The organism is Nonomuraea sp. NPDC048901 (genome assembly GCF_040649695.1).
Taxonomy (GTDB): Bacteria; Actinomycetota; Actinomycetes; order Streptosporangiales; family Streptosporangiaceae; genus Nonomuraea.
On the sequence record NZ_JBEZFW010000015.1, the window covers coordinates 1 to 115,343 of the forward strand.

Here is a 115,343-nt window from a genome sequence, read left to right on the forward strand (position 1 = left end):
TGTACCGGTTAATGATCGAGCAGAACGTTAACCGGTACACGATTTGGTTGTCAATCGCGCCGCGACATCACCGGAGGCCTCGACGTGCCCGAGTTTGTCGTCGCTCATGGCCGACCATGGCGAAGCCAACCGTGACCTCAACCCAAGAGCCGGGCATTACCACAGGTCAGAGGCCTCCGTTGGACATTTCCGCATTGCTACCGGAACCACCTATAGCGTGGGGCCCGGGATGATGACGCGGAAGATGTTCGGGGTGCTGGGGCCGGTGGCGGCCTGGGACGAGGCCGGGGGCGCGGTCGCTTTGAAGGGGCCGCGGCACCGCGCCGTGCTGGCCCGGCTGATCGTCGCCCGCCGCCGTGTCGTCCCGGTCTCCCGGCTGGTCGAGGACCTGTGGATCGATCCCCCTCCAGACGCAGTGGGCGCCGTACGCACCTTCGTGGCCGCCCTGCGCCGCGCGCTGGAGCCCGAGCGCCCGCCCCGCGCCGCGGCCCGGCTGCTGGTCACCGAGGGGCCGGGGTACGCGCTGCGCGCGGAGCCCGACGCGGTGGACGCCTGGCGTTTCGAGCAGGCGGTGGGCGCGACGCTGCCGCCCGAGGGCGTACTCAAGCTGCTGGAGGAGGCGCTGGGTTGGTGGCGCGGGCCCGCCTACGCCGAGTTCGCGGAGGAGGACTGGGCCCTTGCGGAGCGCTCCCGCCTGGCGGAGCTGCGGCTGCGGGCGGTGGAACGCCAGGCCGAGGCGCGCCTTTCCCTGGGTTTCGCGGCCGAGGCGGTGCCGGATCTGGACGCGCACGTGGCCGAACATCCCTGGCGCGAGGACGCGTGGCGGCTGCTGGCCCTGGCGCTGTATCGCACCGGCCGCCAGGGCGACGCGCTCGCGGTGCTGCGCCGGGCGCGTACGCTCCTGGTCGAGCAGCTGGGAGTGGATCCTGGCCCCGGACTGCGCCGCCTGGAGACGGACATCCTCCACCAAGCCGGCCACCTCGACACGACCGAGACCACAGGCCGGGCGGGCGCGGAAACGACCCAGGCCACAGACCGGGAGCGGGCAGAGACGACCGAGATCACAGGCCGGGAGCGGGCAGAGACTACCGAGGCCACGGGTCGGGTGTGGGCGGCGACGGCCGCCGCCTATGACCGTACTGTGGCCTCCGGCTCGCGAGCGCGGCTGGAGTCGACGGTGGGTCTGCTGCGCAACCTCGCGGTGACCGGGGGCGGCGGCCTGGAGGAGGCCCGCCGCTACCGTGGGGCGGCCGTCGCGGCGGCGGAGGAGCTGGGCGACGCGGAGCTGACCGCACGCGTGATCGGCGCGTACGACGTACCGGCGATTTGGACCCGCTCGGACGACCCGGCACAGGCGGCGCAGATCGTGGCGGCAGCCGAACGCACCCTGACCGCTCTCCCACCCGGCACACACCAGGCGGCGCGGGCGCGGCTCCTGGCCACGATCGCCCTGGAGTCGCGCGGCACCCGCGCGGCGCGCGGACCCCAGGCCGCCCGGCAAGCGGAGGAGATCGCCCGCCAATTGGACGATCCCGGGCTGCTGGCGTTCGCCCTCAATGGGGTGTTCATGCAGACCTTCCACCGGGCGGGGCTCGCGCCGCGACGCGACGAGATCGGCGCCGAGCTGGTCGCCCTGTCCGCCCGGCATGGGCTGGTCACCTTCGAGGTGCTCGGACACCTCATCCGCCTCCAGGCCCGCAGCGCGCTCGCGGACTTCCCCGGCGCCGACGGGCACGCGACCGCCGCCGAACTGCTGGCCCGGCGGCATGAATTGCCGCTGGTGGGGGTGTTTGTCCAGTGGTACCGGGCGCTGCGGCTCGCCGGGAGCGGGCAGCCATTCGCCGCAGCTGGACCAGCATCGGTGCCGGAGGCGACCTCCGGACAAGGATCCTGGGCGGCCTCTGTGCAAGCGTCCTTGGTGGAGGCGGCTTATCGGGACGCCGCCGCGCGGCTGGACGGCGCGGGCATGCCCGGACTGCGGTCCGGCATACTGCCGCTCGCGCTGCTGTGTCTGCGCCTCCAGTACGCACGGCCCGGCGAGCATCGGCCGCCGGACCTGGTCGACGAGCACGCCGACTGGGGGCCCTACGAGCCATGGGCGCGCCCCTGGGTGTCGCTGGCCCAGGATCGCCGCCAAGCGGCCGCGGCTGCGCTGCGTCTGATCCCGGCCCCGCCCCGCGATCTGCTGTACGAGGCCCTGTGGTGCCTGACCGCGCGGGCGGCCATCGCCGTAGGTGACCGGGAGACGATGGAACGCGCCCACACCGAGCTCACTCCGGCGGCGGCGGAACTGGCCGGGGCGGGCAGCGGGCTGCTCACCCTGGGCCCGGTCGCCACACACCTCGACGACCTCGCCACCGCCCTGCGACGTCGTCCCTGACCTCGCTCCGCGCCTGATAGACGTACTCGCCGCCAACGCACCGCGCGCGATAAACGGCCTCGCCGCTATCGCGCCACACGATCGACGTCCTCACCGACCTCGCATCGGAAGGTAGACGCGCAAGCAGCCGACCACCGCCGTCGAGGTCGCGAGGCGAGTCACAGCTCGGCGAGACGGCGGCCGAGGAAGCGACGCTCGGCCTCGGTGGTGGCGAGGTCGAGTGCTCTGAGGTACGCCGCCCGCGCCGCCACGGTGTCTCCAAGACGCCGCAGGAGTTCGGCCCGGGTGGAGTGGAAGTAGCGGTAGTCGTCAAGGTGGAGCGCGTCGACGATCGCCAGCGCCGCCCGCGGCCCCTCGACCTCGGCGATCGCCACGGCCCGGTTGAGCTCGACGACCGCCGAGCCCGTCAGTTGCCGCAGGCGGTCATAGAGCGCGGCGACGGCCGGCCAGTCGATGCGTTCCTCGGTCTGCAGCTCGGCGATGGCGGCCTGCACCGTATAGGCGCCGGAAGCACCCGACTTGACGGCGCGGTCGAGCAGCGCCCGCCCTTCCTCGAGCTGGGCGGTGTTCCACAGGGTGCGATCCTGGTCGTGGAGCAGGATCATCTCGCCGTCGCGAACACGGGCCGCGCGACGCGAGTCGTGCAGCAGCATCAGGGCCAGCAGCGCCGCCGCCTCGGGCTCGTCGGGCATGAGGTCGAGGAGTGTCCGGCCCAGCCGGATCGCCTCCGCCGCGAGGTCGGCCCGGCCGTCGCCGTACCCCTGGTTGAAGACCAGGTAGAGCACCGCGAGGACCGCGCTCAGGCGGGAGGGCAGCAGGCGTTCGTGCGGAACCGCGAAGGGGATCGCGGCCGCCCGGATCTTGTTGCGCGCCCGGGAGAGCCGGCGCTTCATCGTCTCGTCGTTCACCAGGAACGCACGGGCGATCTCCGGCGTCGACAGGCCGCCGAGCGCGCGCAGTGTGAGCGCGACCTGGGCCTCGGTCGCCAGGGCGGGGTGACAGCACATGAAGAAGAGTTCGAGGCGTTCGTCGAGGATCGTCGTCTCGTCCATCGTGACCTCCTCCGGCATGGGGTGGTCCAGCAGCCGGGTCTTCTCCGCCCGGGTACGGTCGCGGCGAAGGCGGTCGATCGCCCGGTTGCGGCCGGTCACCACGAGCCAGGCCCCCGGATTGTCCGGGAGCCCGTCGCGGGCCCAGCGCTCAGCGGCGATGACGAACGCCTCCTGTGCGGCCTCCTCGGCGAGGTCGACGTCGCCGAGGAAGCTCACCAAGGCCGCGAAGACGCGTGCCCACTGGTCGCGGAAGACCTCCTCGAGCACGGCCTACCGCTCCGCCAGCGGCCGTACTTCGACCGAGCCGCCGAAGCGGGCGGCCGGGATCCGGGCGGCGAGCTCCAGCGCGGAGTCGAGATCGTCGGCCTCGACGATGTAGAAGCCGCCGAAGATCTCCTTGGTGTCGGCGAACGGCCCGTCGGTCAGCAGCGGCTCGCCGTTCTGGACGCGGACGGTGGTCGCGGTGTCGGCCGGCTGCAGCCGCTCGCCCCCGAGCATGCGCTCGTCCTTCATGAGCGTGATGTACTCGGCGCTGATGGCGGCGCGCTGGCCCTCGCTCAGGCCGTCGTACGCCCCGGGGCGTTCGTTGATCAGCAGGGCGTATCTCACCGGTGATCCCCATTCGCGGAAGTACGGTCGTAGACGAGACGGACGGCTTGGCCGACCTTTTCGGCGGACGCGAGGTCCAGACCGAGAGGCTGGTCGAACAGGCGCCGGCCCGCGCCGAGCACTATCGGGAAGACCAGCAGCCGGTATTGATCGATCAGGTCGTGGGTCCGCAGCGCATCGACGATGCTAGCGCTGCCGGCGACCACGACATCCTGGCTCTGCCGGCGCTTGGCCACCTCGTCGGCCAGGTCCCCCCGCAGCAGGGTGGAGTTGCGCCATCCCTCGACGTGGTCCAGCGAGCGTGAGGCGACGAGTTTGGGGATGGCGTTCATCTTCTGGGAGAACTCGTCCTCCCTGGGCGCCCAGATGCCCGAGAACAGCTGCCAGGTGACCCGGCCCAGCAGCATGACTCCGGTGTCCAGCACCTCCCCCAGCTCGAACTTGTCGCCGGCCACGCTTTCGGGCCCGTAGCGGAACGCCCACCCTCCCCGCGCCGAGCCGGCCGACCCGTCCGGGTCCTCCATGACTCCGTCGAGGGAGACGAACTGGATGACGATCACCTTGTTCATGGCCTTGAACCTCCTCGTAAGCGGTTTGTCGGGCATAGGACGAACAGGCGCCGCTTCAGGGGACAGGTGAAAATGTGATGCCGGTCACAGTCAAATACGCGTGGCCGGGCGGCGTCAGGTCCCTGCCGGTCCGGTGGCTCGGGGTCGGGCGGGGCCGGCGCCGAAGGCGTCCGCGCACAATTGGGCGAACCACCCCACCCCCGGCAACAGGAGCACCCAGCCGAGCAGCGCCCACCCCAGGTGGAGGTGCTGGGCCGCGTGGGCGAAGGCCGCCACTCCCTGGGCACGCAGCCCGTCTGCACGTTCGTAGGTCATCCGCCGCAAACCCCCCGGATGCCTCTCCGCAGGCAGGATCCGCAGCGAGACGGGCCGCCGCCGGACGAACCACCGGCCGACCGCGTCACACCGCTCGCAGGTCGCCGCCACGTGGAGGTCGGCGGGCGGCAGACCGGGGTAGGGGCGGGCGCGGGGCAGCCAGGCGCGTACCTGGTCTCGGTAGTCCGTCCACTCCTGGCCGTACCGCGACACGAGCTGGGTCCCCTCGTGCCAGGCGGCCAGCCCCGCGCCGTAGGCGACGCAGCTCACCGCGGCGGCGGCGAAGCGCAGGTCGAGCACCGCGAGCAGCAGGTAGGCGCCCGCCATGGAGGACTGCATGGGATTGCGCAGATAGGCGTACGGACCGCTCGTGACGAGGCGTTTGGGCGGATCGTACGGCACCGGCGTCCCTCCCCCGGCGACGGCGAACTCGCGGACGGCGGCCAGCCCGAACAGCAGCGGCACGGCCACGACCTGCGCCAGCAGCCCGATCACCCACTCGGGCTGCCGCCATACGCCGGTCAGCGCGACGGGCACGCCGAGCATGAGCCCGCCCACGAGACCCACCTGGAACGACACGCGCCAGGTGAGCCGCCGGTCCGCGGCGGTCCAGCGGGCCAGCAGCAGGCCGGGCAGCAGGCAGAACGCGATCGCGGCGGCCTCCCCGTACAGCCACCCTTTACCCAGCGCCACGACCGGCTCGGCCAGCGGCATCACCCCCAGATCCAGCCAGGCGAACCCCGCCAGAACCAGCGGCAGCGGGTATGCCCGCCCCACGCACGCGGGCAACGCGCCCCACAGCAACGCCCAGCCCAGCAGAAGGTCGACGGGGACGCCCGCCACCACGGCGCCCTCGGCGGCGAAGCGCCACCAGCCCGCGTACGCGGCGACGGTGTTCACGACCGCGAGGGTTACCAGGTTCCAGGCCGTGGCCAGGATGATCGCGGCGAGGTCCCGCTCCCCCGGCCGCCGTACGGCCGCCGCGATCCAGACGGCGGCCATCGGGACGAAGAGCGCGACGCCCCGGATGAACGTGGGATCACTCATCCGGCGAACGTCTTGACCAGGTAGCCGGCCGCCTCGGACAGCGCGTAGCTCTGCAGCGGGCCGAAGTACCAGCCCGGATCGAAGGTACGGCGGTAGGCCAAGGTCACCGTCAGACGGCCGCTTCGCCAGTCGAACGTTGCCCGGCGCAGGTCCAGCCAGCGGGCGAGCGTGGTGTCCGCCACCACGGCGAACACCACCCGCCCCGGCAGGCGCTCGCTCACCCGCAGGGTCATGGACCGGGGCTCCAAGGGCGCGCCGATGCCCAGCGAACGGCGCGGCGTGAAGATGATCTTGCGGGTGTCGCCGACGGCCAGGCCGGTGCCTTCGGCCCGTAACGGCCGGGGGAAGCCGAGCGACAGGAACCGCGACTCCACGGGCCCGAACCGGGGTTCGGCGGCCAGCGCCCGCTCGACATTCGCCGCCGCCGCCCCGGCGGTGACGCTCACCTCGTCCCGGGGCAGCGAGACCGCCGTGCCCTCCAGCGTGGCGGCGACGAGAAGCGGCGCGAGCAGGAGGTTCATCGGGCCCTTGCCCCGGTGGCGCCGGACTTCGTCGACGAGCAATGCGACGAGCAGGCCGACCAGGTAGAACAGCGGCGCGGCCATGAGCAGGCAGACGATCCCCTCCCCGAGCAGCGGACCGGCCAGCGCCAGGGCCACGGTGATGGACGCCATGACCATGCCGATGGTGCTGCGCGGCCGGGCGGTGAGGGCGACGGTGACGGCGATCACCGCCGGGATGCCGACGTAGAACAGCGCCGTCTGCTCCAGATGCCCCTCGTGTAGTCGACGCTGCGGCCGAGACGATCCGGAGCCAGGGATACGCCGGCACCAGCGCGCGAGCCATCGCCAAGGCGGCGGAGGTCAACTCGGCGCTGGTCTTCTACCACTTCGGCGGCGTCGACGCGCTGCTGCTCGCCGCGCTGGACCGCTCGTCAGAACAACGCATGGCCACCTACCGGCAGGCCGTGGAGCAGGCCAAGAACCTCGAGGAACTCGTCGAGACCGCGAGCGCCATCTACCGGGCCGACCTCGAAGGCGGCCACATCACGCTGTTCTCCGAGATGGTCGGCGCGAGCATCGCCCGGCCCGAACTCCGCGCGGAGATCACCGCGCGCTCCGAGCCCTGGATCGACTTCATCGAGCAGGCCCTCGAGCGGGTCATCGGCGGATCGCCCCTGGCCAGGCTGCTGCCACCGCGTGACCTGGCGTACGCGGCGATCACGTTCTACCTGGGCGTCAACCTCTTCACCCACCTCGACGCCGACCGCACCCGCACCGAGGCCATGTTCAACCTCGCCGAACGGGTCGCACCCCGCGCTCGGCTGCTCACCATGCGCCTGCCCGGCCGTCGTGGCAGTGACAAGCCCAAAAAATAGCTCACGTCGAGATGGGCAAGGTGAGGGTCATGGTGAGCCCTCCCCCGGGGGTCTCCTCGGGTACGAGGGTGCCGCCCATGGCCTCGGTCAACCCTCGGGAGAGCGCGAGGCCGAGGCCGACACCGGAGTGATTGTCGCGGTCGCCGAGCCGCTGGAACGGCAGGAACACCCGCTCGTGCGCCTCCGCCGGGAGGCCGGGGCCGCGGTCGACGACGCGGATCTCCACGTGCTCGCCGTACGAGCTCGCGGTGATCACCACCTGCTGATCCAATGGGCTGTGGCGGACGGCGTTGGACATGAGGTTGACCAGCACGCGTTCCAGCAGTACCGGATCGGCGACCACCTCGGGCAGGTCGATCGAGATGTCGCCGTCGACGCGGTCGTGCAGCGGCCCGAGATCGTCGACCGCGCGCGGCACGACCTCTTCGAGCGCCACCGGTTGCAGGGTGAGGCCGAGCACGCCGGCCTGCAGGCGGCTCATGTCCAGCAGGTTCACCACCAGGGCGTCGAGCTTGGCCAGCGACTCGTCGGCGGTGGCGAGCAGTTCGGCGCGGTCGGCTTCAGACCAGGCGATCTCGGTGTTGCGCAGGCTCTCGACGGCCGCCTTGGCCGAGGCGAGCGGGGTGCGCAGGTCGTGGCTGACGGCGGCGAGCAGGGCGGTACGCATCTTGTCGGCCTCGGCCAGCGGCCTGGCCCGCGCCGCCGCCTCCTCCAGCCGCTGCTGCCGCAGCGCGACGGCCGTCTCGGCGGCGAACGCCTCGACCACGCCCCGGTCGGCGGCATCGAGCAGCCGGCCGCGCATGGTCAGGACCAGGGCCTCGTCGATGACCACATCGGTGTCGGCGTCGGACGGGCTGGCGCACGGCGTTCCACCGGAGGTGGCGACGATGCGCCAGGCCGCCGGCCGGAATCGGTCGTCGGGCCCCGGCTCACGCAGCGTGTCGTCCAGACCCGGCTCACGTAGCGTGTCATCCGAACCCGGCTCGCCGACGTGCTCCAGCAGCGTGACCGACGTCAACCCGAACGTCTCACGTAGCCTGGCCAGCAGCGACGGCACGGCGGCCTCTCCCCGCAGGACGTGCCCGGCCAGCGTGGCGAGCACCTCGGCGTCCGCCCGGGCGCGGGCCGCCTCTCTGGTACGGCGGGCCGCGAGGTCCACGATCGTGCTGACCGCGACCGCCACCAGCACGAAGACGACCAGCGCGAAGAAGTTCTCCGGGTCGGCGATCGTGAACGCGCCGAGCGGCGGCGTGAAGAACCAGTTCAGCAGCAGCGATCCGCCGACGGCCGCCGTGACGGCCGGCCACATGCCGCCGACCAGCGCGACACCGACGGTCATGACCAGGAAGAACAGGATCTCGCTCGGCAGGCTCAGATCCTCACGGAACACGCTCAGGATCGCCGACAACACCGGCATCCCGGCCACCGCCATGGCCCACCCGCTCAGCCGCCGCTCGCGGGTGAGCGCGGCCCGCGAGCGGGCCGGGCGGCGGCCCTTCCTGGCCTCCTCGTGGGTGATCATGTGGACGTCGATCGAGCCGGACCGTGCCGTCGTCTCCACCCCCACGCCCCGCGACAGGATCTGCGCGAACCGGCCCCGCCGCGACGCGCCGAGCACGAGCTGGGTGGCGTTGACCCCCCGGGCGAACTCCAGCAGCGCGCCAGGGATGTCGTCGCCGACGACCTGGTGGTAGCTGCCGCCCATGCTCTCCACCAGCGACCTCTGACGGGCCAGGTGGGCCGGGTCGCCGCCGGCCAGGCCGTCGGAGCTCGTCACGTGGACGGCCAGCAGGTCGGCTCCCGTGGTGCGGGCGGCGATGCGGGCCGCCCGCCGTACCAGCGCGTCGCCTTCGGGGCCGCCCGTCAGCGCGACCACCACGCGTTCGCGCGCCTCCCAGGTGGTGGCGATGCCGTGGTCGGCGCGGTAGCGGTCGAGCTGGTCGTCCACCCTGCCCGCCACCCAGAGCAGGGCCAGCTCGCGCAGCGCGGTCAGGTTGCCCACTCTGAAGTAGTTGGACATGGCGGCGTTGACCTTCTCCGGGCCGTAGACGTTGCCGTGGGCCATGCGCCGGCGCAGCGCCTCGGGCGACATGTCGACCAGCTCGACCTGGTCGGCCCGCCGTACCACCTCGTCCGGCACGGTCTCGCGCTGCGGGACGCCGGTGATCTGCTGGACGACGTCGTTGAGCGACTCCAGGTGCTGGATGTTGACCGTGGAGATGACGTCGATGCCCGCGTCCAGGATGTCGTCGATGTCCTGCCAGCGCTTGGCGTTGCGCGAGCCGGGCACGTTGGTGTGGGCCAGCTCGTCGATCAGCGCCACCTTCGGCGCGCGGTCGATGACCGCCGCCACGTCCAGCTCGGTGAAGGTGGCGCCCCGGTAGACGAGCGTCCTGCGCGGGACCATCTCCAGGCCGTCGAGCAGGGCGGCGGTACGGGGGCGGTCGTGGGTTTCGACGAGGCCCACGACCACGTCCCTGCCGCGTTCCAGCGCCCGGCGGCCCTCGCACAGCATCGCGTACGTCTTGCCGACCCCGGGGGCCGCCCCGAGATAGACCCGCAGGTGTCCCCGGCTCATGGCCCGTCGAGCGCCAGATTGAGCTCCAGGACGTTCACCGCGGGCTCGCCTATGAAGCCGAGCGCCCGGCCGGTGGTGTGCTCCTCGATGAGCCGCTCGACCTCGGCCTGGGCCATCCCGCGCGCCCTGGCCACGCGCGGCGCCTGGAGCTGGGCGTAGGCGGGCGAGATGTGCGGATCGAGCCCGGAGCCGCTGGCCGTCACCGCGTCCGCGGGCACCCGCACCGCGCCCGCGCCACCGCGGATCGGTACGGTCCGGCCCGCCGCGTAGTCCGCACCCGGTGTCGCGCACTCCACCTTGACCCCCTGGTAAGAGGCCACGAAGGGGACAGCCGGGCAGACCTGGTTGACGCTGACGGCCCGGCCGGGGAAGACCTTCAGCACCGCGCCCACCCCGTCCGGCGTGCAGTACGGCCGGGCCCCGCTGACGCCCTCCAGCTCCCCGATCGCCTTGGAGCGGGCGCAGACCTGGGTGAGCAGCGACTGCCTGCCCTTCTCCGAGCCGCTGGGCGGGACGTCCACGACGTCCTCAGGACCCAGGTTGCTCGCGCTCGTCGAGGTCGGGTCGTAGCCGTCGCCGGCCGCCGACGGGCGGGACTGGAAGTACTTCCCGACCGGCTTGCCGTCCGGGCCGGTGAAGCTCTGGCCGATGAGCGCGCTGCCGACGATCCGGCCGTCCCGCTCGATCATCGAGCCGTTGGCCTTGCCGTTGAACAGCGTCTGGGCCACTCCGGCGGCCACCAGCGGATAGAGGACGCCGGTCACCAGGGTCAGCACGAGCAGCGCGCGCAGCGCCGCCACATGCCGTCGGATCCAGCTGGGCAGTCGTTCCATTTACGCCATCCCCGGGAGGAACTGGATGAACAGGTCGATGATCTTGATGCCGACGAACGGCGCGACGATGCCGCCCAGGCCGTACCGGTAGAGGTTGCGGGACAGCAGCTTGGCCGCGCTGGACGGCTTGTACCGCACGCCGCGCAGCGACAGCGGGATCAGCGCGATGATCACCAGGGCGTTGAAGACGACCGCCGACAGGATGGCCGACTGCGGGCTGGCCAGGCGCATGATGTTCAGCGCGTCCAGTCCCGGGTAGACCGCCGCGAACATCGCGGGGATGATCGCGAAATACTTGGCGACGTCGTTGGCGATCGAGAACGTCGTCAGCGCGCCCCGCGTGATGAGCAGCTGCTTGCCGATCTCCACGATCTCGATGAGTTTGGTGGGGTTGGAGTCGAGATCGACCATGTTGCCGGCCTCCTTGGCGGCGGACGTGCCGGTGTTCATGGCCACGCCGACGTCGGCCTGGGCGAGCGCGGGGGCGTCGTTGGTGCCGTCCCCGGTCATCGCGACCAGGCGGCCGCCCTCCTGCTCCTTCCTGATCAGCGCCAGCTTGTCCTCGGGGGTGGCCTCGGCCAGGAAGTCGTCCACCCCGGCCTCGTCGGCGATGGCCTTGGCGGTCAGCGGGTTGTCACCGGTGATCATCACGGTCCGGATGCCCATCAGCCGCATCTCGTCGAAGCGCTCCCGCATGCCCTGCTTGACCACGTCCTTGAGCCGGATCACCCCGAGCACCCGGCCCTTCTCGGCGACGACCAGCGGGGTGCCGCCGGAGCCGGAGATGCCGTCCACGATGTGGCCGATCCCCTCGGTGGGGTGGCCGCCGTGGTCGCGTACCCACTTCATCACCGCGGTCGCGGCGCCCTTGCGGACCTCGCGCCCGCCCAGGTTCACCCCGGACATGCGGGTCTGGGCGGTGAAATGCACCCATTCGGCGCCGTGGATCTCCCGCTCGCGCAGGCCGTACCGCTGCTTGGCGAACACCACGATCGAGCGGCCCTCGGGCGTCTCGTCGGCCAGGCTGGACAGCTGCGCCGCCTCGGCGAGCTCCTGTTCGGTGACGCCCGCGACCGGGACGAACTCCGACGCCTGCCGGTTGCCCAGCGTGATCGTGCCCGTCTTGTCCAGCAGCAGCGTGGAGACGTCGCCGGCGGCCTCGACCGCGCGCCCGCTCATGGCCAGGACGTTGCGCTGGACGAGGCGGTCCATCCCGGCGATGCCGATCGCCGACAGCAGCGCGCCGATCGTGGTGGGGATGAGGCAGACGATCAGCGAGACCAGCACGATCCCCGACACGCCGTCCTTGGTGAGCGCGATCGAGTCGGGCACCCCCGGGTTGATCGACATGGAGTAGATCGCCAGCGGCTGCATGGTGGCGGTGGCGACCAGGAAGATGATCGTCAGGGCGGCCAGCAGGATGTTGAGCGCGATCTCGTTCGGCGTCTTCTGCCGGTTCGCGCCCTCGACCAGGGCGATCATGCGGTCGATGAAGCTCTCGCCGGGCTTCTGGGTGATCTGGACGATGATCCGGTCCGACAGCACCCTGGTGCCGCCTGTGACCGCCGACCGGTCGCCGCCCGACTCGCGGATGACCGGCGCGGACTCGCCGGTGATGGCCGACTCGTCCACCGAGGCGATGCCCTCGACCACGTCGCCGTCGCCTGGGATGATCTCCCCGGCCTCGACGACCACGAAGTCGCCCTGCCTCAGCTCGGGCGCGCCGACCGGCTCCCATTCGGCCGACGTACGGCTCTTCAGCCGTCTGGCCCGGGTGTCGGTCTTGGCCTTGCGCAGCGTGGCGGCCTGCGCCTTGCCCCGGCCCTCGGCGACCGCCTCGGCGAGGTTCGCGAAGAGCACCGTCAGCCAGAGCCACACCACGATGGCCCAGGCGAACAGCGACGGCCGCAGGACCGCGAGAACCGTGGTGAAGGCCGCGCCGACCTCCACGATGAACATCACCGGGTTGCGCCACAGGGTGGCCGGGTTCAGCTTCTTCAGCGCGTCGGGCAGCGACCGGACCATCTGTCGCGGATCGAGCAGGCCGCCGCCGACCCGGCCGTTCTTGTGCGCCTCGGGGGTACGGCCCGGCGCGTCCAGCACTGGGGCAGGCATCTACGAGAGTCCTTCCGCGAGCGGCCCGAGCGCGAGCGCCGGGAGGAAAGTCAGGGCCACCAGGATGATCGTCACGCCGACGACCATGCCGACGAACTGCGGCCGGTCGGTGGGCAGCGTCCCCGCCGAGGCCGGCACCGGCGCCTGCCCGGCCAGCGATCCGGCCAGCGCCAGGACCAGCACGATGGGCAGGAAGCGGCCGAAGGCCATGCACAGGCCGAGCGTGGTGTTGAAGAACGGCGTGTTCACGCTGACCCCCGCGAACGCCGAGCCGTTGTTGTTCGACGCGCTGGTGTAGGCGTAGAGGATCTCCGACAGCCCGTGCGGCCCGCCGTTCAGCATCGCCGCGCGGCCGTCCTCCGTGGCCATCGCCACGGCCGTGCCCGCGAGCACCAGCACCGGGGTGACCAGGAAGTACATCGAGGCCAGCTTGATCTCCCTGGCGCCGATCTTCCTGCCCAGGTATTCGGGCGTGCGGCCGACCATCAGCCCGGCCACGAACACGGTGAGCACGGCCAGGATGAGGATTCCGTACAGGCCCGCGCCCACGCCGCCCGGCGCCACCTCGCCGAGCAGCATGTTGAAGATCAGCATGCCGCCGCCGATGGCCGTGTAGGAGTCGTGGAAGGAGTCGATCGAGCCCGTCGAGGTCAGCGTCGTGGCCGTGGCGAACACGCCGGAGTTCGACACGCCGAACCTGGCCTCCCTGCCCTCCATGGCCTGACCGATCGCCTGCGGCACCGTGCCGCTCGCCGACAGCTCGGCCACGTTGGTCACGACGAGGCTGACGATCGCGATGATCGCCATGACCGAGACGATCGTGTACCCCTGCCGGTTATTGCCGACCATGCGGCCGAAGGTGCGCGGCAGGCTGAACGCGATCACCAGGAGCAGGAAGATGGTCAGCCAGTTGGTCCAGCTCGTCGGGTTCTCGAACGGGTGGGCCGAGTTGACGTTGAAGATGCCGCCGCCGTTGGTGCCCAGGTTCTTGATGGCCTCCTGGGTGGCCGCGGCCGCCGGGGTGAACGTCTGCTCGCCGCCGGTCAGCGTGGTCCAGGTGAAGTGGCCGCCGAACGTCTGGATGGCGCCTCCGGCGACCAGCACCAGCGCCGCGGCGAACGCGATGGGCAGCAGGATGCGTACCGTGCCGCGTACCAGGTCGACCCAGAAGCTGCCCAGCGTTTCACTCTTCGCGCGGGCGAACCCGCGCACCAGCGCGACGGCCACCGCCATGCCGACCGCGGCGGACACGAAGTTCTGTACGGCCAGTCCGGCGGTCTGCACCAGGTGGCCCATGGTGGCCTCACCCGAGTACGCCTGCCAGTTGGTGTTGGTGGCGAAGCTGACGGCGGTGTTCCAGGCGAGGGCCGGTTCGACCGGCTTCATGCCCAGGCTCAGGAACAGGTGGTCCTGCAGGCGCTGCAGGCCGTACAGGAACAGGATCGAGACCACCGAGAAGGCCAGCACGGCGCGCGCGTAGATCCCCCAGCGCTGCTCGGCATCGGACTGGACACCGAGCAGCCGGTAGATCACTCGCTCGACCGCGCTGTGCCGGGTCCCGGTGTAGACCCGATACATGTAGTCGCCCAGCGGCCGGTAACAGACGGCCAGGGCGAGCACGAGGGAGGCGATGAACAGCGGAGCGGCCATCAGAATCGCTCCGGGAACAGCAGGGCCGCGACCATGAAGACCACCAGGCCGGCGACCACGACGAGACCGGCGGCGTTGACCGCGTTCACAGGCGCTCCACCGCCTTGACGACGAACCCGATGATCACGAAGACCGCGATCGACAGGGCGACGAAGATGACGTCGGCCATCCCACTCCTCAAATCCGGAACTGCTCTCGACCATCAGGACAGATGGTCACCAGGCCAGCGAATCCCGAGATTCGGGCGATTCTTCGTTTCTTGACGCCTTCCATACGCGCCGGAGCCCGGCGTTGACGAGATTCCTACGCCTGCGCCCAGTCAGGGTTGACGAGATTCCTACGCCTGCGCCCAGTCGGGTCAGTCCGGCAGTCTCATCTCCAGTCCGTAGCGCAGCCCGACCTGCGTCACGGCCTTGAGGCTCGGCAGCGGATGGTCCGCCGGTGGGGCCTGCCGGGTCGGCGCCAACTCCCCGATCTCGGTGAAGAACCCTTCGATGCCGCCGGGTGCGTAGGCCACGAGAATGCGCGCGTCCGTAAGGGGTTCGAAGCGCTCCCACGTCCTGTCGGGGATGTAGAAGAACGAACCCGGGCCGCCCTCCACCACCTCGTCGTCGATGTAGAGGCGGACCGTCCCCTCCAGGATGTAGAGCATCTCCGTTCCCGGATGCGTGTGCGGCGGGGGGCCCATTCCGGCCGGGACGGTCATCTCTATGACCGTCACGCCGCCACCCGTCTCGTCGCTCGCGGCCTTGACCTCGTAGAGACCGCCGAGCACCCAGAACGCGTCGCCTTCCCCAGGCTTGCGCGCGATCACATTGTCCGCCATGTCGTCCCCCTCCGCTCCGTAATCACCACCTGACCAGGAGTGATCCGGACAGGTCAATCGAACCCCGGACAAGAGTCTCCAGAAGCAGGTAAACAAGACCGCCAGCCCACGTCTCCTGGGGCCGTGGGGGGGGGACGGATCAGCGGGTCTCCTGTGGCCCTGGGGGGACGAATCTCTTCAGCGCCTCCTTGCCGACCCGCACCGCCGCGTTCCCGCGTTCGAGCAGGTCGTCCTGGTACTCCCCCAGCGCCGAGATCAGGTCCCGCTCGCCTCGGTGGACCTCGGCCAGCCGGGCGCTCAGCCGTACGGCGTCCTGCATGGCGGTGTTCGCGCCGTTCCCGCCGCTGGCCAGTGTCAGGTGCGCGGAGTCACCGAGCAGCGTGACCCGGCCCACCGGCCAGGGCGGCATCGGGCGGTCATAGATCTTGGACCGGCCGACGGCGCTCATGTCGGCGGAGCGCACCAGATCCCGCAGGTCGGGATGCCAGCCCTCGAGGAGCTCCAGCACCAGCTCGCGCGCGTCCTCCCCGGCGGACCCCGGATCGGTGGCCGCCGGGTGCTCCGGCGGCACCAGCAGCACCCACCGTACGTAGCTGTCCCGGTGCGGCATCTCCAGCCCGGGGACGAGCTCGGCGGCGGCCGCGGACGGCTCCCTGTCGAACTGCATCCGGCCCAGCATCAGCGTGATTCCGGGACCCTTCACCATGGTGCCGCGCCCCGGCACCAGCCGCAGGAAGCGGTCGGTGATCGTGGTGCGTCCCATCGCGCCGCACAGGTCCGCGTCGACCAGGCCGACCTCGGGCACCAGGTGGCGCCGCACCACGGAGTTGCCGCCGTCGGCGCCGACCAGCACCGCGCCCGTGGCCTCCGTACCGTCGGCGAAGCGCGCGGTCACAGTCCCGCCCGCCCTCTCCGCGACACCCGTCAGCCGCTTGCCGTGCGTGACCCGGTCGCCCAGGTCGCCGAGCAGGATCCGCCGCAATACCTGCCGGTCCACCGCCCTGCTCCCCTCCACCGGCCCCTCCAGGTCGCGGCTGAGGACCGTTAACTGCTCGTCGAACAGCAGCCCCGGCCCGGTCAGGCCCCCGCTGGTGGCCTCGACCAGCTCGTACAGCCGCTGCGGCAGGCTTGCCCGCAGCGCGGTCAGCCCCGGCTCCGCCAGCCCGATCCGGTACCCCTGGAACCGCTCGCCGCTGCCGTCATCCGCCTCGTACACGCGCACGTCGAGGCCCGCTCGGACGAGCGCGTGGGCGAGCGTCAGCCCGCCGAGCCCCGCCCCGATCACCAGCACGCGTCCCACGCCTTGCTCGGTCATGACACCCTCCGCCTCCGACGCCGTTCCGACGTGAACGACGTTCACGTGTACATTGTTCACGTACGGAGAGCCGCATTGTCAACCACGTCTTGGAGGATTCGATGAGTGAGCGACGCGCCCAGGTGCTTCAGGCGGCGATCGAGCTGCTCGACGAGGTCGGCCTGGACGGTCTCACCATGCGGCTCCTGGCGAGCCGGCTCGGCGTGCGGGCAGGCGCGCTGTACCGGCATTACCCGAGTAAGCAGGCCCTGCTGGACGCCATGGTCGCGCACCTGGTCGTCCCGCCGGGCGAGGCCGTGCCGCCGCTCGACGGCCCCTGGGACGAGCGGCTGCGCCTCCTCGCGAACGGTACGCGGGAGCTCATGCTGGCCCACCGCGACGGGGCGCGCCTCATGTCCACCTTCCAGAACCCGGGCAGCGAGGCCGTCGCCTTCTACCACGACCTCATCGCCACCCTGACCGCCGCGGGCGTCCCCGCCGACACGGCCGCCGCGGCCGTGGACACCGTCATGGCCTACGTCAACGGCTACACGACCGAGGAACAGGCCCGCTCGATCGCCACCCAGCCCAGAGACTTCCGCGACCGCACCTTCCGCGCCGGCCTCGAACTGATCATCGCCGGAACCAAGGCATCCCTGCCCTGAGCTGCCCCTGGAGCCGCCTGGAGCCGTCCTGGAGCTGCGACGACACGATCGCTCGACACCGGGGAAAAAATCTCGCTCCGCCGTGTCGAATCGCCGTCGACGTGTTCGACGCGTTAGTGACAGGACAGCCCGGGACTCACCGTTCCGGACTCCCGTACTCGGAGGAGCGCATCATGCAGAAGATCACCACGTTCCTGTGGTTCGACAACCAGGCCGAAGAGGCGGCGGCTTTCTACACCTCGCTGTTCGAGGACTCGCGGATCCTGGAGGTCCAGCGCTACGGCGACGCCGGCCCGGGTCCGGCGGGGACGGCCATGACGGTGTCGTTCGAGCTGGCGGGCCAGCGGTTCGTCGCGCTGAACGGCGGCCCGGAGTTCACCTTCACCGAGGCGATCTCGCTGTACGTCGACTGCGCCTCGCAGGAGGAGGTCGACGAGCTGTGGGCCAAGCTCACCGAGGGTGGCGAGGAATCGCAGTGCGGCTGGCTGAAGGACCGGTGGGGCCTGTCCTGGCAGATCGTCCCCAAGGTACTGCCCGAGCTGCTGAGCAACCCCGACCCGGCCAAGGCGCAGCGGGTCATGAAGGCGATGCTGGGCATGCGGAAGATCGACATCAACGCTCTGGAAGAGGCCGCCCGCCTCTGAGCGGCTGTCCGATGACGGCGCCGCGGTCCTGAACGATCAACCTGCTGGGAGTGGCCAGTCGATCAGGGCGTGCAGGGCCGCGGGAGCGCCGGTGCACAGTGCCCAATAGCGGTCGCCGTACGACCAGTGCCACCACTCCGTCGGGTAGTTCACGAAGCCGGCTTCGCTCAGGACGCCACCGAGGATGCCACGGTTCGAGCGAGCCCGAGCGGAAATGTTGTGCGCTGCCGTGTAGCAGCCGTCATTGCTCTCCTCGGGGCTCGCGTTCACCTCTGTCCCCATGTCCAGCTCCTTGCCGGATTCGGTGCACAGGGTGAGGTCGACGGCCGCGCCGCAGACATGCGGGCCGATGTGGGGCGGGGCCAGGGAACGGCTGGCCTGCACGTAGATGTGTTCCTCAGGCCAGTCCGGGTTGGCCTCGGCGAGCTTGGCCGCGTACGACGAGAAATACCGCTCCTGCAGCGCGGGCGGCCGGTACGCCTCCACGATGAGCAGCCGCAGACCGTCGGGAAGGCCCGCCTGAGCACGCAGGAGGCGTTCGACATGCCCCCGGCGGACGTGGGCGTACGCGCCGTCGGGGTCGGCCTGCCGCTCGTCCACCAGCAGGCCGGGTACGGTTCGCAGGTCCACCAGCGGCTCGCCGCGATCCTCCACCCGGATCTCGGCGACCCGTGAATCCGACATGAGCACGATGTCCGGCACGACGTTCTCCTTAGGGAAGGGGGCAGGTCAAGGAGAATGTTCGGTGGCGGCGCTACAAATCCTCTCCAGGAACGCACTAAGGCGGTCACTCGCCCTGTTCGCGGGTGCCGAACTCGGCGAAGACGGCGACGGCCGCGGCCCGCATGGACGCCGCCGCCGGCCCGTCTCCGGTCGCCTCGCGTACGGCGGCCAGGTCCCTCAAGGTGCGCGCCCGGAACAACGGCAGGTCCAGCTGCTCCCACAGCGCGATGGACCGGCCGAGATGCTCCTCGGCCAGGTCGTACCGGCCACGGGCCAGGTGCAGTTCGCCGATGGTCCGCTCGACGAGCGCCGTGCCGAACCTGTCGCCGTGTCGCCCGCATATCCGCAGCGCGTCGAGGAGTTCGGGCAGGATCGCGGCGTCGTCGACACCGAGCCGGATCCGGGTCTTGGCCAGGGCCTGCACGGCGTACGCGGCCATGAGCGGGTCGCCGGCCTCGCGCAGCAGGACGACCGCCCGCGCGCACAATGCCTCCGCGCGGTCCAGCTCGCCGACGGCCCGATGCAGCAGCCCGATGGTCCGCAGCGTGATGCCCTCGCCACGCCTGCTGCCCAACCGGCGGAAGGCGGCCAGGGCGTCGTCGAGCATCACACGTGCCGCTTCGAACTCGCCCTGTTCGAGCAGCACCGACCCGGCCAGCCGGCTGACGTCGCCCACTCCGGCGTCATCGCCGAGCGAGCGGAATGCCTCACCCGCCTGCCGCAGGTGGACCAGCGCCTCGACCAGGTCGCCCTGCTCCCGGCAGGCGGTACCGATGCCGGCCACGGCCACCGCCTGCCCGCGCGTGTCACCGCCCGCGCGCAGCAGCGGAAGCGCCTGGTGGAAGAAGGCCCGCGCCTCGCGGTAGCGGTCCTGGCGGTAGCGGAGCTGGCCGAGTCCCACCAGCAGCGTGGCCTCCGCCAGCGGGTCACCGGCGCGCCGGGCCGCCGCCAGCGCCGACTCATGGGTACGCCGCCACTCCTCGAAGCGGGTGTCCAAGGAGAACGACGAGGAGCACAGGGCGGCGGCCACCTCGCAGGCCACCTCGTGCAGACCCATGGCGGCCGCCCGTTCGACGGCGACGACCAGGGCGGGACTCTCCGCGTTGAACCACGTCAGGAAGTCTCCGGCCGCCCCGTCGGTGACCTCCGGGCCGAGCGGCCTGGCCATGGCATAGTCGCGCCGCAGGGCCAGCGCGCCCGGCGGCCGCGCGGCGGCGGCGCTGGTGAGCAGCCACAGCCATCCGCCCAGGGCACGGGTCACCGCCGCCGCGCGCTCCTCGGGCGGCTCCTGCGCCTCGGCCCGCTCGGCCGCGTACACGCGCAGCAGGTCGTGCAGCCGGTAGCGGCTCTGTCCGGCCGCGTCCACGGCGATGTGGTCGAGGAGTTGCGCGTCCAGCAGGCGCTCGAGAACCTCCTCGCCCTCGGGATCCGGTACGTCCAGGAGCGCCCCCATCACCCAGGAGGCGAAATCGGGCACTCCCAGCAGCCCGAGCAGCCGGAACGCCCGCTTCGCCGCGTCGTCGAGCCCGCGGTAGCTCAGCCCGACGCTCGCCCGTACCTCCAGGTCGCCCGCGGTGAGCTCGTCCAGGCGGCGTCGCTCGTCGGCCAGGCGCGTGGCCAGAGTCGTGAGCGGCCAGTGCGGGCGGGCCGCCAGCCGCGCGCCCGCCGTGCGCAGCGCGAGCGGCAGGTGGCCGCAGAGCCGCACGATACGCTCACTCGCCTCGTTCTCCGCATGTACCCGCTCCGTACCGGCGATACGGGCGAGCAGGTCCACGCCCGCCTCGGTGTCGAAGACGTCGAGGTCGCTCACCTTCACCCCGTCCAGGCCCGCGAGCCTGCGCCGGGCGGTGATCAGTACGGCGCAGGTGGGGCTGCCCGGCAGCAGGGGGCGTACCTGCTGCTCGGTGCCCGCGTCGTCGAGCACCACGAGCAGCCGGCGGCCGGACAGGGCGCTGCGGTAGGCGTCTACGCACTCGGGCACGCTCGCCGGGACGGCCGTCGGCGGCACGCCGAGCGCCCGCAGGAAGCGCCCGAGCACCTCCAGCGCGGGTGCGGGCGAGCCGGTGACGCCGCGCAGGTCGGCGTAGAGCTGCCCGTCGGGGTAGGCCGAGGTCACCTGGTGGGCGACCTTCACCGCGAGCGCCGACTTGCCCACCCCGCCCTTGCCGGAGATGACGCACACCGTCAGCGTGTCGCTGGGGGTGGTGAGCAGCGCGGCCAATTCGCCGAGCTCCTTGTCCCGGCCGGTGAAGTCGGCGATGCCGCGAGGCAGATGCGCGGGGACCGCCTCGGGCTGCGGGGGCGGTGCCGAGGCCAAGGACGGATCCGCGCGTAGCACGGCCTCGTACAACTCCTGCAGCTCCGGTCCGGGATCGACGCCCAGTTCGTCGGCGAGCGCCTGCCGGGCCTCGTGATAGGCGGCCATCGCGTCGGTCTGGCGGCCCAGCCGGTAGAGGGCCTTCATGAGCTGGGCGCGCGGGCGTTCGCGGGCGGGGTGGGCCCGGACCAGTTCGGTCAGCTCGCCGGCCACCTCCGCGTGCCTGCCCAGCGTCAGCTCGACGTCGAGGCGCTCCTCCAGGACGAGCAGTCTGGTCTCCTCCAGCCGCGCCGCCTCGCCGCGCAGCGCGTGGCCGATCCCGCCGAGCGCCGTCCCCCGCCACAGCGCCAGCGCCGCGCGCAGGCACTCGGCCGCGCGCTCGTGACCGCCGTCCGCCGCGTACCGGCGGCCGTCGGCGACCAGCTGCTCGAACGCCTCCACGTCGAGCTGGCCGGGCCGGAGCAGCGCGGCGTAGCCGGGCGGCCGGGTCTCGATCACCGGCTCGCCGCCGCCCTCGGCCAGCGTGCGGCGCAGTCCGTAGACGTAGGTCTGGACGAGCGCGTGGGCGCTCCTCGGCGGCTCCTCGCCCCACAGCACGTCCACCAGCCGGTCGCTGGAGACCACCTTCCCGGCGGCCAGCAGCAGAACGGTCAGGAGCGCACGAGGTTTCGGGCCGCCCAGCGGCAGGCACCGCCCGCCGTCCCAGGCTTCGACGGGACCGAGCAGACGAAACTCCATCAATCCCCCTCGGGCCCCCGGGACTTGACCTTGTACCGCAGTGATAGCACCGCGCCCACTCCAACGGAACCCGCGCCGCTACAGAAGTCGCTGGAGCCCGTTTGCAGAGAACTTGGAGCCGCCCATTTCAGCCTTTGTCACGAAGGCGCACCACCACTGCTCCGAGAGGACCACCATGACCACCTCGACCCTTCTTCGCCGCCTCAGCGGCGCGGCCGTCGCCACCGCCCTCGCAGGCGCGGGATTGATCGCCCTGACCGCCGCGCCCGCGGCCGCCGTCTCCCGCGCCGGCATCGTCTCCGTCGCACAAAGCCAGCTCGGCAACGCCTCACGCAACCACGAGGACCCGGCGGGCAGCGGCTGCAACTACTACACCGGGTACTTCCGGCCATGGAAGCCCGCCTCCGGCTGCGCCAGCAGCGACGGAGTCCAGTGGCGCGACAGCGACTGGTGCGCGGACTTCTCCAAGTACGTATGGAAGAACGCGGGAGTGCCCCACGCCGAGGTGGACGAGACCAGCGGGGGCGTGCTCACCGGCTGGGCCAGCTCGTTCAAGGACTACGGCGTCAAGTACGGCACCTGGCACACGCGAGGCAGCGGATACACGCCCCAGCCCGGCGACTCGCTCGTCTTCGACTGGGACCAGAGCGGCGACATCGACCACGTCGGCATCGTGACATCGGCGAACGCGAGCACCGTCTACACGATCGAGGGCAACAGCGGTAACCGCATCAAGGCGAACAGCTACTCGCGCGGCGACATCGACATCGTCGGCTACTCGTCCCCGGTGGACGCGGACGGAGGGGGCGGCACGCCGGCACCGGACGACTCGTCAGTGGCGACCGGGGACTTCAACGGTGACGGGCGGGCGGATGGGGTGATGGTGTATCACTTCGCCGACAATTCCATCGGCCTCTACACCTCACTCGCCGACGCCAACGGCGGGCTCCAGGCCTTCTCCATCGGCTACTCGGTCCCGGCGGCGGCCGGGTGGGACTGGAACGCCTTCAGGCTGCTGACCGGTGACTTCAACGGCGACGGTCGCTCCGATCTGGCCATCATGTATCACCACACCGACGGCTCGATCAGCATGCACACCTCCCTCGCCGACACCAATGGCCACCTCGGCTCGTTCGCGGGCAGCTACTCCGTTCCCGCAGCGGCGGGCTGGGACTGGAACGCCATCCGACTGCTGTCCGGTGACACCAACGGTGATGGCCGGGCTGACGCAGTGATGGAGTACCACTTCGCGGACAATTCCATCGGCCTCTACACCTCGCTGGCCGACGCCAACGGCGGGCTCCAAGCCTTCTCCATCGGCTACTCCGTGCCGGCCGGAGCCGGATGGGACTGGAACGCCTTCAAAACCATCTCAGGCGACTTCAACGGCGACCACCGCTCCGACCTCGCCATCATGTACCGGCACACCGACGGCTCCATCAGCATGCACACCTCTCTCGCCGACACCGCCGGTCATCTGGGTTCGTTCACGGGCAGCTACACCGTCCCGGCCGCTGCGGGCTGGGACTGGAACGCCATCCGACTGCTGCCCGGCGACACCAACGGCGACGGCCGGACCGACGCAGTGATGGAATACCACTTCGCCGACAATTCCATCGGCCTCTACACCTCACTCGCTGATACCAGCGGTGGCCTTCAGGCCTTCTCCATCGGCTACTCCGTGCCGGCCGGAGCCGGATGGGACTGGAACGCCTTCAAAACCATCTCAGGCGACTTCAACGGCGACCACCGCTCCGACCTCGCCATCATGTACCGGCACACCGACGGCTCCATCAGCATGCACACCTCCCTCGCCGACCCCAACGGCCACCTCGGCTCCTTCACAGGCAGCTACACCGTTCCGGCCGCCGCGGGCTGGGACTGGAACGCCATCCGCTTCGTCTGACCCGCTCGCCATCCCAACACGCAAAGGAGCTCCGCCATGTCAGTACGGTTATGGCGAATCGCGGTCGCGGCCCTGGTCGCCGTGGGCCTCGCCGGAACGCTCGTCCAACCTGCGAGCGCGTCCTCCGCCAACCCGGACCTGAACAGGTTCCCCGTCAAGGGCGTAGACATCACGGAATATCAGCATCCGGGGGGCGCCTCGGTCAACTGGTCCCAGATCCGGGCTTCCGGGGTGACGTTCGCCACGCTGAAAGCGACCCGCGGCACAAACAAGACCAATGCCTACTTCAGCGGCGATCTCAGCCAGTCCCTGGCGCAGGGCATCGCGACCGCTCCCTACCACTTCCTGATCGGATACAGCGCGAACACCGCCGGCGCGCAGGCCGACTACTTCATCGCCGCGCTGCGCGCCGCCGGCTACACCGGGCACCGGGCGGGCGAACTGCCGCCGATCTTGGACATGGAGTGGACGGACGACGGCAACAGTTCCTGCCCGCCGTACACGACCGTCGCACAGGCGCAGATCTGGCTGGACAAGGTGCAGTCGGCGTTCGGCGTCAAGCCATGGATCTACACGGCACGCGGCTTCATGACGGGGTGCATGTCCAGCACCACGGCCTTCGCTTCCTACCCGCTGCAAGTGGCGGACTACACCAGCGGGCACACGACCCCGGCGGTACCGCCGGGGTGGAGTACCTGGCTGATGTGGCAGTACGCCGACGTCGGCAGCGTCCCCGGGGTTCCCACCACCAACGTGACGCTGAACGTCTTCAACGGCACTCAGGCGCAACTCGACGCCCTCTCCCGCCATCAAGGGGCATCGGACGACTCGTCGGTGGGGCAGGCGACCGGGGACTTCAATGGTGACGGGCGAGCGGATGGGGTGATGGTGTATCACTTCGCCGACAATTCCATCGGCCTCTACACCTCACTCGCCGACGCCAGCGGCGGACTCCAGGCCTTCTCCATCGGCTACTCGGTTCCGGCGGCGGCCGGGTGGGACTGGAACGCGTTCAGGCTGCTGACCGGTGACTTCAACGGCGACGGTCGCTCCGATCTGGCCATCATGTATCACCACACCGACGGCTCGATCAGCATGCACACCTCACTGGCCGACACCAATGGCCACCTCGGCTCGTTCGCGGGCAGCTACTCCGTCCCGGCAGCCGCGGGCTGGGACTGGAACGCCATCCGACTGCTGTCCGGCGACACCAACGGCGACGGCCGAGCCGACGCGGTAATGGAATACCACTTCGCCGACAATTCCATCGGCCTCTACACCTCCCTGGCCGACGCCAACGGCGGGCTCCAAGCCTTCTCCATCGGCTACTCCGTACCGAGCGGAGCCGGATGGGACTGGAACGCCTTCAAGACCATCTCGGGCGACTTCAACGGCGACCACCGCTCCGACCTGGCCATCATGTACCGCCACACCGACGGGTCGATCAGCATGCACACCTCGCTGGCCGACACCAGCGGCCACCTCGGCTCCTTTGTGGGTAGCTACTCCGTCCCGGCAGCCGCGGGCTGGGACTGGAACGCCATCCGACTGCTGCCCGGCGACACCAACGGCGACGGCCGAGCCGACGCGGTAATGGAATACCACTTCGCCGACAATTCGATCGGCCTGTACACCTCCCTGGCCGACGCCAACGGCGGGCTCCAGGCCTTCTCCATCGGCTACTCCGTACCGAGCGGAGCCGGATGGGACTGGAACGCCTTCAAGACCATCTCGGGCGACTTCAACGGCGACCACCGCTCCGACCTGGCCATCATGTACCGCCACACCGACGGCTCCATCAGCATGCACACCTCCCTCGCCGACACCAACGGCCACCTCGGCTCCTTCGCAGGCAGCTACACCGTTCCGGCAGCCGCGGGCTGGGACTGGAACGCCATCCGCTTCGTCTGAAACCCCTGGGGGCGTGGACCAGCTTGGTCCGCGCCCCTATTTTCTTGCCACCCGTTGGTGGCTGTCGATCCTCAGGTCGTCGGGCGGAGCACCTGGTCCAGGCCGAGTGGGGTGGCCGGTGGCAGGGGGTCGGCGCCTTCGGCGCGGAACGCCTGGAGCAGGAGGGCCACCAGCCGCCGGGACGCGGCCAGCGCCGCCTCGGGCGAGTCGGTCACGATGCCGCTGTTGGCCATGAGGAGGAGCGTGAGGTCGTCCTGGACGAAGTCGGCCCGCAGTCGCCCGGCTTCCTTGGCTCGCCGGGCCAGCTCGGCGAAACCCCGCTCGGCGCATTCGCGTTCGTGCTCGAAGGCGATCGCGTCCGGGAACTTCGACAGGAACGCCGCGGTGAATCCACGGTCGACGGCCTGCATGGCGCACACCTTCTCGATGACGGTGCGGAAGCCGCGCCACGGGTCGGGGTCGGCGAGTGCGTCGTCGACCACCTTCGCGCACGCGTGGAGATCGTCCGCGAACACCTCGACGACCAGCGACTCCTTCGTGGGAAAGCGGCGGTAGAGGGTCGCGATCCCGACGCCGGAGCGCCGGGCGATCTCGACCATCGGCACGTCCAGTCCGAGCGTGGCGAAGGTCTCGCGGGCGGCCTCGAGGATGCGGTTGCGGTTGTGCCGCGCGTCGGCGCGCAACCCAGGTGCGTCGGCCCGCGGCCCAGACGTTTCGGCGGGCTGCCCGGGTGCGTCGGCGGGCGCGTACGGCATCTGAGGCGGCTCGGTGGACATGCCTCTCACTTTAGCCCAACCGGAGGGCCCTTTCCGGTTACCGGAATACGGCGAGTCGGGCACCATGGTGCTGTGACCGAAAGTGTGGGAACCCGCGGCAGCGCGCTCGACTCCCTGATCGAGCTGGTGGCCAGGGGTGGCGTGGTGGTGCTCAGCGGGGCAGGGCTGTCGACCGAATCGGGAATCCCGGACTACCGGGGACCCACAGGTCGTGCCCGGAAGGCCGAGCCCATGACGTACCAGCGCTTCGTCGGCAGCGCCGAGGCGCGGCGGCGATACTGGGCGCGCAGCCACGCCGGCTGGCGGCAGATCGGCCTGGCCGCACCCAACGCCGGGCATCGCGCCGTGGCCGAGCTGGAACGGCGCGGGCTGATCGAGACCATCGTCACGCAGAACGTCGACGGCCTGCACCAGGCGGCCGGAGCACGGCGGGTGATCGAGCTGCACGGCGGGCTCGACCGGGTCGTGTGCCTGTCCTGCCGCGAACGAACCCGCCGCACCGAACTGGAGAGCCGCCTGCGATCGGCCAATCCGGGCTGGGCGGCCAGCGGGCAGATCAACCCCGACGGTGACACCGTGCTCACCGACGACCAGGTCGAAGGGTTCCAGGTGGTGGACTGCGCCGCCTGCGGCGGGCTGCTCAAGCCCGACGTGGTGTTCTTCGGCGAGAACGTACCCAGGACCCGGGTGGATGAGTGCTTCGCGCTCGTCGCGGCCGCGCGGGCGCTCCTGGTCCTCGGATCGTCGCTGACCGTACGGTCCGGCCTGCGATTCGTCAGTAAGGCAGCCGCGCTCGGCATCCCGATCGCCATCGTGAACCAGGGGCCGACCGGCGGCGACGCCCAGGCCGCACTCACCCTGGACGCACCCCTCGGCGCGACCCTGACCCACCTCACCACCCGACTGTCAACTTGACCCGGCTCTGAAGGGCCCGCTTCATCTGTCAAACGGATGCGCCGCCTCGGGACGGAAGGTGATCGGCTTCGCTACGCGATCAACACCATCGTCGGCGAGATCGGCCGCTGGCGCCGCGGGGGCGGCCTTGAGCTCGTGGAAGGTCTCAATCCGATCCACGACGTGCTTCACGGTACGTGCCGGCCTTCATGGGGTGAGGGTGTGCCTCTCTCAGCGTCGCGCCTCGTCGTTCCGGGTGCGGTAGGGGTGCCGTTGGCCGGGTCGGCGCGGGCTGCGTTCGGGGAGGGGCCGGCGGTGGCGGTCGGCGAGGTGCCGAACAGGATGCGCAGCGCGGTCTTCCTGCTACTGGTGACGTGCTCGACGGCGAAGGCGGCGGCTGCCGCCGAATCGCCGGACGCGATCGCCTCGTACAGCCGGGTGTGTTCGGTGCACAGCCGTTCGGGGTCGTCGACCTGACGGAACAGCCAGTCCAGCCGACCGTGCAGGGGCTCCAGGATGGTGCCGAGGAGGTGGTTGCCGGCGATGGCCGTGATCTCGTCATGGAAGGCCACGTTGGCGTCACCGAAGTCGTCGACGTTGCTCGCCGCCGCGGCCCGGCTTGCCTTGTCGAGATGCCGCTTGAGTCGCCGCATGTCGGCCTTGCTCGCTTGCTCAGCGGCGCGGCGGGCGGTGAACGCCTCAAGCGCTTCGCGTACGTCGAAGAGTTCTTGAACGTCGGTCTGCGACAAATGCTTGACGACGACTCCCCGTCGCGGCACGACGTGGACGAAGCCCTCGGACTCGAGCATGCGCAGGGCCTCGCGCACGGGAACTCGGGATACGCCCAGTTCATCTGCGAGCTCGCGTTCGACCATCTTGCTGCCAGGCGGAAGCTGCCCCTTCACGATGCGGTTCCGGATCTCCAGCCGGACCTGATCACGCAGCGACGTATGCGCGAGACCCAGCGGCGTCTTGGGCTGACGTGACATGTTCACCCCCTTCCCCCTGGTATGCCATATCCCAGACAAACATCAATCTACCTCGAACTTCAGGCGAATGCTTGACGTTTCGGAAGTTCGACCGATAGGCATACGGTATACCACCAGGAGGAGACGCTGCTGGTTCGCAACGCCCCCTGCCGGAAGTAGAGGCGTCATGAAACGGACTGGTGGTCGCCGTCGCCGCGCTCGTCACCTCGTACCTCATCCCGCGGCCCACCGCCGCCGAGATCCCCCGTCACCAATCCGCCGGCGACGGCCTGCACACCACCATCATGGAAGAGAAGGCGTACTCATGAGCCGGAAGATCATCCTCGACGTCGACACCGGGACCGACGACGCAGTAGCGATCATGTTCGCGGCGTTGCATCCGGAACTCGACCTGATCGGCGTCACCACCGTCAACGGCAACGTGCCGCTGGAGAACACCACGGACAACACGCTGCGCGTACTCGACTGGATCGGCAGGTCGCAGATCCCGGTCTTCGCCGGACTCAGCCGTCCCATCGCAAGGCTCGGCTTCCCCTCCACCAAGCACTTCGAGCGGGACTCCGACGACGACCCACACGGCAGCGCCCTGTCGATCCCGCCACCGCGCAGCACGCGCCAGGACACCGGGGCCGTCGAGTTCCTGGTCGAGACGCTTCGGGCGACAACCGAACAGATCACTCTGGTACCGGTCGGACCGCTGAGCAACATCGCCACCGTCCTCGCCATCGATCCATCCCTGACAGAAGCGGTCGACGAACTGGTGGTCATGGGTGGCGGCCATGCGGTGACCAACGTGACCGCATCGGCCGAGTTCAACATCTGGGCCGACCCCGAGGCCGCGAGCGTGGTCCTTTCCGCGGGATTCGCCCGCACCACCCTGGTGCCGCTCGACGCCACCCACCAGGCGCTGGTCACAAGAAGCACCTGCCTCAAGTTGGAGAAGTCGGGGACGCCCGCCGGAATCGCCGCCTCCCGGTTCATCTCGCGGCGGATCTCCGCTTACCACGGCGTCGTGTCCGCCGAGGACGCCGCACCGGTGCACGACGTGGTCTGCACCGCCTACCTCGTCCAGCCCCAGGTCATCACCACACGGAGCGTGCACGTCGCCGTCGAGACCACCGATTGCCTTACCGTCGGCCGGACCGTGATGGACACCCGGCTCGGCGCGGCCCAGAAGCCCAACGCCGACGTCGCCTTTGGAGCAGACGCCGAACTCCTGGCGGAGCTACTGCTCGAGGTCTTCACCCATCATGGCAGCGGCGCACCCGCCTGAGCGACTCTCGCTTCCCCCTCATCGCACCCGACCGGCAAGCCGGTCGTGTGCGAACATCGCCGGGTATCGGCTCGGCAACGTCCCCGCTTTCGCGCGTTGTCGCAACCGCGGCACCCGCGGGTGTGGTGGCCGGTCATCGGGGGGACGGACGATAGCGGAGTGAGGGTGGGGGTGAACGCCGCCGTGCCGAGCCACGCCGTTTCACCGGTCAGAACGGTGTGGCGCGGTCGGTAAGTGTTGCGGGTCCTGGGGTGACGTCTAACTCATCTTTTCCGGATCTTGCCCATCGCGGACAGTTGGGAGGACATTTCACTTTTTGGAGGCCTCTCAGTGACTACCTCTCCGCTACGAATCCCGGTTCCCGGTGAGCGGGCATCCAGCACGATTCACCGCTTTCGGGATGAGCACGGGCCAGTGGTCCCCATCGAGCTCCCGGGCAAGGTCAAAGCGTGGGCCGTGACCTCGTACGACATGGTGAACGAGGTCCTCGCCAACGACGACACGCTCTTCAGCAAGAACGCCCGGAACTGCCCCGCGCTGCACGACGGCACCATCCCTCCTGACTGGCCGCTGCGGCAGGTCATTGAGGGCGATCACCTGCTGACCCAGGACGGGGCGGACCACCGGCGGCTGCGGGGCCTCATCAACCGGGCCTTCACCCCGGCACGCGTGCAGGGTCTCGCCGCCCGCGTCCAGGAGATGACGGACGAACTCCTCGACCAGCTGCCCGACGATGGCGAGGTGGTGGATCTCGTCCGCTACTTCACCGAGCCGTTGCCGGTCAATGTGATCTGCGAGCTGTTCGGCGTGCCCGAGGAGGAGCGCTACCAGATCCGCGAGTGGACGAATGTGCTCCTGTCCCACACCGCCACCCCGGAGGAAGCCGGCACGGCCGGGGCCGGCCTGCTCGGTTACCTGGCCAGGTTCATCGACCGCAAGCGCGGCGACATGGGGGACGATCTCACCTCCGGGCTCATCCGGGCGCAGGAGGACGACGGGGACCGGCTGACCGACGACGAGATGGTGGGGATCCTGTGGCTGGTGCTGATCGCCGGCCACGAGACCACCGTGCACCTGCTCGCCAACACGGTCATCGCCTTGTGCGCGGACCGGGACCAGCTCGCCCTGGCGGGTACGCGGGACGCCTGGGCGCAGGTGGTCGAGGAGGGGTTACGCAGCCGGAACTCGGTGATCAACGTCATGTTCCGCTACCCGCTGAAGGACGTGCGCCTCGGCGAGGTGACGATCCCGGCCGGGGAGCCGATCATGGTCGGGATCGGCGGCACGGGGACGGATCCGGCCAGGTTCGGCGGGGACGCCGGGCGCTTCGACATCGCGCGCGGCCAGGAGACGCATCTGGCGTTCGGCCGCGGGCCGCACTTCTGCCTGGGCGCGCCGCTGGCCAGGCTTGAGGCCCGCATCGCGCTGTCCTCGCTGTTCGGCAGGTTCCCCGAGCTGCGTCTGGCGGTCGGGGAGGATCAGATCGTCTACAGCTCGTCGTTCATCACCGAAGGACCGACGGTGCTGCCGGTGGTGCTCGGGCCCGCCAAGGACGGAAGTCGCCGGTAGGACCTATTCGATGACGAGGGTCACCGGGATGTTGCCGCGGGTGGCGTTGGAGTACGGGCACACCTGATGCGTGGCCTCCACCAGGGCGCGGCCGGTCTCACCCTGCAGGTGGTCGGGGAGCTCGACGCGGAGCGCGACCTCCAGGGTGAAGCCGCCGTCGCCGTTGGGGGCCAGGCCCACTTCGGCGGTGACGGACGCCTGTTCGGCCTCCACCTTCATGCGCTTGGCCACCAGGGCGAGGGCGCTGGCGAAGCAGGCGGCGTAGCCCGCGGCGAAGAGCTGCTCGGGGTTGGTGCCGGCGCCGGCCCCGCCCAGCTCCTTCGGCGGGGAGAGCGTGACGTCCAGGCGCCCGTCGGAGGAGACGGCGCGGCCCTCGCGGCCCGTCGCGGTGGCAATGGCGGTGTAGAGGGTGCTCATGATCGCTCCTAATCGATTGCGTACAACTTGATTGTGCACAATTTAATTGCCTGCCGTCAACCCCGGGTATGCTGGGGTCATGAACGCGTTGCTGCTGGAGAACCAGGTGTGCTTCGCCGTGCACGCCGCGTCCCGCGCACTCGACGGCTTCTACCGGCGCGAGCTGGCGGAGCTGGGGCTGACCTACCCGCAATATCTGGTGATGCTGGTGCTGTGGGAGCGGGAGCCGGTGACGGTCAAGGAGCTGGGAGTGGCGTTGCGGCTCGACTCCGGCACCCTGTCACCGCTGCTCAAGCGACTGGAGGCGGCCGGGCTCGTCCAGCGGGAGCGCAATGCCGGCGACGAGCGCTCCGTGGTGGTGCGGCTGACCGGCGCGGGCGCGGAGCTGCGGCAGTCGGCCCTGCGGGTGCCCGAGCACGTGCTCGGCGCCACCGGGCTGCGCATGAGCGAGCTGGCCGACCTGCAGCGTACGCTCGGCCGAATGACCCAATCCCTGACCGAAGCCACCTGAGGTAGCCTCTCCGGACGAATCGTCGAACAGTCCCGAGTACCACCGGCTGGTCTGTATGAAGAATGCGGAACGCCCGCATCACCGGAGGTCGCCTTGGGGAGTACGTACACGCTCGACGTCAGGAAGACCGCGACCCTCACCGTCGGCCTGCTCATGGGAGTCTGGGTCGTCGACTACATCGACCGGGTGATGATGGCGGTCGCGCTGCCGTTCATCGGGGCGGAGTTCGCGCTCACCAAGACCGAGCAGGGCGCACTGATCACCGTGTTCGCCCTGGTCTACCTGCTGTGCCAGATCCCCGGCGGGCTGCTGGCCGACCGGGTCGGGGCACGCAGGCTGCTCGTCGTCTCGCTCGCGCTGTGGTCGGCGTTCACCGCGCTGACCGGCCTGGCGTGGGGGCTGGGCGCGTTGCTGGTGATCCGGGCGCTGTTCGGCGTGGGGCAGGGGATCTTCCCCGGCGCGTCCTTCAAGGCGCTGTCCGAGCGGACCACGCCCGCCCGGCGGGCCACGGCGGCGGGCACGATGCTGGCCGCCACCCAGCTGGGCGCGGGCCTGGCGCCGCTGGTCGTGGCGCCGCTGCTGCTGGCGTTCGGGTGGCGGCCCACGTTCTGGGTGATAGCGGCCGCGGGCGCGCTGATCGGGCTGCTGCTGTGGGCGCTGCTCCCCCCGCCCCTGCCCGCCGAGCTGAACGGCTCCGGCGACCTGACCCGCCCCGCTCCCCCGCCCGCGTCCGTGCTGCGGGCGCCGGCGGTGTGGAAGTTCGCGGCGCTGTTCTGCGCGACCAACATGCTCGGGTACGGGATGATCACCTGGGTGCCCAGCTACCTGCTGGAGGCGCGCGGGGTCTCGCTGCTGAACACGGGCCTGTACGCGGCCATCCCCGGCCTGGTGATGACCGGGACGATCATCCTCGGCGGCTGGCTGTTCGACCGCTACTTCCACGACCGGGGCCGGCTCTTCGTCATCCCGCTGCTGCTCTGCACCGCCGTGCTGCTGGTGCTGATGCTGCGCGCGGAGACCGCGGCGGGGTTCACGCTGTTCCAGACGCTGGCCATGGCGGTGGCCGGGCTGTCGATGATGGGGATCCTCGGCATGCCGGTACGCGCGCTGCCGCCCGCGGTGATCGGCTCGGGAATGGGGGTGGTCAACGTCGGCGGGCAGGTGGCGGGCGTCCTCGCGCCGGTGCTGATGGGGTGGCTGGTCGACCATTACTCCTATACCGCCGCGTTCGGGCTGCTGATCGGCACCACGGTGCTGGGCGCGCTGATCGCGATGGTCGTACCGCAGCGGGCCGACCAGTTCCACCTGACGGCCGCCTGATCAGGACACGAAGACGCCCCGCCGCGCCTGTGCGGGCGGGGCGGGGCGTCCGTGCGGGCTACTTGATCTTGTAGGCCCTGGTGATGGTCTCGGCGAACCCGTTGCCGCCTGTGTCGACGGCCTTGACCCGCAGCGAGGCGAACTTGCCGCGCGCGCTGATCGGGTGCCAGGTCTCGGCGGCCCAGGTGCCCTGGGCCGACGGGTGCACCAGCGTGGGCAGCCAGGTGCGGCCGTCGTCGTAGGAGATCTCCACGGTGAGCGTACGCAGCTTCAGATCGGGCGAGCCGTTCTGACGCTGGACGCGCAGCGGGATGCGCGCGAGCCCGGCCGCGGCCCGGTTGCGATCGTCCAGCTCCGGCTTGATCGCGAGGGTCAGCAGCGGCAGCACCTGCCGCTTGCCCGGCTGAGGCGTCTTCGACCTGAATTTCCACTCGGCACTGACCCGCGTGGACACCTGGGTCTGGGCCGGCACACGGTCGGCCGTCATGGTCAGCCGGTACTCGCTCTCCTTCGTCTCCGCGGGCGCGTCGACCGTGCCGGGCAGGTAGTCGGCGGCGTAGATCTCCTTGCCGTCCCGGTAGAGCCGGGCCTGCGGAGCGGTGTACTCGCCGTAGGAGATGCGATCGGACGTGCCGTCCTCGAAGAGGCCGGCCGCGAACTGCAGCGTGTTCTCCTCTCGCCAGGTGTAGTCGCCGCCAGGGTTGAGCGCGGCGGCAAAGACGCCGGTGTTCCACTGGTCGTCGGTCTTCGTGCCGACGCGGTAGACGGTGGTCTTGCCGAAGAAGAACTGGTCGGTGTCGTTCCAGCCGTCCGGCGGCGTCCGGTACTGGATGAAGGAGGGATACCAGCCGGTGTCGCCGGGCGTGTAGTACTCGGTCCGGTGGAACGGGAGCGAGAACCGGGACACCTGCCCGTACGGCGTCCACGCCAGCTCCGTCCCGTACAGCACGGGCAGGGCGAAATGCTCGCCGAACTTGACGTCGTTCTGCGTGGCATAGGTGGAATTGACCTCGGCGAGGTCGCGCCGACGCGGGCGGTAGCCGGGGTCGGCGGGGATCCGCGGCTCGGCCTTCATCAGGTGGTAGAAGTACGGGCTGTCGTCGTAGCCGCCGTCGCCCTTCGGCTTGGCCCACTGCGTCCACCGGTAGTACGCGAACTTCTTGCTCACCGTACGCGTCGTCGGGATGGCCTTGATGCCCTCGACGCGGTCCGCGCCCCACATGCCGGCCAGATCGACGTCCACGCCGAGGGGCTGGCCGTCGACGAGCTGGAGCATGCCGAGCATGCCGACGGCCAGCCGCGCGGTCGGCTCCTCCGTACGTACGTCCACCGGCTTGGCCTTGCGGGCGTCGGCGGCCACCGTACGGTCGGCGTCAAGGGTGAACTCCGGATCGGAGGACATCACCAGAGTGCCGTCGTGGTCGAACATGAGACCGACGACGGTGTAGCGGTGGCCCCTGTCCAGCCTCAGGTCCAGCGTGCCGCCGGAGATGTCGTAGTTGCGCTGCTCCTCGGTGTCGAGGTCGATCACCCCGGCGAAGGCGCTCTGGACGGGCTGCCCGTCCGTGCCGGTGTAGCGCAGCTTGAGCGCGCGCTTCTCCGGCGCGACCCGCATGCCGATGCCGGTGCGTACGGAGACGTCGGCGTTCGCGGCGATGACCGTACCGCTGAACAGGCCGGTCGGGCCCGCCGTGGCGGTCACCTTGACCTCGGCGGTGCCGTGCGCGGGCACCTCCACTGTCGTGGCGCCGAGCTTGAACGGCGTCACCACCGCGCCCTTTTCGTCCTTGGCGACAACGCTCAGGTTCAGCCGGACGGCGGCGTCGCCGTCGTTGCGGTAGGTGAGCGTCTTCTCCTTGGGCGCGGGGCTGGGCAGCTCGATGTCGCCCATGCTCAGCGCGGCGGGCTCGGCGGTGACCTGCTGGGTGACGGCGCGGGCGACGTCGACGCGGCCGGAGCCCTGGACGTAGGCGCCCAGCTCGTCGCCGGGCGCGGTGGAGGCCATCAGCGCGGCCTTGATCTGGGCGGCCTTCCAGTCGGGGTGCTGCCCGGCGACTATCGCGGCCGCTCCGGCCACGTGCGGCGTCGCCATGGACGTACCGCTCAGCGCCGTGTAGGAGTCGTCTACCGGGGAGCCGGCGGAGGTGCCCGCGGCCCGCGCGGCGACGATGTTCACGCCCGGCGCGATCAGGTCGGGCTTCACCGCGCCGTCGGACGCGCGCGGGCCCGTGCTGCTGAACTGCGCCACCGTGTCGTCGTCGCGGAAGGAGGCGCCGACCGACAGCGCGCTGTCCGCGGTGCTCGGCGAGCCGACCGTCTGCGGGCCGTCGTTGCCCGAGGCGATGACGAACAGCGTGCCGTACTTCTCCGACAGGCTGTTGACGGCCTGCTCCACCGGGTCGTCGCCGGGAGTGTCGGCCTCCCCGAGACTGAGGTTGGCGACGCGGGCGCCGTTCTCGGCCGCCCAGGTCATGGCCTGGATGATCGCCGAGTCCGGGCAGTCCCCGCTCTGCACGCAGACCTTGCCGATCAGCAGCTTGGCGCCGGGGGCGACGCCCTTGTACCGGCCGTCCGACGCGGCGCCGGATCCGGCGATCGTGGAGGCGACGTGAGTGCCGTGGCCGTTGAGGTCGCGGACGTCGGGCTCGGAGGTGAAGTTCTCCGACTTGTCCACCAGCCCCTGGAGGTCGGGATGGCCGGGGTCGTAACCGGTGTCGATCACCGCGACCTTGACGTCCTTGCCGGTCTGGCCGGCCGCCCACGCCTTGGGCGCGCCGATGTGCGGGACGCTGACGTCGAGGGACAGCTTGGCCTTGCCGTCCAGCCAGACCTTCGCGGGTGCGGCCGCCGCCCTGGCCTGCTGCCCTGTCAGGGACTTCCAGAGTGTGCCGGCCGCGGCGTGGGGCTCGCTCTGGGCGATCCCGTTGATCGCGGGCAGCGGGCGCCCGCCCGCGACGCGCAGCGTGGCGGCGGCGGTCTGGTCCGGGTACGTCACGATGAGCGGCAGCGCCGAGCTGGTGGCGTCGTCGTAGCCGAGGGCGGCGAGCCGGGTGACGTTGAACAACCGGGGGTCCAGCCGGCCCGCGGCCAGCAGCGGCAGCGCATCGACGGGGACGATGCTGAGCCCGTCCTTGGACCGGCGGTGAATGAAGTTGATCTTCTCCCGGCCGGGGGCGGACTGGACGTCCAGCTGGGTCTGCTTGTCCGGGAGCGTACGGAGGACGACCTTGTCCCCGGTGAGGAGGGTGATGGTCTTGGGCGGGCCGGCCTTCGCGGCGGACTGGGCCGCGGTCGGGGTGGCCGAAGGAGCGGGGGTCGGGGTGGCCGACGGAGCGGGCGTCGGTGCGGCCTGGGCCGGAGCGGCGGCCGCTATCAGGGCCGTGATCACGACACCCAGGAGCGCGGTTCTCTGAAGCACCTCCGCTTTCTAATTCTTTGTGACTTTTGATGACAAGGTGATTTAAGTGGCCTATTGCGGCAACTGCCGGAAGTGGCCAAGATCATGGGCATGCTTGAGGACAGCCGGGCGCTGGAGGTCGTGGGGATCAGCGCGTTCGATGAGCGGATCTACCGTGGGGTGCTGGCCTGCCCCGGCATCACGGTGCAGGAGCTGGTCATGCGGAGCGGGGAGGGCGCGGGACGTATCCAGGCGTCGCTGAGCAGGCTCCGCGCCAAGGGCCTGGTCAGCCGCCTGTGGGGGCGCTCGCCGCGGTGGACGGTGACGAACCCGGGGACCGCGATCCGTGCCCTGGTGCGCGGCCTGCAGAGCGAGCTGGACCAGCTCACCGACACGGCCGACGAACTGGAGGCGGCCTTCCGCACCGTCGGCCAGGACGCGGAGGAGGGTGGCCAGTTCGAGGTCCTGGCGGGCCCCGAGGAGCAGGCCCGCTGGTACGTCCGGCTGCAACAGGAGGCCAAGGAGGAGGTCCTGACCTTCGACTGCCCCCCGTACGTGCTGGACTATCACAACCCCCTGCAGACCGACCTGCTGCGCAGTGGCGTCCGTTACCGGACCATCTACGTGCCGGAGGCGTTCGACCACGCGGGGGCGCTCGACGAGGTGGGCAGCCTGATCAAGGCGGGCGAGGAGGCGCGGGTCCTGCCCCGGCTGCCGTTCAAGATGGCGATCGTCGACCGGTGGCGGGCGGTCATGCCGATGCACATGGACCCGCCGCTGACCCGCGGCGTGCTGATCAGCGGCTCCACGATGGTGGTGGCCCTGGTGGAGCTGTTCGAGCGCCTGTGGCGGGAGGCGCTGCCGGTACGCCCCGAGCTGTGGCAGGACGCGCCCGAGACGCCGAAGCCCGCCGACTCGGCGGGCCCCGACAGCGGGGAGCGGGTCGAGGCGGCGGAGCTCGGCCCCGAGGATCGGCGGCTCCTGGCGCTGCTCGCGGCCGGGCTCAAGGACGACGCCATCGCCCGCCAGCTCGGCACCAGCCCGCGCAGCCTGCGCCGCCGTCTGCGTCACCTCCTGGACCAGTTGAACGCCGAGACCCGCTTCCAGGCCGGCGCCCAGGCCAGCCGCCGCGACCTCGTGTGACCCGCGCGCCTACGAGCGGCCGGGCACGCCCGACTGGGCGACGGGCGCCCGAAGGTCAGACCTGTTCGACGGCGCGGACCCCACCGCTCGACCGGTCCCGGAACCACGCGTAGCAGCTCACGACGATCCCGGCCACGGTGACGGCGGCGCCGACGAGATACAGCGACCGCAGCCCGAACCCGCCGTCGATGACCCGGCCGCCGAGCCAGGCGGCGAAGGCCGCGGCCAGTTGGTAGGCGGACGCGTTCACCGCCATGGCCAGGGTCGGCGCCGCGGACGCGGTGGTCAGGACCCGGGTCTGCATGCCGGGAATGACGGAGAAGCCCAGCGCGCCGATCACGAAGACCAGCACCGCGGTGATCGCCGTACCGCCGCTGACCGCCCACATCAGCACCAGCGTCGCCGCGAGCACGGCGAGCAGACTGAGCTGTGACGACATCAGCGCCCGGTCGGACAGCCAGCCGCCGGCGAAGTTGCCCACCGCGGCGCCGACGCCGTACACCAGCAGCAGCACGGCGATCGCGTCGGCGGCGAATCCGGTGACGCCGGTGAGCAGCGGCGCGAAATAGGTGAACACGATGAGCAGCCCCGCGTTGCCGACCGCCGTGACCGCGATGGCGCGCCGCACCTCACCGCCGCGCAACACCCGGAGCTCGGCCAGCGCGGAGGTGCCGGGCGTGGCGTTCCGGACATCCGGTACGAAGCGCAACACCAGCAGCAACCCGAGCACGCAGCACACGGCGATGGTGACGAAGGTGGACCGCCACCCGAAGCCGTTGCCGATGAACGTGCCGATGGGCGCGCCGAGGATCATCGACAGATTCATCCCGAAAACGAGCTTGGACACGGTGGACGCCTGCTTGCCCGGCGGGGCGGTCGACGCCGCGATGACGATCGCGTTGGCGAAGAACGTGGAGGTCACCAGGGCGGTGATGATCCGGGCCGCGAAGAGGACGGCGTACGTCGGCGCGAGCGCCGAGGCCAGGTTTCCGGCGATCACCACCGAGAGGAGGACGAGGATGAGCGGCCTGCGGTCAAAGCGCGCGGTGAGCGCCGTCAGTACCGGGCCGCCGATGATCATCCCGATGGCGTAGGCCGTCACCAGCAGTCCGGCCGCCGGTATCGACACGGCCAGGTCATCGGCGATGTCCGGCAAGATCCCCGCGATCACGAACTCGCCGGTCGTGATGCCGAACACGCACAGCATGAGGGAAAGGACAGGCACGCAGTTCACCTCTAATAGTTGACTGATCAGTACAAAAAATGGGCAGCGTGATACGCGGACCACCGAACGCGGGCCTTACAGGGCCGCGAGCGCCCCTTCCACGACGTCCAGCAGGGCATTCCTGTCGTCGGTCACCTTCGCGAGCACGCGCAGGCCGTAGTACGCGCTCTGGAACGTCCGCGCCACCTGGAGCGGCGGCCGGTCGGCGGACAGTTCGCCCGTGCGCTGGCCGATCGCCACCAGGTGGCAGAGCTCCTGTTCCAGGTCGGTGAACTGCCGCCGCACCAGCGCCGCGACGTCGCCGGTGCGCCCGCTCGGCTCGGTCGCGGCGTTCAGGGCCAGGCAGCCACGCCGGCCGGGGTCGGCCAGGTCGGCGTCGATGACGCCCAGCATCATCTCCCGCAGCCGCTCCCGCACCGATCCGGGTTCGGCCAGCATCGCCAGCTGGGCGGCGCCCTTGGTCTGCGCGTATCGGCGGACCGCCTCCTCGTACAGGCGGTGCTTGCTGCCGAACGCGTTGTACAGGCTGCCGCGGCCGAGCCCGGTGCGCGCGCACAGGTCCTGGGTGGTGGCCGCCTCGTAGCCCTTCTCCCAGAACACCTCCATCGCGGCGTCTACTACGGCATGATCACTGAACTCCCGGGGTCTGCCCATGGGCTGAAGCTAGCGGCTTCTGTACAGATCAGTCAAGAACCCCAAGCGCCCGGCTCGAGCAAGCCGAATGAGGACATCAATCGTGGTCGCCGATCCGGCTTTCGACCCTGACCAGCACCTCGACCGGGTCGCAGTCCGGGGCGACGGCGGTCAGGCGAATGTCGCCGGGTGCGGTCGGCTTCACCACGGCGAGCGCGCGGCCCTGGTAGGTGTGGTGCTCGGTCGCGTCGAACCGTTCCTTGTTCGACGGGTCGGCGCTGCCGAAGCCGAGCAGCCTTCCGTCGCCGGAGACCTCCACGCGTACGGGCCGGTCGGCCGCGGGATGTCCGGCGTGGTGACGTGCACGCCGTCCGGGCTGATGCGGACCACCTCGCCGACGAGCAGCCAGGTGTCGCGGTAGATGCCCGCGCCGGAGTACCAGCGCGAGTCCTGATGAGTGCGGCACTCCACCCGGACCTCGTTGTTCTCGCCGAACCGCAGGAACCGGTCGGCGTCGATGAAGAACCGCGAGTATCCGTACGGGCGCTGCCCGGCGTAGTTCCCGTTGACGAACACGGTGGCGTCCCGGTAGACGCCCTCGAACTCCAGCGTGATCCGCTTGCCCCGGTGCTCCTCGGGTACGAAGAACGTCTTGCGGTACTCGTACGCGCCGCCGGGGAAATAAGCGGTCGCCGCGCCGTCCGCGGTGGCCTCGCGGTCGCGGGTGATCATCGCGTCGTGAGGTACTGTCACCGGCTCGAACGGGACCGCGATTCCGGCCAGTTCGGCAAAGGGATTGACCTTCGGACGGAACTGCCAGTTGTCGTTGAACGATGCGCGGATCACGTAGCTCCTCGGAGTGAGAGTTTCCCGGAAGATCAAGAGGGAGACGCGGTGGAGCGCCGGACGACCAGGCGGGGAATGACCGAGAAGTGCACCGCCGCCGAGCGGCCTTCGATGCGCTCGAGCAGCAACCGCCCCGCCGTCCGGCCCATGACGTCTCCGTCCTGGTTGACGGTGGTCAACGCGATGCGGGGATGGGCGGCCAGCCTGGTGTTGTCGTAGCCGGCCACGGAGACGTCGCCCGGGACGGACAGGCCGGCCTCGTGCAGCGCGGCCAGGACGCCTAGAGCCGCCTCGTCGGTCCCGGCGAAGATCGCGGTGGGGCGCGGAGAGCGGCTCAGCAGCTCGCGGGCGCCGCGATGTCCGCCTTCCTCGGAGTAGGAGGTCGCGGCGACGGCGATCTCGTCGGCGAACCCGTGATCACGCATCACACGCTCGTAGGTCTCGGCTCTGATGCGCGGCATCTGGTCGGCCGGGCGACCGTGCTCCTGCTGGAAGGTGATGTGGGCGATGCGCCGGTGGCCCAGCGCGATCAGGTGTTCCATGACGAGCTCGGAGCCGATCCGGTCGTCGTCGACGATCGAGTCGTAGGCCGGCGAGCGGTCGTGCCTGCCGAGCACCACGGTGGGGATGTCGCGGGCCACTTGCTCCAGCTGGGTGCGGCCGGCCAGCGGAGCGATCATGAGGATGCCGTCCACCTGCCGGTCTGTCAGAGCGTCCAGGGCACGTTTCTCGGTCTTGTCCTGGGTGCCGCCCTGGATCATGATCGCCTGGTAGCCGGACTCGGTGAGCTGCTCCACCAGGCCGGTCATGATCTCGGCGTAGAACGGGATCCCGATGTGCCGCAGGAGCACGCCGATGGTGTACGCCCGTCCACGCAGCGCACGCGCGGCCGCCTGAGGGCGATAGCCCAGCTCGTCGATGGCCCGCTGGACGCGGTCGCGCATGGCCTCGCTGACCCCGTAGTCGTTGCGGATGACCTTCGAGACCGCCGCCTTGGAGACCCCGGCGTGTTTCGCCACGTCGGAAATGGTCACTCGTCGTCGTCGCTCAGGCGCGACCATGGGCATCCCTTCTCGAACCGAGCCTCGCTGAGAACGTAGACCGGTCTATGCAAGATAGCGGAAGATCGAAACTGCGACTGCTCTGGCTGGTAGTAGCTCCGTAGACCGGTACACATTTTTCCTTGACCTGCTCGCGACGTAACGGCTACGTTGGCTCGCATTCCGGGGCCGGCACCGACGGCCACCGCCGCACCGACACATGATCGAGAGACGCATGCACACCTTCCCCGACGGCTTCCTCTGGGGCGCGGCGACCGCACCGCACCAGGTCGAGGGCGACAACGTCAACAGCGACTTCTGGGCGCAGGAGGAGCGCATGCCAGGAGCGGATCGCAGCGGCGATGCCCTCGACAGCTACCACCGATACGCCGAGGACATCCGGCTCGTCGCGGAATCGGGCCTGAACACCTACCGCTTCGGCATCGAGTGGGCGCGCATCGAGCCGGCCCCCGGGAGGGTGTCCCGCGCGGCGCTCGCGCACTACCGGCGCATGATCGACGAATGCCTGGCCGCGGGCGTCACCCCGTTCGTCACGATCCACCACTTCACCTCGCCGAGGTGGTTCGCCGAGGAGGGCGGCTGGCGCGGAGAACGGGCCGTGGACCGCTTCCGCGCCTACGTCGAGACGGCCACCTCGATCCTCGACGGCGTCGAGTGGGTCTGCACCATCAACGAGCCCAACATGCTCGCGATCATGGTGCGCGAGGCGGAGGCGACGCTCGACCCCGACTCGGGTATGGAGTGGCTGAGCCCCACGCTGGAGGCGGACACGCCCCGGCCGGCGAAGCCGGCTCCGCCGGTGGGGATCGGACGCCGTCTCATCGAGGCCCACCACGCGGCCCGGGACGCGCTGCGGGAGCGCACGGACGCTCGGGTGGGCTGGTCGGTCGCGAGCCGCGCGTTCGAAACCCGCCCCGGTGCGGAGAAAGTGCGCCGGGAGCTGGAGTACGTCTGGGAGGACCTCTACCTCGAGGCGGCGCGTGACGACGACTTCATCGGGGTGCAGGCCTACTCGGCTCAGTGGGTGGGGCTGGACGGTATCGAACCGCACCCCGTGCGCCCGGACAACACCCTCGTGCGTACGGCGTACCGGCCCGACGCCCTCGGCATCGCCGTCCGGCACACCGCCGACGTGCTGCCCGACGTCCCGATCGTCGTCACCGAGAACGGCATCGCGACCGGCGACGACTCCCGGCGCGTCGCCTACACGACCGCCGCGCTCGCCGCGCTGTCCGAGGCGATGGAAGACGGCCTGGACGTGCGGGGATACATCCACTGGAGCCTGCTCGACAACTACGAGTGGGGCCACTGGGACCCGACGTTCGGCCTCGTCGCCGTCGACCGGGAGACCTTCGAGCGCCGGCCCAAGCCGAGCCTCGCGTGGCTGGGTGGCGTCGCCAAGGCCGGCGCGCTCCAAGACGGCGGGACCTGACGATGCCCGAAGCAATCGATCGGCGCCAACTCGTGCGACGGCACAACCCCGTGCTGACGTACGCGCACCCCGCTGACGTCCTCACGGTCGGCAACGGTGACATCGCGCTGACGGTCGACATCTCCGGACTGCAGACGTTCCCGTCCTTCCACGAGCTCGTCCCCGACCCGCACCGCGTCGTTCGCGATGGTCTGTCCGGTCTGCCGGAGCAGTACCCGCGCGTGTTCGACGCCGACGACTTCCAGATCCCGCTGCGCACCCAGTCGACCTGGGGCTGGTACGAGACGCGCACCGACCGGGAACTCCGGCTCGAGGACGCGACCACCCTGTACGAGACGTCCCGCGGCCCGGTCCCGTACCTCGACCGCATGGGTCTCCAACGGGCCGGCGACCCCATCGCCGACGAGTTCGTCGCGGGCGCGTGGTACCACTTCAATCCCCGCCGCGCTCACCTCGGCCGCCTCGCCCTGGTCCGGCCCGACGGGACGGGGCTCGACGATCCGACCGCGTTGACCGACGTCCGCACCGAGCTCGACCTGTGGACGGGATCGGTCCGGGCCGAGTACATCCTCGACGGCGCGCGCGTCCGCGTCACCACCGTCGCCGACCCACGGGATCACCGCTTCGCGGTGCGGGTCGAGTCCGAGCTTCTGCCGCGCGGATGGGGCGTCGCGTGGGTGTTCGACGAGCAGCCGGACGACCTGGCCGCCTTCGAACTCCCGCTCGCGCAAGAGACGGTCTGGGACCGGCGGACGGAGTGCCACTGGAACGCACGGCGCACGGTGGAGGCGCTGACCTACAGCGTTGATGTCCGTACCACTGGCAGCCTGCGGGAGGAAGCCGTCGCGCGCACAGACGCCACTGTCCTGGAAGTGGTGGTGACGCTGAGTCCGGATGATGGCAGGCAGCAGGACGAAGACGGTTTCTCCACCGTCAGTCGGTCCGCGGAGACCTGGTGGGCGGAGCACTGGAGCACCGGTGCCGCGGTCAGTCTCGCTGGGAGCACGGACGCGCGCGCCCCAGAACTGGAACGTCGCATCGTTGTCTCGCAGTACCTCATGGCCGTCAACAGCGCCGGTGTCACGCCTGCCGCGGAGTCCGGTCTGACGTACAACACCTGGTCGGGGAAGTTCCACCTCGAGATGCACTGGTGGCATGCGGCGCACTTCCCGATGTGGGGCCGGGGGCGACTGCTCGAGCGCAGCATGCGTTGGTATCGCGGCGCCTTGGAGGCGGCGAAGGCGACCGCCCGCCGGCAGGGGTACCGCGGAGCCCGCTGGCCGAAGCAGACCGATCCGTCCGCGCGCGAGTCGCCGAGCAACATCGGCGTCTTCCTCCTGTGGCAGCAGCCGCACGTGATCTACCTGCTGGAGTTGCTGCGTGGCGAGGGACGCGACGAGTCGTTCCTGCGTGCTCACTACCCGCTCGTCGAGGCGACCGCCGACTTCATGGCCGACTTCGCCGAGGAACGCGACGGATCGTTCGGGCTGCCGCCCCCGCTCATCCCCGCGCAGGAGAGCTACCTCGTCGACCGGGCGACGACCACCGATCCGACGTTCGAGCTGGCGTACTGGTCGTGGGCGCTCGGCGTGGCGAACGAGTGGCGAACTCGGCTCGGTCTCGAGCCGAACGAGGAGTGGGACCGGGTGGCGCGGAACATGAGCCGGCCCGCGTTACTGCCCGACGGCACATACGCCGCGATCGCGACGCCTCCGCTGCTCATCCGTAAAGATCACCCGTCCATGCTCATGGCGTTGGGGTGGCTACCGGAGACCGGCCTCGTGGACCCGGCCACGATGTCGGCGACGCTCGACTCCGTATGGGAGCACTGGGACCTGCAGTCCAGCTGGGGTTGGGACTACCCCGTCATGGCGATGACCGCGGCCCGCCTCGGCGACGTCGGCCGTGCGATCGACGCCCTCCTGCTCCCGTCGCCCAAAAACGTGTTCCTGCCCAACGGACACAATCCGCAAATGCCGGGATTTCTCACGATTTATCTGCCGGCGAACGGCGGACTGCTGGCCGCGATGGCGCACATCGCCACGGCGGTCGACCAAGGGGCAGAGCTTCCCGACGGCTGGCTGATCACCTCAGAAGGACTGGGCGCGCTCCCCCGCCCGAGCGCCATGTCCACCCCTGAATAGCTCCTCATGTACACGAAAGAGGCGAGGACCATGGGTACCAACTCCACAGCACGCGGCGCCCGTCGCCGCACCATCATCGCGGCCGGATCATTGGCGATTGTTGGGGCGCTTGCCCTGGCCGCCTGTTCGTCGTCCGGCAAATCCGCCACCGGGGACGTCGGACTGACTTTCATGAACCAGTCGCGCGGACAAGAGGCCGCGCTCACCCAACTCGCGAAGCAGTACACCACGAAGACCGGCGTCAAGATCACCATTGACACGCCCGGCCCGGTCGACTACCTGCCCAAGCTCCAGGCGAAGGCGCAGTCCAGATCCATGCCCGACATCTATTCGTCGTTCGACGCGACTCAGATGGCGCCCTTCTACAAGGCCGGCTGGGCGATGGACCTTTCCGCCCAGCTGAATGCCGGTTGGAGCAAGAACTTCAGCCCCGCCGTGCTCACGATGTCGACGTTCAAGGAAGGCAACAACCTCGGGGTCAAGCCCGGCGTCTATGCGGTGCACTGGGAGACGCAAACATACGGCCTCCTCATCAACCCGGCGCTGACCGGAATGTCAGCGAAAAAGCCGCCCGCGACGACGGCCGCGTTCATCGACGCGCTCGCCGCTTCGAACGGCGGCAAATTCTCCATCGCGGCCTCGCAGACACCGAACTTCATCCAGGCCGTCGCCTCGAACTGGCTGACGGACGCCGAGATCGAAGCAACCCTCAACGGGAAATCGACCTGGAAACAGGATGGCTGGCGTAACGCCTTCCAATTCCTGGTCGACCTGAAGAAGGCGGGCGTCATCGCGAACAACTCCATTCCCGGCGGTCAGGACGACCACCCGAACGTGGAGTCGTCCTTCTTCACCAAGAAGATGGGCGCGATCTTCGACGCCGCTCCCGGTGTCTCGGTGGGCCTGAGGACGAACCCGGAGTTCGAGGACTACTTCTCCACCGGGCTGCCCAAGGCTCCCGGAAGCGTCCACGAGCCGCGCTCGCCGGGTATCCCCGGGAAGGGCGCGGTGATCAATCCGAGGGGCGACCATCCTGAGCAGGCGCTGGCGTTCGTGAAGTGGCTGACCGAGCCCGCGCAGCAGGCGGTGTTCGCCAAGGTCGCTCGCATCCTTCCCAGCAACCCGGAACTCCTCGCCGGCGCGGACATCCCCGACCAGCTCGCGGGCTTCGCCGCCGGGGTGAAGGGCATGCAGGTCATGTCGACGACCTTCAAGCCTGACGTGATCACCGCGATCAGGGCGGAGTCTCAGCGGCTGGTGCTGGGCGAGGCGACGGTGGACGACGTACTCGCCAAGATCCAGGCGGCGCAGGATCGCACGTCATGACGACGTCGCGACTCGCGGTTCCCGTGGGGCGGCGAAGGACGCCGCACGGGAGGCGCGCCCTCCGGCGCAACCTGATCGGCTGGTTGTTCCTGGCTCCGGCCATCGCGCTCATCGGGATCTTCACGATCACGCCGTTCGCGCAGGCGATCCTGTTGAGCTTCCAGTCATGGGACGGCGTCAGCCCCGACACCCCGTGGGTGGGGCTGGCCAACTACGACTTCGTCGCGTCCGACCCGATCTTCTGGGCGTCCATGCGCAACGTCGTCTTCTTCGGTGTCGTCGGTTTCTTCCTCGGCAACGGAATCGCCCTGGTCATGGCGCTGGCCGTCAACAGCGTCGCCCGCGGCAAGACGTTCTTCCGCACCGTCTTCTACTTGCCGGGCGTGTTGTCGGTGGTGGTCGTCGGCCTGCTGTTCTCGTTCATCCTGGCCCCTGGGTCCGGCATCCTCAATCGGCTCCTGGGCCTGGTGGGTCTGGGCGCGCTCCAGCAGAACTGGCTCGGCGAGCCGGCCGTCGCACTGCCCGTCGTGGCGGCGGTGTTCGTCTGGTTTCACTGGGGATTCGGCTTCCTGCTCTTCCTCGCGGGGCTGCAGGACGTGCCGAAGGAACTGTACGAGGCCGCCGACCTCGACGGCGCGAACCCCTGGTCGAAGTTCCGGTACATCACCTGGCCACAGCTGGCTCCGGTCACGTCGATCGTGAGCCTGCTGACCCTGCTCGCCGCGCTCCAGATCTTCGGGACCGTACAGGTGCTGACCAACGGCGGACCGGGCCAGCACACGATGGTGCCGACCCTCGCGATCTACAACGAGGCGTTCGTCAACTGGCGCTACGGCAGCGCCGCGGCCATGTCGGTCATCTTCGGCGGCGCCCTCGTACTGCTGTCCGTGATCCAGCTCGCGATCACCAGGCGGAGGTCCCGCGTATGAGCAGCCGGACGACAGGAAGGGCCGACGAGATGTCCATCGCTTCAGAACCTCGTCGGAGGATGCGCCTCGACAAGGTCGGCCTGTACGGGCTGCTGGGCGTCGCCGCGCTGATCGCGCTGTTCCCCCTGCTGTGGATGCTGTCCGGATCACTGCAGAGCCTCACGGAGCTGCTCTCGAACGACAGCTTCCTGCCCGCCGACCCGCAGTGGGGCAACTACGTGACCGCGTGGGTCCAGGGCGAGCTCGGCGTCTATCTGCGCAACAGCGTGATCTACACGGGCTCCGCCGTCCTCGGCATTCTGCTGGTGTCCAGCCTCGCCGGGTACGCGCTCGCGCGACTCGACTTCGCGGGCAAGGGCGTGTTCACGTTCGTCATCCTCGCCGTGATGATCATCCCTGCGCCCGCCATGTTCCTGGCGCAGTACAAACTGCTCATCTCACTCGGCCTGACGAACAATCCCGTGGGCTATGTGCTGGTCCTGATCACCTCGGGCATCCCGATGTCGACGCTCATCATGCGCAGCTTCTTCGTCAGCCAGCCCCGCGCTCTGGAGGAGGCGGCCGCGCTGGACGGTGCCGGTCCGCTGCGCGTCTTCTGGCATGTGATCCTCCCGCTGGCACGGCCCGGCCTCGCCGCCGTGGCGGTCATCCAAGGGCTGGGGGCGTGGAACGAGTACCTCATGGCGCTCGTCCTGTTCGACGACAACTCCCTCATGCCCGTCCAGCGCGGTCTGACCGCCTTCACCTCCGCCGAGACGCCACAGCAGCAGATCCTCCTGGCCGCCACGACCATCTCGATCGTGCCGGTGGTGATCTTCTATCTGATGGCGCAGCGTCACATCGTGAAGGGCATCGGCGCGGGCGCGATCAAGTAGGCCGCGTCAGCTCCTCAGTCGGTGGGCGTCAAGCCTTGCGGCGGGAGCGGGCCAGGGCCAGCCCACCGAGGACCATGGCGATCAACCCGACCACCAGGTCCACGTAGCCCCCGACTATTCCGTAGCCGGTGCCGGGACCACCGTCGGCGGCGGCCACCACCAGCCCGCCGATGACTGTGCAGGCCAGCCCTGCAGCCAGGGCCACGATGGCTCCCCTTCTCCCGGTGCCGGTGCCGATACGACCGGCGGAGCGGGCCAGGGCCAGCCCGCCGAGGGCGACGCCGACCAGCCCCAGCAGCGCGGCCACCAAGGACCAGAGACGTCCGGCGGTCAAGGTGTAAGCATCGACGGGCTGGACCAGAACCTGCGCGGCTGCCGGTGTGGCGAGTGCTGAAATGCCGAGCAGGGCGGCTACGGCGGTGGCTAGCATGCGACGGACGAACATGAGGACCCTTTCGGTCGGATGAAGGGCGTCGGCAGCGTGTGCGGCGCGGTGACTCGGCCTGTGCCGGTCGAGGTGCCGGTGAGGGAGGGGTTTCACGGAATCGATCGTCGCGCCGTCGAGGCAAGCGCGGCCTCCGACAGCGGATGGCAGCGTCTACGCAGTTCTGCGTAGCCGACTCGTGTCTCGGTACGCCCGTCGTCGTAGGCGGCCGCGCGTCTGGGCGGAGTGTTCTCACGCGCGGGAACCGTAGGATCGCGGCATGGAACACCGCGCCGTGTCGTTGCGCCTGCCGGTGCCGGCGCAGGATGTGCTGGTCGCGCTGTTCATCACCGTGATGCAGGTTCAAGGGACGATCGTCCGCAACACCGGCGAGGTGGTGCAGCGCCCCCTTGGCGACCTCGGCAACCTGGGGTATGTCCTGCTGGTCGCCAGTGGTGTGGTCGTCGTCGTCCGCCGCCGGTGGCCGGTGCCGGTGTTCGTCACCGCCGCGCTCGTCAGCCTGGTGTATTACGGCCTTGGCTTCCCGGACGGGCCCGGCTGGCTCGGGCTCTTCGTCGCCCTGTACACCGTCGCCGCCTACGGGGACGGGCGCCGGTCGCTGGTGATCGCCGGCGTGGGCACCTCGGTGCTCGCCATCGCCTGGCTGGTCGCCGCGGCCGACATCGAGCCACGCGCCGCCATCGGCTGGGTGTACTTCCGGATCGGTGCGTCGGTCATGAGCGTGGCCCTTGGCGAGTCCGTCCGGTCCAGAAAGATCATCGCGGCCGAAGCTCAGGAGCGCGCCGAGCTGGCCGAACGGACTCGCGAGGAGGAAGCGCGGGCGCGTGTGGACGCCGAACGGCTCCGGATCGCGCGCGAGGTCCACGACACCGTGGCGCACGCCATAGCGATCATCAACGTCCAGTCCGGTGTCACCGCGCACGTGCTCGACAAGAGGCCGGAAGTGGCGCGCGAGGCGCTGCGAGCCATCGAGCAGACGAGTTCGCGGGCGCTGCGGGAGATGCGGGCCATCCTCGGCGTGCTCCGTGACGACGACGGTGACGACAACGACGGGCGCGTGCCGTACCCCGGGCTGGGGCAGATCGACGAACTGACCGCCAAGGCCCGCGCGGCCGGTCTCGACATCGAGCTCGAGGAGACCTCGCCCGCGGCGCCGTTGCCGAGTGCGGTGGGCAGTGTCGCCTATCGGATCCTTCAGGAATCGATCACCAACGTGATCCGCCACGTCGGTCCGACTCGGGTGACGGTCGCGCTGAACCCCGGAATGGAGGTCTTGGAGATCCGCGTGACCGACGAGGGCCGCCGTGCCGCCTCAGGTGTTGACCTCGCGGCTGCGCACCTACCGGCGCGGCAGCTGACCGGCACCGGCGGCTCGGCCCCCGCTCAGCCGACGCCCGGCCGCGGGATCCTCGGCATGCGCGAGCGCTGCCAACTGCTGGGCGGAGAACTCGACGCCGGCCCGCTTCCGGGCGGCGGGTTCGAAGTCAAGGCACGACTGCCCCTCGCGCCGACCGGGTCGCTTCTGTGAACGCGGCAGCCGCCTCACCGTTGACCAACGCTCCGATCAAGGTGCTGGTCGCCGACGACGAAGGTCTCGTGCGTTCCGGGTTCAAGGTCCTGCTCGACCTCGAGGACGACATCACGGTGGTGGGAGAGGCCACCAACGGCGGCGAAGCCGTCGAGCGGGCCCGCGCCGCCCGCCCCGACGTCGTGCTCATGGACATCCGCATGCCGAAGGTGGACGGGATTCAAGCCACCGCCCGGATCGCCCAGACGCGCGGGTTGGAGCAGGTCCGGGTCATCATCCTCACCACCTACGACACCGACGAGTACGTCTTCGACGCCTTGCAGGCCGGTGCCAGCGGCTTTCTGCTCAAAGACGCCGGACCGGCCGAGCTCCTGCATGCCATCCGGGTGGTCGCCGCCGGGGACGCGCTGATCGCGCCACGGATCACCCGACGCCTCATCGGCCAGTTCACAGCGCGACGAACAGCCGCGCAGGCCGCGGAGGAACGGCTCGCGGTGCTGACCGGGCGCGAGCGCGAAGTGCTGGCCCTGGTGGGACAGGGCCTGAGCAACAGCGAGATCGGTACCGAGTTGTTTCTCAGCCCGGCCACCGCGCGCACCCATGTCAGCCACGCGATGGCGAAACTGGGTGCGCGCGACCGTGCGCAACTGGTCGTCATCGCTTACCAGACAGGACTGGTCAGCCCCACGATGTAGAGCACGGCCACGCCGCCATGGGATGAACGTTTCAGCACCTGCCCCGCTGTGACAGCGGGATCGCACGCCGTCAGGCCAGATGGGGCCACTCCGGGGAGCGGCGGAACCGTGACGGAGGGGGCGGACCCTTGACGGATCTTTCCCCGTCATATTTGCTCCGCCACACCACCATCTCAGTCGGTGTACGTGGAAAGGAGTTCTGGATCCCGATGAGCTGTTAGCGCTCACAATGGCATGCGCTCCCTTATTCGCCAAGTTCCGGCAGATGAGGACGGACGGCCGGCTCGCCCTCGGCTGCCGCATCCGTACTCCGAGAACTCGTTCACGAGGTTAAGGATCCAGTATGTTAGCGCGAACACTACTGATCGACGCTCCCCGCTCGCTGACAGTGGCGAGGCGTTGAGCATGCGTACATGGGGACGATGGTGGGCGGCCGCGCTTACGGCCGTCGCCTTGGTGGTAGCGGGTGTAGCGATGCAGGCGGGGGTCGCCGGCGCGGAGTCCAACGGCGGGGTACGGGTCATGCCGTTGGGCGACTCGATCACCGAGGGCACGCAGGTGCCGGGCGGGTACCGGATCGGGCTGTGGCAGCGCCTGGCCGCCGGCCGCTACACGGTCGACTTCGTCGGGTCGCAGTTCAATGGGCCGGGCAGCCTGGGTGACCACGATCATGAGGGTCATCCCGGGTGGCGGATCGACCAGATCGATGCGAACATCACCGGCTGGCTGCGTACGTACACACCGCGCACGCTGCTGCTGCACATCGGCACCAACGACGTCCTGCAGAACTACAGCCTGGCCGGTGCCCCGCAGCGACTGTCCACGCTGATCGACCACATCACCACAGCCGTGCCGGACACGGATGTCTTCGTCGCGACCATCATCCCGCTGTCCAACTCCGGTCAGGAGTCCGCCGCCCGGACCTTCAACGCGGCGATCCCCGGCATCGTCCAGAGCAAGGTGAACAGCGGCAAGCACGTCCATTTGGTCGACATGCACAGCAAGTTGACCACTTCCGACCTGATCGACGGCATCCACCCCACCGCCGGCGGCTACGACAAGATGGCCGCCGCCTGGTACAGCGCGCTGCAGTCGGTATCCGGCAGCATCGGCCAACCCGGGGGCGGCACCCCCACGCCGGGTGCGGGGGCGATCAGGGGCGTGGGTTCGGGCAGATGCCTGGATGTCTCCGCCGCCTCGCAGGCGAACGGCGCGTCGGTGCAGATCTGGGACTGCAACGGTCAGTCCAACCAGAGCTGGACGCCGACCAGTGCGGGCGAGTTGCGGGTTTACGGCAGCAAGTGCCTGGACGTGTACAACCGGAGCAGCACCGACGGCACCCAGGTGGTGATCTGGGACTGCAACGGACAGAGCAACCAGCAGTGGCGCTTCAACTCCGACGGCACCATCACGGCGGTCGGCGCGAACAAATGCCTGGACGTGCCGAACTACTCCACCGCCAACGGCGTCAAGCTGCAGATCTGGACCTGCGGCGGCGCCGCCAACCAGCTCTGGAGCCGTGCCAACCCATGACATCACTCTCGCTGTGACAGCGACCGATCCCTCGACCACTCCCCCGCCCGTCAGGAGCGAGGGCGGACCGAGATCTTCTTGACACCCAGTAGGCAGAGGATCAGATGCGCAGAATTCTTGGCCTGGCAACGGCGGCGGCGCTCGTGGCCGGCTCCATCGTCGCGATCGGCGGTGCGGCATCGCCCGCCGCCGCGCTGGACAACGGTCTGGCCCGCACACCCCCGATGGGCTGGAACGACTGGAACAGCTTCGGCTGCAATGTCAACGACGGCCTGATCCGCCAGTCGGCCGACACCATGGTCTCCAGCGGCATGGCGGCGGCGGGCTACACCTACGTCAACATCGACGACTGCTGGTCCACCAAGAACCGCAATTCCAGCGGCGACCTGGTGCCGGATCCGCAAAAGTTCCCCAACGGCATCAAGGCCCTGGCCGACTACGTCCATTCCAAAGGGCTCAAGCTCGGCATCTACTCCTCGGCCGGAACCACCACGTGTGCGGGGTACCCGGCCAGCCTGGGCAACGAGGGGCGGGACGCGGCCCTGTGGGCGTCCTGGGGGATCGACTACCTGAAGTACGACAACTGCGGTGACCACAAGGGCATGAACGGACAGCAGCGGTACACGGCCATGCGCGACGCCCTGGCCGCCACCGGCCGTCCGATCGTGTACAGCCTGTGCAACTGGGGGCAGGAGAGCGTGTGGACCTGGGGGATGCCGGTGGGCAACTCCTGGCGCGACACCGGTGACATCGGGGCGAACTGGAACTCGATCATGGGCATCCTGGACCAGCAGGTCGGGCTCGAAGCCTACTCGGGCCCGGGCGGGTGGAACGACCCCGACATGCTGGAGGTGGGCGTCGGCGGGGTGACGGGGACCGAGGGCCGCGCGCACTTCAGCCTGTGGTCGCTGCTGAACGCGCCGCTCCTCGCCGGAAACGACATCCGTACGATGAGCGCCGACACGCGCACGATCCTCACCAACACCGAGGTCATCGCGGTCGACCAGGACTGGGGCGGCAGACAGGGCCACAAGATCAGCGACAACGGGAACCTGGAGGTCTGGCGCAAACCGATGTCGAACAGCTCGGTCGCGGTCGTGCTGCTCAACCGGGGCACCTCGACCTCGACCGTCTCCACCACCGCCTCCGCCTTGGGGCTCGGGTCCGCGTCCTCCTACTCGGTACGTGACCTGTGGGCGCACACGACGTCCTCCTCGTCCGGGGCGATCAGCGCGTCGGTCCCCGGGCATGGGGCGGCCATGTACGTCGTGACCGGAGGAGGCATCGTCACGCCGCCCGCGGGCGCGATCAAGGGGGTCGGCTCGGGCCGGTGCCTGGACGTCGTCGACGCCTCGCAGGCCAACGGCGCGCAGGCGCAGATCTGGGACTGCGGCGGCCAGGCCAGTCAGCAGTGGACGCCGACCGCGAGCGGTGAGCTGCGGGTCTACGGCGGCAAGTGCCTGGACGTTTACAACCGGGGAACCGCCAACGGCACCAACGTCATCATCTGGGAGTGCAACGGCCAGGACAATCAGCAGTGGCGCTTCAACTCCGACGGCACCATCACGGCGGTCGGCGCGAACAAATGCCTGGACGTGCCGAACAACGCCACCGCCAACGGCACCAAGCTGGCCATCTGGACGTGCAACGGCGGCTCCAATCAACGCTGGACCCGCACCTGACCTGACTCGCCGTGCGCCGGCCGACCGCCATCGATCCAACGCGGGAACTTTGCCGGCCGGTCGGGCATCTAACACGCCGTGGAAGCGCTGATCGCGGGAGATCCGGAGCACATCGGGGAGTACTGGCTCGCGGGCCGGCTCGGCTCCGGAGGCCAAGGTGTGGTGTACGACGCCTACGATCGTGACGGGCGCAGGGTCGCGCTCAAAGTGCTCCACTCGGCCAGCGACGAGGGCCGCGACCGGTTCGCCAAGGAGGCGACTGCCGCCGGCCGGGTGGCCTCGTTCTGCACGGCCAGGGTGCTGGCCGCCGACATGTCGGGCAGCAAGCCGTACATCGTCAGCGAGTATGTGCCGGGGCCGAGCCTGCGCCAGGCGGTCGGCCAGGGGCGCAGGTTCACCGGGGACGACCTGCACAGGCTGGCCACCGCGATCGCCACCGCATTGACCACGGTGCACGACGCGGGCGTGATACACCGAGACCTCAAGCCGGACAACGTGCTGCTCAGCCCCGACGGTCCACGGGTGATCGACTTCGGCATCGCGCGGACCTTGGACATGTCGCTGACCAAGACCGGCGAGGTGTCCGGTACGCCCACCTACATGGCGCCTGAGGTGTTCACCGGGCAGCGGGCGGGCGCGCCCGCCGACGTTTTCGCCTGGGGTGCGATCGTGGTGTTCGCCTCCACGGGCGAGGACCCGTTCAGAGCGGACAACTTGGGCGGGGTCATGCACCGGGTGCTGTCGGCGCGGCCCGACCTGAGTGGGCTGCCGCCGCGACTGGCCTCGCTGGTGGCCGCCGCGCTGGAGAAGGACCCTTCGGCCCGGCCCTCGGCACGCGACCTGCTCCTCGCGCTGGTCAGCGGCGGCGACGCGGACATGCGCGGGCTGCTGACCGCGGGCAGCCGTGCGGCCAGCGGCGTGCACGTGCCCGGCACCGCCGATCCGGCGCTCGGCACGATCGCCGAGGACGCCTACGGCGCGCTCGCGCCTGAGGTGCGGGAGCTGGCCGCCGAGGTCTTCCTCCGTATGGTGTCCGTCACCGACGACGGGTACGAGAGCGTCCGCTGGGTGCTGAAGGACGAACTGTTCGCCGGCCGCTCGGAGCGGGAGGTCCAGGCCATCGAGCGGATTCTGCGGACCTTCTCCTACCTGGTGACGCAGAAGGACGAGGCGGTCGCGCTGGCGCATCCCGCTCTGCTGCGTGCCTGGCCGCGGCTGCGGATGTGGGTGGACGGTGACCGTGACGGCCTTGCCGTACTGGGTCAGATCAGTAGCGCGGCGCGTCAGTGGGCCGAGAACGGGCGCAAGGACGGCGATCTGCTGCGGGGCAGCAGCCTGGACCACGCGCTGACGTGGGCGGCCACCGGGCGCAGGAACGTCACGCTGACCCCGAGGGAGCGCGATTTCCTTGCCGCGGGCACGGAGCTGACCAGGAAGAACATCCGCCGCAGGCGGCTGACCACGGTGGCGCTGGGCGTACTGCTGGCGGTGGCGGTGGCCGCGGGAAGTGTCGCGGTGGTGCAGGGCAGGCAGGTCGCCGAGCAGAGTCGCGTGGTGGCCCGGCAGCGCGATCAGGCCGTAGGACGGCAGGTCGCGGCCGAGGCCGACAAGCTGCGTACCACCGACCCGGCCAAGGCGATGCTGCTCAGCGTGGCCGGCTGGCGGCTGGCCTCGGGCCCCGACACCAGGCAGAGCCTGATGACCTCGCTGACGATGCCGGAGAGCATGGCCTTCCGCGACCCGGGCGCCAAGGGGGTCTCCACGGCCGCGGCGGCGGCCGACGGGCGCACGCGGGTCATCGCCGACGAGGACGGGGTACGGGTCTACGACGTCCCTTCGCGACGGCAGACGACCTTCTGGAAGTGGCCGAGCGGATTCGCCGCGCTGCCGTCGGCGGCCGCCCTCAGCCCGAGCGGCAGGACACTGGTGATCGTCAGCCGGGACACGGCGTACTCCTGGGACACCATGACGGGCAAGAAGCTGCACGAGCACCGCGTGGCAGCGGGGTCCCCCGGCGTGGACGTGGTCTTCGACGCGCATGAGAGCCTGGTCGCGGTGATGCGCGAGACCACGATGGAGTTCCTGTGGGACACCCGGACGGGCAGGTCCTACGCTCCGCGGCTGGAGGCCGACTCCGGCCCGGCCATCGCGCCCTCTGGCGCCTACATCGCGGGGATCGGCATCAACCAGGGCGGGCTGAAATTGATCCGCCTGCCTGACCTCACCGTGGACACCCGGATGCCGAAGAAGTGCGGCACCGCCGCGACGTTCACGGCGGACAGCCGGCGACTGCTGTGCGCCAACGGCGACATCGTGGCCTGGGATCTGCGCACAGCCAGGAAACTGCCCGACGAGGATCGGCCGTTCTGGCAGGAGTCGGCCTCGGACGACTTCTTGGCCACGTCTCTGCGGATCAGCCGGGACGGCAGGAGGCTGCTGGGTGTCGAGGGCAGGACGATCCACCTGTGGGACGCCGAGAAAGGCGATGATCTCTACACCTACGTGGCGGAGGGCGAGCCGGACGAGGCCTGGCCGGATCCTGACGGCAAGACCATCCGATACCTGCTCGAAAACTCGATCATCACCCTCGGCATCGGCTCCCGCGTCTCTCGCGGCAGGCTGCCGAGCGGGTACGAGGTCGGCGGATTCAGCCAGGACGGCCGATTGATCGCCGCCGAGAAGGACAACGCACCCACACGCGTCTGGGACATGCGCCGCCTGGGCGTGCCGTTGCCCGGCAGCGAGGGCACCACCGGTGCGCTGTTCGATCCGGCGGGCAAGAGGCTGACCGCCGCCGGCGAGGGCTCGGGAGTCTCCGTCTGGGACGTGGCCACGGGCAGGCGACTCTGGCACTATCCCGTTCCCAAGGAGCGGTACGTCGGTTCGACGGCGTTCACTCCCGATGGCGGCAAGCTGGTGCTGTCGCTCGCGGAGGTGAGCCGGCCGGACGCCGGAAACGAGCTGATCGTCCTGGCCGCCGACAGCGGCCGGGTACTCACCCGGCACAAGCTCGACACCAGCACGGAGATCGTCGCCCCGACCCGCGACGGTACGGCCATGGTGACCACCACCGGCAGGGTGCTCGACCTGGACACCGGCAAGCCCGTCGGCACCGGGTTCAACCGGGCGGGCTACAGCATCGCGGTCAGCCCCACGGCGCCGCTCCTGGCCCTCGGCACAGGCACGATCGAGCTGTGGGACAGCGCGAAGGGCGCCGAACTGTCGCCCGCCATGCGCGTGGCGAGCCATGCCGAGGTCGAATCCGTGCTGTTCAGCCATGACGGCACCCTGCTGGCAGCGATCAGCAGGTCCATCGGTGAGACCTTCGATGACGTGTACACCGCCCAGATCTGGGACGTCGCCTCACGGCAGCGGCTCGGCTCGTTCCCCATCGACATCTTCGACCGGCTGGCGTTCAGCGCCGACGACGGCATGCTGTATGTCTCGGGCAACCAATCGGGGACCATCGCCCAGATACCGGTCGCCGGGGACCGCGTCGCCGCGCTCGTGTGCGGGCGGGCGGGTCGCACGCTAAGCCCCCAAGAGTGGGACCAGTATCTGACAGGTGCGCCCTATCGCGACATCTGCCCGCTGCTGACGTCCAAGGGCGAGGGGAACGATGGCACAGCCGTTCCTCGCTAGCCGGGAGGCTCCAGACCCGCCCATCGTATTGATCATTTCTGGCTTTTCACGGCCTCCGTGCCGCTCGCGGACGTGGTCTCAGCCTGCGGCTTAAGCGCGTCCGCGTTCGTACGCAGGGTGATCGGCTTGAGCAGCAGCGCGGCGACCACACCCACGACGGCGACGGCGGCCGAGATGAGGAAGACGTGTCCGGTGGCGTCGCCGTAGGCGGTGGCCGGTGGCACGCCGTCGGCCGTGCCGGCGCCGACCTGGCGGGCCAGGACCGCGCCGAGCACGGCGACGCCGACCGTGCCGCCGAGGGAGCGGAAGAACACGACAGTAGCGCTGGCGGCGCCGATGTCGGTCAGCGCGACGGCGTTCTGCACGACGAGGACGAAGTTCTGCAGGGTCAGGCCGACGCCGGCGCCGACGAGCACCATCGCGAAACCGATGAGCGGCATCGGCGTGTGCTGGTCGAGCAGGCCGAGGATCACGAATCCGGCGGTAAGAGCGATGGTTCCGGTGATGAGGAACGGCTTGAGCTTTCCGGTACGGGTGACCAGCCGGCCGCCGACGATCGAGGCGATCAGGATGCCGGCCATCATCGGGATGGTGAGCAGGCCGGCCTCGGTGGGGGTGTGGCCGCGGCTGATCTGGAAGTACTGGGTGAGGAAGACGGTCGCGCCGTACATGGCGGTGCCGGCGGCGAGGCTGCCGAGGATCGCGAGGGCGGTGGCGCGTTGCCGGATGACACGCAGCGGCACGATGGGCTCGGAGACCCGGGATTCGACCCAGAGCGCGACGCCGAGCAGCAGTATCGAGCCACCGACCATGGCGGCGGTCTGCCAGGAGGCCCAGGCGAAGGCGTCGTCGACGAAGGAGACCCAGATCAGCAGGAGGCTGACGCCCGCGGTGATGAGCGTGGCGCCCCAGTAGTCGATCTTCACGTTGTCGCGGCGGTAGATCGGCAGTCGCAGGGTCAGCTGCAGGATGATCAGCGCGACGATCGCGACAGGAATGCCGACGAAGAAGCACCAGCGCCAGCCCAGCCACGAGGTGTCGACGATGAAGCCGCCCAGCAGCGGGCCGCCGATGGTGGAGATCGACGTGACACTGGACAGGTATCCGGCGTAGCGGCCACGTTCCCGGGGCGACACCAGCGCGCCGATCGCGATGTTGACCAGGGTCTGCACCGCGCCGACGCCGACGCCCTGCAGGGCGCGGGCGGCGATCAGTTGCCCGGCGTTCTGGGAGAGGCCGGCGGCGATCGAGCCGGCGATGAAGATCAGGACGGCGATCTGGATCAGTGCCCGCTTGGAGAACAGGTCGGCGAGCTTACCGAAGATCGGGGTGGCGACGGTGGCGGCCAGCAGCGTGGCGGTCACCACCCAGGTGTACTGGGTGGGGGAACCACGCAGTACACCGAGCATGCGCGGCAGCGCGGTGGAGACCACGGTGCTGGCCAGTGTCGAGACGAACAGGGCGAGGAGCAGCCCGCTGAGCGCTTCGAGGATCTGCCGGTGGGTCCTGTCGGGGCTGGAGCTCATGGTGCGCTCTCTTCGGGGTTCACGCGCAGAACGCTGCCGTCGCCGTTCGCGGCGATGATCAGGGAGCCGTCCCCCGCGGCCGCGATTCCGGCGAACGGCCGCGGTATTCCGGGTAGGCCGGGCGGGATGAACAAGTCGGGTTCGGGGCGGGTCAGGCCGGCCGCGGACGCGACCGGAAGAGAGTCGGCTTCGATCTCGACGTCGCCGGTGGCGAGGTCGATGGCGAGCAGCCGGCGGTGGGTGGTCTCGACGACGTACACGGTGCCGTTGTAGACGGTGATGCCTTGCGGGGTGCCGAGCCCGTCGGCGAGCAGCCGGGGTACGCCGTCCTCGACGTGGTACACCGCGGCGAGCCGCTCGTCGCTGATGTAGCAGCGCTGGTCGGCGTCGACGGCTACGTCGACCGGGCGGCCGAGGCCCTCGACCAGCACACTGACCTGGTCGTCGTGGTCGATCGCGACGACGCGGCCGGCGCCGGATTCGGCGACCACCAGGGTGCCGTCGGTGCGCACGGCGATGCCCAGCGGACGGTTCAGGCCGCTGGCCCTGGTGCGCACCGTGCCGGAGCGCCGGTCGTAGGTGCGTACGTGCCCATACTGGGAGGTGGTGTGGAGCAGGTCACCGTCGGCGGCGACGCCGTGCACGAAGTTCAGCAGCTGGGTGGTGGTGACGTCTTCGCCAGATTGATCGGCTTCGCCCTGTTGGTCGGCTTCGCCCTGTTGGTCGGCGGGCTGGGTGAGGCGGTAGTGGTCGGCCACGTGGATGCCGCCACCGAGATCGATGGTCACCCCGAAGGGGCCCCCGAGTCCGCGGGGCACGATCTGGCGGGTACGTCCGTCTGCCATGAGCTCGGCGACGCCGCCGTGGGCGTAGCTGGAGACGAACATCCGGTTGTCGGCGTCGAAGGCGGCGTTGTCCAGGGCGTTGAGTTCGCTGACGATGCGGACCGGTCGCCTGTGCCGGCCAGGTCGACGCGCGTGACGATCCCGCTCGCGCCACGGGAGAGGACCAGCAGGGCGCCACCGCGATCGAAGCGCACGGCGACCGGATCCGGGACATCCGCGGCCACCAGTTCCGGATCGCCGCCGTCGAGCGGGATGCGGAACACCTCACCGGTGAGCATGTGGGGGTAGTAGAGCTGCCCGTCCGGGCCGAGTTGCATGGCGTTGCCCATGGCCAGGCCGGTCGTGAGCACCGTGGGTTCGTCGCCTGCCGGGGACAGCTCCAGCAGGCGTCCACCCGGGATCATCTCGTTGGCGAACACCCGAGTGCCGACGCAGGCGATGCCGTTGGGTGCGGTGATCTCGTCGGTGACCAGCGCGAAGCCTCCGGCCGGGTCACGTCGCCACACCCGGCCCGGGACCAGGTCGGTCACGTACATCGCGCCGTCGGTGTCGAAGGCGAGGTCGTCGGGGGCGTGCAGTGGCCCGTCCGATGGCACGACCACCTCGACGTCGCCGGTGGCCAGGTCGACGGCGCTGATCTGCCCGGCGAGGAACTGGGCCACGTACAGGCGTCCGTCGGGTCCGAAGGCCATGCCGTTCGATCCCCACAGCGGGCGCGCCTGGATCAGCTGCTCGACTTTCCGGCGGTTCATCGGTTGCCCGCCAGTACCTCGTCCATGCCGCCCTCGGCGCGCCAGCGGCGCAGCAGGTCGTGGAAGGCGACGGGGCCGGGCCCGTACGTCTGGCTGACCGAGCGTGGTTTGCCTTCGTTGTTGTAGTAGCCCGGCGTGCATTCGGCCTGGAACGCCCTGTTGTCCGGTGCCAGCTCCCGGATGGTGGTGACCCATGCGTCCTCGGCGTCTCGGGTCGGCTCGACCGACGCGATGCCACGCCGGCGGGCCTCGGCGACCACGGCACCGATGTGGGTGGCCTGCTCCTGCAGGATGTGCACGAAGTTGACCGCGGCGGAGTTCTGCAGTGAGCCCAGGTGGAACAGGTTCGGGAAGCCGTGGCTGTAGAAGCCGTGCAGCGTACGAGGGCCCTGCCGCCGCCAGGTGTCGAGCAGGGCCGCGCCGCCCCGGCCGTACACCGGCAGGGAGCCGGTGAGGATGCCCGAAAGGCCGACCTCGAAGCCGGTGGCGAAGATGACGCAGTCGACCTCGTACTCCTGCTCGCCGACCACGACCGCCGACTCCGTCATCCCGGTGATGCCGCCGTGGTCGGCGGTGTCGACCAGAGTGACATTGGGGCGGTTGAACGTCTGCAGGTAGTGGTCGCTGAAGGTGGGCCGCTTGCACATGTAGCGGTACCAGGGCTTGAGCAGTTCCGCGGTGGCCGGGTCGCCGACGATCTCGTCGACGCGGGCGCGGATCTGGTTCATCTTCTGGAAGTCGGCGATCTCGTCGAGGTACTCGCGTCGCTCGGGTGACAGGTCGGTGTCGACGGTGCCGGCCATCAGGTGACGTTGCAGCCGTGCGGTGCTGGTCCAGCCGTCATCGATCAGGTCCTGTTCGGCGAGCCCGCCGGTGACGACGGTGAGGAAGTTCCTCATCCGTTCCTGCTGCCAGCCGGGTTTGAGCGAAGCGGCCCAGGCCGGGTCCGTGGGGCGGTTGTCGCGCACGTCGACCGACGAGGGGGTGCGCTGGAAGACGTACAGGTGCTGCGAGTCGCGCCCCAGGTGCGGGATGACCTGGATCCCGGTGGCGCCGGTGCCCACCACCGCGACGCGCTTGTCGGCGAGCTTGTGCAGGCCGCCGTTCTGGTCGCCGCCGGTGTAGCCGTAATCCCAGCGGCTGGTGTGGAAGGTGTGCCCGCGGAACGTCTCGATGCCGGGGATGCCGGGCAGCTTCGGCTGTACCAGGGTGCCGGCGGACATCACGACATAGCGGGCCCGGAAGTCGTCGCCACGGTCGGTGCGCACCTGCCATTCGGCCGCGGCGTCGTCCCAGCGCAGTTGCGTGACGCGGGTGTGGAACAGCGTGTCGCGGTACAGGTCGTAGAGTTCGGCGATCGCGACGGCGTGCCGGCGGATCTCCTCGCCGGGCGCGTATCGCATGGTGGGCAGGTAGCCGGCCTCTTCGAGCAGCGGCAGGTAGATCGATGATTCGATGTCGCAGTGGATGCCCGGGTAGCGGTTCCAGTACCAGGTGCCGCCGAAGTCGCCGGCCTCGTCGAGCATCCGGATGTCGTCCACGCCGGCCTCACGGAGCTTGGCCCCGGTGAGCAGCCCGCCGAAGCCGCCACCCACCACCAGTGCCTCGACTCGGTCGCGGACCGGTTCCCGCTCGGCGCGTTCGGTGTACGGGTCGGCGGCGTAGTAGCCGAACTTGCCGCGGGCGCCCTGGTACTGGGCGTTGCCGTCGGGCCGCAGCCGGCGATCGCGTTCGTGGCGGTACCTGGCGCGCAGCACGTCCGGGTCGAAGCCCAGTTCCGCGACTGTGAAACGCGCAGGCGGCGAAGAGAGGTCCATGCATGCCCTTCCGATGCGGGAGCCGCTGAGTCATTGCCGCGCCCGGGGAGATGGCACGGGACATCGTCCGGCGCGGAGCCGATCGGACGAGGCGGCGACACGTTTGCAGCGGCGAATGATCGCCCCGTCGGAGAGAAGCTAACCGAATGCGGAAAATTAAGTCAAACGACTGCCTTAACGCTCGACTGCGGGGCCAGGTACAGCCCTTCGATGGCATCGATCAGCTCGGCGGCCGTGGCCGACCATGCCTCCCTGGCCGCGTCCACGTCGGGCGGCAGCGTGCGCTCGCGATGGGCGCAGATGTGCACGAGCAGCGTGCGTGCCATGTCGTCACGTCGGCGGCGCAGCTCGGGGGAAAGCGCCGGAAGACAGCTGTGCAGGCCGCCGACGACCGTGTAGAAGTTGGGCGCGTCCTGCAGTCCCGCGGCCGCCAGCTCGCGTAGCTGCGGTTCGGTCATGATCTGAGCGGCGAGCCTGGCATACCAGGTCGGGGTTTCCAGGCTGCTCAGATGCTCGGTGAACGGCAGCACGACGCAGGCGACCCAGTCGCGCAGATCCGTACTGTCACCCCTGGTCCGCAGCAATCGTTCGCGGATCCGCTCCATCAGCGTGGTGTGGTGCTCGACGATCGCGCGCAGCAGGTCGGCCTTGGTGCCGAAGTGGTAGCCGACCGCGGCGTTGTTGCTCTGCCCTGCGGCCTCGCTGATCTGGCGGTTGGAGACCGCGAACACCCCGTGCTCGGCGAACAGACGTTCGGCGGCCAGCAGGATCCGGCTCCGGGTCTGACCCGCCTTCGGTGTGGTTTTGCCGATGGCGGTGTCCGTGCGTGCGGCCGGCGCCGCGCAGATGGCCGCTGTACCGGCAGCGGCCAGCGCGAACATCTGGTCGAGGATCTCGAACAGCCGTGCCGGGCCGCCCTCGGAGTCCCACGCCATGACGCTTTCCCGGACGCAGGCGAGCGCCATGCTGCTCATCGTCCTGGCACTCAGGCCGGTGATGCCGCGGCTGCCGAGCCAGTCGAGGATGGACTCCTCGAGATGAGCGTCGGCCCCCAGGAGGAAGCGGTTCAGCTCGGGCTGACCGGCCAGGATGCGCCGCCGCGCGGACACCGTCCGGAACTCCGCAGTCAGAAATGCCTTCAGAGCCCTGGTCAGGGCGACCCACGGGTCGGCGCCGGCCTCCCGTACGAACAGATCCGCGAGCTGGGCCGCTTCGCCGGGGGCCGGGTCGAACAGGGCGCCCGCCTTGGTGTCGAAGTGGTTGAAGAAGGTGCGCCGGGACACACCGGCGGCCGCCGCGATGTCGTCGATCGACACGGCGGCGAATCCGCGCTGCTCGAACAACGTCAGGGCGGCCTGACGCAGCCGGCGCCGGCGTTCGGTCTTGTCCGCGCCACCTGTGGTCCGGGCGCCAGGGGACGTGGGGCTCACTCCTAGACAGTAGGGCCTCGGCATGGAAGGGTGCATCTGCACTAAGTGCAAGCAACTCTCTGGAGTTCGGGCCCGACGAGCAGGTCAGCCGCCAAGACGGCGGGCGGACGGCTCGCCCGTGTGCCACCCGGCCGTCAACGGGTGAAGATCGCCTGTTCCACGTCCACGCGGCTAGGCTCTGGCCGATGAACGAGGCACGCAGGGCGACCGCGGCCGACGCCGCGGAGCTGGTCCGCTTGCGCGGAGTGTTGATGACTCAGCTGGCGGGGCACCGGTCGGCCGACGGAGGCTGGAAGGCGACCGCGGAGGTGATGCTCCGCGAGCGGCTGGCCGAGCCGGATCCCACACTGGTCGCCTTCGTCGTGGACCGACCGGACCTGGTGGGCCGGGCGGGCCTGCTGGCCGCGTGCGCGGTCGGCACCGTCGAGTGCCGGCTCCCGGGGCCGGGCAACCCCAGCGGCGAGGTCGGGTACGTCTTCAACGTCGTGACCGACCCGGCCCACCGGCGACGCGGCTACTCGCGCAGGTGCATGGCCGCGCTGCTCGACTGGTATCGCGACCGTGGCATCAGGACGATCGACCTGCGCGCCTCCTCCGAGGGCGAACCGCTCTACCGGTCCCTGGGCTTCGCCCTTTCGCGCGACCCCGCCATGCGGCTCCACCTGCGGCCACCGGAGCAGTCCCCTTCTTGAGGAGGAGGCCGGGCCGGGCGGCGCTGGAGGCGATCATCGACGCCGTGGGCCTGCGCGACCGGCTGGGCCACCGGCCGAGCCAACTGTCCGGCGGTCAGCAGCAGCGGGTGGCCTGCGCCCGCGCGCTCGTCACGAAGCCGGACGTCGTGTTCGCCGACGAACCCACCGGAGCGCTGGATTCCGCCTCGTCCGCGCGCGGGCTCGGCCGACCTGCGCCGTGGCGTACTCGTCGCACGCAACCAGGCCGCCATGCTCGGACTGGGCCTCGGCGACCGGGTCACGCTGGTGATCGACGCGACGGCGTCCGTGGACGTCGTGGTGGGCGGGCTGTACGAGGCGATTCGATCGATCGGACCCACCGGGGCAGAGACCCGCTCAAGCTCCACGCGGCGACCGAGCCACGGCACGGCCGGCGTCTGAGCGTGGTGCCGAACCGTCGCGTCAGTGGATGGCCGCCAGGGCGTTGTGGGCGATCTCGGCCCGTTCGGCGGCTGCCGCTTCGGCGGCCTGCTCCTCGGCCCGCACGCGGGCGTCGTAGGCGGTGCGGGCGGCGGCGATCTCGTTCTGGTGCGTCTCCGTCCAGGTGACCAGCGCGCGGATGGTGGAGTGCAGGGTCACGCCCAGCGAGGTGAGCTCGTAGTCGACACGTGGCGGGACGGTCGGGTGCACGGTCCTGCTGACCAGCCCGTCGCGCTCCAGATGCCGCAGCGTCCGCGTGAGCATGCGCTGGCTGACCCCGTCGATCATGCGGCGTAGCTCGGTGAAGCGCAGGCTGCGCCGGTCGAGGAGGGCGATGACCAGCAGCGACCACTTGTCCGCCACGCGGTCGAGAATCTGCCGGACCTCGCAGTCCTCCCGCGTGTCCCACTGAAGGACGTCGTAATCGCCGTCGGTATCCCCGCAGTAACCGAGGGACTTGAGAGTGCCGTCTTCCATGACATCCCATGATGCACGACGATTTGGCCGGTTACCAGAAGGAACCGGCAAGCGGTTGAGGAACCGTGGCCGGTCCTGTGCTTTTCGAGAGGAGTGGACCATGTCCATATCGATGCCCGCATCGAACAACCGCATGAACGCCCGCGCCTGGGGAGTGCTCTTCGTGCTCGCCGGAGCCGTCTTCCTGGAAGGGATCGACGTGGCGATGCTGAACGTGGCACTGCCGTCGATCCGGACCGATCTCGGCCTGTCCACCGGCATGCTCAGCGGAGTGGTCAGCGCCTACGTGCTCGGCTACGGGGGATTCATGCTGCTGGGCGGCAGGGCGGCCGACCTGCTGGGCCGCCGGCGGATGTTCCTGCTCTGGCTGACGGTCTTCCTGGTCTTCTCCGGCCTGGGAGGCTTCGCGACCGAAGGGTGGATGTTGCTGGTCGCCCGCTTCGTGACCGGGGTCGCGGCCGCGTTCATGGCGCCCGCCGGGCTTTCGCTGATCACCGGCAACTTCCCCGAGGGGCCGCAACGTACCAAGGCGCTCGGGGTCTACGCCGGCACGGCCGCGGGCGGCTTCTCGCTCGGCCTGGTCGTCGGCGGGCTGCTGACCTCGATCGGATGGCGATGGGTGTTCTTCGCGCCGGTGCTCATGGCGGCGGTGATCCTCGTCGCGGCGGTGGTCCTGCTCAAGGAGAGCGCGGTGCATGAACGCCCGTCGGGCGGCTTCGACCTGGCCGGCGCGTTCAGCATCACCGGCGCGATGCTGCTGCTGGTGTACGGCGTGGTCCGCCTGGAGCACCCCGGCAACGGCCTGGTGGGCACGCTCGGCGTGTTCGGCGCGGGCCTCGCCCTGCTGGCGATCTTCGTGCTGATCGAACGGCGGACGGCCAACCCCCTGGTACGGCTGGGCATCCTGCGCTCCCGCGCGCTCGTCCGGGCCAACGTGGGAGCGCTGCTGTTCCTCGCCTCTTTCGCCGGATTTCAGTTCGCGGCCACCCTCTACCTGCAGGAGGTACGCGGCTGGAGCAGTCTGCAGACCGGTCTGGCCATGCTGGTGATCGGCATGGACACGATCCTCGCGCCGACGCTCACTCCGCGGCTGGTGAACCGGTTCGGCAACGCCCGCGTGCTGTTCGGTGGGCTGGTGGTCGCCGCCCTGGGGTACGCGCTCTTCCTGCCGATCGGAATGGACTGGACCTACGCCGCCATGCTGCCGACCATGCTCCTGCTCGGCCTGGCCTTCTCCCTGGCGTACGGCCCGCTGACCATGGCCGCCACCGACGGGATCGAGGAGCATGAGCACGGCCTGGCCGGCGGCCTGCTCTACACCTCCTTCCAGTTCGGCACCGCGCTCGGGCTGTCGGCGGTGACCGCGGTGAGCGTGGCGGCGCTCGGTGACGCCACCACACCTGAAGCGATGCTCGACTCCCTCCGGTTCGCCCTCGTCGTCCCGGTCGCGGCCGCGGTCGCCGGTGCCCTGGTCACCGCCTTCGGGATCGCCCGCCGCACCGCCGGTCCCGAAGCGCCGCAGAACACCCCTGTGTCCGCCCCGACCTCGGTGTGAGGACCTCATGACCATCAAGGTGACCTCGTTCAGCGAGATCGAGGATCAGTTCGCCGCTTACATCGGCGACATCGTGTACGCCACCATGACCACCGTGGACGCCAAAGGACGCCCCCGGGCGCGCGTCCTGATACCGATCTGGGAGGTCGTCGACGGCCGCCCGATCGGCTGGCTGGCCACCTACCGGACCCCGGTGAAGGCGGCGCACCTGGCCGGCAACCCGCACACCACGTTCTCGTACTGGAGTCCCCGGCAGAACGCTGTGAGCCTCGACACCGTGGCCGAGTGGGTCGACGATCTGACGCTCACCCGCCGGGCCTGGAACCTCTACCGCAAGGGCAGCCCGCCCGGCGCCGGGTACGAGCTGGGCAACTTCTGGACAAGCCCCGCCGACCCTCAGCTGCACATCCTGCGGCTGACCCCGTGGCGCGTCCAGGTCATCCGCGGCGCCGACCTGCAGGGCAAGATCTGGCTGGCTGCGACCGCGAAAGCGCCCCATCACCTCGTTGAACCGCCGCCGTAGATCCGGAGCTGCCGGACGGCCCGCTGAGCGGCGGGCCCTTGTCCTTTCGTCTACCGGAACCCGCCTTGCGGATGATCTCTGGCCTACCGGGTTCTACCGGACGGCAGCGCCGGCCAGATCCCCCGAGCTTCGGCCAGAGACCATCTGCGCGACTGTCAGGCGAGGGTCGAGAGCGCCTTGTTGAAGGTCTCCGACGGGCGCATGACCGCGGCGGCCTTCGCCGGATCGGGCTGGTAGTAGCCGCCGATGTCGGCCGGCTTGCCCTGGACGGAGATCAGCTCGTCAGCGATCTTCTGCTCGTTGGCGGCGAGCGTCTCGGCGAGCGGGGCGAACGCCTTGGCGAGGTCGGCGTCGGCGGTCTGGCCGGCCAGCTCCTGTGCCCAGTACAGGGACAGGTAGAAGTGGCTGCCACGGTTGTCGGTACCGCCGAGGCGACGGGTCGGGGACTTGTCCTCGTTGAGGAAGGTCGCCGTGGCGCGGTCGAGGGCGTCGGCGAGGACCTGGGCACGCTGGTTGCCGGTCGTCTTCGCGTACTGCTCGAAGGCCGGCACCAGCGCGAAGAACTCGCCGAGCGAGTCCCAGCGCAGGTAGTTCTCCTTGACCAGCTGCTGGACGTGCTTCGGGGCGGAACCCCCGGCGCCCGTCTCGAACAGGCCGCCGCCCGCCATCAGCGGGACGCTCGACAGCATCTTGGCGCTGGTGCCCAGCTCCAGAATCGGGAACAGGTCCGTCAGGTAGTCGCGCAGGACGTTGCCGGTGACGGAGATGGTGTTCTCGCCGCGGCGGATGCGCTCCACGGACAGCTTGGTCGCCTCGACCGGGGACAGGATGCGGATGTCCAGGCCTTCGGTGTCGTGCTCCGTCAGATACCGCTTGACCTTCTCGATGAGCACGGCGTCGTGGGCGCGGTCCTCGTCCAGCCAGAACACGGCCGGGTCGCCGGTGGCGCGGGCGCGGGTGACGGCGAGCTGCACCCAATCCTTGATCGGGGCGTCCTTGGTCTGGCAGGCGCGGAAGACGTCCCCGGCGGAGACCGTCTGCTCGATCACGACGTTGCCGGCCTGGTCGACGAGGCGGACGGTACCCGTGGTGGGAATCTCGAAGGTCTTGTCGTGGCTACCGTACTCCTCGGCCTTCTGTGCCATCAGGCCGACGTTCGGGACGGAGCCCATTGTGGAGGGGTCGTAGGCGCCGTTGGCGCGGCAGTCGTCGATCACGGCCTGGTAGACGCCGGAGTAGCTGGAGTCCGGGAGCACCGCGAGCGTGTCGTGCTCCTGGCCGTCCGGACCCCACATGTGGCCGGAGGTGCGGATCATGGCCGGCATGGAGGCGTCGACGATGACATCGGACGGCACGTGCAGGTTGGTGATGCCCTTGTCGGAGTCGACCATGGCCAGTTTCGGGCCCTCGGCGAGCTCGGCGTCGAAGGATGCCTTGATCTCGGCGCCCTCGGGCAGGTTCTCCAGGCCCTTGTAGATGCCGCCCAGACCGTCGTTCGGGGTCAGACCGGCCGCGGCGAACGTCCCGCCGTACTTCGCGAACGTCTTCGGGAAGAAGGCGCGCACCACGTGACCGAAGATGATCGGGTCGGAGACCTTCATCATCGTGGTCTTCAGGTGCACGGAGAACAGGACGCCCTCCTCCTTGGCACGGGCGACCTGCGCGGTGAGGAACTCGCGCAGGGCGGCGACGCGCATCACCGAGGCGTCGACCACCTCGCCCTCGAGGACCGGCACGGACTCGCGCAGCACGATGGTGGAGCCGTCGTCCCCCTTCAGCTCGATGCGCAGCGAACCGGCCTCGGAGATCACCGCGGACTTCTCGGTGGAGCGGAAGTCGTCCACGCCCATGGTCGCCACGTTGGTCTTGGACTCGGCGGTCCAGGCGCCCATCCGGTGGGGGTGGGTCTTGGCGTAGTTCTTGACCGAGGCGAGAGCGCGGCGGTCGGAGTTGCCCTCGCGCAGCACGGGGTTCACAGCGGAGCCCTTGACCTTGTCGTAACGGGCGCGGATCTCCCGCTCCTCGTCGGTCTTCGGCTCGTCCGGGTAGTCCGGCAGCGCGTAGCCCTTGGCCTGCAGCTCGGCGACGGCCGCCTTCAGCTGCGGGACGGAGGCCGAGATGTTGGGCAGCTTGACGATGTTGGCCAAGGGGGTCTTGGCCAGCTCGCCCAGCTCCGCGAGGTCGTCGTTGATCCGCTGGTCTTCGTTGAGGTATTCGGGGAAGACCGCGAGGATGCGCCCGGCCAGCGAGATGTCACGGGACTCCACAGCGACACCCGCCTGCGAGGCGTACGCCCGGACCACTGGCAGGAAGGAGTACGTCGCCAGGGCTGGGGCCTCGTCAGTGTGCGTGTAAATGATGGTCGGATCAGTCACCGGATTGCTCTACTCCCACATTTGCGAACATTTCATCAACTACATATCTATCGGGCGTAGGCAGGGTGCTGATCACTGCCTACAGGCACAGGCCGCAGCCGCAGCTCAGCGCCTGGTGGGTCCTTCCAGCGCGGACTTGGTTGCTCCGTATTTCGACATTCCCAGCATGGCGATCTTGGCGGCAAGCGAGCTGATGATGCTGCCTTTACCCTCGGCGAGCATGGTGGGGGCCCGAGCCGCCGCGGGGGAAGTACGGCGCACGCACGTTGACGGCGAACGCCTCTTCGTAGGAGGACCGGTTCCCGGTCCCCCTCGAGCCCATGGGCAGGGCGGCGGCGTTGCCCTCAGCGATGCCTGCTGCCCCTACCCTAGCGTCCTGGCCTGGTGCTGCTGGCCGGGGGCCCGCCTGGAACCGGACCTGACCCTCACCCTGCGCTGAGACGCCACCGCCGCGCAAGAGCCGACCAGAGCGACGAACCCGAGGCTGGCGTCCGCACGTCGGCGCGGCGTAGCAGATCGGCGGCTCATGACCGAAACTGCGACGCACCCGATCACCTGGCGTGATCCGTCTGCCAGGAGGCCTGGATCATGGCCCGTTCCGTGGCGACGAGGTGGGTGGCCGCGGCCAGCCACGCCCACGCGTACCGGTCGGGGCCGGAGTCCGCCAACCGGCCGAACACGTCGCGCGACCTGCGGTCGGCCTCTGCGGTGAGCTTGGTGGCCAGGTCGGCGGCGGAACGGAACCCGGCCCGGTGCAGCGGGGCGTGGGAGTCACCGTTGCGCGCCGACTCGGCCACCGCGCGTCGCCCGCCGGAGACGCCCAGCTCGACCAGCCGCCGAACCCGCCAGAGCGGTGCGCTCGCCACCGGGTCCACCTCGGTCCCGGCGCCCGGCTGCCCCGGCAGGCACGCCTCCTGCGGCGGGAGATGGGAGCCCTGCAGGCGGTCGTACCCGAGGTCGGCCCGGTCGTGCCATTCGGCCGGGAGGCGGAGCGTCGCCTCGGCGCCCGGCACCGGGCCCACCGCGAGCGGGCGCAGGGTGGCCGCCCGGTCGGGATCCACCCTGCCCACCACTCGCACCAGCAGACCGGGGCGGGACGCGAGCCGCTGGAGGTTGGCGACATGGGCCAGGTCGGGGTGGCTGGTGGCCGGGACGAGCCGGATCAGCGGGCCGTGCGCGCGTACCGGGCTCGGGGGATCGGCCGATGGTACGCCGTCGGGTATCACCCCGGAGGCGCCCAGGTGGTCTCCTTCGGGTCTTGGGACGTCCGCGTGGTCGCTTTCGGGTAGCAATTCGCGGGAGCCCAGGTGGTCACTCACCGGTAGTAGTTCGCGGGCGAGTACATGGTCGCCCGCCGCACCGATGATCACCAGGTCGCATCCGACTGGTTCGCGAGCCTTGTCCTCCGTGTCTGACTCGCTCCAGGCGTGCCCGGATAGCCGGGGGCCGGCCGCCTCCGCCAGCGGGCGGGCGAACAGGGCCGCCAGCGGCCCCTCCGTCCACGGCAGCCCCTTCACCGGGGTAGCCCGTACGCCGCCGCCCGCCCCCAGACGCCCGTCCGGCGAGATCGTGGCTCCGGTGATCAGCAGTCCCGCCCGTACCAACTGGGCGTGGTTCAGCATGGCGGGGCCGATCGAGACGGGCGCGGTGGCGGCCCCGCGGGCGCGGGCCGGACCGCCCGGTTTGACGTCTGCGACCGAGAACCATCGGCCATCCTCCGTGACGAGGTGGGTGACCACCCCGCCATAGCCGGTGGCACTGATCACCGGCTCCCGGAAGACGCCGTACACCCGCAGGCTCCCGCCCGGCTGATAGCTTCGGCGCACGCTGCCGACCAGCGCGGGGTCGGGGTCGGCCCCCGCCAGCCGGCCCGCGATGAGCAGGAGCTCGCGCAGCGCGGACACCAGGTCGGCGAGGCGGTGGCCCTCGTGTCGGGCCCGGGCCGCCCGCAGCCCGCGTACGACCCGCAGAGCGGCGGCCTCGGCCTTGGGCAACCCGGCCAGCCTGGCCGAGTGCGCGGCCCTGAGCAGCTCGGCCTGCGGCACCGCACCGGCCGCCGGCACTCCGGCCGACAGGATGGCCGCGGCGGCGGCCCACAGACTTGACGCGGCCGCCACCTGCGCGGAACCCGGCGCGGTTGCCGGCACTTGCCCGGCGCCTGGTCCCGCAGCCCCCTGAGCGACGCCTGCTCCCAAAGTGCACTGAGCGGGGTTCCTCCCTGCAGCTTGAGCGGCATCCGTCCACGATGCCTGAGCCGCGTTCGGACCTGCGGCCTGAGTGGCGTTCGGACCTGTGCCCTGAGTGGTGTTCGGGCCTGCGGCCTGGGTCGCGCCTGGCGCTGTGGTGCTCGCCTGCGCGGCACTTGGTCCGGCAATCGCCGCGTGCGCGGGCTCTGCGGCCGAGTCCGTGGGTGTCCTAACGGGCGCGGACCCCGCGACCATGTCGGTGCCGAGCGGGTCGGCACCTGCGGGGGAGCCGTCGGAGGTGTCCGCCTCCGTTAGCTCCGGGTCCGCCACCGGGCAGGCACTCAGTACGGCCGCGCGATGCAGACACCGGGGGGCCAGGAGGCAGCTGCACCGCGCCTGGCCGTCGTCGGCGATCGCGCCGGACGGTCCCGGCGAGAGCGTGACCACGGCGTCCTCGCCACAGCTGATCCGGATGCCCTCGGCGTCGGCGACGACGGGCACGGCGGCGTACTGCTCGATCGCCGCGTCCAGCTTCTTGCGCAGCCGGGACGTGAGGCTCTCGACCGCGGCGGCGACCACCTGCGGCGCCACCGGCGGTAGCGAAGTTGGGGCATTCATCGGTTCTCTCCCCTGAGGCGGTCGCCGACCCATCGGGCGAGGGCGAGCGGGCTGAGGGCGGCGACGGGCATGCCGGCCGCCACGAGCTGCTGGGCGACGGGAATCGAATAACGGGGTACGCCACTGTCGTCCAAGGCCGCGCACCCCAGCAGGTGGACACCGGACCCGGCCAGCGCCCGCACCTCGCCGAGCAGGCCCCCGATCGGGTAGCCCTCCTCGAAGTCGCTGACGACCACGACGAGCGTACGGCTCGGCACCGTGACCAGCGACCTGGCCCGGGCGAGTCCCGCGGCGATGTGCGTACCCCCGCCGACCCGCACTTCGAGCAGCAGGGACAGCGGATCGGCCACCCGGTCCGTCAGGTCGATCACCTGTGTGGAGAACGACAGGAAGTGGGTGGACAGCGTGGGCACGCCCGCCAGCACCGCGGCCGTCAGCGCGGACCACACCACCGACGCCTCCATCGACCCGGACACGTCGACCACCAGGATCAGCCGCCAGTCGGCCTCCTGGCGGGAGCGGGTGCTGAACACCGGCCGTTCCGGGACGACCACGATCCGGCCGTCGTCGAGGCGGCGCGTGTGCGACAAGTTGGCTCGCAGGGTACGCGGCAGGTCGAGCCGCCCACCCGGACGGCGAGTCGGACGCGGGGTCGCCAGCCCGGTCATGGCGGGCCGCATCCGCGTCGCGAGCTCCTTGGTGAGTTCTTCCACCAGGCGGCGTACGAGTGGCCGCAGCTTGGCCACCTGTTGCTCCGGCAGGCCGCCCGCCAGCGAGAGTACGGAGGTCAGCAGTTCGACGGACGGCCGTACCGAGGCGGGGTCGAGCTCGCTGAGCACGTCGATGCGCCCGGCATCGGCTGCCTTGGCCAGCACCTCCTCCCGTACCTCGGTACCGAAGAGGGCTTCCAGCTCCTCACCCCACTCACGGGCGGTGGGGAACGGGTGCTCCCTGCCGCCGGAGTCGCCGCCCGGCCCGAAGTCGTTGGCGCCTTCGCCGCGCCCCGCGCCGTACAGCTCGTCCAGGGCGCGCGCGTACGCGCGAGCGTCGGCCGGGAGCCGCTCGGACTCCCGCCCGAGCAGCAACCGCCACCGGTCAGCCGGCAGCAGCCTCCGCTCAGCCCGCCCGTCCTCGTCGACCGGGAGCGGGGGTTCGGAGAGAGCCGCGCCGTCCAGCGACGACGGGGACTCGGAAAGGACCGCATCCACCTCGCCCCCCAGCGACGACTGCGGCTCGGAAAAGACCGCGTCCGCCTCCTCACGGTGAGCCGCCTTGGCCTCCTCACGGTGAGCCGCCTTCGCCTCCCGCCAAGCCGGTACGGTCCGCACGTCCGTCTGGTCGGATGCCGCGCCCGCCACGGCGGGCATGGGGAGTCGGAGTGCGTTCAGGGCGGCCAGGCCGGCGGAGTCGGCGGCGGTCCAGAGGGCGAGGAGTGCGGGCGGCGCGTCCAGTGCCAGGTCGAGCCGGTCGCCGAGCCGCTCCGACACCGCCCCCAGCAACCGCGTACGGCCCGCCGGGCTGAGTGTGTCGAACCCACCGCGCAACGCCGGCAGCCGGTCGAGGAACTGCTTGTCCGACAAACCGTCCACACGGTCCATCAGCGGGTCGAGCGCCGCCGGCGCCGACTGGAGCAGCGGCCCCGCCGCCGTGAGTACGCCGGTCAGCAGGCGGCTCAAACGCAGGCGCCCGTCCGGCCCGGTGGCGGTGTCGACCCAGCCGGCGGCCCGGTCGCCGAGCGCGTCGGCGCTGTCAAGGTCGAGCAGCACCCGGGCGGCCAGGGCCGCGCCCTGCATGAGCGGGGACGCGGTACGCGCCAGCACCGCCAAGGCGTCGTCCATCCGCAGCCCGAGGCGCTCTTCGCCGACCCGCGAGGCGAGGGCGACCAGCGCGACCGCGTCCTCCGGCTGGTCGCTGCCCGCCAGGCCGGGCAGGGCGCGGACCGCGGCCTCCAGCAGGGTGCCGACCAGTTCGGTGGCATGCTGACGGTCTTCCGGCGTGGTGCCGGGGAGGTGCTGCCGGCGCAGCGCCTCCAGCAGATCGAGGGCATCGAGCAGTTCGGTGAGCGTGGCGGTGGCGGGCAGCGCGACGGCCGCGTCGGCGAGGCGGTCCGCGACCAGGTCGGGCAGGTCACAGCCGGCCGCGGCACGGAGCCCGTCGAGGATCAGGGCGCAGGTGGGTCCCCCTTCCGCGGATTCGCGGCGGAACGTCTCCCGCAACGTGCCGGCCGCTGCCTGGGCGAGGGTCACGCCGCGTACACCCGCCAGGTCGAGCAGGGCCGGTACCGCCGGGGTCCAGGCCATCCGCCATCTGGTGGTGAGCGCGGCTGAATCGCCCGTACCCACCACCTCGATCGGCTCCCCGTATCCGACGCCGCAGACCAGCAGGCGCCGCAGGAGAACCTCCCGGCGCGCGTCCAGGTCGGAGCGGAGCGGGTCGAGGCGTAGCTCACGGCGTTCGGGATCGTCCGGGCACGGGAGCCTGAGCGCGGCAAGATCCGCCTCGACCGCTGGGCCGAGCCCCGAACGTGGTGTGCCAGGCGCGGTCCGGCCGCGTTCGGTGCCGACGAACACGATGTCGAGCGCCTTGGCCAGAGCCCGTCCCCTCCCCAGGGGCTCGCCCTGGCCGAGCACGGTCGTCACCGCCTCCAGCAGCTCGCCCCGGCCTGGGGCGGGCAGGCCGCGCAGCCGGGCCAGGTCGCAGGCGAGCCGCAGCGTCTCGACGGCCTCCCCGGTGCCCGCGGTGTGCCCGGCGGCGCGCAGCTCCCGGCACAGGTCGGTGATGGCGCGGGCGGCGCCGTCCCTGACCCGCTCGGGATCGCCACCCGCCTCGAACACCGCCTGCTGCCAGCGCGGGTCACGGATCCCCGCCGGGTAGCCGGACCGCGAGTCCAGCAGGTCGAAGGCGTACGGCACCAGCGAAGTGACCGACGACGAACCGTCGCCCGCGGACGGGCTGATGATGCCACCGCCCGCGGACGAAGGAGTTGTCCCGCCGCCCGCCGACGAAGCAGCGGTTCCACCGCCCATGGACGAGCCAGGACCACCGCCAGCAGGCGAGCCAGCGGTACCGCCGCCTGCAGCCGAGCCAGTGGTGCCGCCGCTCGAAGGCGAAGGAGCGATACCGCTGCCCGAAGACGAGCCGGCACTACCGTGACCTGCGGACGGGCCGGTGTCACTATCCGTGTCGGGCCAGGTCAGCGCGGGTGCGTGGAAGGCGCCGACCACGGCGACGACTCGCCGGCCGCCGGTCGCGGCTCCCGCGATGACGCGGCGCATGTGCGCCTCGCGGGCCAGGTCCATGGCCGGGACGCCGCCTGCCGCCGCCGCGTCCCGGCGCAATGCCCAGCCGACGCCGAGGGCGGCGCGGCGGACCGCTTCGGGTTCGCAGCCGGGGGCGAGGACCTCCACGGCCCGGTCCCACATGTCGTCCCCATCGCGGCCGGTCCCTGCTGCGGCCAGTGCCTCGGCGAAGGACATACCTCGTGAGCCCGCCCCACCCGCCGACGCCCCCGGCTGTGTGCCGGACTCCTCCGCTGAATCCGACGCCATGCCGGACTGATCCGCCATATCCGACGACGTGCCGGGTTCCTTGGCCGTACCCACCGGCGTCTCCTGCGACGTGCCGGAGCCCTCGGACAGGCCCGGCAGTGGGGCCTGATCGGTGGCGTGCCAGCCGGGGTCGGACAGCGGGAGGTCGCAGCAGAGCACCTCGGCGCCGCGCTTCCAAGCCCATCGAATGGCCGCCAGCTCCGGCGAGAAGTCGGCGAACGGGTAGAAACCCAACCCCCCGTCGCCACGTGCCCCCGCGAGGGCGACCGGTGCGACGGTTCCGGGGTCGGCCAGGTACGTCAGCCACGGCTGGAAGTCCGCGGGCAGTTCGACGCAGACCACTTCGGCGTCGGCGGCGTCCAGCAGCGCGGGCAGGACCACCGCCAGCGCGGGGCTGTGGTGCCGCACCCCCAGCAGGTACGGCCGGGCGGATGCAGCCAGTGCGTCGACCACTCGCCTGGGATCATCACCCCAGTCGTCGTCGGCTCCCTGAACGGACTGCGTAGCCTGTACGGATCGCACGGTCTGGGCGGATCGCACGGAGTCGGCGGTCTGGGCGGACCGGACAGACTCCACGGTCTGGCCCGCCTGGACGGCGCCCACGGACTTGGCGGGCGGATCGATGTCCTGGGTGGTCAACGGAGGTTCTCCCGCAGGTCCCAGAGGCGGCGCCACATCGCGGAGCCGTCCTCGGCCCGTCGTCGCACCGGCCCGTCCCAATAACCGAGGAGCCGCCCGTGATCAGCGGGATCGTCCTTGCGTACGACGCCCAGCAGGTGCCCCGGCACCAGGTCGAGGACGTCCCCCCTGGGCAGGTACGCCGCCGCGACCCCCAGCGAGGCCGCGACCTGTACGGCCTCGGCGGTGGACATGACCGTGCCGGGGCGCTCCACGTCCCAGCCCTCGGCCGAGCGCCCGGAGCGCAGGTCGCGGAAGACTGTGACCAGCGCGTCGAGCACGGCGTCGTCCACGCCGAAGGCGGCGCCCGCGCGCTGGACCACGGCGGTGGCCTGGCGGCGTACCAGGGTGGTCTCCGCCTCGGCGTCGGAGATGGGGTCGACGGTCTCGAAGTTGAACCGGCGCTTCAGGGCGGCCGACATCTCCGAGACGCCGCGGTCGCGCAGGTTGGCCGTGGCGATCACGGTGAACCCGGGCGAGGCCGCCACCTGGGCGTCCTCGGTGCCGGCGAGTTCGGGTACGCTGACCCGCCGGTCGGACAGGATCGACACCAGGGCGTCCTGTACCTCGGGCAGGCAGCGGGTGATCTCCTCCACCCGGGCGACGCGGCCGGAGCGCATGGCCGTGAGCACCGGGGAGTCGACCAGTGCGGCGGGGCTGGGGCCTTGGGCGAGGAGGAGGGCGTAGTTCCAGCCGTAGCGGAAGGCGTCCTCGGTGGTGCCCGCGGTGCCCTGCACGGTGAGCGCACTGGTGCCGCAGACGGCGGCGGCCAGTAGCTCCGACAGCATCGACTTGGCGGTGCCGGGCTCGCCGACCAGTAGCAGGCCGCGTTCGCCGGCGAGGGTCACCACGCAGCGTTCGACGAGGGCGCGTTCGCCGACGAACTTGGTGGCCACCTTCATGCGGGACGTGGGCCCTTGCAGGGTCTCCTCGCCGCTGCCGCAGATGAAGGTCACCACCGCGTGTGGGGTTAGCGCCCAGCCGGGCGGGCGGGGGCCGTCGTCGTAGGAGGCGAGGAAGGCGAGTTCGTCGGCGTATCGCTCTTCGGCCGCGAGCACCTGCCGGGCCGGAGCCCGGTCTTCGGTCAAAGTCATGAGGTGAAGTCCTTAAGAGAGTCGGGGAGGGTGCGGGCTCAGCGTCGCCGTCCGCGCTTGACCTTGAGCTCCTCGAAGCGCGGAACATCGCCGTCGCGCACCCGCTGCCACGCCTTGGCGTAGAGGTCGGCGACGGGCTCGATCGGGATGCCGTCAAAGGTGGTCAGGTCGAACATGGCCAGCTTCCACTGCTCCAGCGGAAGGAGCGGCGCCGACTGCTCCGCCCACCCGCCGGGCAGGAACAGCGTGCGCGCCGCCCGGCTGCGGCTCGCCTCGACGACGAGGTCGGTCGCGGCCAGCTCGGCGCGGGCCGCCTTGAGGCGGGCGGGCTTCCAGCCCGTCCACCGGGCGATGTTGCGGTCGGTGGGGTCGGGCAGGGCCAGCAGCATCAGGTAGTGGGCCGCGGCGTCCTCGCCGAGCCCGTACTCCTTCGCCACCTCGATGACCAGATCGGGCACGGACCGGGTGGGATCCTGCGGCCACCACGTCCCGTCCGCGTCCCGCTCCCCCTGCACCGGGTCGCCGGGGTCGGCGAGCAGTGCCGCGAACCGCGGGTCGCGGGCGGTCCGGAACGCGATCTCGACGGGGAACGGCTCCTCGGTGCCGAGCAGGGCGCGCAGGTACGGATCCTCACCCGCCGCGTCCAGCAACGCCACGCGGATGCCGGGAGCGGGTCTGTCGTCATGGGTGGCCATGACGACGGCGCCGTATCTCTCGTAGCCCTGGCCGGTCTCGGTCGGGGCTCCCGCTGCCTTCCTGAACGCGGGCAGGTCGACGTAGCGGCCCAGGTCGAGCATCAGGTCCGGGTTGGCCAGCCGGTCGCGGACCGCGGCCAGCGCCGCCGGCAGCGCGGCCCGGATCGGATCTCCGGCGGGCAGCCGGTACGCCAGCCACCGCGCGGTGGTGACGGCCGCGACCAGCGAGCTCGTGGTGAACCCGGTGGCGTTGTCGTCGACGGGTGCGACCCGGTCACCGCGTACGGTCCAGGCCAGGTCGTGGCTCAGCTCCGGCGAGGCGGCCGGGTCGAGCAGGGCCCGCAGTGCCCGGCTCGTGTCCCAGCCGGTTCGCACCGCGCGAGCCGCCTCCCCGAGCAGCCATTCGGGAATCGCCGCCTGCGACCCGACCTTGTCGTTCCACAGCGCCGCCCCGGCGGCCACGTCCGGGCCGTCGCTCCAGAGCCGGGCCGGGTCGCTGGGCAGGAGCGCCGCGACGACCGCCCGCCGGATGCCGGCGTCCGTCTTGCGCAGCTCGTCCCTTGCCACGGTGGCATCGGCTAGTTTCACGCCGATCGTGGTACGGATTTCCTTGGTGAGGAAGTTGCGCTCGTGCGTGTCCACGGACGGCAGACCCGCCACGATGAGCCGGGCCATCGTCTCGGAGACGCCGGTGAGCCGGGCGAACTCCTCGGCCGCCTCGGGCCGCCAGGGCGCCGGTCCCCGCGCGGCCAGCTCGGTGAAGAACGCCTCCAGCCAGCCCGCCTCCCGCGCCACCCCGACCGGGACCGAGGACCGGGCCGTATAGGGGTGGGGGACGTCGAACCGCCCGGCCGGGTCGTGGAACAGCACCGTCCACACGCAGCCGGAGTCGTCCGGGGATCCCGAGCTCACGAAGGCGAGGAACGCGCCATCCTCCAGCGGCAGGGTCCCGAGCCAGTTGCCCTCGCGCCAGTTGCCGTCAGGCTTGATCAGATGGCGCTTGTCGAGGTGCAGGTCCATCCGTCGCCAGCGGGACGGATCGGCCGTGGTGGGCAGTCCGAGCTCGCTCAGTACGCGGAGCAGCTCGTGCAGCGTGGCGCGGTGTTCCTCCTCGACCGTCACCGTCGCGACGCGGAAGGCCAGGGCGGCGGTGTCGTCGAGCACCAGATCCCATCGCAGACCCGAGTCCGGCAGGGCCGGCAGGTCGAGGTGAGTGCGGCCCAACCTCGACGAGGACGAGGCCGCCAGTGCGGGGCCCGGCTCCAAACGCCCCGACGCCGAGCCTCCGGACGCCGACACTCCAGACGCCAAGGCTCCCGACTCAGACGGAGCCGGCTCAGACGGAGCCGACGCCGACGCCAGCCGCCGCCCGATCGTCTGGATCTGCTGGAAGGCGCCGTCGGCCCGCAGGCGCCAGGAGTATTCGACGAAGTCGCCGAGCCCCCGGAGCGCCTGGTCGAGCAGGGAGTCCGCGGGACCGGCGGGCGCCTGCTCCTGGTGTCCGCCGGCGAGCGCCTCGGCGAGCCTGGCCGCGACGGTGTGCAGCGAGGTCTGCTGGGTCCCGGCGAAGCGGACGACCCCCGCGATGCCGGCCACGAGCGCGTCATGGCTGACCTGCGGAAGCAGGGTACGGATCCGCGCCTCCAGGTCTTCCTCCCCAGCGACCGCCAGCAGGGCCGCCGCGGTCTCCAGGTCGAGGGCGCGCAGGGCCGCGGAACCCTCCGGATCCCTCGGGCGCAGGTAGCACCAGTAGCGCACCGGCGGCAGGATGAGGCTGCCCATGGCGAAGTGGCCGGGGGTGTCGTCCGTGCGGGCCACGGCCGTGACCACGCCGTCCGGATCGACCAGGTTGAGCCGGTAGCCCCCCTTGACGATGGTCCGCGGCCGGTCGTCCCCGGGGAACATCAGGACGCGCGCCGGCGTCCCGGCGTCGGGCGCCAGGGTGAACGTACGGCCGGAGATGTCCTCACCGCGCATCGACCCGTCGGGCAGGCGCACCACGCGCCAGCCGAACAGCCCGCCCACGGGAGTGCCCACGGGGGTGGCCTCGTCCGAGGGCGCGGGAAGCACCCATCCCGCGTGGAACTCGCTGCCGGCCGGGGCGTCGCGGAGCGCGTCGGCGAGGAAGGCGGGCATGCCCTTCCTGCCCACCTGTCCGCCGGCCGGGTCGTACTCGTACCAGTCTCTGGTGCCGTAATCGGAGCCGTCCCAGGTCCGCACCCAGTAGGAGGTGCCGTCGGTGATCACCGACGACTCCTCGGGGAGTGCCGTGTCGCCACGGTGCAGCACCCCCTGACCGGTGGTCCGTCCGCCGCCGGGCAGGGGCAGGGTGACCGCGTCGTCGCCGCGGTACCAGTCCATGCGCGTCCCGCGGGTGTTGGTGGCGCCCTCCATCGGGTGGAGGCGGTCAGGGGTGGTGTGCCAGTAGCCGCGCAGCCGATAGTCGAGGTCGCGGGACTGCCAGTAGACGAGCAGCTCGCCGTCCACATAGTGCAGGCCGATGTCGCTCCAGGTGTCTCCGGACGGGATGCGCAGGTCGTGGGTGAGCACGGTGCCCTCGGGACCGAGCACCCGGGCCTGCGCGGCGCCCGCCGTGAGCAGGTACGGCCAGGCGTCGGCGACGACGATGTCGTCGACGTCCTTCTTCGGTACGAGCGACGCGGCCGCCTCCTCCCAGGCCGGCCAGCCCAGCTCGTCGAACAGCCCGGCCCGCAGGGTGCGGGCGAGCACCGGCGCGATCTGCGCCGCCGCCGCCCGGCGTACGTCGTCCTCGGCCAGGACCAGCGCCTCGCCCGGCAGCCAGGCCAGCCGCCGCAGGGCGTCGGGCAGGTCCGGCAGCCCGGCGGCCGTGGAGCGCAGGGCCACCTTGCGGGTCCATTCGGCCAGCATCGGCCGGCCGCCGGGGGAGGTGGCCAGCAGGCGGACGGCCCGCCGGCCGTCCTCGTCGTCGCTGAAGCCGTCGGCCGCGCGCTCGAAGGAGGGCCGGAACCGGGCGTCGGCGGCCAGGGCGACCAGGTCGCGCTGCCCCTCCCCCTTCGCCCAGGGCTCCAGCCGCAGCGAGTCGCCGTCATCGGGATCGCGTACCGGAATGTCGAGGGCCAGCAGCAGGTCGAGCAGGTCGACGTCGTAAGTGACCGTCAGTGTCCGCCGCTGCGCGGTCAGTTCGGCGCGCAGTTGGTCGGCCGCCCGCTCCACCAGCGTGTAGAGGGCGGGCAGGCGGGACGGCACCCGCCAGCCGTAGTTGCGCGCCTTCAGGAAGCGTTCGAGCCAGCCGGCGGTGCCGTCGCCGGGCCGCTCCGGCACCTCGCCGGAGACCAGCCCGGCGGTGGCGCCGGACGCCTCGAGGATCTCCAGCCACAGGCCCGCCAGCTCGTTGTCCCGGGCCTGCGGCATGATGTTCAGCAGCGTCACCCGCACCTCGGGCTCGCGCGACGCCAGTGCCGCGATCCCCGTACGGTGCGCCTTCCACCAGCCCGTCGCGGCCCGATGGGCGGCCGGCAGGGCGAGCAGCTCGGCCAGGTAGGCCTGCTCCCCCGCGTCCACGTCGACTCCGGCGGCCTTGGCCAGGCGGCGCAGGTCCGTCGTCATCTGCGCCGACGGCGGCAGCCCGCCCGCCGTGCGCCGTACGCACAGCCGCGTGAAGCGGCGCAGCGCCTCGTCGGCGGTCACCCGGGTGGCCAGCTCCTTCGCGTAGCCGGACAGCACCTTGACCGGCAGCGCCCCCGCCAGCGCGAACTCCAGGAACACCTCGTCGAGCCGGTCCTCGTCCACGGCGAGCCCGTGCTGCGCCTCGGCCCGGCGCGCGCTGGCGAACATCTGCGCGGCGTAGACGGCGTTCTCGACGCCCAGGAACACCCGGCCGCTCTGCTCGTAGAACGTGGGCAGGAAGTGGGGCACGGAGGCGGCCAGCTGAGCGGCCAGCTGCTGGTAGGCGTCGAGCGCGGCCTTCGGCTTGGACTTCGCCTGCCGGGCCGCGCGCTCCAGCTCCGGCACGACGGCGAGCGCGTGATGCCCGTCTTCGGGGTGGTGCACGAGCACCCATTCGGGGAAGCCGAGCGAGCGCCGCAGGCCCAGGCCGACCTCGGCGGGCTCCCCGTCGGGCGCCAGGCCCAGGAAGCTCGCGGCCAGGTCCTCGGCCGAACCGAGCTCCCCGGCGACCAGCCGCACGACCACCCGGTCGTCCAGCCCGGGATGGCGGTAGGTACGGGCGGTCATCGGCACCGCCCGCTCGCCGCCCCCCTCGGTGCCGAGCGGCAGCACGGCACCGGCCTTCAGCAGCTCCGCCGCCTGAGACGCCGTCTGCGGTTCTGTTGCCTGAGACATGGTTGCCTGAGACATGGTGGCCTGAGACATGGTGGCCTGAAACATGGTCACGCGTCCTTCCCCTCTTCGACCCGCCGCCCGGCGTAGAGCGCCGCGGCCATCCGCATCCCCTCCGACCAGGCCACCGGCCCGACCTCGCGCAGCGGCAGTGTCCTGCCGTCGAGGTCCTGCCAGCTCAGGTCGCCCGTCGTCATCTCGCCGTCCCAGTAGGGCTCGCCGATCCAGACGGTCGCCTCCGACAGGCTGCCGCCGTCGCGGACCCGGCAGGTGGCGTAGCCGCCGGAGACCCGGTAGCCGAGCGCGGTCGCCCGCGCGGCCAGGCCGAACCTGGAGTCGTAGGTGCCGCCGGAGAACTCCGACACGGCCGTCTCCGTCGCCTTGAGGTCGGCGGGCTTGCGCCAGGTGGCCCGGTGGATCTGCTCGACCTTCTGGACCACGCCCAGCTCAGCGGCGAACTCCCGCAGGTCGTCCAGGTCAGGCAGCAGCACGGGATGCGGCAGGGTCACGGTCCGCGGCGACAGGCGTACGGTCTCGCCGTCGAGGTTGACCACCCGCAGCGCTCCGGTGTCGGTGGCGTCCCGCAGGAAGCCGACCTCGTCGGGGTCGTCACCGACCACGGCCAGGTCCCGCAGGGCCGACTGCCACGCCTCGTCCGGCCACACGCGGGCCAGCAGCCCGGTCGGCACCGGCAGGGAGGAGACCATCCAGAGGTCCACCTGCGCCACGCACGCGGTGGCGTGCCGGTCGAGCCACTCGGCGAAGCGGCGCAGCCGGTCCACCTCGGGGTGATCGCGCAATGCCTTCGGCAGCGACTTCAGCTGCCGTCCCGCCGCCCGGCCGGAGGTGGCTCGCGCCGCCACCCGGCCCTCTATGAGGGCGACCTCATACCCGTCGCCCGCTGCCAGCCAACCCAACGGTCCCCGCCTTTCACCGTGCACGAACGTCGAATGAGCAGGGGTTTTCCAGCCCCTGCTGTGCAACTGCGCCGAACGTTAGCGACCCCGACCGACAAACCCGTTCGCGGTCCTCCAGAGGCTCCGACGGCGCGCACGGGGGTGGGGTGGCGAGCCGTTCGCGGGCTGTTTTGTCGCCTGCGAAATGCGGTGATCCGTCAGAGATGGCTGGTACGGTACAGGTTTTCTGCTGAATACCGGGACTTTTCCCATGCGCGGACATATTGCATAGGAAACTTTCCTAATAGATACTCCGGATGAAGCGTCCAACCCCCCGAATCTGGAGTCGCCGTGCTTCGTCGCGTCCTCACCCTGACCTCGGTCGCCGCCGCCACCCTGATCACCCTCGCCCTGCCCGCCCAGGCGGCCGAAGTGGACGTCACCTTCGGGCCGACGTCGATCGGCGACTACTGCCACGCGAAGGTCAGCTCGGCCTCGTGGATCGGCTTCTACGAGGCGGGCGGCCTCAGGTGCTACGCGAGCGGCACCGGCGGCCCGCCGCAGTACGCCGGATCCGGCGACCCCTACCTGGCGTGCAAGTTCCTCACCACGGAGGTCGTCATGAGCGCCAGGCGGGGCACGTCCGACGCCCTGGTGTGCAGGGTGATCGTCTAACGCCCCTTTGGGGAGGGTATTCGGCTTCCTTACATGTTCCGGATACAAAATGGTCATTTTGGGTGTCGAAATTATCCAGGCATCGCGGTTACAGTGACCCCGCAAGCCAGATGATCTTCATCCGGCTTCTTCGTCACCGCGATCAGGAGGCTGAGAACTCAGTTGCGCGCCTGGAATTTATCGACCCGAAACTTGACGTCGTACGCGGCGGGTGTGGCGGCCCTCGCGTTAGCGTTCGCGGGGGCCGTCGCGGCCCCCGCCTCCGCGGATGACATCGACACCTACTACCTCGACAGCGTCAACGGCAACGACTCGGCCGCCGGCGACTCCCCGGAAACGGCGTGGAAGACGCTGGCCAAGGCGTCCGCGGCGAAGCTGGAGCCAGGCGAAAAGCTCATGCTCAGCCGCGGCAGCACGTGGTCCGGGCAGCTGGAAATCACCGAGTCGGGCGACGCGGACAACCCGATCGTCGTCGACGCCTACGGCACGGGCGCCCGTCCGGTGCTCAAGGACGACATCGAGGCCTGCCTGTACCTCGGAGGCAGCCACATCGAGGTCTACAACCTGCAGGTCGGCGTGGACTCGGACCAGGGCCGTTGCTCGTGGGCGGGGATCAAGGTAGGCGGCAGCAACAACGTCATCGAGCAGAACTACATCACCGGCGCGGCGGCGGGCGTCTACATCGAGACGAGCGCCCGGTACACCGCGGTGACCAGCAACGAGTTCGTCAACAACAACTTCATGAGCAAGCTCACGCCGCAGGAGGAGAACGACAACGACGACTCCGGCGCGTTCGCGATGCTGGTGCAGGGCGACGACTCCAACATCGGCTGGAACACCATCACCGGATCGGTGGCCTTCAGCTACGACTACGAGTTCGACGGCGCGGCGGTGGAGATCTTCATGGGCTCCCGCAACTACGTCCACCACAACCTCGCGCTCGACAACGACACCTTCACCGAGCTGGGCACCAGCCGCAACGACGACGGATCGACGAACGACCCCGACGGGACCTCCGGCAACGTCTTCGAGTACAACGGCATCTACGGAGACAGGACCCGCTCCGGCATCGTCACCCGCGGCCCGGTCAAGGACAACGGCGAGATCGAGACGAACGGCCCGGTCTTCAGCACCGTGTTCCGCAACAACTCGATGAACCTGCCCAACTCCGACGCCGAGGGCGTCGTCTGCTACGCGAGCTGCACGAACGCGCACTTCAAGCTCTCGCAGAACATCGTCGTGGCCGGGAAGAAGAGCGCCTACGCTGACTCCACCTTCACCGCCAACGACCACAACGTCTTCTACGGCGGCCAGTACCAGATGACGGCCGGCACCGCCAACGTGCGCAAGGACCCGAAGTTCGACACCGACCCGAGCAGGCCCCTGCGGCTGCTGAGCGGGAGCCCGGCGATCGGTCTCGGCGTCAAGAAGTTCAACCCCATCGACCTGGACGGAGCCCCGGTGGGCGGGAACGGCACCATCGAAGCCGGGGCCTACGAGTACTGAGGCCGATCGCGCATTACGGCCGTCAGAAGGCCGCCATCGAGGCGCACCTGCTCGACCGCGCCCACCGTGACGGCTTCCCGGCCACCGTCATCCATCCCGGCCACATCACCGGCCCGGGATGGATGCCGGTCAACCCGGCTCCTTGACCGCGAGCACCGGACAGCTCGCTTCGAGCAGGATCCGCTGGGCGCTGCTGCCCATGATCAGTTTGCCGACCGGTGAGCGCCTGCGCAGCCCGATGACGATCAGGCTCGCCGAGGCCGCCTGCGCCGCCGCGAGCACGGCCTCGGCGACGTCGTCCTCGGCCACCTGCTCGAAGTCGTACGACACCTCCTCCGGGACCAGGCGCTTGATCTCCGCCGCGTCCGCGGTCGAGGCGTCGACGTAGGCGCCGGGCCGCGAGACGTTGAGGATCTTCAGCGGCGCCCCTCGGAGCGCGGCCTCCGCGATCGCGTGCTCGAGCGCGACCCGGCCCAGCGGGTTGGGCACATATCCCACGATGACCGTCATGCTGTGGCCTTTCTGCGTTGCTTACGGAGAGCCCGGCTCAGGGGCGGGACGACGATGATGAGCAGGATCGCCACCAGCAGCGTCGCGGCGATCGGCTGGCCGAAGAAGCCGGTCAGCTGGCCGTCGAACAGGCGCATCGAGCGCCGGAAGGACGACTCCAGCAGGCTGCCGAGAACGAAGGCCAGCACCAACGGCCCCGGCTCGAAGCCGACCTTCTTCATCAGATAGCCCACGATCCCGAGGCCGACCATCAGGAACATGTCGAAGACGTTCAGGCGGACGGTGTAGACGCCGATCATGGTGATCAGGATGGTCAGCGGCGCCAGGATCGCCGCTCGGATGCGCAGGATCTTGACGAAGATCCCGATCAGCGGCAGGCTCATGGCCAGCAGCAGGATGTTGCCGACGTACATCGAGTTGACGACGCCCCAGAACAGGTCCGGCTTCTCCTGCACCAGCAGCGGCCCCGGCGTGATGCCCTGGAGCAGCAGCGCGCCGAACATGATGGCCATGGTCGCGTTCGCCGGGATACCCAGGGTGAGCAGCGGGATGAAGGAGGACGTGGCGGCGGCGTTGTTGGCGGTCTCGGGTCCGGCGACGCCCTGGATGGCGCCCTTGCCGAACCGTTCGGGGTGCTTGGCGGTCTTCTTCTCCACCGCGTACGCCACCATCGACGACATGGTCGCCCCGCCGCCCGGCAGGATGCCGAGGATGAAGCCCACCAACGAGCCGCGGGTGATGGCTCCCTTGGACTCGCCGAGGTCTTTGCGCGAGGGATAGACCGAGCCGACGCTGGGCGCGGGGGCGCTCTTGCCGCGCAGCGACTCCAGGCTGTAGAGGATCTCGCCGACGCCGAACAGGCCCATCGCGACGATCACGAAGTCGATGCCGTCGAGCAGCTGGTCGCTGCCGAACGTCAGGCGCGAGGTGCCGGCCAGCGGGTCCTGGCCGATGGTCGCCAGGAGCAGGCCGACGGTGGCCATCAGGATGCTCTTGGTCGTGGAGCCGGTGCCGAGCGTCGAGACCAGCAGGATGCCCAGCAGCGCCAGCGCCGTGTACTCGGCGGGGCCGAAGTCCAGCGCGAACCCGGCCACCAGCGGGGCGACGAAGGTGAGCGCGATGATCGCGACCGTGCCGCCGATGAAGGAGCCGATCGCCGCGATGCCGAGCGCGGAGCCGGCCCGCCCCTGTCTGGCCATCTCGTGGCCGTCGATCGCGGTCACCACGCTGGACGCCTCGCCCGGCAGCCGCAGCAGCACCGAGGTGATCGTGCCGCCGTACTGGGCGCCGTAGAAGATGCCCGCGAGCATGATGATCGCGGCCGTCGGCTCGATGTTGTACGTGACCGGCAGCAGGATCGCGATCGTGGCGGCGGGCCCGAGGCCGGGCAGGACGCCCACGAGCATGCCCAGCGTGACGCCGAGCAGGCAGTAGAACAGGTTCTCCGGTTGGAAGACGACCCCGAACCCGGCGATCACCGGGGAGAAGAAATCCATGGTCAGCCGATCTGGTTCAGAAGGGCAGGATGTGCGGAAGTGACACGCCCAGCCCGGTGACGAACAGCAGGTAAAGGACGGCGGTCGAGCCGAGCGAGATGATCACGGTCATCCGCCAGCCCTCTCGTCCGAGTCCCTTCAGCCACAGGACGAGCAGCGCCACCGTGGGGATCTCGAAGCCGATCCGCTCGAACAGCAGCGCGTAGCCCACGAGGGACACGGCCGCGACGACGACGATCAGGGCCTCGCGGGTGAAGGTCTCCTCCTCGCCGGTCGGCCCGGACCGCAGCACGAGCACCGCCGCGGTCACGACCATGGCGACGCTGACGGCCAGCGGCCACAGCCCGGGGCCCGGGTTGGACAGCGTGCCGACCCCCAGGCTCCACGACATGATCCCGGTGATCACGCCGATGGCGAGCGGGATGAGCGCCGCGACGATGTTCTGCCGGCGGGCGTAGGCCGGAGTCGGCGGGGTGGGAAGCCCGTCCTCCTCCGGCACGCCTTCCTCGGGTACGACGCTGGTCATTGCTGGCCCGTGAGGTCGATCCCGAGCTTCTTCGTCAGCGCGGCGAACTCGCCCTGGGCCTTGGTGAGCTGCGTCTTGACCTCATCGCCGCCGACCTCCCAGCGGCCGATGTAGTTGGACTTCAGCAGCTCGCCGTACTCGGGCGTGGCGATGGCCTTGTCGATGGCGCCGGCCAGCTTGTCGCGTACGTCGGCCGGCAGCCCGGCGGGCGCGGCCACGAACCTGCGCTGGTCCACCACGACGTCATAGCCGGACTCGGTGGCCGTCGGCGTGTCGGGCAGCGCCTCGACGCGCTTGGTGCCGAACACGGCCAGCGCCCGGAGCTTGCCGGACTGGACGTGCTTGGCGGCCTCGGCGATCTGCACGGACGCCGCGTCGACCTTGCCGCCCAGGACCGCGGTGATCGTGGGGGCGCCGCCGTCGAACGGCACCGGCGTCGCCTTCACCTTCGCCACCCCGAACAGCAGGGCCTGCGACAGCTGGCTGCCCGTCCCCGCGCCGGTGGTGCCGTACTTGATGCCGTCGGCCGCGAGCAGGTCCTTGAGCGACTTGTACGGCGAGGTGGCCGGCACGACCAGGGCGTAGTCCTCGACGGCCAGTCCCTTGACGAAGGTCATGTCCTCGAGCTTGATGGCGTCGGGGTCCTGGACCATGAGCGGCCCGATGGCGAACAACGACTGCGGCATCACGGCCACCCGGTAGCCGTCGGGCTTGCTGCTGAAGACGTCCTTACCGGCGATCTTGCCGTTGGCGCCCGGCTTGTTGACCACCACGGCGGGCTTGCCGAGCGGCTTCTCGATGCTCTTGGCCAGGGCGCGGGTGACCAGGTCGGTGCTGCCGCCCGGCTCCGTCGGGACGGTGAACTCCACGGCCTTGCTGGGGTAGGCGGCGCCATCGCCGGCACCGCCGCCCTTGACCGAGCAGGCGGACATGGCGACCACTGCCAGCAGGGCGCCACCGATGCGCAGGCCGATCGTGGATGACATTCTCATCAGAGTGTTCTCTCTTTCACCAGCGTGGAAGCGGGGGCTGGACCCACGTGGGGTCGGCCACGCGCATGGCGGCCACATCGTCCCTGTCGCGGAAACCGCTGAGCTCGCTCCAGCGTTCGTGCAGGGTGGCCAGGGCGTCGCGGTCGAGTTCGACCCCGAGGCCAGGGGCGTCGGACACCTCGAGGGCGCCGCCGACGAAGCGGTGCGGCTGGGTGATGACGTCCTCGGTCTGCCAGGGCCGGTGGCTGTCGCAGGCGTACTCCAGGTCCGGAATGACGCTGGCGACGTGGGTCATCGCGGCGAGGCTGATGCCGAGGTGGGTGTTGGAGTGCATCGACAGCGCGACCCCGTAGGTGCGGCACAGCGCCGCGAGCTCGCGCGTGGCGTGCAAGCCGCCCCAGTAGTGGTGGTCGGACAGCACCACCTGGACGGCGTCCTTGGCGAACGCCTCGGGGATCTCGCCGAACGTGGTGACGCACATGTTGGTGGCCAGCAGCGCGCCGGTCCTGGCGCGTACCTGCGCCATGCCGTCGATGCCGGTGGTCGGGTCCTCCAGGTACTCCAGCAGGCCGTCGAGCTCCTCGGCGACGCGCACGCTCGACTCCAGCGACCAGCCGCCGTTGGGGTCCAGGCGCAGCGGGTGGTCGGGGAAGGCTTCGGCCAGCGCCTTGATGGCCGCGATCTCCTCTTCGGGCGGGAACACGCCGCCCTTGAGCTTGAAGGAGCGGAATCCGTAGGTGTCGGTGAAGCGCCGCGCCTGGCGTACGACGCCTTCGGGGTCGAGGGCGGCGCCCCAGTCGTCGCGCGGCGCGTCCTCCATCGGGTGCTCGGCCCAGCGGTAGAACAGGTAGCCGCTGTAGTCGACCCGGTCGCGCACCTTGCCGCCGAGCAGCGCGTGCACGGGCAGGCCGAGCGTCTTGCCGAGCGTGTCCAGGCTGGCGACCTCGAAGGCCGAGACCACGCTGCGGACGATCTTCTCGTTGGTACGGCTGCCGCGCAGCCCGGCCGGGTCGAACTCGTTGATCGTGCCGGGCGTCAGCCCCGCCGAGTCGTAGGCCAGCTCGTGCAGCCCGTTCAGCGCGGTGAGCGGCCGGCCGATGACGGCCTTGGCGAGGTTGCGCGCCACCTCCAGGTATTCGGTGTCGCCGTAGGTCTCGCCGACCCCGGTGGCGCCGCTGTCGGTCTCGAGCTCGACGATGGTGCGCGGGGTGTACGGCTGGTGCACGCCGAGGACGTTGAGCAGCGGCGGGTCGCTGATCAGGATCGGCGTGACGGTCGCCTTGACGATCCGAGGGATGGGTTGCGACATATGGGGATTCCTTCCTTACCGGACGAGGTCGAGGCCAGTGTCCAGCAGGGCGCGGAGCTGTTCCAGGTGCTCGGGCGGGGGGTCGGCGAGCGGGGCGCGTACGGAGCCCACGGGCACTCCCCGCAGCTTAGCCGCGGCCTTGACCAGCGACACTCCGTAACCGATGCCCTTGTCGCGCAGCTCGACCAGGGGGACGTAGAAGCGGCTCAGCAGCAGCTCGACCCGCTCGTGGTCGTCGGCGTGGAAGGCCTGGAAGAAGTTCTTGGCGATCTCGGGGGCGAAGGCGTGCACGGCGGAGGAGTAGGCGGGCACGCCGATGCTCCGGTAGGCGCGGGCCTGCATCTCGGCCGTCGCGGCGCCGTTGAAGAACAGCCACTCCGGCGGCGCGGCCAGCTTGAGCCGCTGCAACTGGTCGAGGTCGCAGTGGCCGTCCTTGAGGCCGATCACGTTCGGTATCGCGGCCAGCCCGGCGATGCTGCCCACCGCCACCTTCATCTGGGCGCGCTGGTAGACGATCACGGGCAGCGAGGTACTGGCGGCGACCCGCCGTACGTGCTCGACCAAGCCCTCCTGGGGCGCCTCCACCAGATAGGGCGGCATCAGCAGCAACGCGTCGGCCCCGGCCCGCTCGGCGATGGCGGCGAACCGGGCGGCCTGGGCCCAGCCGTAGCCGGCCCCCACGACGACCGGCAGCGCTCCGGCCGCCTCCTCGACCGCGGCCGTGACGACCCTCTCGTACTCGTCCTCGGCCAGGGAGAAGAACTCCCCCGTCCCGCAGCACGGGAACACCGCGCCGGGACCGGCCGCGATCTGGTCGCGGAGGTAGGCGCGGAAGGCGTCGATGTCCAGGGCCCCGTCGGCGTCGAAGGGCGTCAGCGGGAACGACAGAACGCCGGTCTCCATACCCCGCCGAAGCCTGGCGCGTACATCATCACTTGTATACGTATCGGTCATCCTGTCTCCATATGTAGATGCCTGTTACGTGGCGAGCAGTCTCGCTCCAAAATTGGTAATGTGTCAACAGGCCGTCCCCCGACAGATGAGGTGCGATGACACTCCCCCTAGACGAGGCCGAGGGCACGGCGCAGAGCGGCGTGCGGGGCGTGAAGTCCGCCGCCCGCACGGTCGAACTCCTTGAGCTCCTCGCCTCGCGACAGAACCGGCCGGCCCGGCTGCGCGAGCTCAGCGACGCGCTCGGCGCGCCGCGCAGCAGCATCTACGCACTGATCCGCACACTGGTCGAGCGCGGCTGGGTGCGCACCGACGCGAGCGGGACGCTCTACAGCATCGGCATCCGCGCCCTGCTGGCGGGCACCACCTATCTCGACACCGATCCCTACCTGCGCATCGTCCAGCCGCACATCAACGACCTCAGCGCGCTGCTCGACGAGACCATCCACTTCGGCCGCCTGGACCGGGGCGACATCGTCTACCTGGCCACCAAGGAGTCGAGCCAGTATCTGCGCCCCTTCAGCCGGGTCGGGCGCCGGCTGCCCGCCTTCAGCACGGCGATGGGCAAGTCACTGCTGGCCGAGCGGCTCGGCACCGGCCTGGAGGTGCCGATCCCCGCGCAGCTCACTCCCCTGACGCCCAAGACGCTGGTGGACCGCGACGCCCTGACCCGGGATCTGGAGCTGACGCGCCGGCGCGGCTACGCCATCGACGACGAGGAGAACTACGCCGGCGTCATGTGCTTCGGCTTCGCGCTGCGCTACACCAGCCCGCCGACCGACGCCATCAGCTGCTCGGTGCCCATCGCCAACCTCACCGAGGAACGGACGAAGGAGATCACCGACGCGATGGAGCGCACCAGGCTGGCCATCGAGCGCATGGCCCCCATGGACCTGTCCGGGACCGCCGAGTTCTAGACGACCAGCAGTTGTATGACGACATGGCGAGTTGTACGATGACTGCCATGACTACCTCCGACCGCATCTCCTGGATCCGGCTCTCCTCGGTCTATCTGCCGCTCGCCACCCCGATCAGTGACGCCAAAGTGCTCACCGGGCGGCAGCGGCCGATGACCGAGATCGCCTTCCTGTTCGCCGAGATCGGCGCCGAGAGCGGGCATCGGGGCTTCGGCTTCGGCTACTCCAAGCGCGCCGGCGGCCCCGGCCAGTACGCGCACGCCAGGGAGATCGCCTCGGACCTGCTCGGCGAGGACCCCAGCGACATCGCCCGCCTGTGGGAGAAGCTGGTCTGGGCGGGGGCGTCGGTCGGGCGCAGCGGGCTGTCCACGCAGGCCATCGCGGCCCTCGACGTCGCGCTGTGGGACCTGAAGGCCAAGCGCGCCGGACTCCCCCTGGCCAAGCTGCTGGGCGCCCACCGCGACTCCGTACGCTGCTACAACACCTCCGGCGGCTTCCTGCACACCCCGATCGAGCAGGTCATCGAGAACGCGAGCGCCGCGCTCGAACGCGGCATCGGCGGCATCAAGCTCAAGGTCGGCCACCCCGACTCCCGGATCGACCTGGCCAGGGTCGGCGCGGTGCGCGAGCATCTGGGCGACGGCGTACCCCTCATGGTGGACGCCAACCAGCAGTGGGACCGGCCGGCCGCCCAGCGCATGGGCCGGGCCATGGAGGAGTTCGGGCTGGTCTGGATCGAGGAGCCGCTGGACGCCTACGACAGCGCCGGCCACGCGGCGCTCGCCGCCTCGCTCGACACGCCGATCGCGACCGGTGAGATGCTCACCAGCGTCGCCGAGCACGCCGAGCTCATCCGCCTCGGATCCGCCGACGTCATCCAGCCCGACGCGCCGCGCATCGGCGGCATCACGCCGTTCCTGCGCCTGGCGGCGCTGGCCGAGCACAACCGCCTGCAGCTGGCCCCGCACTTCGCGATGGAGATCCACCTGCATCTGGCCGCCGCCTACGGGCTGGAGCCCTGGGTCGAGCACTTCGAGTGGCTGGAGCCGCTGTTCGAGGAGCGCCTGGAGATCCGCGATGGCAGGATGATCGTGCCCGACCGCCCCGGCCTCGGGCTGACCCCGAGCGAGCAGGCCGCCAAGTGGACCGCGGACCAGTGCGAGTTCGGCACCAGAAAGGACTGACCCCGCGATGGCGAGCCTGACCCAGACCCTCGTCGACGACCTGACGGCGCGCATCCAGGAAGGCGTCATCCACCCCGGCGACAAGCTGCCGACCGAGAGCAGCCTGGTGGAGACGTACGGCGTGAGCAGGACGGTCGTGCGCGAGGCCATCTCGCGGCTGCAGGCCGCTGGGCTCGTCGAGACCCAGCACGGCCGCGGCAGCTTCGTCCTGGCGCGGCCGGGCTCGGCCAGGTTCGAGTTCGGCCAGAGCGGCGAGCTGACCGTCGATGACGTGGTCGACCTGCTCGACTTCCGCATGGCCTTCGAGGTCGAGGCCGCCGCCCTCGCCGCCCGCCGGGGTGGGGGACCCCGCCTGGACGACCTGCGGGCGGCCCTCGACCGGTTCGCCGCGAGCGCCGACAACCCGAGCACGGCGGTGAACGCCGACTTCCAGTTCCACCTCCGCATCGCGCTGGCGACCGGCAACCGCTACTTCGCCGACCTGATCACGTCGTTCGGCCCTTCCATGATCATCGTGCCGCGTGACCGGCTGTCGCCCGCCGGGCAGGGGCATTTCGAGCAGATCGTGGTCGAGCACGAGAACATCTACGCGGCCATCGAGCGCCAGGACGGCGAGGGCGCGCGCGCCGCGACCCGCGTCCACCTGAGCAACAGCCGCGCCCGCCTGCTGGCCGCCCACCCCTAGCCTTCACCAGGAACCCGGCTGGTGTCGGCGTACGTCGGACTAGACATGGTCATGCTGGAGATCCGCCCCGGGTCCGTGTCCGACAGAGAGTGGATCTACCGGCTGCGGCACGAGGTCTACGCGCACGAGCTCGGCCAGCACCCGCCCAACCAGGCCGAACGGCTGAGCGACGCCCTCGACGACGGCAACGTCTACATCGTCGCCGCCCACGGCGACCGGCCGGTGGGGTTCATCAGCGTCACGCCGCCCTGGGCGGGCCGCTATTCGATCGACAAGTACCTCAGCCGCGCCGGGCATCCGGTCCTGGGCAGGGAGGACCTGTTCGAGATCCGCATCCTGACCGTGGACCCGCGCTGGCGGGGCTCGGCGGCGGCGCCGCTGCTCATGTACGCGGCGCTGCGCTGGGTGGCCGCGCACGGCGGCCGCGTCGTCGCGGCGCTGGGCCGGACCGAGATCCTCGGGATGTACCTGGCCGCCGGGCTGACCGGCACCGGTACCCGGGTACGCGCGGGGGCCGTCACCTTCGAGGTGCTGTCCGGGCAGGTGAGCGAGCTGGCCGAACGGGCGCGGCGGCACCACGGCCCGCTGCTGCGCGCCCTGGAGCCGCGGGTGCGCTGGAGCATGGAGATGCCGTTCCTGCCCGGACCGCCCGCCTGCCAGCACGGCGGCGCCTCGATCGGGGTGGTGGGCCGCCGGTTCGACAGCCTGCCGGCGCGCGACGACGTCGTGCCCGCCGACGTGCTCGACGCCTGGTATCCGCCCGCTCCCGCCGTGGTCGAGCTGCTGGGCGGCGACCAGGGCTGGCTCGCCCGCACCTCTCCCCCCGCCTACCCCGAAGGGCTCGTCGAGGAGATCGCCGAACGCCGCGACCTGCCCCCGGACGCCGTCGCGACCGGGGCGGGCTCGTCGGACCTGATCTTCCGCGCGTTCCGCGGCTGGCTGGACACCTCCTCGCGAGTCCTGCTGCCCGACCCCGTCTACGGGGAGTACGCCCATGTCGTCGAGCAGGTGATCGGCTGCCGCGCCGACCGGTTCCCGCTGCGCCGGGCCGACCGCTGGCGGCCGGACCTCGACCGCCTGCGGGACACGCTGCGCGAGCACTATGACCTGGTGGTCATCGTCAACCCCAACAATCCGACCGGCGTCCACACCGATGCCGGTGAGCTGCGCCGGGTGATCGCGGACGCGCCGGGCGGGACGCGGTTCTGGATCGACGAGGCGTACGTCGAGTACGCCGACTCCGGGCATTCACCGTCGCCGCCGTCGTCGCCGTCACCGTCGCTGGAGCGGTACGCCGCTGCCTCGAGCAATACCGTGGTGTGCAAATCGCTGTCCAAGATGTACGCCTTATCCGGACTGCGAGCGGCCTACCTCGCCGGACCGGCGGAGCTGGCGGCCGAGTCGCGCCGCTGGGCCCCGCCCTGGGGGCTCAGCCTGCCCGCCCAGATCGCCGCCGTGCACGCCCTGCGCGACCCTGACTACTACGCCGGACGCTGGGCCCGGACCCGTATCCTGCGCTCCGGCCTCGCCGAACGGCTCGCCGGTCTCGGCGACGACCTGCGGGTCCACGAGTCGGCCGCCAACTTCGTCCTGCTGACGCTGCCCCGGTCCGGGCCTACAGCGGCCGGTCTGGTGGCGGCGTGCCGGCGGGACGGGGTGTTCCTGCGCGACCTGTCGCCCCTGTCCCCCGCCTTCGAGGGCCGGACGGTACGGATCACGGTACGCGACCCCGACGCCAACGACCGCGTCGCCACCACCGTCGCCACCGCACTGGACCGCCTGCGGACCACCCCGTGATCACACCTGCCACGGCCATCCCGTACATCGCCGTCGCGCTCGTCGTCGGTGGGGTCGCCGTCGCGCTGTCGCGCCGGCGGGAGTACATGCTGCGGTGGTGCGCTTGGGCGGTGGCCGTGCCCGTCGTGGTCGCCGCCCTGTACGCCGGGCCGGGTGGGGCCGCGGTGCTCGCCGCCGTGGCCGGGGTGGTGTGCGCCGTGGAGTACGGCGGGCTGGTGGGGCTGGCCGTTCCCGACCGGGTGGTGCTCGTGGCGGTCGCGGGCGCGCTGCCACCGGTGGCGTGGCTGGCGCCGCCGTACCTGCCTCGGGTGCTGGTCGCCGCCGTCCTGGTCGTCGTGCTCGTGCCGCTGCTCGGGGGCGACGCGGCGGGCGGGCTCAGGAGGGCGTCGCTCGGGGTGTTCGGGGTGGTCTGGTTGCTTCCGCTGGTGGGAGTGGTGCTGCTCGGGCCGGTCGTGCTGGCGGTGTTCGTCGCGGTGTCGGTGGGCGACATCGCGGCCTCGTTCGCCGGGCGGTCGCTGGGCGGGCCGTCCCTGTCGCCGCTGTCCCCGGCCAAGCGCTGGAGCGGCGCGCTGGCCGGGGCGGCCGTCGGGCTGGGCGCGCTGGCGCTGCTGGGGGCGTTCACCGTCCCGCTGGCGATCGCCGTGGCGGCGGGTGCCCCGCTGGGCGATCTGCTGGAGTCGATGGTCAAGCGCGGGGCCGGCGTCAAGGACTCGGCGTCGTGGCTGGCGGGCGCGGGCGGGCTGCTGGACCGGCTGGACTCCCTGCTGCTGACGCTCGCGCTCGCCTTGCTGCTCACCTGACGGGCCTGCGCGCTGGTGGGTACATGCCGGATGACGCAAGCGCGTCCAAGTGGCGTATGCGACCATGATCCGGACGTATCGGCGGGCCGGGGAGAGGGACAGCGTGCAGGTGAAGGACGTCATCGAGCTCATCGGCACGGTGCTGGACATCGTGGGCGTGGCCGTGATCTCGGCCGGCCTGGTCATCGCCACCATCACGTACGGCGTGAGCCTGACCCGGTCCCGCCAGGTGGCCGGCCTCTACCAGGCCTACCGGCGGGGCGTGGGCCGCTCGATCCTGCTGGGACTGGAGTTCCTGGTCGGGGCCGACATCATCAAGACCGTCGCGGTCTCCCCCACCTTCCAGAGCCTCGGGGTGCTGGCCATCATCGTCGCGGTCCGCACGTTCCTGAGCGTCTCGCTCCAGGTCGAGCTGGACGGCCGCTGGCCCTGGCAGCCGCCCCGTTCCACCGGGGAGCCCGGCGGTACGGGGCGGGCACCGGCCTCAGCCGAGTGACAGCCGGTCCAGGTCGGGCGCGGCCTCCGTGTCGTTGTGAATCTTGATGGTGTTGGCGCCCGCCCGCAGGGTGACGGGCACGGACGTCGTGTACGGGGTGTTGTTGCCGACGCCGCTCACCTTCACCTCGATCGGCGCGGCGTCGTTGACGGTGACGAAGTAGGAGCGGTCGCCGTTGACCGTGAAGTCGATGAACAGCGTGTACTGGCCGGCCGTGTCGACGGTGACGTCCTCGAACAGCACGTACGCGTCCGCCGCCCCGCCCAGGTTGCGCACCTTCTGCCCACCCGAGCAGGGCGAGCAGTTGGTGATGCCCGCGCTGCCGAGCCGGTTGCGCGAGTCCTCGGCCTCCCGCACGAACACCCGGTCGGCCGGACGCAGCCGCACTCGCAGCTGCTTGGTGACCTGGTTGGCGCGCCCCAGCACCTGGAAGGACGCGGTGATGGGGATGTCGGCCGTGGTGACGTCCTGGCCGGGCGGCGAGGTGAGGGTCCAGGTGCCCTCCAGCGTCTGACCGAGCCGCAAGGTGGCGGCCGTCGCGGCGGCGCCCGTCAGCGTCCAGCCGGCCGGCACCACCGGGGCCAGGTTGACCTGGTCGAGCGCGTCGTCGACGTCGAGCCGCAGCTTCGTCGACACCTTCATCGACTGCTGCCCGGGACCGACCCACTGCAGGCCGGACGGGTCCACGGTCATCGTCGTCTTGGGGACCTCCGAGGCCGGCGGCATCGGCGCGACGGCGATCCGGTCGAGCCCTGGGCCCTGCCGGGCCGTACTGGACAGCGTGATCGTGTTGGCGCCCGCGTTCAGCGGCACCGCCAGCGCCGTGGCGGCGGGAACGTCGGCGTTGTCGCCGCTCACCGGCACCTCCACCGCCGCCGCGCCGTTGACGCTCACCGACAATGAGGTGGCCGCGGCGGCGGTGTGATCGAGTTCGAGCCGGTACGTCCCGGCCGCCGGCACCGTGACGTCGCGGTAGGTGACCGCGTTGCGCGGGCCGCCGCCGAGCCCCACCACCCTGGCCAGGCCGGAGCACGCCTGGCACAGGTCCGGCCGGGCCGAGCCGCTCCTGGCCTGCCGCTCCGCCTCCAGCGGCATCGCCGCCCCGAGGCCCACCGGGTAGGCCGACGCCACCTTGATCTCGTCGATCTGAAGCTCCTGGTAGAAGCGCGGCGCCTGCGGGCCGCCCCAGGTGTTGAGGACCTCCAGCTTGAGGTAGCGGGCGCGGATGCCGCCGAGGTCGATGAACTGCACGCCGCGCGCGCTGCGCATCGCGGCGGAACGTACGGGCTTGCCCCAGTGCTTGCCGTCGTCGCCGGCGTAGACCCGGTAGTCCTTGATCCGGGCCGAGTCCTCGGGCCGGCCGAACGTCTCGCGGGCGTACGTCGGCGACCACTCGCGCTGGTTGACCGCCAGGTAGGCGGCCTCGCGCCGCTTGCCGAGGTCGAGGGTGAGCGAGACGGGCAGCTTGGCGTCGGCGTCCCAGTAGTTCTGGAAGCTGCCGTCGACCAGGGCGCCGGCCGGGTGACCCGCGCGGGTGGACGTGGCGGTCGCCTTGAGCGCGCTCTGGGGATAGAAGTGCTCCTGGCCGTGGGTCTCGACCTTGAACACGGTGTCGTAGTCGTCCCACTTGGTGATGCCGAGGATCGTCAGGTAACCGCCGGACTGGGCGAACCGCATCCGCTCGCCCGTACGCAGATCGCTCACCGCGGACACGCGGTAGCCGTTGTCGCGCAGCCGCACCTGATCGGTCCTGGGCCTGGTGACCACGTGCACGTACTGGACCTTCGCGCCGCGCTCGACGGTGACGACGCCGTGCGCGCCGTCGTTCCAGAAGCCCGGCTGCATGCCGCCGTACATGTAGCCGCCGCCCTCGGTCCCCTGCAGCGAGGACCGGATCGGCGGCACCCACCCGGCCATGAAGTTGTTGAACTCCTCCTGCTGCGGCGGGAACCTGCCGTTGACCATCGGGGTCTCGGCCATCAGCGACTTCATCGAGGAGCCGGCGTTGGTGACGTAGCGGCCGGTGCTGAGGCGGAAGTCGACGGGGTGGCTGCCGCCGTCGTACCACCAGTCGCCGGTGGTCGGGAGCTTGTAGTCGGCCTCGGTCAGGCGCGGCATCGGGGTGAAGGCGGCCTGCGGGTAGTCGTAGGCCGGTGTCATGCCGGTCTTCTGCTCGTTGCTGACCGTGTCCATGATCGGGGTGTCCTCGTTGTTGTTGCTCAGCAACCAGGACGGGCGCTTCTGCCTGATCTGCTCATAAAGCTGGTTCTGCTCCCAGTACTCGTTGTCGTTGTCGATCCAGAACCCGGCCAGGTCCGGATAGTTCTCCATGACCTCGAAGAACAGGTCGTAGCTGAACTGGCCGAATCCGTTCCTGGTTGTCAGGTCGACCGAGCGGCCCTTGTAGGCGGAGTAGGCGGCCGAGTCGAGCGTCTCGACGCCCTGCTCGTTGTGCCACTGCGGGTCGTCGGTCATGTAGAGGATGACCCGTACGCCCTTGGCCTGGCCCGCCTTCACCAGCTCGCCGAGCAGGTCGCGCTGGGTGGCGCAGCTGCCGGGGATCTTCGACGGCCACGGCCGGGCGTAGCCGAGCCTGCTGTGGAAGGTGGCCAGCACGATGTAGGAGGCGCCCAGCTTGCGGGCCTCGTCGACCCAGTAGTCAGGGCTCCAGCCACCGCCGGTGACGTCCCGCTCCCAGGCGGCGCAGTCGAGGTGGCGGGGCGCGGTGAACATGCCCCAGTGCAGGAAGAGTCCCGCGGTCGAGTCGCGCAGCCACTGCTGCCGCGGGTGCTCGACCTCCGCGCCGGCGGCGGGAGCGCCGACGATGTAGGCGGTCAGGGCGAGAAGAAGGGCGGCGCAGGCGGACAGGACTCTGGAGGGGGTGCGGCGGCGCTGCATGGCGATCGCTCTCTCGTTGGGCTGACGGGGGGTAACGCCAACAAGACTGATCTCTCAGACATCCGACGAATACACGAGACAGAGCCCAGAGTCAAGAAACACCGCCCTCCGGGCGGTCAACTCATCCGATGACTTCAGTCCTCAGCGAGGACGATCACCAGGTCGCGGGGGCCGAACGTGACAGCAGCCGACTTACCCGGATTTAGTACGACACCGTAGGCGGGTGGCGAGGCGGCCTCGGCCAGCACGCGGTAGCCGATCGCGGTCTCACCGCGCGTCCGCGCGGAGTAGATCACGGTGGCGAAGCTGACCGGCACGCCGGGCTGGACGTAGTCCGTCGCCGGCTTGAGGTAGATCTCCGACCCGGCGGAGTCGAACAGGAAGCGGAACACCTGCCCCAGGTGCGGGTTCTCCGACAGCTGGGTCATCAGCAGGCTGATCAGCTTGTCGCTGACGACGAAGTCGTCGGCCTTGGTGACCTGGGCCAGCCGGCGGTTGCGGTCGTCGTTCATCTCGCTGACGATCGCGTACCGCTGCCCGGACTTCGAGGCCATGTCGCGCAGGTGCAGCAGCGTCACCAGCGTGCGCGAGTCGGCGTGCTGCGGCTCCAGGTTGCTGTCGGCCAGCACGATGATGTGGTCGAAGGTGCCCACGTCCAGCGCTTCCAGGGTGACCCGGTCGGTGGTGTCGCACTCCTTGACGTTCACCGCCAGGTTGCGCAGGGCCACCTTCGCCCGGTCCAGGCTGTCGCTCTCCTCGACGGCGGTGGCCGCCACGTGCAGGGTCGATCCGGGCGAGACGTAGTGGTCCAGCTCCTGCACGATCTTCGGGGCGCGGTTGTTCCAGCCCAGCATCAGCGTCCGCTCCGGGGGCGTCTGCTGGCGGACCGGGCGGGTGATCGCGCCCTCGACGATCGGCGGGAAGCTGCGGACGAGCCGGATGGCGGAGTCGTCCTCGGCGACCACGATCATCTGGTCGTCCGGCGTGATCTCGGTGTTCATCGGCGGGTTGAGCACCACGGACCCGTCGCCGTGCCGGATGCCGATGAGCGAGGCGGTCTCGTAGGCGAACAGCGCCTCGCCATAGGGGAAGCCGGTCAGTTTCGGCTCGGGCCGCAGGTAGATCTCGTCGCCGCCGAAGTCCAGCAGGTCCGTGCAGACCACCGACAGGCCCGACTGGCGGCAGGACTGCACGATGAGCCGGGAGGCGATGTCGTCGGTGTCGACCACCTGCGCGTGGCCGCCCCCGGCCAGCTCGGCGGCCACCAGGTTGGTCGTGTCCGTGACGGAGGCGATGATCGGCGGACGGCGCCGTCGCCAGTTGCGGTTCGTCAGCGCCAGCAGCGTCTTGACGACGTGCGCGTCGGGATCGTCACCGGCCGGGGACAGCACGATGGCCGCCCGCGCCGTGTCGAGGCTCATCAGGTCGAGGTCGGTCGGCTCGGTCGGGCTGCCGGAGCGGACGACGACCCGGGTCTTGCCGGTGCTGCCCAGCCGCGAGCGCAACTCCTCCTCCATCTCCAGCTTGTCGCGGTCCCCCAGGATCGCCACGCAGGACTTCGACTCGCTCTCGTTGGCCTCCACCAGCTCGGGGATGATCGTGAAGATCTGGTCCGACCAGCCGATCAGCGTCGTGTGCCCGGACTCCACGATCCTGGAGCGGCCCTTGCGCAGCTCCGTCAGCTTGTTGTCCAGACCGGTGGTGAGCACACCGACGAGGCTGCTGACGATGAGCAGGCCGCCGATCGTGATCGTGAACCCCAGGACGGTGAAGAGCGGGCTGCCCTCGTTGTCGCCCGCCACGGTGCCGGCGTCCATCGCCCGCATGAGCATGCCCCACAGCGCCTCGCCCCAGGACTTGTGCGGCACGTCGTCCTGGGCGAGCAGCATGACGAGCACGCCGAAACCCACGACCATGACCACGGTCACCAGCGCGAGCCAGCCGATCAGGGCCGGAGTGCCCTTCGACATCGTGTTGTCGAACCAATAGCGAAGACGCTCGCGCCGCGTGGCCATGACCAATCCCGTCCTTCATGGATCGCCGCATGGGACAAGCGACCCGGTCCCTATCCCCGTTCGGCGGACGGGACGCCGTGCAGCGCGCCTTCCCCGTGGCTGTCCCGTTCGCCTGTCTCTCGGGCTCTGCCTCGGTGACCGTGGTTACCAGAGGCGCCGGAGGTGACTCTGAGGCGCGCGGGCCCAACAATAGCGACATCTACCCCTTTGCCCCCACTGATCCGCCGAAAGCATCCCTGACCTCTGATCAGACCCGCCGCATGACGTGGAGCAGGTACTCCTTGCGATCCAGCGGGTTGTGGTCCGTGCGCGGCCGGGCCGGCGGCGCGCCGGAGACGGGCTCGTAGCGGTCGAAGGCCGACTCCAGCACGCCTTCGCCGCGGGTCAGCCCCGGCAACTGCTGCTGCAACTCGTGTACGCGGGCCGCCGGGATGTCCCCCTCGACCAGGCAGGACGCGCCTCGCATGGCCGGTGTGCGGGGGACGGCCCGCAGCCGGGCCAGCTCCGGCAGCACGCCGCCGATCGTGTCGGCCGGGACCTCCAGGGTGAAGCGGTGCATCGGCTCGTGCACCCTGGTGCCCGCCTGTCGTAGCGCGTTCATCAGCACCAGTGGCGTCAGGTAGCGGAAGTCCGCGCCGGTGCTCGACATGCTCTTGTCGAAGATGGCGTGGGAGTGACTTTGGCGGGGCGAATAGCCGGAATGCGTCATGGTGACCGTGCAGTCGGTGACCTGCCATCCGTACAGGCCCTGGTTCAGGCTCTCCCGTACGGTGTCCTCGACCGCCTTGTGGAAGGCCAGGGGCAGCGCCCCGGGCGAGACCGCCAGCCGGTAGCGCACGCCGGCGCCCACCGGGGCGGGCTCGACGCGCAGCCCGACCGTGGCCAGGAACGGGTTGGGCGCCTTGCCGTTGAACTCGACCGCCGCGCCCGCGCCGATCGGCCGTTCGACGCAGATCGTGGTCGTCTCGCGGAAGCCGACCTCGAGGCCGAAGTCGGCGGCCAGGGTCGCCTGGATGACCTCCTTTTGCACCTCGCCGTAGAGCGAGACGTAGATCTCCTGCCGGATGTCGTCCTGGCGCAGGTCGATGAGCGGATCCTGCTCGGCGAGCTGGGCGAGGGCCACGCGCAGGGCACCCAGCGCGGCGGGGCGCGCGGGGACGACGACCGTCTCCAGGGTGGGCGGGGCGAAGTGGTGGCCGGCGTCCTTGCGCGGTTCGCCGATCGTGTCGCCGAGCTGGATGTCGGCCAGGCCCCACAGCTTGCCGATCTGGCCCGCCGCGACCGAGGGGCGCTGGACGTCGGCGCCGCGCTCGAACACGCTCAGCGCGGTGACCTTCTGATCGTCGCGGGGCTCGCCCTGACCGTCGTGGAACCGCAGCCGGTCCCGTACGCGTACCGTTCCGCCGAACATCCGGGCATAAGCGATCTTCTCCCCCGCTGGGCCGCGTTCGACCTTGAAGACCGTGCCCGAGACGGGGTCGCCGGGCTCGCCCTGGGCGGCGGGCAGCAGTTCCGCGATGCCGGCGCTCAGCGCGTCCACGCCCGCGCCGGTGATCGCCGAGCCGAAGAACACCGGGTGCGCCAGCGCCTGCCCGGTCTGCGCCGCGAGTTCGCGCCGCAGCCGCCGATAGGAGACGGCCGTCTCGTCATGGACGTAGGCGGCCAGGAAGGCGTCGTCGTGGTCGGCCAGCAGCTCGGTCAGCCGCGCGGTGAAGGCGGCGTCGCCGGGCCCGTACGGAAGGAAGGCCGCGTCTGAAGTGCCCGGATCGCGCACCGAGCCCATCGCCACGATCGCGGGCGTCAGCTTCTCGGCGATGGCCCGCAGCAGCCCGTCGTCCTGGGCGCCACGGCGGTCGATCTTGTTGACGAACAGCAGGGTGGGAATCCGCAGCCGCCGCAGCGTGCGCATCAGCACGCGGGTCTGGGCCTGCACACCCTCGACGGCGGAGATGACCAGCACGGCGCCGTCGAGCACGCTCAGCACGCGTTCGACCTCGGCGATGAAGTCGGGGTGGCCGGGCGTGTCGATCAGGTTGACCGTGACGTCGCCGATAACGAAGGAGACGACGGCGGACTTGATCGTGATGCCGCGCTGTCGTTCCAGGGCCAGCGAGTCGGTCTGGGTGCTGCCGTCATCGACGCTGCCGATCTCGTCGATGACACCGGCGGCGTAGAGCAGCCGCTCGGTCAGGCTGGTCTTACCGGCGTCTACATGCGCCAAGATCCCCAAGTTCAACGTGCGTTTCAAGCGTTCTGTCCTCTAGATAGGTGGCTGTTGCCGTAGCGGGGGACACGAACGCCGGCCTCATCGGTGTGCTCCTTGGGTCGGTGGACTGGTTGCCGGGAGGGAGTACAACAGACGGCCGCCGGGCCGGGCAACCGATTTTGCGCGACCTGCTGGAGTTTGCCGAACATCCATCATCAAGATACCTTCACCATCCGTATGATGAGATCATCCGAAATTCGGCGTGGAGGACACATGACCAGCGACGTACCGCACATCGACCTCACCGACCCCGACGTGCACCGCGACCCCTTCACCGCCTACGGCCGCGCCCGCGAGATCTCCCCCATCGCCCGCGTGGGCGCCCCCGGCTTCGGCCCCATGTGGGTCGTGACCCGCCACGCCGACATCAAGACGATGCTCGGCGACCCCCGATTCGAGATCAGAAGCGACAGCTTCATGCGGCCCGACGTCCCCGAGGACTACCGGCCGTACATGCGCACCATGTCGGAGATGAACGGCGCCGAGCACCTGCGGCTACGCAGGCTGGCCGCCCCCGCCTTCACCGCCCGCCGCGCCGCCGACTTCGCCCCGCGCGTCGCGCCGATCGTCGAGGCGCTCCTCGACGACCTGCCCGGTCACGGCCCCGTCGACCTGATGGCCCATTTCGCCCGGCCGCTGCCCATGGACGTGATCTGCGAGCTCGTCGGCATCCCCGTGCCCGACCGCCTCCGCTGGCGCGAGTACGGCACCACCGTCGTCACCAGCGCGGGCCCCGCCTTCGCCGCCGCCATACCCGCGATCATCGACGGCGCCAAGGCGGCCGTCGCCCGCCGCAGGACCGAACCCGCCGACGACCTGATCTCCGACCTCATCGAGGCCCAGGCGGAAGACGGCGACCGGCTCAGCGACACCGAGCTCGTCACCCTCATCTGGCATCTGGTCATGGCCGGCCAAACCCCCACCAACCTCATCGCCAACGCCGTCGAGACCCTGCTCACCCACCCCGAGCAACTGGCCGCGCTCCGCGCCGACCCCGGCCTCATGCCCGGCGCCGTCGAAGAGCTCATCCGCTGGTGCGGCCCCACCCTGCTGACGATCCCCCGCTACGCCCGCGAAGACGCCGAACTGTGCGGCACCCCCATAGCCAAGGGAGACGCCGTCACCGCCTCCATCGCCGCCGCCCACCGCGACCCCCGCGCCTACACCGACCCGGACCGCCTCGACCTCACCCGGCCCGCCGGACAACCCGGGCATCTCGGCTTCGCCCACGGCCCGCACTTCTGCGTCGGCGCCGCCCTCGCCCGCGTACAGACCGAAGTCGCCCTCACCACCCTGCTGCGCCGCCACCCCGGCCTCGCGCTCGCCGAGCCCGCGCCGCGCGCCCCCGACCCCGGCACCTGGCGCCTGGCCGCCCTCACCGTGACCCTCTGATCATCGAGGAGACACCTCAATGGTCCGCGACCAGCCGACATGCACCTTCTGCGGCAAGACCCAGCGGCAGGTCCGCAAGCTCATCGCCGGCCCCGCCGGCATCTGCATCTGTGACGAATGCGTCGGACTCTGCACCGAACTCATCAAGGCCGACGAGCGCACCCCGCCCCCTGACCTGCCCACACCACGGGACATGCACGACCGCCTCGACCACTACGTCATCGGCCAGGACGCCGCCAAAAGAACACTCGCCGTCGCCGTCTACAACCACTACAAACGCGTCCGGCACACCGAGGACCTCGAACTCGGCAAATCCAACATCCTGCTCATCGGGCCCACCGGCAGCGGCAAGACCCACCTCGCCCAGACCCTCGCCAGAATGCTCGACGTGCCCTTCGCCATCGCCGACGCCACCGCGCTGACCGAAGCCGGCTACGTCGGCGAAGACGTCGAGACCATCCTCCTCAAGCTCCTTCAGGCCGCCGGAAACGACATCGCAAAGGCCGAGACAGGCATCGTCTACATCGACGAGATCGACAAGATCACCCGTAAGAGCGACAACCCCTCCATCACCCGCGACGTCTCGGGCGAAGGCGTCCAGCAGGCACTGCTCAAGATCCTGGAAGGCACCACCGTCGGCGTCGCGCCCCAAGGCGGCCGCAAACACCCCCACCAGGAAGTCATCCACATCGACACCACCCATGTGCTGTTCATCGCGGGTGGCGCCTTCACCGGCTTCGACGACCTCATCGGCCAACGCACCGGCCACGGCAGCGCCGGATACGCCCCCACCCGGAGAACCGGCCCGCGACCTCACGTCACCCCCGCCGACCTGCTGAGCTTCGGTCTCATCCCCGAACTCGTCGGCCGGCTACCGGTGATCTCCACCCTGGACCCGCTCGACCGCGCGGACCTCATCCGGATCCTCACCGAACCCCGCAACGCGGTCATCAGGCAGTATCAGCGGCTCTTCGCCCTCGACGGCATCGACCTCGAATTCACCGCCGAAGCCCTCGCCGCCATCGCCGACCAGGCGCTCCTGCGCCGCACCGGCGCCAGGGCCGTCCGCGCCATCCTCGAAGAGACACTGCTCAATCTCATGTACGAAATGCCGAGCCGCGACGACGTGGCCCGGATCGTCATCGACCGCGACACCGTACTCGACAATGTCAATCCCACCCTGGTGCCCCACGACCACCCCCGCCGCCGCCCGGAACGCCACGGCAAGTCGGCCTGACAGCTCACCCGCCGACGAACGCCAGCGCCTGCTGCAGATTGTGCTCGGCGATCCCCCGCATGAACTCACGCCCCGGAAAATCACCCTCGATCAACCGCAACGGCCCGGCCACCAGCGACAGCCGCATCGCCAGCGTGTAGAACGACAGCCGCCGCTCATCCAGCCCCTCCCAGCGCAGCGACTCGTAATGCTCGTGGAAGCGCAGGCGCAGGAACGCGTGCTCCCACTCGACGTCGAAGTACATCAGCCCCTCGATGTCGATCAGCATCGGCCGCCCCGCGTCGTCCACCAGCACGTGGTCCGGTCCCAGCTCCCCATGGACCAGCGCGTGCGCCGAGCGCGGCCGAACGCCCGCCGCCAGCTCCCGGATCACGCCCGCCAGCCGATCATGAGCCGCCGCGAGCCGCCCGTCCCGAGCTGCCCCGTCCTCGAGGTCGACGAGCGCCCGGTCGAAGACCAGCTGCTCGCACGACCGGCCCGCCGAGACCCCGCCACGGTCGACCCAGGCCACCTTGCCGAAGCCCGGCGCCACCTGACCCCGCATCTCCTCGAGCGCTTCGGCCAGCCGCGCGAGGACCGGAGCCGCCGCCCGCGGATCACGCTGGAGCAGCGTCTCCAATGTCCCGCCCGGCACGTCCTCGACCACCGCGATGTCGGCCGGATAGAGCTCCCTGCTCCGGTCGGCCAGATAGACCCGCGGCACCCGCACCCCGGCGCCGTCCAGCCGCCGATGAGCGGCCTCGAACAACTCCAGACCGGAAGCGGGCGAGAACGGGTCCGCGGGATCGTCGACCTGAAGACCGGGCCAGTAGTTCTCGGCCGCGTCCCAGATATAGGCGATGGCGGTGAAACCGTCGTCGAGGAGGAGCCGGTACACGCCCTTCTTCGTGCCCCCTCGAAGGCGCGTCACGTCGGCCAGCCGGCGCTCGGCCCCCAGGGCCGCCCGCGCCACACCCGTCAGCTGCTCACGCGCGGCGAACCTGCGTTCCATGGCTCCCCCGATGGTCTAGCGGCGACTTTCAGGTGTGGGACGATAACACGGCGTTGACGCCGTCCCGCCTGCCTCTCCCCCAGACGACCCCCCGCTGTCAACACGCGGAATTGATACGGTTTGGCCAAGTAATCGAAATCTTGACCGGATGGGGTAGCGGTGGAGATCGAACAGACGGCGTTGCCAGGAATCGGGCTGCGGCACGAGTTCACCACGCGGTCCGGGCGGCGGATCGGCATCGTCTCACACCGCACCGGCCGCCGGGATCTGGTGATCTACGATCCCGCCGACCCCGATCGCGCGTGCGAGACCGTCAAGCTGAACGACGAGGAAGCCGACGCGCTGGCCGAGCTGCTGGGTGCGCCGCGGGTGATCCAGCGGCTCAACGACCTGCACCGCGAGGTCGAGGGACTGGTCAGCGAGAAGCTGCCGATCGCTGAGGACTCGCCGTACGCGGGCCGGCCGATGGGAGACGCGCGGGTGCGCACCCGTACGGGCGCCTCCATCGTGGCCGCGGTACGCGCCGGCCAGGTCCTGGTCAGCCCGGGCCCGGACTTCGTCCTGGCGGCGGGCGACATCGTCGTCGTGGTGGGCAGCGCTGACAGCACCGCCGCGGTGGCCGACATCTTCATCAACGGGTAGGGCCGCGAGTGCATCACACGGCGATTCTGTTCCTGGAGTTCGGCGCGGTTCTGCTGGGGCTTGGCATCCTGGGAGCGCTGGCCCTGCGCGTCGGCATCTCCCCGATCCCCCTCTATCTGATCGCTGGACTCGCCTTCGGCACCGGCGGCATTCTGCCGCTGGCCACCAGCGAGGAGTTCATCTCTGTCGGCGCCGAGCTCGGCGTCATCCTGCTGCTGCTCACCCTCGGCCTGGAGTACAACGCCGACGAGCTGGTGACCAGCTTGAAGGGCAACGCCCGAGCCGGGCTCGTGGATCTGGTGCTGAACGCGGCACCGGGCGCGATCTGCGCCTTACTTCTGGGCTGGGGCCCGGTGGCGGCGGTGGCGATGGCCGGGGTCACCTACGCCACGTCCTCCGGCATCACCGCGAAAGTGCTGTCGGACCTGGGCTGGATCGGCAACCGGGAGACACCGGTGGTGCTGTCGCTCCTGGTCTTCGAGGACCTGACGATGGCCGTCTACCTGCCCGTCCTGACCGCCCTGCTGGCCGGGTTGAGCCTGGTGGGCGGCGCGGTCACGGTGGCCATCGCGCTGGGCACGGTCAGCGTGGTGCTGCTGGTCGCGCTGCGCTACGGCCGCTTCATCGAGGCGTTCGTGCGCAGCCCCAACTCCGAGGTGCTGCTGCTGAAGGTGGTCGGGCTGGCGTTGCTGGTGGCCGGTGTGGCCCAGCAGCTCCAGGTGTCGGCCGCGGTCGGCGCGTTCCTGGTCGGCATCGCGCTGTCCGGGGAGCTGGCGGAGGACGCCCAGGCGCTGCTGGCCCCGCTGCGTGACCTGTTCGCGGCCGTCTTCTTCGTCTTCTTCGGCCTGCAGACGGACCCGACGAAGATCGGCCCGGTGGCCGGGCTGGCCGTGTTGCTGGCCGTGGTCAGCATGGTCACCAAGTTGCTGACCGGCTTCTACGCCGCTCGCCGGGCCGGCATCGGCAAGGCCGGACGGGCCAGAGCGGGGATCTCGCTGATCCCCCGCGGTGAGTTCAACATCGTGATCGCCGGACTGGCGGTGGGCGCCGGTGCCCACCCCGATCTCGGGCCACTGGCCGCGGCATATGTGCTGATCCTGGCCGCGTTCGGGCCGCTGGCGGCGCGGCTGGTCCAGCCGTGGATCACCGCCATCGCCAAGCGTGCGTGAGCTCGGGACCAAGCGCGCCCGCCGCCTTTACAAAGTAGACTCCTACCCGCGCGCCCCCGCAGGCACCGCTGGATCGGAATATACGGCCGATGTGCGACTGTTGGTATCCCGGTGGCGCAAAAGCCACAAAGGCGGCGGACGCAGCGTGTGCCCTTCGGAGCCCCTTCAGGGGCAGCAGGATGCGGCAGGGTCGGCTCCGCCTGACTTGAGGAGCAGTATTTGCGCCCATACGCAGCCGATCTCCTACACCTCGATCATATCGAAGACATTGACCGTTTCGAGCCGTTAAGAATCGCTTCACGGGCCGTTTATCCAGCGGGCCCGCTGGCCTCGGCGCCCCGTACCCTGCTCGACATCCTCGACGAGACCGCGCGCCTCCACCCGGACGAACCCGCGCTCGACGACGGCACCACCCGATTCGACTACCGGCGGCTCCGCGCCGAGGTGGCGCGGGTGGCGGACGAGCTCACGGCGTCCGGCGTCCGCCGCGGCGACCGGGTGGGCGTGCGCGTGCCGTCTGGCACCGTCGAGCTGTACGTCACGATCCTCGCCGTGCTCGCGGCCGGCGCCGCGTACGTGCCCGTCGACGCCGACGACCCCGAGGAGCGCGCCGAGCTGGTCTTCACCGAGGCCGCCGTCTCCGCGATCGTGACTGGCAGGGCGAGCGACGAGCCGGCGGACGACCCGGCGGACGAGCTGACCGGCAGACTGGTCGTACGGACCATGTCGCCCGAGTCGCCGGCCCCCCGCGACGATCACGCTCCGCGACCGCCCGAGCCGGACGACGACGCCTGGATCATCTTCACCTCCGGCTCCACCGGCAAGCCCAAGGGCGTCGCCGTGACGCACCGCTCCGCCGCCGCGTTCGTCGACGCCGAGGCCGGCCTGTTCCTCCAGGAGCGCCCGCTGGGCCCCGGCGACCGGGTGCTCGCGGGCCTGTCGGTCGCCTTCGACGCCTCCTGCGAGGAGATGTGGCTGGCCTGGCGGCACGGTGCCTGCCTGGTGCCCGCCCCCCGGTCGCTGGTGCGTACCGGCATGGACCTGGGACCCTGGCTGGCCGCGCAGGGCATCACGGCCGTCTCGACGGTGCCTACCCTGGCCGCGCTCTGGCCGGTCGAGTCGCTCGACGGCATCCGGCTGCTCATCTTCGGTGGCGAGGCGTGCCCGCCCGAGCTGGTGGAGCGGCTGGCCGTACCGGAACGAGAGGTCTGGAACACCTACGGCCCCACCGAGGCGACGGTCGTCGCGTGCGCGGCGCGGCTCACCGGCGCGGAGCCCGTACGCATCGGGCTGCCCCTCGACGGCTGGGATCTGGCCGTGGTCGGCGAGTCGGGCGACCCGGTGGCCATGGGCGAGACCGGAGAGCTGATCATCGGCGGTGTGGGCCTGGCCCGCTACCTGGACGCGGCCAAGGACGCCGAGAAGTACACGCCGCTGCCGTCACTCGGCTGGGAACGCGCCTACCGCAGCGGCGACCTCGTACGCGCCGAGCCGGAAGGGCTCTACTTCCTCGGCCGGGCCGACGACCAGGTGAAGCTGGGCGGCCGGCGGATCGAGCTGGGTGAGGTGGACGCCGCGCTGCAGGCGCTGCCGGGCGTCACGGGCGCGGCCGCCGCGGTGCGGACCACCGGTGGCGGCCACCAGTTGCTCGTCGGCTACCTGGTCGCGGGCGACGGATTCGACCTCGCGGAGGCCCGCGAGCTGCTGGCGGAATCACTGCCCGCCGCGCTGGTCCCCCGGCTGGCGATGGTCGAGGCGCTTCCGACTCGTACCTCGGGCAAGATCGACCGTGACGCGCTGCCCTGGCCGCTGACCGAGCCGGGCACCTCGGCCGCCGCACCCGGCGAGCTGAGCCCGGTCGAGACCTGGCTGGCCGAGCGGTGGAGCGACATCCTCGGCGTCGCGCCGGACGGGCCGGAGGCCGACTTCTTCACCGACGGCGGTACGAGCCTGGCCGCGGCCCGGCTCGTGTCGGTCCTGCGGGCCGACTACCCGGACGTGGCCGTGGGCGACGTCTACGCGCACCCGACGCTGGCCGGGCTGGCGGAGCTGCTGGCCACGCGCGGCCCGGCCAAGTCGGCCCGCCGGGCGGTGACCCCGATGCCCGTGCGGGCCTCGGTGGCGCAGGCCGCGCTGATGGTGCCGCTGCTCACGGCGGGCGCCATGCGCTGGATCGTGCTGCTGGCGACGCTCGGCAACCTGCTCGCGCCGCCTTGGGCGCCTGCCCTGTCGTGGTGGTGGGTGGCGCTGGGCTGGCTGGTCTTCGTCACCCCGCCGGGACGGATGGGCCTGGCCGCGGGCTCGGCCCGGCTGCTGCTGCGCCGCGTACGGCCCGGCCGCCATCCGCGCGGCGGCGGCGTGCACCTGCGGCTGTGGTTCGCCGAACAGCTGGCCGCCAGGCTCGGCGTCCCCGACCTGGCCAGCGCGCCCTGGATGGGCCTGTACGCCCGGATGCTCGGCGCCAAGGTGGGCCCCGACGCCGACCTGCACTCCGCTCCCCCGGTGACCGGGCTGCTCCGGCTGGGCGGCGGCGCCTCGGTCGAGCCGGAGGTCGATCTCAGCGGCTACTGGTACGACGGCGACGTCGTGCGCGTCGGGGAGATCCGGATCGGCGCGGGCGCCACGATCGGCTCCCGGTCGACGCTGCTGCCCGGCACCAAGATCGGAAAGAACGCCCAGATCGCCCCGGGCTCGGCGGTCGCGGGCACCGTACCGGCCGGGCAGCGCTGGGCCGGGGCCCCGGCCTCCCGGCAGGGCAAGTCGCGCCGGTCCCGGCCTTCCGACCGGGCCGTCCGCTCCCGGCGCTGGGTGCTGGTGTACGGCCTGTCGGCTGTCGTGCTCAGCCTGTTCCCCGCGGTCGCCATCGTGTCCGGCCTGGCGGTCCTGGCCCGCTACGCCGGGGACGCGCGCACCCTCGGCGAGGCGCTCACCGGCGCGCTGATCGGCGTGCCGCTCGCGACGGTCGTCGGAATGGCGGTGTTCGCCCTGGTCACGCTGGTGAGCGTGCGGCTGCTCGGCATCCGCCTGCGCCCCGGCCACCATCCGGTGCACAGCCGCCAGGCGTGGCAGGCGTGGGCGACGGGCCGGCTGATGTCCGCGGCCCGGGTCTGGCTGTTCCCGCTGTACGCGAGCGTGCTGACGCCGGCCTGGCTGCGCGCGCTCGGCATGAAGGTGGGCCGGGGCGTGGAGCTGTCGACCGTGCTCGCGCTGCCCACCATGACCTCCGTCGGCGACGGCGCCTTCCTGGCCGACGACACGATGGTGGCCCCGTACGAGCTCGACGGCGGCTGGATGCACATCGCGACGGCGCGCATCGGCAAGCGGGCCTTCCTCGGCAACTCGGGGATGACCGCGCCGGGCCGCAAGGTGCCTAAGGACGGCCTGGTGGGCGTGCTGTCGGCGACGCCGAAGAAGGCCAAGTCCGGCTCGTCGTACCTGGGCATGCCGCCCGTCGAGCTGCGCCGGACCACCGAGGAGGGCGACCGGAGCCGCACCTACGACCCGCCCGCGCGGCTGAAGGTGGCCCGCGCGCTGGTCGAGATCTGCCGTGTGGTGCCCGCGATGGGCACGGTGGCGCTGGCCGTGCTGACCGCCGGGGCCGTGGAGTGGCTCGCGGCGTCGTACGGCTTCGTGGTGGCCGCGCTGCTCGGCGGCGTGCTGTTCCTCACGGCCGGAGTGGTCGCGGCGGCCGTGGCGACCGCCGCGAAATGGGCGCTGGTGGGCAGGATCGCGGCGGGCAACCGGCCGCTGTGGAGCTCGTTCGTCTGGCGCAACGAGCTGGCGGACAACTTCGTGGAGGTGCTGGCGGCGCCCTGGTTCGCCGAACCGTGGCTGGGAACAGCGCCCCTGAACGTGTGGCTGCGCTCACTCGGGGCAAGCATCGGGCATGGGGTCACCCTTCACACCTACTGGCTGCCCGAGGCGGACCTGGTGAGCGTCGGCGACGGCGCCAGCGTCAACCGGGGCTGCGTGCTGCAGACGCACCTGTTCCACGACCGGGTCATGAGCATGGACACCGTCACGCTGGACGGCGGCGCGACACTCGGCCCGCACGGCGTGATCCTGCCCGCCGCGCGGGTCGGCGCCGACGCCACGATCGGCCCCGCCTCACTGGTCATGCGTGGCGAGGGCGTTCCCGACGGCTCCCGATGGTTCGGCAATCCCATCGCGGCCTGGCGATGACGTCGTACTTCCCCTCGCACGGCGACCTCAGGTACGGGGTCGCGCACTACGAACTGGCGCTGAAGTACCGCGTGTCGACCAACTGGCTGGACGGCACGGCCCGGCTGTCGGTGCTCGCACACGAGCCGCTCGACGGCCTGGACCTGGACTTCGGCCAGTTCCGCGTGGTCGGCGTCACCGTCGGCGGCCTCAGCGCCCGCTACACACATCGCGACGGCAAGCTGCGCGTCAGCCTGCCGTCGACACTGCTCGCCGGGGACACCGCCACGGTGGAGGTCCGCTACACCGGCAGTCCCCGGCCGGTGCGGAGCCCGTGGGGCGGCCTGGGCTGGGAGGAGCTGAGCGACGGCGCGCTGGTGGCCGGTCAGCCGATCGGCGCGCCCTCG

Annotated in this window: 87 protein-coding genes and 2 pseudogenes (1 of these 89 running past the window's edge); 42 read left to right on the forward strand and 47 right to left on the reverse strand. The window is 70.5% G+C overall.

What is annotated here, in order from left to right; all coding sequences use genetic code 11:
* Positions 1 to 232: 232 nt before the first annotated feature.
* On the forward strand, positions 233 to 2,380 hold the full coding sequence (locus tag AB0C30_RS40215; protein WP_357954417.1) for a BTAD domain-containing putative transcriptional regulator: 2,148 nt from the start codon (positions 233 to 235) through the stop codon (positions 2,378 to 2,380).
* A gap of 158 nt (positions 2,381 to 2,538) precedes the next feature.
* On the opposite strand, the gene AB0C30_RS40220 is transcribed toward AB0C30_RS40215, so the two are convergent.
* From AB0C30_RS40220 to AB0C30_RS40240, 5 genes are all read right to left on the reverse strand, one after another.
* Positions 2,539 to 3,699, reverse strand: a complete 1,161-nt coding sequence (locus tag AB0C30_RS40220) for a sigma-70 family RNA polymerase sigma factor (protein ID WP_357953954.1) — start codon at positions 3,697 to 3,699, stop codon at positions 2,539 to 2,541.
* A 3-nt stretch (positions 3,700 to 3,702) separates the two neighbouring features.
* Complete coding sequence (locus AB0C30_RS40225; protein WP_357953957.1) at positions 3,703 to 4,041, reverse strand: YciI family protein; 339 nt, start codon at positions 4,039 to 4,041, stop codon at positions 3,703 to 3,705.
* The gene (locus tag AB0C30_RS40230) at positions 4,038 to 4,610 is read right to left on the reverse strand and encodes a dihydrofolate reductase family protein (RefSeq protein WP_357953959.1); all 573 of its coding nucleotides are present in this window, start codon (positions 4,608 to 4,610) and stop codon (positions 4,038 to 4,040) included. The genes AB0C30_RS40225 and AB0C30_RS40230 overlap by 4 nt, the downstream gene beginning before the upstream one ends.
* A 114-nt stretch (positions 4,611 to 4,724) precedes the next feature.
* Entirely contained in the window at positions 4,725 to 5,972 is a 1,248-nt protein-coding gene (locus AB0C30_RS40235) for an isoprenylcysteine carboxylmethyltransferase family protein (protein WP_357953961.1), read from the reverse strand.
* Positions 5,969 to 6,703 carry a hypothetical protein gene (locus tag AB0C30_RS40240; RefSeq protein ID WP_357953963.1) on the reverse strand — a complete coding sequence of 245 codons (735 nt, stop codon included), beginning with the start codon at positions 6,701 to 6,703 and terminating at the stop codon, positions 5,969 to 5,971. The genes AB0C30_RS40235 and AB0C30_RS40240 overlap by 4 nt, the downstream gene beginning before the upstream one ends.
* A gap of 47 nt (positions 6,704 to 6,750) precedes the next feature.
* On the opposite strand from AB0C30_RS40240, the pseudogene AB0C30_RS40245 reads away from it, so the two are divergent.
* Positions 6,751 to 7,350 (forward strand): annotated as a pseudogene (locus AB0C30_RS40245) (TetR family transcriptional regulator); the annotation flags it as partial.
* A 1-nt stretch (position 7,351) separates the two neighbouring features.
* On the opposite strand, the gene AB0C30_RS40250 reads toward AB0C30_RS40245, so the two are convergent.
* The 7 genes from AB0C30_RS40250 to AB0C30_RS40280 all read right to left on the reverse strand — a co-directional run bounded on the left by AB0C30_RS40250 (position 7,352) and on the right by AB0C30_RS40280 (position 16,667).
* Complete coding sequence (locus AB0C30_RS40250; RefSeq protein WP_357953965.1) at positions 7,352 to 9,928, reverse strand: DUF4118 domain-containing protein; 2,577 nt, start codon at positions 9,926 to 9,928, stop codon at positions 7,352 to 7,354.
* The gene (locus AB0C30_RS40255) at positions 9,925 to 10,761 is read right to left on the reverse strand and encodes a potassium-transporting ATPase subunit C (RefSeq protein WP_357953968.1); all 837 of its coding nucleotides are present in this window, start codon (positions 10,759 to 10,761) and stop codon (positions 9,925 to 9,927) included. The genes AB0C30_RS40250 and AB0C30_RS40255 overlap by 4 nt, the downstream gene beginning before the upstream one ends.
* A complete protein-coding gene (kdpB, locus tag AB0C30_RS40260) occupies positions 10,762 to 12,786 on the reverse strand; it encodes a potassium-transporting ATPase subunit KdpB (protein WP_357954419.1) in 2,025 nt (674 codons plus the stop codon). It lies immediately after the preceding gene.
* Positions 12,787 to 12,876: 90 nt separating this feature from the next.
* Entirely contained in the window at positions 12,877 to 14,526 is a 1,650-nt protein-coding gene (kdpA, locus tag AB0C30_RS40265; RefSeq protein WP_357953970.1) for a potassium-transporting ATPase subunit KdpA, read from the reverse strand.
* The gene (gene kdpF / locus AB0C30_RS40270; RefSeq protein ID WP_357953972.1) at positions 14,526 to 14,615 is read right to left on the reverse strand and encodes a K(+)-transporting ATPase subunit F; all 90 of its coding nucleotides are present in this window, start codon (positions 14,613 to 14,615) and stop codon (positions 14,526 to 14,528) included. The genes kdpA and kdpF overlap by 1 nt, the downstream gene beginning before the upstream one ends.
* 269 nt (positions 14,616 to 14,884) lie before the next feature.
* On the reverse strand, positions 14,885 to 15,352 hold the full coding sequence (locus tag AB0C30_RS40275; protein WP_357953974.1) for a cupin domain-containing protein: 468 nt from the start codon (positions 15,350 to 15,352) through the stop codon (positions 14,885 to 14,887).
* Between the two features lie 139 nt (positions 15,353 to 15,491).
* Positions 15,492 to 16,667 carry an NAD(P)/FAD-dependent oxidoreductase gene (locus AB0C30_RS40280; protein ID WP_357953976.1) on the reverse strand — a complete coding sequence of 392 codons (1,176 nt, stop codon included), beginning with the start codon at positions 16,665 to 16,667 and terminating at the stop codon, positions 15,492 to 15,494.
* A 101-nt stretch (positions 16,668 to 16,768) separates the two neighbouring features.
* On the opposite strand from AB0C30_RS40280, the gene AB0C30_RS40285 reads away from it, so the two are divergent.
* Both AB0C30_RS40285 and AB0C30_RS40290 read left to right on the forward strand, forming a co-directional pair.
* Positions 16,769 to 17,311, forward strand: a complete 543-nt coding sequence (locus AB0C30_RS40285; RefSeq protein WP_357953978.1) for a TetR/AcrR family transcriptional regulator C-terminal domain-containing protein — start codon at positions 16,769 to 16,771, stop codon at positions 17,309 to 17,311.
* A gap of 173 nt (positions 17,312 to 17,484) precedes the next feature.
* The gene (locus AB0C30_RS40290; RefSeq protein ID WP_357953980.1) at positions 17,485 to 17,955 is read left to right on the forward strand and encodes a VOC family protein; all 471 of its coding nucleotides are present in this window, start codon (positions 17,485 to 17,487) and stop codon (positions 17,953 to 17,955) included.
* A 36-nt stretch (positions 17,956 to 17,991) separates the two neighbouring features.
* On the opposite strand, the gene AB0C30_RS40295 is transcribed toward AB0C30_RS40290, so the two are convergent.
* Together AB0C30_RS40295 and AB0C30_RS40300 are read right to left on the reverse strand one after the other, a co-directional pair.
* The gene (locus tag AB0C30_RS40295; protein ID WP_357953982.1) at positions 17,992 to 18,657 is read right to left on the reverse strand and encodes a M15 family metallopeptidase; all 666 of its coding nucleotides are present in this window, start codon (positions 18,655 to 18,657) and stop codon (positions 17,992 to 17,994) included.
* A gap of 85 nt (positions 18,658 to 18,742) precedes the next feature.
* Positions 18,743 to 21,733: a BTAD domain-containing putative transcriptional regulator gene (locus tag AB0C30_RS40300; protein ID WP_357953984.1), complete on the reverse strand. Its 2,991-nt coding sequence runs from the start codon at positions 21,731 to 21,733 to the stop codon at positions 18,743 to 18,745.
* 175 nt (positions 21,734 to 21,908) lie between these two features.
* On the opposite strand from AB0C30_RS40300, the gene AB0C30_RS40305 reads away from it, so the two are divergent.
* Positions 21,909 to 23,639 carry a CHAP domain-containing protein gene (locus AB0C30_RS40305; protein ID WP_357953986.1) on the forward strand — a complete coding sequence of 577 codons (1,731 nt, stop codon included), beginning with the start codon at positions 21,909 to 21,911 and terminating at the stop codon, positions 23,637 to 23,639.
* 36 nt (positions 23,640 to 23,675) lie between these two features.
* The gene (locus tag AB0C30_RS40310; protein ID WP_357953988.1) at positions 23,676 to 25,550 is read left to right on the forward strand and encodes a GH25 family lysozyme; all 1,875 of its coding nucleotides are present in this window, start codon (positions 23,676 to 23,678) and stop codon (positions 25,548 to 25,550) included.
* 71 nt (positions 25,551 to 25,621) lie between these two features.
* Here AB0C30_RS40310 and AB0C30_RS40315 read toward each other — a convergent pair whose 3' ends face one another.
* Entirely contained in the window at positions 25,622 to 26,326 is a 705-nt protein-coding gene (locus tag AB0C30_RS40315; RefSeq protein ID WP_357953990.1) for a helix-turn-helix domain-containing protein, read from the reverse strand.
* 72 nt (positions 26,327 to 26,398) lie between these two features.
* Between AB0C30_RS40315 and AB0C30_RS40320 the strand changes: the two genes are divergently transcribed.
* Positions 26,399 to 27,241: an NAD-dependent protein deacetylase gene (locus AB0C30_RS40320; protein ID WP_357953992.1), complete on the forward strand. Its 843-nt coding sequence runs from the start codon at positions 26,399 to 26,401 to the stop codon at positions 27,239 to 27,241.
* A gap of 21 nt (positions 27,242 to 27,262) precedes the next feature.
* Here the strand turns inward: AB0C30_RS40320 and AB0C30_RS40325 are convergent, their stop codons facing one another.
* Together AB0C30_RS40325 and AB0C30_RS40330 are read right to left on the reverse strand one after the other, a co-directional pair.
* Positions 27,263 to 27,412, reverse strand: a complete 150-nt coding sequence (locus AB0C30_RS40325) for a hypothetical protein (RefSeq protein ID WP_357953994.1) — start codon at positions 27,410 to 27,412, stop codon at positions 27,263 to 27,265.
* Positions 27,409 to 28,209: a GntR family transcriptional regulator gene (locus tag AB0C30_RS40330; protein ID WP_357953996.1), complete on the reverse strand. Its 801-nt coding sequence runs from the start codon at positions 28,207 to 28,209 to the stop codon at positions 27,409 to 27,411. The genes AB0C30_RS40325 and AB0C30_RS40330 overlap by 4 nt, the downstream gene beginning before the upstream one ends.
* A 179-nt stretch (positions 28,210 to 28,388) precedes the next feature.
* Between AB0C30_RS40330 and AB0C30_RS40335 the strand changes: the two genes are divergently transcribed.
* The 3 genes from AB0C30_RS40335 (at position 28,389) to AB0C30_RS40345 (ending at position 31,051) form a co-directional block, all read left to right on the forward strand.
* Positions 28,389 to 28,517 (forward strand): hypothetical protein, encoded by a 129-nt coding sequence (locus tag AB0C30_RS40335; RefSeq protein ID WP_357953998.1) that lies wholly within the window; start codon positions 28,389 to 28,391, stop codon positions 28,515 to 28,517.
* Positions 28,514 to 29,482 (forward strand): nucleoside hydrolase, encoded by a 969-nt coding sequence (locus AB0C30_RS40340; protein ID WP_357954000.1) that lies wholly within the window; start codon positions 28,514 to 28,516, stop codon positions 29,480 to 29,482. The genes AB0C30_RS40335 and AB0C30_RS40340 overlap by 4 nt, the downstream gene beginning before the upstream one ends.
* A gap of 330 nt (positions 29,483 to 29,812) precedes the next feature.
* Complete coding sequence (locus AB0C30_RS40345) at positions 29,813 to 31,051, forward strand: cytochrome P450 (RefSeq protein WP_357954002.1); 1,239 nt, start codon at positions 29,813 to 29,815, stop codon at positions 31,049 to 31,051.
* A gap of 3 nt (positions 31,052 to 31,054) precedes the next feature.
* On the opposite strand, the gene AB0C30_RS40350 is transcribed toward AB0C30_RS40345, so the two are convergent.
* Complete coding sequence (locus tag AB0C30_RS40350; RefSeq protein ID WP_357954004.1) at positions 31,055 to 31,468, reverse strand: organic hydroperoxide resistance protein; 414 nt, start codon at positions 31,466 to 31,468, stop codon at positions 31,055 to 31,057.
* Positions 31,469 to 31,547: 79 nt separating this feature from the next.
* On the opposite strand from AB0C30_RS40350, the gene AB0C30_RS40355 reads away from it, so the two are divergent.
* Positions 31,548 to 31,979: a MarR family transcriptional regulator gene (locus AB0C30_RS40355; RefSeq protein WP_357954006.1), complete on the forward strand. Its 432-nt coding sequence runs from the start codon at positions 31,548 to 31,550 to the stop codon at positions 31,977 to 31,979.
* A 93-nt stretch (positions 31,980 to 32,072) separates the two neighbouring features.
* Positions 32,073 to 33,299 (forward strand): MFS transporter, encoded by a 1,227-nt coding sequence (locus tag AB0C30_RS40360; RefSeq protein WP_357954008.1) that lies wholly within the window; start codon positions 32,073 to 32,075, stop codon positions 33,297 to 33,299.
* Positions 33,300 to 33,357: 58 nt separating this feature from the next.
* On the opposite strand, the gene AB0C30_RS40365 is transcribed toward AB0C30_RS40360, so the two are convergent.
* Positions 33,358 to 36,717 carry a S8 family serine peptidase gene (locus tag AB0C30_RS40365; protein ID WP_357954010.1) on the reverse strand — a complete coding sequence of 1,120 codons (3,360 nt, stop codon included), beginning with the start codon at positions 36,715 to 36,717 and terminating at the stop codon, positions 33,358 to 33,360.
* Between the two features lie 90 nt (positions 36,718 to 36,807).
* Between AB0C30_RS40365 and AB0C30_RS40370 the strand changes: the two genes are divergently transcribed.
* Entirely contained in the window at positions 36,808 to 37,839 is a 1,032-nt protein-coding gene (locus tag AB0C30_RS40370; protein WP_357954012.1) for a hypothetical protein, read from the forward strand.
* A gap of 55 nt (positions 37,840 to 37,894) precedes the next feature.
* Here AB0C30_RS40370 and AB0C30_RS40375 read toward each other — a convergent pair whose 3' ends face one another.
* The 5 genes from AB0C30_RS40375 to AB0C30_RS40395 all read right to left on the reverse strand — a co-directional run bounded on the left by AB0C30_RS40375 (position 37,895) and on the right by AB0C30_RS40395 (position 41,562).
* The gene (locus AB0C30_RS40375) at positions 37,895 to 39,064 is read right to left on the reverse strand and encodes an MFS transporter (RefSeq protein ID WP_357954014.1); all 1,170 of its coding nucleotides are present in this window, start codon (positions 39,062 to 39,064) and stop codon (positions 37,895 to 37,897) included.
* A gap of 75 nt (positions 39,065 to 39,139) precedes the next feature.
* Positions 39,140 to 39,718, reverse strand: a complete 579-nt coding sequence (locus AB0C30_RS40380) for a TetR/AcrR family transcriptional regulator (protein WP_357954016.1) — start codon at positions 39,716 to 39,718, stop codon at positions 39,140 to 39,142.
* Positions 39,719 to 39,794: 76 nt separating this feature from the next.
* The gene (locus AB0C30_RS40385) at positions 39,795 to 39,992 is read right to left on the reverse strand and encodes a hypothetical protein (RefSeq protein ID WP_357954420.1); all 198 of its coding nucleotides are present in this window, start codon (positions 39,990 to 39,992) and stop codon (positions 39,795 to 39,797) included.
* Positions 39,899 to 40,543, reverse strand: coding sequence for a sugar-binding domain-containing protein (locus AB0C30_RS40390; RefSeq protein WP_357954018.1), 645 nt, complete (start codon positions 40,541 to 40,543; stop codon positions 39,899 to 39,901). Before AB0C30_RS40390 ends, AB0C30_RS40385 begins: the two co-directional genes overlap by 94 nt.
* A 32-nt stretch (positions 40,544 to 40,575) precedes the next feature.
* Positions 40,576 to 41,562: a LacI family DNA-binding transcriptional regulator gene (locus AB0C30_RS40395; RefSeq protein WP_357954020.1), complete on the reverse strand. Its 987-nt coding sequence runs from the start codon at positions 41,560 to 41,562 to the stop codon at positions 40,576 to 40,578.
* Positions 41,563 to 41,803: 241 nt separating this feature from the next.
* Here AB0C30_RS40395 and AB0C30_RS40400 point away from each other — a divergent pair, with 241 nt between their 5' ends.
* Genes AB0C30_RS40400 through AB0C30_RS40420 form a run of 5 tightly spaced genes read left to right on the forward strand, consistent with a single transcriptional unit; the run spans position 41,804 to position 48,310 of the window.
* Positions 41,804 to 43,036 carry a family 1 glycosylhydrolase gene (locus AB0C30_RS40400; RefSeq protein WP_357954022.1) on the forward strand — a complete coding sequence of 411 codons (1,233 nt, stop codon included), beginning with the start codon at positions 41,804 to 41,806 and terminating at the stop codon, positions 43,034 to 43,036.
* Positions 43,037 to 43,038: 2 nt separating this feature from the next.
* The gene (locus tag AB0C30_RS40405) at positions 43,039 to 45,180 is read left to right on the forward strand and encodes a hypothetical protein (RefSeq protein WP_357954024.1); all 2,142 of its coding nucleotides are present in this window, start codon (positions 43,039 to 43,041) and stop codon (positions 45,178 to 45,180) included.
* A 30-nt stretch (positions 45,181 to 45,210) separates the two neighbouring features.
* The gene (locus tag AB0C30_RS40410) at positions 45,211 to 46,506 is read left to right on the forward strand and encodes an ABC transporter substrate-binding protein (protein ID WP_357954026.1); all 1,296 of its coding nucleotides are present in this window, start codon (positions 45,211 to 45,213) and stop codon (positions 46,504 to 46,506) included.
* Positions 46,503 to 47,435, forward strand: a complete 933-nt coding sequence (locus tag AB0C30_RS40415; RefSeq protein WP_357954028.1) for a sugar ABC transporter permease — start codon at positions 46,503 to 46,505, stop codon at positions 47,433 to 47,435. The genes AB0C30_RS40410 and AB0C30_RS40415 overlap by 4 nt, the downstream gene beginning before the upstream one ends.
* Before the next feature lie 59 nt (positions 47,436 to 47,494).
* Positions 47,495 to 48,310 carry a carbohydrate ABC transporter permease gene (locus tag AB0C30_RS40420; RefSeq protein ID WP_357954030.1) on the forward strand — a complete coding sequence of 272 codons (816 nt, stop codon included), beginning with the start codon at positions 47,495 to 47,497 and terminating at the stop codon, positions 48,308 to 48,310.
* Between the two features lie 28 nt (positions 48,311 to 48,338).
* Here the strand turns inward: AB0C30_RS40420 and AB0C30_RS40425 are convergent, their stop codons facing one another.
* On the reverse strand, positions 48,339 to 48,740 hold the full coding sequence (locus AB0C30_RS40425) for a DUF6223 family protein (protein ID WP_357954032.1): 402 nt from the start codon (positions 48,738 to 48,740) through the stop codon (positions 48,339 to 48,341).
* A gap of 274 nt (positions 48,741 to 49,014) precedes the next feature.
* Between AB0C30_RS40425 and AB0C30_RS40430 the strand changes: the two genes are divergently transcribed.
* The 5 genes from AB0C30_RS40430 to AB0C30_RS40450 all read left to right on the forward strand — a co-directional run bounded on the left by AB0C30_RS40430 (position 49,015) and on the right by AB0C30_RS40450 (position 57,835).
* Positions 49,015 to 50,283, forward strand: coding sequence for a sensor histidine kinase (locus AB0C30_RS40430; RefSeq protein WP_357954034.1), 1,269 nt, complete (start codon positions 49,015 to 49,017; stop codon positions 50,281 to 50,283).
* Positions 50,280 to 50,978, forward strand: coding sequence for a response regulator transcription factor (locus tag AB0C30_RS40435; protein ID WP_357954036.1), 699 nt, complete (start codon positions 50,280 to 50,282; stop codon positions 50,976 to 50,978). Before AB0C30_RS40430 ends, AB0C30_RS40435 begins: the two co-directional genes overlap by 4 nt.
* A 474-nt stretch (positions 50,979 to 51,452) precedes the next feature.
* A complete protein-coding gene (locus AB0C30_RS40440) occupies positions 51,453 to 52,511 on the forward strand; it encodes a ricin-type beta-trefoil lectin domain protein (RefSeq protein ID WP_357954038.1) in 1,059 nt (352 codons plus the stop codon).
* Positions 52,512 to 52,615: 104 nt separating this feature from the next.
* A complete protein-coding gene (locus AB0C30_RS40445) occupies positions 52,616 to 54,193 on the forward strand; it encodes a ricin-type beta-trefoil lectin domain protein (RefSeq protein WP_357954040.1) in 1,578 nt (525 codons plus the stop codon).
* A 78-nt stretch (positions 54,194 to 54,271) separates the two neighbouring features.
* Positions 54,272 to 57,835 carry a serine/threonine-protein kinase gene (locus tag AB0C30_RS40450; RefSeq protein ID WP_357954042.1) on the forward strand — a complete coding sequence of 1,188 codons (3,564 nt, stop codon included), beginning with the start codon at positions 54,272 to 54,274 and terminating at the stop codon, positions 57,833 to 57,835.
* Positions 57,836 to 57,867: 32 nt separating this feature from the next.
* On the opposite strand, the gene AB0C30_RS40455 is transcribed toward AB0C30_RS40450, so the two are convergent.
* The 5 genes from AB0C30_RS40455 to AB0C30_RS40475 form a co-directional block, all read right to left on the reverse strand.
* A complete protein-coding gene (locus AB0C30_RS40455; RefSeq protein ID WP_357954044.1) occupies positions 57,868 to 59,361 on the reverse strand; it encodes an MDR family MFS transporter in 1,494 nt (497 codons plus the stop codon).
* Complete coding sequence (locus AB0C30_RS40460) at positions 59,358 to 60,179, reverse strand: hypothetical protein (protein WP_357954046.1); 822 nt, start codon at positions 60,177 to 60,179, stop codon at positions 59,358 to 59,360. Before AB0C30_RS40460 ends, AB0C30_RS40455 begins: the two co-directional genes overlap by 4 nt.
* Positions 60,146 to 60,958 carry an SMP-30/gluconolactonase/LRE family protein gene (locus AB0C30_RS40465; RefSeq protein ID WP_357954048.1) on the reverse strand — a complete coding sequence of 271 codons (813 nt, stop codon included), beginning with the start codon at positions 60,956 to 60,958 and terminating at the stop codon, positions 60,146 to 60,148. The genes AB0C30_RS40460 and AB0C30_RS40465 overlap by 34 nt, the downstream gene beginning before the upstream one ends.
* Entirely contained in the window at positions 60,955 to 62,775 is a 1,821-nt protein-coding gene (locus AB0C30_RS40470; RefSeq protein ID WP_357954051.1) for an NAD(P)/FAD-dependent oxidoreductase, read from the reverse strand. Before AB0C30_RS40470 ends, AB0C30_RS40465 begins: the two co-directional genes overlap by 4 nt.
* 161 nt (positions 62,776 to 62,936) lie before the next feature.
* Positions 62,937 to 64,205: a TetR family transcriptional regulator gene (locus tag AB0C30_RS40475; protein ID WP_357954053.1), complete on the reverse strand. Its 1,269-nt coding sequence runs from the start codon at positions 64,203 to 64,205 to the stop codon at positions 62,937 to 62,939.
* A gap of 185 nt (positions 64,206 to 64,390) precedes the next feature.
* On the opposite strand from AB0C30_RS40475, the gene AB0C30_RS40480 reads away from it, so the two are divergent.
* The 3 genes and pseudogenes from AB0C30_RS40480 to AB0C30_RS40490 all read left to right on the forward strand — a co-directional run bounded on the left by AB0C30_RS40480 (position 64,391) and on the right by AB0C30_RS40490 (position 65,317).
* The gene (locus AB0C30_RS40480) at positions 64,391 to 64,897 is read left to right on the forward strand and encodes a GNAT family N-acetyltransferase (protein WP_357954055.1); all 507 of its coding nucleotides are present in this window, start codon (positions 64,391 to 64,393) and stop codon (positions 64,895 to 64,897) included.
* Between the two features lie 2 nt (positions 64,898 to 64,899).
* A pseudogene (locus AB0C30_RS40485) lies at positions 64,900 to 65,085 on the forward strand (ATP-binding cassette domain-containing protein); the annotation flags it as partial.
* Between the two features lie 61 nt (positions 65,086 to 65,146).
* On the forward strand, positions 65,147 to 65,317 hold the full coding sequence (locus AB0C30_RS40490; RefSeq protein ID WP_357954427.1) for a hypothetical protein: 171 nt from the start codon (positions 65,147 to 65,149) through the stop codon (positions 65,315 to 65,317).
* 21 nt (positions 65,318 to 65,338) lie between these two features.
* Here AB0C30_RS40490 and AB0C30_RS40495 read toward each other — a convergent pair whose 3' ends face one another.
* Entirely contained in the window at positions 65,339 to 65,833 is a 495-nt protein-coding gene (locus AB0C30_RS40495) for a helix-turn-helix domain-containing protein (protein ID WP_357954057.1), read from the reverse strand.
* Between the two features lie 100 nt (positions 65,834 to 65,933).
* On the opposite strand from AB0C30_RS40495, the gene AB0C30_RS40500 reads away from it, so the two are divergent.
* On the forward strand, positions 65,934 to 67,388 hold the full coding sequence (locus AB0C30_RS40500; protein ID WP_357954059.1) for an MFS transporter: 1,455 nt from the start codon (positions 65,934 to 65,936) through the stop codon (positions 67,386 to 67,388).
* 7 nt (positions 67,389 to 67,395) lie between these two features.
* Positions 67,396 to 67,911, forward strand: a complete 516-nt coding sequence (locus tag AB0C30_RS40505) for a pyridoxamine 5'-phosphate oxidase family protein (RefSeq protein ID WP_357954061.1) — start codon at positions 67,396 to 67,398, stop codon at positions 67,909 to 67,911.
* A 155-nt stretch (positions 67,912 to 68,066) separates the two neighbouring features.
* Here the strand turns inward: AB0C30_RS40505 and AB0C30_RS40510 are convergent, their stop codons facing one another.
* The 6 genes from AB0C30_RS40510 to AB0C30_RS40535 form a co-directional block, all read right to left on the reverse strand.
* Complete coding sequence (locus AB0C30_RS40510) at positions 68,067 to 70,286, reverse strand: NADP-dependent isocitrate dehydrogenase (RefSeq protein ID WP_357954063.1); 2,220 nt, start codon at positions 70,284 to 70,286, stop codon at positions 68,067 to 68,069.
* Between the two features lie 551 nt (positions 70,287 to 70,837).
* On the reverse strand, positions 70,838 to 73,090 hold the full coding sequence (locus AB0C30_RS40515; protein WP_357954065.1) for an SWIM zinc finger family protein: 2,253 nt from the start codon (positions 73,088 to 73,090) through the stop codon (positions 70,838 to 70,840).
* Complete coding sequence (locus AB0C30_RS40520) at positions 73,087 to 77,277, reverse strand: DUF5682 family protein (protein ID WP_357954067.1); 4,191 nt, start codon at positions 77,275 to 77,277, stop codon at positions 73,087 to 73,089. The genes AB0C30_RS40515 and AB0C30_RS40520 overlap by 4 nt, the downstream gene beginning before the upstream one ends.
* The gene (locus AB0C30_RS40525; protein ID WP_357954069.1) at positions 77,274 to 78,410 is read right to left on the reverse strand and encodes an AAA family ATPase; all 1,137 of its coding nucleotides are present in this window, start codon (positions 78,408 to 78,410) and stop codon (positions 77,274 to 77,276) included. The genes AB0C30_RS40520 and AB0C30_RS40525 overlap by 4 nt, the downstream gene beginning before the upstream one ends.
* A 38-nt stretch (positions 78,411 to 78,448) precedes the next feature.
* Complete coding sequence (locus tag AB0C30_RS40530) at positions 78,449 to 83,428, reverse strand: DNA-binding protein (RefSeq protein WP_357954071.1); 4,980 nt, start codon at positions 83,426 to 83,428, stop codon at positions 78,449 to 78,451.
* Between the two features lie 47 nt (positions 83,429 to 83,475).
* Positions 83,476 to 84,342: a DUF4132 domain-containing protein gene (locus AB0C30_RS40535; RefSeq protein WP_357954073.1), complete on the reverse strand. Its 867-nt coding sequence runs from the start codon at positions 84,340 to 84,342 to the stop codon at positions 83,476 to 83,478.
* 330 nt (positions 84,343 to 84,672) lie between these two features.
* Between AB0C30_RS40535 and AB0C30_RS40540 the strand changes: the two genes are divergently transcribed.
* Both AB0C30_RS40540 and AB0C30_RS40545 read left to right on the forward strand, forming a co-directional pair.
* Positions 84,673 to 84,996 (forward strand): hypothetical protein, encoded by a 324-nt coding sequence (locus AB0C30_RS40540; protein ID WP_357954075.1) that lies wholly within the window; start codon positions 84,673 to 84,675, stop codon positions 84,994 to 84,996.
* Positions 84,997 to 85,188: 192 nt separating this feature from the next.
* Positions 85,189 to 86,502: a hypothetical protein gene (locus tag AB0C30_RS40545; RefSeq protein WP_357954077.1), complete on the forward strand. Its 1,314-nt coding sequence runs from the start codon at positions 85,189 to 85,191 to the stop codon at positions 86,500 to 86,502.
* Positions 86,503 to 86,631: 129 nt separating this feature from the next.
* On the opposite strand, the gene AB0C30_RS40550 is transcribed toward AB0C30_RS40545, so the two are convergent.
* Genes AB0C30_RS40550 through AB0C30_RS40575 form a run of 6 tightly spaced genes read right to left on the reverse strand, consistent with a single transcriptional unit; the run spans position 86,632 to position 92,289 of the window.
* Entirely contained in the window at positions 86,632 to 87,012 is a 381-nt protein-coding gene (locus tag AB0C30_RS40550) for a universal stress protein (protein ID WP_357954079.1), read from the reverse strand.
* Positions 87,009 to 88,508 carry a tripartite tricarboxylate transporter permease gene (locus tag AB0C30_RS40555; RefSeq protein ID WP_357954081.1) on the reverse strand — a complete coding sequence of 500 codons (1,500 nt, stop codon included), beginning with the start codon at positions 88,506 to 88,508 and terminating at the stop codon, positions 87,009 to 87,011. Before AB0C30_RS40555 ends, AB0C30_RS40550 begins: the two co-directional genes overlap by 4 nt.
* Before the next feature lie 16 nt (positions 88,509 to 88,524).
* Positions 88,525 to 89,034, reverse strand: coding sequence for a tripartite tricarboxylate transporter TctB family protein (locus AB0C30_RS40560; protein WP_357954083.1), 510 nt, complete (start codon positions 89,032 to 89,034; stop codon positions 88,525 to 88,527).
* Positions 89,031 to 90,020: a tripartite tricarboxylate transporter substrate binding protein gene (locus AB0C30_RS40565; RefSeq protein WP_357954085.1), complete on the reverse strand. Its 990-nt coding sequence runs from the start codon at positions 90,018 to 90,020 to the stop codon at positions 89,031 to 89,033. Before AB0C30_RS40565 ends, AB0C30_RS40560 begins: the two co-directional genes overlap by 4 nt.
* Before the next feature lie 22 nt (positions 90,021 to 90,042).
* Positions 90,043 to 91,335 (reverse strand): glucarate dehydratase family protein, encoded by a 1,293-nt coding sequence (locus AB0C30_RS40570; RefSeq protein ID WP_357954086.1) that lies wholly within the window; start codon positions 91,333 to 91,335, stop codon positions 90,043 to 90,045.
* Between the two features lie 15 nt (positions 91,336 to 91,350).
* Complete coding sequence (locus AB0C30_RS40575; protein WP_357954088.1) at positions 91,351 to 92,289, reverse strand: 5-dehydro-4-deoxyglucarate dehydratase; 939 nt, start codon at positions 92,287 to 92,289, stop codon at positions 91,351 to 91,353.
* Between the two features lie 95 nt (positions 92,290 to 92,384).
* On the opposite strand from AB0C30_RS40575, the gene AB0C30_RS40580 reads away from it, so the two are divergent.
* The 6 genes from AB0C30_RS40580 to AB0C30_RS40605 all read left to right on the forward strand — a co-directional run bounded on the left by AB0C30_RS40580 (position 92,385) and on the right by AB0C30_RS40605 (position 98,165).
* Positions 92,385 to 93,203, forward strand: a complete 819-nt coding sequence (locus tag AB0C30_RS40580) for an IclR family transcriptional regulator (RefSeq protein WP_357954090.1) — start codon at positions 92,385 to 92,387, stop codon at positions 93,201 to 93,203.
* Positions 93,204 to 93,250: 47 nt separating this feature from the next.
* Positions 93,251 to 94,387, forward strand: coding sequence for a mandelate racemase/muconate lactonizing enzyme family protein (locus AB0C30_RS40585; RefSeq protein WP_357954092.1), 1,137 nt, complete (start codon positions 93,251 to 93,253; stop codon positions 94,385 to 94,387).
* A gap of 7 nt (positions 94,388 to 94,394) precedes the next feature.
* Entirely contained in the window at positions 94,395 to 95,072 is a 678-nt protein-coding gene (locus AB0C30_RS40590; protein ID WP_357954095.1) for a FadR/GntR family transcriptional regulator, read from the forward strand.
* 21 nt (positions 95,073 to 95,093) lie between these two features.
* Positions 95,094 to 96,869 (forward strand): histidinol-phosphate aminotransferase family protein, encoded by a 1,776-nt coding sequence (locus tag AB0C30_RS40595; RefSeq protein WP_357954097.1) that lies wholly within the window; start codon positions 95,094 to 95,096, stop codon positions 96,867 to 96,869.
* A complete protein-coding gene (locus AB0C30_RS40600; protein ID WP_357954098.1) occupies positions 96,866 to 97,669 on the forward strand; it encodes a phosphatidate cytidylyltransferase in 804 nt (267 codons plus the stop codon). Before AB0C30_RS40595 ends, AB0C30_RS40600 begins: the two co-directional genes overlap by 4 nt.
* Before the next feature lie 64 nt (positions 97,670 to 97,733).
* Positions 97,734 to 98,165 carry a DUF1622 domain-containing protein gene (locus tag AB0C30_RS40605; protein WP_357954100.1) on the forward strand — a complete coding sequence of 144 codons (432 nt, stop codon included), beginning with the start codon at positions 97,734 to 97,736 and terminating at the stop codon, positions 98,163 to 98,165.
* On the opposite strand, the gene AB0C30_RS40610 is transcribed toward AB0C30_RS40605, so the two are convergent.
* From AB0C30_RS40610 to AB0C30_RS40620, 3 genes are all read right to left on the reverse strand, one after another.
* Positions 98,154 to 101,063, reverse strand: a complete 2,910-nt coding sequence (locus tag AB0C30_RS40610) for a CBM35 domain-containing protein (protein WP_357954102.1) — start codon at positions 101,061 to 101,063, stop codon at positions 98,154 to 98,156. The genes AB0C30_RS40605 and AB0C30_RS40610 overlap by 12 nt on opposite strands.
* 134 nt (positions 101,064 to 101,197) lie before the next feature.
* Positions 101,198 to 103,078 (reverse strand): potassium transporter TrkA, encoded by a 1,881-nt coding sequence (locus AB0C30_RS40615; protein WP_357954104.1) that lies wholly within the window; start codon positions 103,076 to 103,078, stop codon positions 101,198 to 101,200.
* 247 nt (positions 103,079 to 103,325) lie between these two features.
* Positions 103,326 to 105,326 carry a translation factor GTPase family protein gene (locus tag AB0C30_RS40620; protein WP_357954106.1) on the reverse strand — a complete coding sequence of 667 codons (2,001 nt, stop codon included), beginning with the start codon at positions 105,324 to 105,326 and terminating at the stop codon, positions 103,326 to 103,328.
* Positions 105,327 to 105,557: 231 nt separating this feature from the next.
* Here AB0C30_RS40620 and AB0C30_RS40625 point away from each other — a divergent pair, with 231 nt between their 5' ends.
* Together AB0C30_RS40625 and clpX are read left to right on the forward strand one after the other, a co-directional pair.
* Positions 105,558 to 106,736, forward strand: coding sequence for a cytochrome P450 (locus AB0C30_RS40625; RefSeq protein ID WP_357954108.1), 1,179 nt, complete (start codon positions 105,558 to 105,560; stop codon positions 106,734 to 106,736).
* 19 nt (positions 106,737 to 106,755) lie between these two features.
* Positions 106,756 to 107,973 (forward strand): ATP-dependent Clp protease ATP-binding subunit ClpX, encoded by a 1,218-nt coding sequence (gene clpX, locus AB0C30_RS40630; protein WP_357954110.1) that lies wholly within the window; start codon positions 106,756 to 106,758, stop codon positions 107,971 to 107,973.
* Positions 107,974 to 107,977: 4 nt separating this feature from the next.
* On the opposite strand, the gene AB0C30_RS40635 is transcribed toward clpX, so the two are convergent.
* Positions 107,978 to 108,964, reverse strand: coding sequence for an aminoglycoside phosphotransferase family protein (locus AB0C30_RS40635; protein ID WP_357954111.1), 987 nt, complete (start codon positions 108,962 to 108,964; stop codon positions 107,978 to 107,980).
* A gap of 159 nt (positions 108,965 to 109,123) precedes the next feature.
* Here AB0C30_RS40635 and AB0C30_RS40640 point away from each other — a divergent pair, with 159 nt between their 5' ends.
* The 4 genes from AB0C30_RS40640 to AB0C30_RS40655 all read left to right on the forward strand — a co-directional run.
* Positions 109,124 to 109,606, forward strand: coding sequence for a cation:proton antiporter regulatory subunit (locus AB0C30_RS40640; protein WP_357954113.1), 483 nt, complete (start codon positions 109,124 to 109,126; stop codon positions 109,604 to 109,606).
* Between the two features lie 8 nt (positions 109,607 to 109,614).
* Positions 109,615 to 110,775, forward strand: coding sequence for a cation:proton antiporter (locus AB0C30_RS40645; RefSeq protein ID WP_357954116.1), 1,161 nt, complete (start codon positions 109,615 to 109,617; stop codon positions 110,773 to 110,775).
* Between the two features lie 219 nt (positions 110,776 to 110,994).
* On the forward strand, positions 110,995 to 114,957 hold the full coding sequence (locus tag AB0C30_RS40650) for a Pls/PosA family non-ribosomal peptide synthetase (RefSeq protein WP_357954118.1): 3,963 nt from the start codon (positions 110,995 to 110,997) through the stop codon (positions 114,955 to 114,957).
* A protein-coding gene (locus AB0C30_RS40655; protein ID WP_357954120.1) for a M1 family metallopeptidase crosses the window boundary here: on the forward strand, positions 114,924 to 115,343 show its beginning. 873 nt of this gene lie beyond the right edge of the window; 420 of the gene's 1,293 nt are visible here — the first part of the coding sequence; it begins with the start codon at positions 114,924 to 114,926; its stop codon lies beyond the right edge, outside the window. Before AB0C30_RS40650 ends, AB0C30_RS40655 begins: the two co-directional genes overlap by 34 nt.

What these genes read in the sequence shown, in the direction of transcription:
- AB0C30_RS40495 (WP_357954057.1), bottom strand. Translation starts at nt 65,833, where the DNA reads ATGGAAGACGGCACTCTCAAGTCCCTCGGTTACTGCGGGGATACCGAC.
- AB0C30_RS40405 (WP_357954024.1), top strand. Translation starts at nt 43,039, where the DNA reads ATGCCCGAAGCAATCGATCGGCGCCAACTCGTGCGACGGCACAACCCC.
- AB0C30_RS40505 (WP_357954061.1), top strand. Translation starts at nt 67,396, where the DNA reads ATGACCATCAAGGTGACCTCGTTCAGCGAGATCGAGGATCAGTTCGCC.
- clpX (WP_357954110.1), top strand. Translation starts at nt 106,756, where the DNA reads ATGGTCCGCGACCAGCCGACATGCACCTTCTGCGGCAAGACCCAGCGG.
- AB0C30_RS40565 (WP_357954085.1), bottom strand. Translation starts at nt 90,020, where the DNA reads ATGTCATCCACGATCGGCCTGCGCATCGGTGGCGCCCTGCTGGCAGTG.
- AB0C30_RS40590 (WP_357954095.1), top strand. Translation starts at nt 94,395, where the DNA reads ATGGCGAGCCTGACCCAGACCCTCGTCGACGACCTGACGGCGCGCATC.
- AB0C30_RS40430 (WP_357954034.1), top strand. Translation starts at nt 49,015, where the DNA reads ATGGAACACCGCGCCGTGTCGTTGCGCCTGCCGGTGCCGGCGCAGGAT.
- AB0C30_RS40635 (WP_357954111.1), bottom strand. Translation starts at nt 108,964, where the DNA reads ATGGAACGCAGGTTCGCCGCGCGTGAGCAGCTGACGGGTGTGGCGCGG.
- AB0C30_RS40255 (WP_357953968.1), bottom strand. Translation starts at nt 10,761, where the DNA reads ATGGAACGACTGCCCAGCTGGATCCGACGGCATGTGGCGGCGCTGCGC.
- AB0C30_RS40310 (WP_357953988.1), top strand. Translation starts at nt 23,676, where the DNA reads ATGTCAGTACGGTTATGGCGAATCGCGGTCGCGGCCCTGGTCGCCGTG.
- AB0C30_RS40500 (WP_357954059.1), top strand. Translation starts at nt 65,934, where the DNA reads ATGTCCATATCGATGCCCGCATCGAACAACCGCATGAACGCCCGCGCC.
- AB0C30_RS40370 (WP_357954012.1), top strand. Translation starts at nt 36,808, where the DNA reads ATGCTTGAGGACAGCCGGGCGCTGGAGGTCGTGGGGATCAGCGCGTTC.
- AB0C30_RS40550 (WP_357954079.1), bottom strand. Translation starts at nt 87,012, where the DNA reads ATGACGGTCATCGTGGGATATGTGCCCAACCCGCTGGGCCGGGTCGCG.
- AB0C30_RS40610 (WP_357954102.1), bottom strand. Translation starts at nt 101,063, where the DNA reads ATGCAGCGCCGCCGCACCCCCTCCAGAGTCCTGTCCGCCTGCGCCGCC.
- AB0C30_RS40570 (WP_357954086.1), bottom strand. Translation starts at nt 91,335, where the DNA reads ATGTCGCAACCCATCCCTCGGATCGTCAAGGCGACCGTCACGCCGATC.
- AB0C30_RS40235 (WP_357953961.1), bottom strand. Translation starts at nt 5,972, where the DNA reads ATGAGTGATCCCACGTTCATCCGGGGCGTCGCGCTCTTCGTCCCGATG.
- AB0C30_RS40420 (WP_357954030.1), top strand. Translation starts at nt 47,495, where the DNA reads ATGCGCCTCGACAAGGTCGGCCTGTACGGGCTGCTGGGCGTCGCCGCG.
- AB0C30_RS40440 (WP_357954038.1), top strand. Translation starts at nt 51,453, where the DNA reads ATGCAGGCGGGGGTCGCCGGCGCGGAGTCCAACGGCGGGGTACGGGTC.
- AB0C30_RS40530 (WP_357954071.1), bottom strand. Translation starts at nt 83,428, where the DNA reads ATGTCTCAGGCAACAGAACCGCAGACGGCGTCTCAGGCGGCGGAGCTG.
- AB0C30_RS40410 (WP_357954026.1), top strand. Translation starts at nt 45,211, where the DNA reads ATGGGTACCAACTCCACAGCACGCGGCGCCCGTCGCCGCACCATCATC.
- AB0C30_RS40575 (WP_357954088.1), bottom strand. Translation starts at nt 92,289, where the DNA reads ATGACCGATACGTATACAAGTGATGATGTACGCGCCAGGCTTCGGCGG.
- kdpA (WP_357953970.1), bottom strand. Translation starts at nt 14,526, where the DNA reads ATGGCCGCTCCGCTGTTCATCGCCTCCCTCGTGCTCGCCCTGGCCGTC.
- AB0C30_RS40340 (WP_357954000.1), top strand. Translation starts at nt 28,514, where the DNA reads ATGAGCCGGAAGATCATCCTCGACGTCGACACCGGGACCGACGACGCA.
- AB0C30_RS40400 (WP_357954022.1), top strand. Translation starts at nt 41,804, where the DNA reads ATGATCGAGAGACGCATGCACACCTTCCCCGACGGCTTCCTCTGGGGC.
- AB0C30_RS40215 (WP_357954417.1), top strand. Translation starts at nt 233, where the DNA reads ATGACGCGGAAGATGTTCGGGGTGCTGGGGCCGGTGGCGGCCTGGGAC.
- AB0C30_RS40305 (WP_357953986.1), top strand. Translation starts at nt 21,909, where the DNA reads ATGACCACCTCGACCCTTCTTCGCCGCCTCAGCGGCGCGGCCGTCGCC.
- AB0C30_RS40470 (WP_357954051.1), bottom strand. Translation starts at nt 62,775, where the DNA reads ATGGACCTCTCTTCGCCGCCTGCGCGTTTCACAGTCGCGGAACTGGGC.
- AB0C30_RS40250 (WP_357953965.1), bottom strand. Translation starts at nt 9,928, where the DNA reads ATGAGCCGGGGACACCTGCGGGTCTATCTCGGGGCGGCCCCCGGGGTC.
- AB0C30_RS40350 (WP_357954004.1), bottom strand. Translation starts at nt 31,468, where the DNA reads ATGAGCACCCTCTACACCGCCATTGCCACCGCGACGGGCCGCGAGGGC.
- AB0C30_RS40465 (WP_357954048.1), bottom strand. Translation starts at nt 60,958, where the DNA reads ATGAACCGCCGGAAAGTCGAGCAGCTGATCCAGGCGCGCCCGCTGTGG.
- AB0C30_RS40275 (WP_357953974.1), bottom strand. Translation starts at nt 15,352, where the DNA reads ATGGCGGACAATGTGATCGCGCGCAAGCCTGGGGAAGGCGACGCGTTC.
- AB0C30_RS40315 (WP_357953990.1), bottom strand. Translation starts at nt 26,326, where the DNA reads ATGTCCACCGAGCCGCCTCAGATGCCGTACGCGCCCGCCGACGCACCC.
- AB0C30_RS40480 (WP_357954055.1), top strand. Translation starts at nt 64,391, where the DNA reads ATGAACGAGGCACGCAGGGCGACCGCGGCCGACGCCGCGGAGCTGGTC.
- AB0C30_RS40625 (WP_357954108.1), top strand. Translation starts at nt 105,558, where the DNA reads ATGACCAGCGACGTACCGCACATCGACCTCACCGACCCCGACGTGCAC.
- AB0C30_RS40445 (WP_357954040.1), top strand. Translation starts at nt 52,616, where the DNA reads ATGCGCAGAATTCTTGGCCTGGCAACGGCGGCGGCGCTCGTGGCCGGC.
- AB0C30_RS40290 (WP_357953980.1), top strand. Translation starts at nt 17,485, where the DNA reads ATGCAGAAGATCACCACGTTCCTGTGGTTCGACAACCAGGCCGAAGAG.
- kdpB (WP_357954419.1), bottom strand. Translation starts at nt 12,786, where the DNA reads ATGGTCCGGTCGCTGCCCGACGCGCTGAAGAAGCTGAACCCGGCCACC.
- AB0C30_RS40455 (WP_357954044.1), bottom strand. Translation starts at nt 59,361, where the DNA reads ATGAGCTCCAGCCCCGACAGGACCCACCGGCAGATCCTCGAAGCGCTC.
- AB0C30_RS40300 (WP_357953984.1), bottom strand. Translation starts at nt 21,733, where the DNA reads ATGGAGTTTCGTCTGCTCGGTCCCGTCGAAGCCTGGGACGGCGGGCGG.
- AB0C30_RS40560 (WP_357954083.1), bottom strand. Translation starts at nt 89,034, where the DNA reads ATGACCAGCGTCGTACCCGAGGAAGGCGTGCCGGAGGAGGACGGGCTT.
- AB0C30_RS40490 (WP_357954427.1), top strand. Translation starts at nt 65,147, where the DNA reads ATGCTCGGACTGGGCCTCGGCGACCGGGTCACGCTGGTGATCGACGCG.
- AB0C30_RS40585 (WP_357954092.1), top strand. Translation starts at nt 93,251, where the DNA reads ATGACTACCTCCGACCGCATCTCCTGGATCCGGCTCTCCTCGGTCTAT.
- AB0C30_RS40580 (WP_357954090.1), top strand. Translation starts at nt 92,385, where the DNA reads ATGACACTCCCCCTAGACGAGGCCGAGGGCACGGCGCAGAGCGGCGTG.
- AB0C30_RS40280 (WP_357953976.1), bottom strand. Translation starts at nt 16,667, where the DNA reads ATGACCGAGCAAGGCGTGGGACGCGTGCTGGTGATCGGGGCGGGGCTC.
- AB0C30_RS40230 (WP_357953959.1), bottom strand. Translation starts at nt 4,610, where the DNA reads ATGAACAAGGTGATCGTCATCCAGTTCGTCTCCCTCGACGGAGTCATG.
- AB0C30_RS40615 (WP_357954104.1), bottom strand. Translation starts at nt 103,078, where the DNA reads ATGGCCACGCGGCGCGAGCGTCTTCGCTATTGGTTCGACAACACGATG.
- AB0C30_RS40425 (WP_357954032.1), bottom strand. Translation starts at nt 48,740, where the DNA reads ATGCTAGCCACCGCCGTAGCCGCCCTGCTCGGCATTTCAGCACTCGCC.
- AB0C30_RS40605 (WP_357954100.1), top strand. Translation starts at nt 97,734, where the DNA reads ATGATCCGGACGTATCGGCGGGCCGGGGAGAGGGACAGCGTGCAGGTG.
- AB0C30_RS40415 (WP_357954028.1), top strand. Translation starts at nt 46,503, where the DNA reads ATGACGACGTCGCGACTCGCGGTTCCCGTGGGGCGGCGAAGGACGCCG.
- AB0C30_RS40355 (WP_357954006.1), top strand. Translation starts at nt 31,548, where the DNA reads ATGAACGCGTTGCTGCTGGAGAACCAGGTGTGCTTCGCCGTGCACGCC.
- AB0C30_RS40330 (WP_357953996.1), bottom strand. Translation starts at nt 28,209, where the DNA reads ATGTCACGTCAGCCCAAGACGCCGCTGGGTCTCGCGCATACGTCGCTG.
- AB0C30_RS40285 (WP_357953978.1), top strand. Translation starts at nt 16,769, where the DNA reads ATGAGTGAGCGACGCGCCCAGGTGCTTCAGGCGGCGATCGAGCTGCTC.
- AB0C30_RS40555 (WP_357954081.1), bottom strand. Translation starts at nt 88,508, where the DNA reads ATGGATTTCTTCTCCCCGGTGATCGCCGGGTTCGGGGTCGTCTTCCAA.
- AB0C30_RS40380 (WP_357954016.1), bottom strand. Translation starts at nt 39,718, where the DNA reads ATGGGCAGACCCCGGGAGTTCAGTGATCATGCCGTAGTAGACGCCGCG.
- AB0C30_RS40525 (WP_357954069.1), bottom strand. Translation starts at nt 78,410, where the DNA reads ATGACTTTGACCGAAGACCGGGCTCCGGCCCGGCAGGTGCTCGCGGCC.
- AB0C30_RS40515 (WP_357954065.1), bottom strand. Translation starts at nt 73,090, where the DNA reads ATGAATGCCCCAACTTCGCTACCGCCGGTGGCGCCGCAGGTGGTCGCC.